At 72.0% G+C, this 115,343-nt stretch carries 86 protein-coding genes, 1 pseudogene and 1 CRISPR repeat array (1 of these 88 running past the window's edge); of the genes and pseudogenes, 49 read left to right on the top strand and 38 right to left on the bottom strand.

Features of this window, described 5'->3' with window-relative positions:
- A protein-coding gene (locus ACH4S7_RS23830; RefSeq protein ID WP_398523276.1) for a winged helix-turn-helix transcriptional regulator crosses the window boundary here: on the top strand, positions 1–273 show its final stretch. The gene continues 372 nt to the left of window position 1, outside the view; the window shows 273 of its 645 coding nt (coding positions 373–645); the start codon falls outside the window, past its left edge; the stop codon is at positions 271–273.
- Between the two features lie 126 nt (positions 274–399).
- Here the strand turns inward: ACH4S7_RS23830 and ACH4S7_RS23825 are convergent, their stop codons facing one another.
- Positions 400–1,596 (bottom strand): HEAT repeat domain-containing protein, encoded by a 1,197-nt coding sequence (locus tag ACH4S7_RS23825; RefSeq protein WP_398523275.1) that lies wholly within the window; start codon positions 1,594–1,596, stop codon positions 400–402.
- 443 nt (positions 1,597–2,039) lie between these two features.
- On the opposite strand from ACH4S7_RS23825, the gene ACH4S7_RS23820 reads away from it, so the two are divergent.
- Positions 2,040–2,597, top strand: coding sequence for a carboxymuconolactone decarboxylase family protein (locus ACH4S7_RS23820; protein WP_398523274.1), 558 nt, complete (start codon positions 2,040–2,042; stop codon positions 2,595–2,597).
- 252 nt (positions 2,598–2,849) lie between these two features.
- Positions 2,850–3,743, top strand: a complete 894-nt coding sequence (locus tag ACH4S7_RS23815; RefSeq protein WP_398523273.1) for a DUF4232 domain-containing protein — start codon at positions 2,850–2,852, stop codon at positions 3,741–3,743.
- Between the two features lie 105 nt (positions 3,744–3,848).
- Here the strand turns inward: ACH4S7_RS23815 and ACH4S7_RS23810 are convergent, their stop codons facing one another.
- The 3 genes from ACH4S7_RS23810 to ACH4S7_RS23800 are packed head-to-tail and all read right to left on the bottom strand — an operon-like array spanning position 3,849 to position 5,214.
- Complete coding sequence (locus ACH4S7_RS23810) at positions 3,849–4,352, bottom strand: DUF5360 family protein (protein WP_398523272.1); 504 nt, start codon at positions 4,350–4,352, stop codon at positions 3,849–3,851.
- On the bottom strand, positions 4,352–4,678 hold the full coding sequence (locus tag ACH4S7_RS23805) for a DMT family transporter (RefSeq protein WP_398523271.1): 327 nt from the start codon (positions 4,676–4,678) through the stop codon (positions 4,352–4,354). The genes ACH4S7_RS23810 and ACH4S7_RS23805 overlap by 1 nt, the downstream gene beginning before the upstream one ends.
- On the bottom strand, positions 4,678–5,214 hold the full coding sequence (locus tag ACH4S7_RS23800; protein ID WP_398523270.1) for a TetR/AcrR family transcriptional regulator: 537 nt from the start codon (positions 5,212–5,214) through the stop codon (positions 4,678–4,680). The genes ACH4S7_RS23805 and ACH4S7_RS23800 overlap by 1 nt, the downstream gene beginning before the upstream one ends.
- 630 nt (positions 5,215–5,844) lie before the next feature.
- Between ACH4S7_RS23800 and ACH4S7_RS23795 the strand changes: the two genes are divergently transcribed.
- From ACH4S7_RS23795 to ACH4S7_RS23775, 5 genes are read left to right on the top strand one after another with little or no spacing between them, the layout of a single operon-like run.
- Complete coding sequence (locus tag ACH4S7_RS23795) at positions 5,845–7,065, top strand: aminotransferase class I/II-fold pyridoxal phosphate-dependent enzyme (protein ID WP_398523269.1); 1,221 nt, start codon at positions 5,845–5,847, stop codon at positions 7,063–7,065.
- Positions 7,062–7,577: a hypothetical protein gene (locus tag ACH4S7_RS23790; protein WP_398523268.1), complete on the top strand. Its 516-nt coding sequence runs from the start codon at positions 7,062–7,064 to the stop codon at positions 7,575–7,577. Before ACH4S7_RS23795 ends, ACH4S7_RS23790 begins: the two co-directional genes overlap by 4 nt.
- A 12-nt stretch (positions 7,578–7,589) precedes the next feature.
- Positions 7,590–8,522 carry a class I SAM-dependent methyltransferase gene (locus tag ACH4S7_RS23785; RefSeq protein ID WP_398523267.1) on the top strand — a complete coding sequence of 311 codons (933 nt, stop codon included), beginning with the start codon at positions 7,590–7,592 and terminating at the stop codon, positions 8,520–8,522.
- Complete coding sequence (locus ACH4S7_RS23780; protein WP_398523266.1) at positions 8,519–11,083, top strand: MMPL family transporter; 2,565 nt, start codon at positions 8,519–8,521, stop codon at positions 11,081–11,083. Before ACH4S7_RS23785 ends, ACH4S7_RS23780 begins: the two co-directional genes overlap by 4 nt.
- A gap of 7 nt (positions 11,084–11,090) precedes the next feature.
- Complete coding sequence (locus ACH4S7_RS23775; protein ID WP_398523265.1) at positions 11,091–11,813, top strand: lysostaphin resistance A-like protein; 723 nt, start codon at positions 11,091–11,093, stop codon at positions 11,811–11,813.
- 138 nt (positions 11,814–11,951) lie between these two features.
- Here ACH4S7_RS23775 and ACH4S7_RS23770 read toward each other — a convergent pair whose 3' ends face one another.
- The 3 genes from ACH4S7_RS23770 to ACH4S7_RS23760 form a co-directional block, all read right to left on the bottom strand.
- Entirely contained in the window at positions 11,952–13,112 is a 1,161-nt protein-coding gene (locus ACH4S7_RS23770) for a B12-binding domain-containing protein (protein ID WP_398523264.1), read from the bottom strand.
- Entirely contained in the window at positions 13,109–14,791 is a 1,683-nt protein-coding gene (locus ACH4S7_RS23765; RefSeq protein ID WP_398523263.1) for a SpoIIE family protein phosphatase, read from the bottom strand. Before ACH4S7_RS23765 ends, ACH4S7_RS23770 begins: the two co-directional genes overlap by 4 nt.
- A gap of 311 nt (positions 14,792–15,102) precedes the next feature.
- The gene (locus ACH4S7_RS23760) at positions 15,103–16,275 is read right to left on the bottom strand and encodes a PP2C family protein-serine/threonine phosphatase (RefSeq protein ID WP_398523262.1); all 1,173 of its coding nucleotides are present in this window, start codon (positions 16,273–16,275) and stop codon (positions 15,103–15,105) included.
- Between the two features lie 95 nt (positions 16,276–16,370).
- Here ACH4S7_RS23760 and ACH4S7_RS23755 point away from each other — a divergent pair, with 95 nt between their 5' ends.
- Positions 16,371–16,868 (top strand): MarR family winged helix-turn-helix transcriptional regulator, encoded by a 498-nt coding sequence (locus ACH4S7_RS23755; protein ID WP_398523261.1) that lies wholly within the window; start codon positions 16,371–16,373, stop codon positions 16,866–16,868.
- Positions 16,869–16,922: 54 nt separating this feature from the next.
- Here ACH4S7_RS23755 and glyA read toward each other — a convergent pair whose 3' ends face one another.
- From glyA to ACH4S7_RS23730, 5 genes are all read right to left on the bottom strand, one after another.
- Positions 16,923–18,308 (bottom strand): serine hydroxymethyltransferase, encoded by a 1,386-nt coding sequence (gene glyA / locus ACH4S7_RS23750; protein WP_398523260.1) that lies wholly within the window; start codon positions 18,306–18,308, stop codon positions 16,923–16,925.
- Positions 18,309–18,365: 57 nt separating this feature from the next.
- The gene (locus tag ACH4S7_RS23745) at positions 18,366–19,757 is read right to left on the bottom strand and encodes a glutamate-cysteine ligase family protein (RefSeq protein WP_398523259.1); all 1,392 of its coding nucleotides are present in this window, start codon (positions 19,755–19,757) and stop codon (positions 18,366–18,368) included.
- A 57-nt stretch (positions 19,758–19,814) separates the two neighbouring features.
- Positions 19,815–20,708, bottom strand: a complete 894-nt coding sequence (locus tag ACH4S7_RS23740; protein WP_398523258.1) for a TylF/MycF/NovP-related O-methyltransferase — start codon at positions 20,706–20,708, stop codon at positions 19,815–19,817.
- 408 nt (positions 20,709–21,116) lie between these two features.
- Positions 21,117–22,667 carry an alpha/beta hydrolase gene (locus tag ACH4S7_RS23735; RefSeq protein WP_398523257.1) on the bottom strand — a complete coding sequence of 517 codons (1,551 nt, stop codon included), beginning with the start codon at positions 22,665–22,667 and terminating at the stop codon, positions 21,117–21,119.
- Between the two features lie 194 nt (positions 22,668–22,861).
- Positions 22,862–23,857, bottom strand: coding sequence for a helix-turn-helix domain-containing protein (locus tag ACH4S7_RS23730; RefSeq protein WP_398523256.1), 996 nt, complete (start codon positions 23,855–23,857; stop codon positions 22,862–22,864).
- 638 nt (positions 23,858–24,495) lie between these two features.
- On the opposite strand from ACH4S7_RS23730, the gene ACH4S7_RS23725 reads away from it, so the two are divergent.
- The 8 genes from ACH4S7_RS23725 (at position 24,496) to ACH4S7_RS23690 (ending at position 34,741) form a co-directional block, all read left to right on the top strand.
- On the top strand, positions 24,496–25,092 hold the full coding sequence (locus ACH4S7_RS23725; RefSeq protein WP_398523255.1) for a TetR/AcrR family transcriptional regulator: 597 nt from the start codon (positions 24,496–24,498) through the stop codon (positions 25,090–25,092).
- Positions 25,089–25,943, top strand: coding sequence for an SDR family NAD(P)-dependent oxidoreductase (locus ACH4S7_RS23720; protein WP_398523254.1), 855 nt, complete (start codon positions 25,089–25,091; stop codon positions 25,941–25,943). Before ACH4S7_RS23725 ends, ACH4S7_RS23720 begins: the two co-directional genes overlap by 4 nt.
- A gap of 119 nt (positions 25,944–26,062) precedes the next feature.
- Positions 26,063–26,396: a CRISPR direct-repeat array (repeat unit 29 nt; unit sequence GGGACCACCCCCGCGTGCGCGGGGAACAC).
- A 691-nt stretch (positions 26,397–27,087) separates the two neighbouring features.
- The gene (locus tag ACH4S7_RS23715) at positions 27,088–27,954 is read left to right on the top strand and encodes a helix-turn-helix domain-containing protein (RefSeq protein WP_398523540.1); all 867 of its coding nucleotides are present in this window, start codon (positions 27,088–27,090) and stop codon (positions 27,952–27,954) included.
- Between the two features lie 126 nt (positions 27,955–28,080).
- Positions 28,081–28,947 (top strand): ABC transporter ATP-binding protein, encoded by an 867-nt coding sequence (locus tag ACH4S7_RS23710; protein WP_398523253.1) that lies wholly within the window; start codon positions 28,081–28,083, stop codon positions 28,945–28,947.
- Between the two features lie 128 nt (positions 28,948–29,075).
- Positions 29,076–30,140 (top strand): iron-siderophore ABC transporter substrate-binding protein, encoded by a 1,065-nt coding sequence (locus tag ACH4S7_RS23705; protein ID WP_398523252.1) that lies wholly within the window; start codon positions 29,076–29,078, stop codon positions 30,138–30,140.
- Entirely contained in the window at positions 30,137–32,239 is a 2,103-nt protein-coding gene (locus tag ACH4S7_RS23700; RefSeq protein WP_398523251.1) for an iron ABC transporter permease, read from the top strand. Before ACH4S7_RS23705 ends, ACH4S7_RS23700 begins: the two co-directional genes overlap by 4 nt.
- A gap of 97 nt (positions 32,240–32,336) precedes the next feature.
- Complete coding sequence (locus ACH4S7_RS23695; protein ID WP_398523250.1) at positions 32,337–33,458, top strand: peptidase C39 family protein; 1,122 nt, start codon at positions 32,337–32,339, stop codon at positions 33,456–33,458.
- Positions 33,459–33,508: 50 nt separating this feature from the next.
- Positions 33,509–34,741 (top strand): GNAT family N-acetyltransferase, encoded by a 1,233-nt coding sequence (locus tag ACH4S7_RS23690; protein ID WP_398523249.1) that lies wholly within the window; start codon positions 33,509–33,511, stop codon positions 34,739–34,741.
- Positions 34,742–34,987: 246 nt separating this feature from the next.
- On the opposite strand, the gene ACH4S7_RS23685 is transcribed toward ACH4S7_RS23690, so the two are convergent.
- Positions 34,988–35,149 carry a hypothetical protein gene (locus ACH4S7_RS23685; RefSeq protein WP_398523248.1) on the bottom strand — a complete coding sequence of 54 codons (162 nt, stop codon included), beginning with the start codon at positions 35,147–35,149 and terminating at the stop codon, positions 34,988–34,990.
- A gap of 317 nt (positions 35,150–35,466) precedes the next feature.
- Here ACH4S7_RS23685 and ACH4S7_RS23680 point away from each other — a divergent pair, with 317 nt between their 5' ends.
- The 3 genes from ACH4S7_RS23680 to ACH4S7_RS23670 all read left to right on the top strand — a co-directional run bounded on the left by ACH4S7_RS23680 (position 35,467) and on the right by ACH4S7_RS23670 (position 37,554).
- Complete coding sequence (locus ACH4S7_RS23680) at positions 35,467–36,030, top strand: dihydrofolate reductase family protein (protein ID WP_398523247.1); 564 nt, start codon at positions 35,467–35,469, stop codon at positions 36,028–36,030.
- Positions 36,031–36,635: 605 nt separating this feature from the next.
- Positions 36,636–37,313 carry a TNT domain-containing protein gene (locus ACH4S7_RS23675; RefSeq protein WP_398523246.1) on the top strand — a complete coding sequence of 226 codons (678 nt, stop codon included), beginning with the start codon at positions 36,636–36,638 and terminating at the stop codon, positions 37,311–37,313.
- Positions 37,314–37,320: 7 nt separating this feature from the next.
- Complete coding sequence (locus ACH4S7_RS23670; protein ID WP_398523245.1) at positions 37,321–37,554, top strand: hypothetical protein; 234 nt, start codon at positions 37,321–37,323, stop codon at positions 37,552–37,554.
- Positions 37,555–37,868: 314 nt separating this feature from the next.
- Here the strand turns inward: ACH4S7_RS23670 and ACH4S7_RS23665 are convergent, their stop codons facing one another.
- The gene (locus tag ACH4S7_RS23665; RefSeq protein ID WP_398523539.1) at positions 37,869–38,507 is read right to left on the bottom strand and encodes a beta-glucanase; all 639 of its coding nucleotides are present in this window, start codon (positions 38,505–38,507) and stop codon (positions 37,869–37,871) included.
- Between the two features lie 333 nt (positions 38,508–38,840).
- Here ACH4S7_RS23665 and ACH4S7_RS23660 point away from each other — a divergent pair, with 333 nt between their 5' ends.
- Positions 38,841–42,233 (top strand): BTAD domain-containing putative transcriptional regulator, encoded by a 3,393-nt coding sequence (locus ACH4S7_RS23660; protein ID WP_398523244.1) that lies wholly within the window; start codon positions 38,841–38,843, stop codon positions 42,231–42,233.
- A gap of 73 nt (positions 42,234–42,306) precedes the next feature.
- Here ACH4S7_RS23660 and ACH4S7_RS23655 read toward each other — a convergent pair whose 3' ends face one another.
- Positions 42,307–43,374, bottom strand: a complete 1,068-nt coding sequence (locus ACH4S7_RS23655) for a LuxR C-terminal-related transcriptional regulator (RefSeq protein ID WP_398523243.1) — start codon at positions 43,372–43,374, stop codon at positions 42,307–42,309.
- Positions 43,375–43,512: 138 nt separating this feature from the next.
- Between ACH4S7_RS23655 and ACH4S7_RS23650 the strand changes: the two genes are divergently transcribed.
- From ACH4S7_RS23650 to ACH4S7_RS23640, 3 genes are all read left to right on the top strand, one after another.
- Positions 43,513–43,836, top strand: coding sequence for a hypothetical protein (locus tag ACH4S7_RS23650; protein WP_398523242.1), 324 nt, complete (start codon positions 43,513–43,515; stop codon positions 43,834–43,836).
- A 328-nt stretch (positions 43,837–44,164) separates the two neighbouring features.
- Positions 44,165–47,473: a S8 family serine peptidase gene (locus ACH4S7_RS23645; RefSeq protein WP_398523241.1), complete on the top strand. Its 3,309-nt coding sequence runs from the start codon at positions 44,165–44,167 to the stop codon at positions 47,471–47,473.
- A gap of 185 nt (positions 47,474–47,658) precedes the next feature.
- Positions 47,659–50,244 (top strand): BTAD domain-containing putative transcriptional regulator, encoded by a 2,586-nt coding sequence (locus ACH4S7_RS23640; RefSeq protein WP_398523240.1) that lies wholly within the window; start codon positions 47,659–47,661, stop codon positions 50,242–50,244.
- Positions 50,245–50,301: 57 nt separating this feature from the next.
- Here the strand turns inward: ACH4S7_RS23640 and ACH4S7_RS23635 are convergent, their stop codons facing one another.
- From ACH4S7_RS23635 to ACH4S7_RS23615, 5 genes are all read right to left on the bottom strand, one after another.
- Positions 50,302–51,324, bottom strand: coding sequence for an AMP-binding protein (locus ACH4S7_RS23635; RefSeq protein WP_398523239.1), 1,023 nt, complete (start codon positions 51,322–51,324; stop codon positions 50,302–50,304).
- Positions 51,321–51,611 (bottom strand): acyl carrier protein, encoded by a 291-nt coding sequence (locus ACH4S7_RS23630; RefSeq protein WP_398523238.1) that lies wholly within the window; start codon positions 51,609–51,611, stop codon positions 51,321–51,323. The genes ACH4S7_RS23635 and ACH4S7_RS23630 overlap by 4 nt, the downstream gene beginning before the upstream one ends.
- Positions 51,608–52,039, bottom strand: a complete 432-nt coding sequence (locus ACH4S7_RS23625; RefSeq protein ID WP_398523237.1) for a hypothetical protein — start codon at positions 52,037–52,039, stop codon at positions 51,608–51,610. The genes ACH4S7_RS23630 and ACH4S7_RS23625 overlap by 4 nt, the downstream gene beginning before the upstream one ends.
- Before the next feature lie 313 nt (positions 52,040–52,352).
- Positions 52,353–54,155, bottom strand: a complete 1,803-nt coding sequence (locus ACH4S7_RS23620; RefSeq protein WP_398523236.1) for a prenyltransferase/squalene oxidase repeat-containing protein — start codon at positions 54,153–54,155, stop codon at positions 52,353–52,355.
- Positions 54,152–55,465, bottom strand: coding sequence for a phenylacetate--CoA ligase family protein (locus ACH4S7_RS23615; protein ID WP_398523235.1), 1,314 nt, complete (start codon positions 55,463–55,465; stop codon positions 54,152–54,154). Before ACH4S7_RS23615 ends, ACH4S7_RS23620 begins: the two co-directional genes overlap by 4 nt.
- Before the next feature lie 202 nt (positions 55,466–55,667).
- Between ACH4S7_RS23615 and ACH4S7_RS23610 the strand changes: the two genes are divergently transcribed.
- From ACH4S7_RS23610 to ACH4S7_RS23580, 7 genes are all read left to right on the top strand, one after another.
- On the top strand, positions 55,668–56,393 hold the full coding sequence (locus ACH4S7_RS23610; RefSeq protein WP_398523234.1) for an SDR family NAD(P)-dependent oxidoreductase: 726 nt from the start codon (positions 55,668–55,670) through the stop codon (positions 56,391–56,393).
- 8 nt (positions 56,394–56,401) lie between these two features.
- Positions 56,402–57,355 (top strand): RimK family alpha-L-glutamate ligase, encoded by a 954-nt coding sequence (locus tag ACH4S7_RS23605; protein ID WP_398523233.1) that lies wholly within the window; start codon positions 56,402–56,404, stop codon positions 57,353–57,355.
- A gap of 257 nt (positions 57,356–57,612) precedes the next feature.
- The gene (locus ACH4S7_RS23600; protein ID WP_398523232.1) at positions 57,613–58,998 is read left to right on the top strand and encodes an amidase family protein; all 1,386 of its coding nucleotides are present in this window, start codon (positions 57,613–57,615) and stop codon (positions 58,996–58,998) included.
- Positions 58,995–60,152 (top strand): AMP-binding protein, encoded by a 1,158-nt coding sequence (locus tag ACH4S7_RS23595; protein ID WP_398523231.1) that lies wholly within the window; start codon positions 58,995–58,997, stop codon positions 60,150–60,152. The genes ACH4S7_RS23600 and ACH4S7_RS23595 overlap by 4 nt, the downstream gene beginning before the upstream one ends.
- 38 nt (positions 60,153–60,190) lie before the next feature.
- The gene (locus ACH4S7_RS23590) at positions 60,191–61,570 is read left to right on the top strand and encodes a hypothetical protein (protein WP_398523230.1); all 1,380 of its coding nucleotides are present in this window, start codon (positions 60,191–60,193) and stop codon (positions 61,568–61,570) included.
- Positions 61,567–62,976, top strand: coding sequence for an ATP-grasp domain-containing protein (locus ACH4S7_RS23585; RefSeq protein WP_398523229.1), 1,410 nt, complete (start codon positions 61,567–61,569; stop codon positions 62,974–62,976). The genes ACH4S7_RS23590 and ACH4S7_RS23585 overlap by 4 nt, the downstream gene beginning before the upstream one ends.
- Positions 62,973–64,265 (top strand): MFS transporter, encoded by a 1,293-nt coding sequence (locus tag ACH4S7_RS23580; RefSeq protein ID WP_398523228.1) that lies wholly within the window; start codon positions 62,973–62,975, stop codon positions 64,263–64,265. Before ACH4S7_RS23585 ends, ACH4S7_RS23580 begins: the two co-directional genes overlap by 4 nt.
- A gap of 433 nt (positions 64,266–64,698) precedes the next feature.
- Here the strand turns inward: ACH4S7_RS23580 and ACH4S7_RS23575 are convergent, their stop codons facing one another.
- Positions 64,699–64,890, bottom strand: coding sequence for a hypothetical protein (locus tag ACH4S7_RS23575; protein ID WP_398523227.1), 192 nt, complete (start codon positions 64,888–64,890; stop codon positions 64,699–64,701).
- On the opposite strand from ACH4S7_RS23575, the gene ACH4S7_RS23570 reads away from it, so the two are divergent.
- Both ACH4S7_RS23570 and ACH4S7_RS23565 read left to right on the top strand, forming a co-directional pair.
- The gene (locus tag ACH4S7_RS23570) at positions 64,871–66,859 is read left to right on the top strand and encodes a tachylectin-related carbohydrate-binding protein (protein ID WP_398523226.1); all 1,989 of its coding nucleotides are present in this window, start codon (positions 64,871–64,873) and stop codon (positions 66,857–66,859) included. The genes ACH4S7_RS23575 and ACH4S7_RS23570 overlap by 20 nt on opposite strands.
- Positions 66,860–67,231: 372 nt before the next feature.
- Positions 67,232–70,006, top strand: coding sequence for a LuxR C-terminal-related transcriptional regulator (locus tag ACH4S7_RS23565; protein WP_398523225.1), 2,775 nt, complete (start codon positions 67,232–67,234; stop codon positions 70,004–70,006).
- 248 nt (positions 70,007–70,254) lie between these two features.
- Here ACH4S7_RS23565 and ACH4S7_RS23560 read toward each other — a convergent pair whose 3' ends face one another.
- Both ACH4S7_RS23560 and tsaD read right to left on the bottom strand, forming a co-directional pair.
- Positions 70,255–70,818, bottom strand: a complete 564-nt coding sequence (locus ACH4S7_RS23560) for a GNAT family N-acetyltransferase (protein WP_398523224.1) — start codon at positions 70,816–70,818, stop codon at positions 70,255–70,257.
- On the bottom strand, positions 70,815–71,888 hold the full coding sequence (gene tsaD / locus ACH4S7_RS23555) for a tRNA (adenosine(37)-N6)-threonylcarbamoyltransferase complex transferase subunit TsaD (protein WP_398523223.1): 1,074 nt from the start codon (positions 71,886–71,888) through the stop codon (positions 70,815–70,817). Before tsaD ends, ACH4S7_RS23560 begins: the two co-directional genes overlap by 4 nt.
- Positions 71,889–72,192: 304 nt before the next feature.
- On the opposite strand from tsaD, the gene ACH4S7_RS23550 reads away from it, so the two are divergent.
- On the top strand, positions 72,193–72,447 hold the full coding sequence (locus ACH4S7_RS23550; RefSeq protein WP_398523222.1) for a hypothetical protein: 255 nt from the start codon (positions 72,193–72,195) through the stop codon (positions 72,445–72,447).
- Between the two features lie 90 nt (positions 72,448–72,537).
- Here ACH4S7_RS23550 and ACH4S7_RS23545 read toward each other — a convergent pair whose 3' ends face one another.
- Both ACH4S7_RS23545 and ACH4S7_RS23540 read right to left on the bottom strand, forming a co-directional pair.
- A complete protein-coding gene (locus ACH4S7_RS23545; protein ID WP_398523221.1) occupies positions 72,538–73,188 on the bottom strand; it encodes a CatB-related O-acetyltransferase in 651 nt (216 codons plus the stop codon).
- Positions 73,189–73,474: 286 nt separating this feature from the next.
- Positions 73,475–74,758: a DUF418 domain-containing protein gene (locus ACH4S7_RS23540; RefSeq protein ID WP_398523220.1), complete on the bottom strand. Its 1,284-nt coding sequence runs from the start codon at positions 74,756–74,758 to the stop codon at positions 73,475–73,477.
- Positions 74,759–74,878: 120 nt separating this feature from the next.
- On the opposite strand from ACH4S7_RS23540, the gene ACH4S7_RS23535 reads away from it, so the two are divergent.
- Together ACH4S7_RS23535 and ACH4S7_RS23530 are read left to right on the top strand one after the other, a co-directional pair.
- The gene (locus tag ACH4S7_RS23535) at positions 74,879–75,613 is read left to right on the top strand and encodes a GNAT family N-acetyltransferase (protein WP_398523219.1); all 735 of its coding nucleotides are present in this window, start codon (positions 74,879–74,881) and stop codon (positions 75,611–75,613) included.
- A 32-nt stretch (positions 75,614–75,645) separates the two neighbouring features.
- Entirely contained in the window at positions 75,646–76,539 is an 894-nt protein-coding gene (locus tag ACH4S7_RS23530) for a PaaX family transcriptional regulator C-terminal domain-containing protein (RefSeq protein ID WP_398523218.1), read from the top strand.
- 110 nt (positions 76,540–76,649) lie between these two features.
- Here ACH4S7_RS23530 and ACH4S7_RS23525 read toward each other — a convergent pair whose 3' ends face one another.
- Both ACH4S7_RS23525 and ACH4S7_RS23520 read right to left on the bottom strand, forming a co-directional pair.
- A complete protein-coding gene (locus ACH4S7_RS23525; protein WP_398523538.1) occupies positions 76,650–76,871 on the bottom strand; it encodes a ferredoxin in 222 nt (73 codons plus the stop codon).
- Positions 76,872–76,900: 29 nt separating this feature from the next.
- Positions 76,901–78,109, bottom strand: a complete 1,209-nt coding sequence (locus tag ACH4S7_RS23520; protein ID WP_398523217.1) for a cytochrome P450 — start codon at positions 78,107–78,109, stop codon at positions 76,901–76,903.
- A 502-nt stretch (positions 78,110–78,611) separates the two neighbouring features.
- Between ACH4S7_RS23520 and ACH4S7_RS23515 the strand changes: the two genes are divergently transcribed.
- Together ACH4S7_RS23515 and ACH4S7_RS23510 are read left to right on the top strand one after the other, a co-directional pair.
- Entirely contained in the window at positions 78,612–79,181 is a 570-nt protein-coding gene (locus ACH4S7_RS23515) for an SET domain-containing protein-lysine N-methyltransferase (protein WP_398523216.1), read from the top strand.
- Positions 79,182–79,637: 456 nt separating this feature from the next.
- Positions 79,638–81,314: a TROVE domain-containing protein gene (locus ACH4S7_RS23510; protein WP_398523215.1), complete on the top strand. Its 1,677-nt coding sequence runs from the start codon at positions 79,638–79,640 to the stop codon at positions 81,312–81,314.
- Between the two features lie 95 nt (positions 81,315–81,409).
- Here ACH4S7_RS23510 and ACH4S7_RS23505 read toward each other — a convergent pair whose 3' ends face one another.
- From ACH4S7_RS23505 to ACH4S7_RS23490, 4 genes are all read right to left on the bottom strand, one after another.
- Positions 81,410–82,066: a hypothetical protein gene (locus ACH4S7_RS23505; RefSeq protein ID WP_398523214.1), complete on the bottom strand. Its 657-nt coding sequence runs from the start codon at positions 82,064–82,066 to the stop codon at positions 81,410–81,412.
- A gap of 44 nt (positions 82,067–82,110) precedes the next feature.
- Positions 82,111–84,426 (bottom strand): hypothetical protein, encoded by a 2,316-nt coding sequence (locus ACH4S7_RS23500; protein WP_398523213.1) that lies wholly within the window; start codon positions 84,424–84,426, stop codon positions 82,111–82,113.
- Between the two features lie 15 nt (positions 84,427–84,441).
- On the bottom strand, positions 84,442–84,867 hold the full coding sequence (locus tag ACH4S7_RS23495) for a hypothetical protein (protein WP_398523212.1): 426 nt from the start codon (positions 84,865–84,867) through the stop codon (positions 84,442–84,444).
- Between the two features lie 193 nt (positions 84,868–85,060).
- Complete coding sequence (locus tag ACH4S7_RS23490) at positions 85,061–85,903, bottom strand: NAD(P)H-binding protein (protein ID WP_398523211.1); 843 nt, start codon at positions 85,901–85,903, stop codon at positions 85,061–85,063.
- Between the two features lie 78 nt (positions 85,904–85,981).
- Between ACH4S7_RS23490 and ACH4S7_RS23485 the strand changes: the two genes are divergently transcribed.
- On the top strand, positions 85,982–86,836 hold the full coding sequence (locus tag ACH4S7_RS23485) for an AraC family transcriptional regulator (protein ID WP_398523210.1): 855 nt from the start codon (positions 85,982–85,984) through the stop codon (positions 86,834–86,836).
- A 212-nt stretch (positions 86,837–87,048) separates the two neighbouring features.
- On the top strand, positions 87,049–87,810 hold the full coding sequence (locus tag ACH4S7_RS23480) for an SDR family oxidoreductase (protein ID WP_398523209.1): 762 nt from the start codon (positions 87,049–87,051) through the stop codon (positions 87,808–87,810).
- Positions 87,811–88,210: 400 nt separating this feature from the next.
- Here ACH4S7_RS23480 and ACH4S7_RS23475 read toward each other — a convergent pair whose 3' ends face one another.
- Positions 88,211–88,852: an isochorismatase family protein gene (locus ACH4S7_RS23475; protein WP_398523208.1), complete on the bottom strand. Its 642-nt coding sequence runs from the start codon at positions 88,850–88,852 to the stop codon at positions 88,211–88,213.
- Between the two features lie 339 nt (positions 88,853–89,191).
- The gene (locus tag ACH4S7_RS23470; RefSeq protein WP_398523207.1) at positions 89,192–89,668 is read right to left on the bottom strand and encodes a MarR family winged helix-turn-helix transcriptional regulator; all 477 of its coding nucleotides are present in this window, start codon (positions 89,666–89,668) and stop codon (positions 89,192–89,194) included.
- Positions 89,669–90,042: 374 nt separating this feature from the next.
- Between ACH4S7_RS23470 and ACH4S7_RS23465 the strand changes: the two genes are divergently transcribed.
- Entirely contained in the window at positions 90,043–90,471 is a 429-nt protein-coding gene (locus ACH4S7_RS23465) for a DoxX family protein (RefSeq protein ID WP_398523206.1), read from the top strand.
- Positions 90,472–91,042: 571 nt separating this feature from the next.
- On the opposite strand, the gene ACH4S7_RS23460 is transcribed toward ACH4S7_RS23465, so the two are convergent.
- Entirely contained in the window at positions 91,043–91,768 is a 726-nt protein-coding gene (locus tag ACH4S7_RS23460) for an SDR family NAD(P)-dependent oxidoreductase (RefSeq protein WP_398523537.1), read from the bottom strand.
- A gap of 94 nt (positions 91,769–91,862) precedes the next feature.
- Between ACH4S7_RS23460 and ACH4S7_RS23455 the strand changes: the two genes are divergently transcribed.
- The 6 genes from ACH4S7_RS23455 (at position 91,863) to ACH4S7_RS23430 (ending at position 98,415) form a co-directional block, all read left to right on the top strand.
- Positions 91,863–92,462 (top strand): MarR family winged helix-turn-helix transcriptional regulator, encoded by a 600-nt coding sequence (locus ACH4S7_RS23455; RefSeq protein ID WP_398523536.1) that lies wholly within the window; start codon positions 91,863–91,865, stop codon positions 92,460–92,462.
- Between the two features lie 425 nt (positions 92,463–92,887).
- A complete protein-coding gene (locus ACH4S7_RS23450) occupies positions 92,888–93,226 on the top strand; it encodes an antibiotic biosynthesis monooxygenase family protein (RefSeq protein WP_398523205.1) in 339 nt (112 codons plus the stop codon).
- Positions 93,223–94,107 (top strand): NAD(P)-dependent oxidoreductase, encoded by an 885-nt coding sequence (locus ACH4S7_RS23445; protein ID WP_398523204.1) that lies wholly within the window; start codon positions 93,223–93,225, stop codon positions 94,105–94,107. The genes ACH4S7_RS23450 and ACH4S7_RS23445 overlap by 4 nt, the downstream gene beginning before the upstream one ends.
- Positions 94,104–95,183: an amidohydrolase family protein gene (locus tag ACH4S7_RS23440; RefSeq protein WP_398523203.1), complete on the top strand. Its 1,080-nt coding sequence runs from the start codon at positions 94,104–94,106 to the stop codon at positions 95,181–95,183. The genes ACH4S7_RS23445 and ACH4S7_RS23440 overlap by 4 nt, the downstream gene beginning before the upstream one ends.
- On the top strand, positions 95,180–96,457 hold the full coding sequence (locus ACH4S7_RS23435; RefSeq protein ID WP_398523202.1) for a cytochrome P450: 1,278 nt from the start codon (positions 95,180–95,182) through the stop codon (positions 96,455–96,457). The genes ACH4S7_RS23440 and ACH4S7_RS23435 overlap by 4 nt, the downstream gene beginning before the upstream one ends.
- A gap of 887 nt (positions 96,458–97,344) precedes the next feature.
- Positions 97,345–98,415, top strand: a complete 1,071-nt coding sequence (locus ACH4S7_RS23430) for an ornithine cyclodeaminase family protein (RefSeq protein ID WP_398523201.1) — start codon at positions 97,345–97,347, stop codon at positions 98,413–98,415.
- A gap of 77 nt (positions 98,416–98,492) precedes the next feature.
- On the opposite strand, the gene ACH4S7_RS23425 is transcribed toward ACH4S7_RS23430, so the two are convergent.
- Positions 98,493–101,828, bottom strand: a complete 3,336-nt coding sequence (locus tag ACH4S7_RS23425; protein ID WP_398523200.1) for a S8 family peptidase — start codon at positions 101,826–101,828, stop codon at positions 98,493–98,495.
- Positions 101,829–102,146: 318 nt separating this feature from the next.
- Here ACH4S7_RS23425 and ACH4S7_RS23420 point away from each other — a divergent pair, with 318 nt between their 5' ends.
- Together ACH4S7_RS23420 and ACH4S7_RS23415 are read left to right on the top strand one after the other, a co-directional pair.
- Complete coding sequence (locus ACH4S7_RS23420; RefSeq protein WP_398523199.1) at positions 102,147–102,512, top strand: hypothetical protein; 366 nt, start codon at positions 102,147–102,149, stop codon at positions 102,510–102,512.
- Positions 102,509–102,751, top strand: a complete 243-nt coding sequence (locus tag ACH4S7_RS23415) for a hypothetical protein (RefSeq protein WP_398523198.1) — start codon at positions 102,509–102,511, stop codon at positions 102,749–102,751. The genes ACH4S7_RS23420 and ACH4S7_RS23415 overlap by 4 nt, the downstream gene beginning before the upstream one ends.
- 676 nt (positions 102,752–103,427) lie before the next feature.
- On the opposite strand, the gene ACH4S7_RS23410 is transcribed toward ACH4S7_RS23415, so the two are convergent.
- The 3 genes and pseudogenes from ACH4S7_RS23410 to ACH4S7_RS23400 all read right to left on the bottom strand — a co-directional run.
- Positions 103,428–104,789: an MFS transporter gene (locus ACH4S7_RS23410; protein ID WP_398523535.1), complete on the bottom strand. Its 1,362-nt coding sequence runs from the start codon at positions 104,787–104,789 to the stop codon at positions 103,428–103,430.
- A 504-nt stretch (positions 104,790–105,293) separates the two neighbouring features.
- Positions 105,294–111,362: pseudogene (locus ACH4S7_RS23405) on the bottom strand (SDR family NAD(P)-dependent oxidoreductase); the annotation flags it as partial.
- A 106-nt stretch (positions 111,363–111,468) separates the two neighbouring features.
- A partial coding sequence (locus tag ACH4S7_RS23400) for an SDR family NAD(P)-dependent oxidoreductase (protein ID WP_398523197.1) occupies positions 111,469–115,343 on the bottom strand: 3,875 nt, incomplete at its 5' end.

Here is a 115,343-nt window from a genome sequence, read left to right as displayed (position 1 = left end):
ATTGTCCGCGACGAGATCCCGGACGTCGACGACGTCTATGAGTTCAAGGTCAGTGACGAGACCTTTCAGATTCATGTCCGGGACGGCGAAGTGTTCTTCGAGCGCGGTGCGGTGGACGAACCAGCGCTGACCATCGAGTGCGATGCGAAGACGTTCATCCGGGTCGGCGCCGGGATGCTTTCGCCATTCCAGGCGATTGCCACGGGTGACGTACGGATAAAGGGTGAGCCGGACGCTGTGCTCCGCTGCTCGCTCATGCTGGGGCTTGTCTGATATCGAGTGCCGTTCTGTCGGTCCCCAGGCGGCGCGCCTCGGATTATGGGGCAGCCTCCTGGTCACAGGGCGGTGCGCCCCCACGGGATCCGTGGGGGCGCACCGCCCTTTTGACGGGACCTCAATTCACTCGCTGGCCAGCTCCGCGCCGTCCTTCGCGACGTCGATCAGGCCGTCGGGACGGCCGTGGCACTTGATCGTGTTGAGGGTGTAGCGTCCCGCTCCGGTGAAGTCGCCGGACTTGCCGCGGAACGTGCCGTACAGCTTGGCGTTGGTCATCGAGCCCGCGATCGGGTCCGTCGGGTTCGCCAGCTGTGCTTCTCCGGCCCCGATGGTGCCGCGGTCGAAGGTGTTGTCCAGGTTGACCGCGGCCCAGCCGTGGTACCGGCCGCGCACACTCGTCACGAACGGCATGTCGGCGTTGCGCAGGCGCTCCGCACGAGGACCGTCACCGTGGATGGTGACCTCGTCCTTGGTCGCCAGCGAGGTCATCGCGATACGGCCGAGGGATACGGGAACCTCGACCATCTCGCCCTGGCCGACGACGCCGCTCGGGTAGAACGGACGCATCGTCTCGGAGAGGTAGTTGTGCTCCAGGTTGCAGGCTTCGTACTCCACGCTGAGCCCGCGGAACGGGAAGATCTCGTAGTGGATCGAGCCGTCGGCGTTCAGGCCCTTCAGCTCCTTCTCGATCGTGAGATCGGTCCGGATGGTCTGAACGTTGGTGCTGGCGAGCACCCGGCCCTGGATCGCTTCGAACCAGAGCGGTGAGAGCACCGCGCGGACCGTGCCGACACCCGGCGTCATGATGACGACCCGGCCGCCGATGATGAGCGGGACCGTCTGGTCGAAGTAGCCGGTCTCCTCGACCTCGGCCTCGTTGTACATCCGGTGCGCCTTCACACCGGTGATGTCGGAGGCCAGCACCCGCGCCCAGTCGGCGATCTCGGGGTCGTCGTCCGTGGCGAACTTCTCCAGGATGTTCAGGCTCTGCGGACCGCCCGAGCGGAGCGCCAGCCACAGGTTGCCCGAGCGGACCGCGCGGTCCGTCTCGGCACCGATCCGGTCGGTGATGAAGGCCAGGCTCGCCGCGGGGTTGCGGTCCGCCAGCTCCCACAGTGCGCGCTCACGCTCCAGCGGGCTCTCGTGGCCCACGGCGACCTCCCGCAGCTCGCTGTCGCTGCGGGTGTCGTACGGCAGGAACTTCTCGGTGATCGGCCGGGCGAAGTCGAGGTACTCGGCCGGGTCGTTGTACCGGGCCGCGGGCGGCGGCGTCAGGGACACCAGACCTTCCTGCATCCGGGATTCGATCGATTGAGTCATGTTTCCTCCGCAGCTAGGCTGTGCGTTTCAGTCGAGGTAGGTATATGAAAGCTAAGTGACATCATTCCTGTCAAGGGCATGTAGTCACCGGATCGATGGACGCCCCACCTGACCGGCTTTCCATCGTCCGGAGCCTGCGCCGGCTGAGCCATGGGTAACTGATGACTCGTCAGGTCATGTTGTGGGCGCGCTCCCTGACCGCCAAAGTGTGGAACAGCGCTGGTGCCACCCCGGTTCGGTAAAGGTTCACTGCGAAAAAGCCATGTGACCTCCGAGGGTGCGTCAGTGGGGAGCCCCGGACATGTCGAGTCCCGTATCCGGGACGGGAGCGGCCCCGCGCGCGCGGGGGCGCACCGTACCCCCGCAATCTGGGAGTTGTCCGTGGGTCGAGGGCTGAAGAAGATGGAGCGTCGAATCGCTCGCCCCACGAAGGGAAGCGCACAGTGCCGCACATCGAGATTGGCAATGACCTACCGGGCATCATGGGTCTGTTCGCGCACCGCAAGGACGCCGGCGCCCCGTTGTCCCAACTCGCCGACACGCTGCTGCGCGGTCCGTCACCGCTGAGTCGCGGAGAACGCGAGCTGATCGCGGCGTATGTGTCCGAACTCAACGGCACCCGCTTCTGCGCCACCACGCACGGCGCGTTCGCCGCGGCGCAGCTCGAAGGTGGCGAGGACCTGGTCAAGGCGGTACTCGCCGATCCGGCGACCGCACCCATCTCCGAGATGCTGCGGGCACTGCTGCGGATCGCCGCGGAGGTGCGGGAGCAGGCGCGACCGGTGTCCGACGAAGCAGTGGCGGCGGCCCGTGCGGAAGGCGCGGGGGACGTCGAGATCCATGACACGGTCCTGATCGCCGCGGCGTTCAGCATGTACAACCGCTACGTCGACGGCCTCGACACCAATCTGCCGGCGAACCCCTCGTACTACGCGGAGGCGGCACGGCACATCACCAGCGAGGGCTATGTGAGCCGACGGGTGCGTGTCGCCGGGGCATGAGGCAGCCGCCCGTGGACGGGGGCGGCACACCCGGTGCCCGGCAGGCTCACGGCTCCCGACGGTCGCGACCGTCGGGAGCCGTGAGCCCCGCCGCGTTCCGAGTCCCAGTGGATGGCGGGGCGCGGCGCGAAAGTCTTTATCTCCCTTCCGTCGCACGGCTGTTGGCGGTGGGCAGGATCTTGTGACTCGCTTGTGACGGGCGGTGTGGCCTTCGTCATGGCCCCGTGACCCGGGCCTTGGTGAAGTGGCCGGATGCCTCTCAGCCCCCGTCGCGCCCTGCCCGTCATGTTCGCGAGCGCCCTGCTCCTGGCGGGGTGCGGAGCGAGCACCGGCGATCCGCCCGGCGACGACGGGAAGCGGGCCGGCGCTCCACCCGGCGACCCCGCCGGCCTGAGCAAGGACGGCGTCAGGATCACCGCCTGGGGCGGGGGCGGAGAGGGCGGGGACGATGAGCAGTCCCCGGCGGCCGTGGAGTTCGAGGTCACCAACCGTGAGGCCGAACCCTTCACCTACACCGTGACCTTCGACTTCCTCTCCGACTCCGGAGGGGTGCTGGAGAACGCGCGGCAGGTGGTGCCCGCCGTGGGGCCCGGCCGGACCGTGGCCAGTACCGTCGGAATACCCACCACGCGGCCGGACTCCCGCGACCGGCCGCAGGTGCGGATCGGGAAGGTCAGACGGGTCCCCACGGACGAGGCCCCGACCGGCTCGGGCCCCTGCCCGGCTTCCGGGGTCCAGCTCATGGCCGACGACGGCGAGGCGGCCATGGGGCTCCGCGTCGTCGGCCTCCGTCTGACGAACTGCGGAACAGACGCGTACCACATCGAGGGCTACCCGTCCCTCGGGCTCTTGGACGAAGAACGGCAGCCGGTGCGCGGAGTGCGGATCGTGGACGGCAGTGGTGGTGTCGCCACCGTGTCGGGCTTTGATGCGCCGCCCCGGCCGGTGAGTCTGCGTCCGGGCGAGACCGCGTCCGCCGGCCTGATGTGGCGCAACACCACCGGTTCGGGCGTCGCGGCCAACGTCCCGTATGTACGGGTGGCGGCCAAGCCCGGCGCACCGCCGGTCGTCGTGACGCCGGAGCTCGACCTCGGCACGACGGGAAGGCTCGGTGTCAGTGCCTGGAAGAAGGAACCGGCGCGCTGACGGGGGAGCCTGACCGGTCGGACAGGGTCGTGCGGTGGGTGGCTGGACGCGCCGGGGCCTCCGTAACACGCTCCGGTGTCCCGCCGCTCCTCGGCCACCCCGGTTTCAGTGGTCCGGGGTCGGGTCCTTCTGATGTCGGAGCAGCAGGGCGATCGAGGGCAGCGGGAAGAGCAGCAGGAACAGGTTGGGGAGCCACCAACTGATCGACCAGTCCCCGCGCAGCGCCCAGAAGACGACCGCCTGGAGGCCCGCGGTGCTGGTCAGGGTCAGGGAGATCAGCATCAGTGGGCGCCAGGACTCCCGGTGCGCGGTCGCCAGGCCGCCGTGGCCGCGCAGCAGGGAGAGCGCGGCGAGTCCCGTCGCGCTGGCGGCGAGGTCCAGCGGCAGGAAGGAGTAGTTCCAGTCGGTCATGACGGGGTCGTCGTAGTCCTTGTAGGCGTACTCGGCGGGGATCAGGACCAGGAGTGAGGCCGCCCAGTAGAGGAGGAAGGTGAGGTCGGTGACGAGCATCGCCGCCTTCACCAGCCGGAAGGGGTGCCGGGTGGTGAACGTCCCGGCGTCCCGGACCCCGGGCCCCCCTGCGGCGGGACCGGTGAGCCTGTTCGGCATCAGTGCTCCATCCCGCCGCCGAGGTACATAACGGCGACTCCGATGACGACGAGGCCGATCCCGATGAGCGTCGCCGGCTTCACCGGTTCGCCGAAGAAGAACACACCGCCGACGAACGCGCCGACGGTACCGACGCCGGACCAGATCGCGTACACCGGACCGACGTTGAGCGATTTGAGGGCCTGGGCGAGCAGCACGAAGGCGACCGCGTATCCGATGACCACCAGGGCTGTCGCGCCCACGCGGGTCAACCCCTGGGACGCGCGTAACGAGAGGGTGGCGATCACTTCGGAGAGGATCGCCCCGGCGACGAGGAGAACGGCCATCAGCGGGACGCCCCTTCTTGGATGAGTCCGTCGATCAGTCGGCGCAGTTGGACATGGGCTTCGTCGTGCGGCGGCGCCAGGCCGAGCAGGCGGGCCGTCCACCAGCCGTCGACCGCCATCCGCACCAGGGTGGCGACACCGGGCGCCAGTCCGTCCGCGTCGAGCTGTTCCTGCCACCGTCGGTAGTGGCCGCGCATGACGTCGAGCACCTCGGGACCGCTCGCCGCGGCCAGCAGCGCGGCCGGGGTCTCGTCCTGCCCGCTCCTGTCGCCCGCGGGTGAGGTGAGCGGGATGGTGGCGTCGAGCCAGGCGCGGGTGTACGCGCCGGGCGGCGCGCCGGGGGTGGGAAGTACCGCATCGAAGCGGTCGACGAGCCGCTGGACCACGCCCTCCACCAGACACCGTTTGGAGGGGAAGTGGTGCAGCAGCCCCCCTTTGCTGACTCCGGCCCCGGCCGCGACCGCGTCCAGCCTGACGGCGTCCAGACCGCCTTTCACCAGCAGTCGTTCGACCGAGTCAAGAAGTCGATCACGCACCGTGCCACCCGTCGTCGAAGGCCATTCTTGGTACCGACCGTCTGGACGGTCGGATGCAGCGTAACACCCTCAGGAAGGGCGCTTATTACCGACGCGACAGTAACTGAAAGCGGAATTAGCAAATCCAGCTATGTTTACTCAATGCTGTCAAGGGGTCTGTTGACAGCATTGGCTTGATCTCGTTATGGTCCCATTGCGATGCCACCCCTATGGGTGGATCAAGGGTTGCCGATCGGGGGGTTGGAATGAACGAGAAGCTGTCGACGTAGATTCCTTTATGGATTCTTTTCCATTTCTTTTCCGTTGACGGGTGACATGAGCTCTGCCTCCATGTCGCCGTCCGGCGGGAGGGACACCACGCGGCCCCGTTCACGGACACTGTCGTCCGTGAAGTGTGGGCCGCCTCCGCGCCAGCGGTGATCTGTACGTTCTTGACGCCGCGCGCGACGGATACCTCGGCACACGCCATCGCCTCGCATCTGCCTCTGTGGGATTCCCTTTGAGTAAGGGAAAGGCCGACGCCAGGCGTTGATTCGTGCTGCCTCAATCACCCAATCCTGTGCCGAAAAACGGTCGTGCGAGCACGCCCGGCCATTGAGTATGCATTGCAGCTCCTGGGGGGAATTCTTCATGAACGCAATAGCAGAGCAGACCGACGTCTTTTTACGATTCGCGGCGTACACGGCGGCGTCCGAAGCCATCGCGAGCGGTCTCTATCCCTACTTCCTGCCTCTTCAGGGCCACGAGGGCACAACCGTGCGCCGGAACGGCCGTGAAATGATCATGTGCGGGTCCAACAACTACCTCGGACTCACCACCGACCACCGGGTGCGCGCCGCCGCCCACTCGGCGCTCGACGCCTACGGCACCTCCTGCACCGGCTCCCGTTTCCTGAACGGCAACATCGACCTCCATCTGGAACTGGAGAACGAGCTGGCCGGCTTCCTCGGCAAGCCCGCGGCCCTCCTGATGTCGACCGGCTACCAGACCAACCTCGGTGTGATCGCCGGACTGCTCACCCCGCGCGACTACGTCGTGGTCGACCGGCACGCGCACGCCTCCGTCGTCGACGGCTGCCGGCTGAGCGGCGCCAGGCTCAGGTGGTTCCAGCACAACGACGCCACGTCCCTGGCCGGGGTGCTCGAACGACTGCCCGACGACGCGCCCAGGCTCGTGGTGGTCGACGGCGTCTACTCCATGGAGGGCGACCTCTGCGATCTGCCCGCGATCTCCGCCGTCTGCCGCCGCTACGGGGCACGGCTGGTCGTGGACGACGCCCACGGCCTCGGCGTACTGGCCAAGGGCCGCGGCACCGCGGCCCACTTCGGACTCACCGACGAGGTCGATCTGATCACCGTCACCTTCAGCAAGTCCCTCGCCTCGCTCGGCGGCGCGGTCGCGGGCAGCGAGGAGGCCATCCACTACCTCAAACACCACGCCCGCAGCCTCATGTTCAGCGCGGCGATGACCCCGGCCAACACCGCTGCCGCCCTCACCGCGCTGCGCATCCTGCGCGATGAGCCGCAGCTCGTCGAAACCCTCAACGCCAACGCCGACTACGTCAGGCAAGGACTGGCGGCGGCGGGTGTCGAAACCGGCGACAGCACCACCCCGATCATCCCCGTCCCCACCCTCGGCACCTACGAGACCCTCTCCGTCTGGCACCGGCTCTCCGACCGCGGCGTCTACGTCAACCCCGTCGTGCCGCCCGCCGCTTCACCCCGGCTGCGCACCAGCTTCATGGCCGCCCACACCCGGGGCCAGCTCGACCACGTCATCGAGTCGATCGCCGCCGAGCGCGCGCTGCTCCTGAACCGCGAGCGCGTCACGGCCGGGGTGACGACGGCATGACCCGCGTGGACCTGGCGATCACCGGAGCGACCGCCGGGGTGGCGCCCCTCGGCTTCGCGGTCCCGGACGCCGGCCCGGTCCTGCTCGGCGCCACCCTCCTCGCCGTCGTACCGGCCCTCGTCGCCGGTACGGTCACCGCACGCTCCGCGCGGCGGCGGCACGGCGACCGCGGCGGCCGGGGCGCGGTCGTCGGCGGACTGCTGCTGCTCGGCGTCACGGTGCCCTGCCCGCTGCCCGCCGGTGCCGCCACCACACCACTCGCGCTCGCCCTGTGCGCGTTCGCCGTCGCACTGGTCATCCGGGGCCTACCGCGTCCCGCGCGGTCCGGTTTCCCGGACCGTCGGCGGCCGGCCGCCGACGGCACCGTCCTCCTGCTCTCCGCCGTCGCCGGTGGCACGGCGGCCGTCCTGTGGCTCTCCGAGGCACGGGGCGCGGCAGGAGTCCTGGCCTGCACCGGAGCCCTGCTCCAGTTGGCCCGTTCCATCCCATCACCCCATCGATCGTTCTCATGAAGGAGTCCGCACATGTCACGCGTAGGACTGGCCGCACGAGCGCTGCGGCTCGCGCTCAACAAGGCGCACGCCGACCCCACGGCCGACTACGACGCCGCCAGCTCGGACTATGACACCTTCTTCAGTCCGGTCATGGGCCTGCACTCCGTCGAAGCACTCGACTCCGTACCGGTCCGGCCGGGGGACACGGTCGTGGAACTCGCCTGTGGCACCGGGCATCTGACGGCGGAGATCGTCCGCAGGCTCCGGGGCGTGGGTGCGGTCCACGCCGTCGACAAGTCGCCCGGGATGTTACGCGTCGCCAGGGAGAAGGTGCTGCCGCTCGCCCAGGACGCGCCCCGTCTGACGGTCGAACTCGCCGAAGGCGATATGGACTCCTTCATACGGTCCCGGCCCACCGGAGCCGCCGACCTCGTCGTCGTCGGCTGGGCCATCTGCTACACCAAACCGTCCAGGCTGCTCGCCCAGATCGAACGGGTCCTCAAGCCCGGCGGCCGGGTCGTCGTCATCGAGACCCGCGCGGACGCCCACCGCGCCCTGACCGAACGGCTGGAGAAGATCTTCGCGCATGACCCCTCGCTGCTCACCGGTCTGATCCGCGTCACCCTGCCCAAGGACGCGGCGACGGTCGCCCGCTGGTTCGTCAAGGCGGGACTCACCGTCGACATCCAGCGCGAGGGCGCCCAGTCCATCCCCGCGCGCACCCCGGAGGAGGCCGTCGAGTGGGTCACCCGCTCCGGCGCCGCCGCCGGATTCAAGACGGCGGTCGACAGCGGACGCGAGCAGCTCGTCCTCGACCGGCTCACCGCCGGACTCGCCGAACTGCTCGCCAAGGAGGGGCGGCTCGACATCCGGCACACCTTCGTCGTCGTCACCGGGACCAAACAGGCCGACAGCATTCCGGCCCGCCGTCGCGCCGCGGACGAGGGGGCCCCGGTCGTATGACGCACCAGACTCAGGGATCGCCCCCGGCCACCGGGCCGGGGGCGCCCCCCGCCGGTCCGCCGGGCGGACCGGGCGGCGGCGCGGTCCAGCGCGGGCTCCACCGCTTCGCCGAAGGACTCGCCGCCCGGCCCAAGACGGTGATCCTGGCCTGGGCCGTGCTGATCGCCCTGTGCATGCCGTTCGCGTTCAAACTGGACTCCGTCCTCACCGATCAGGGCGCGTCCAAGGTGGTGCCCGGCACCAGCAGCGCCCGCGCCGAAGAGCTGACGGCCGAGGCGTTCCCGCACCGCTCCCAGCGGGAGGTCATCCTCGTCCTGGAGGCCGACCGCGTCGACCGGCCCGAGGTGCGGTCCTTCCTGGCGGCGCTGGACACCGAGATCGCCGGTCTGCGGAGCGCGGGCGACGTGGCGCGCTCGTCGTCCGCGTACACCCTGTACCGGGACGCGACGGCACGGTTCCTCGACGATCTGCGCACCCGGGCCACCGCGGCGGGCGGCCAGGAGACGGAGCGGCGCGCGTTCGCCGACCGGGAGGCCACCGCGGGCCGGGTACCGCCCGCCCTCACCGGCCCCGCCCGGGAGGCGGTGACCGCACCGGACAGCGCCGCGGTCGCCCGTATCGCCGGAGAGTTCACCGCACGGGCCGACTGGGGGACTTTCCCGCTGCCCGTGCCCCGGGAGGCGACCGGCCGGCTGCTCTCCGAGGACGGCAAGGCGGCCCTGACCTCCGTCAGCTACACCGAACAGGTGGGCAACGACCCCGATGTGAAGGGGCTGCGGAAGACCGCCGGGGAGCTGCTCGAATCGGCCGGACTGAAGGGCACGGCCGAGGTCCATGTCACCGGCGAACTCGCCCTCATCCATGACACCTACGACAAGGCCGAGGCCGACAACGCCCTGATGGAGTCGGTGGCGTACGTCATCATCTTCATCATCCTGCTGCTCTTCTTCCGCGCGGTCGTGCCCGCGATCCTCACGCTCGTCGTGGTCGGCCTGGCGATGAACGTCAGCCAGGCCGCCCTCTACCAGCTCGGCAAGGGGGTGACCCTCACCCAGTTCACCATCACCATCATGACGTTCGTGATGCTGGGTGCGGGCGTGGACTACAGCATGTTGCTCTCCTCCCGCTACCGGCAGGAGCGGGTGGCGGGCCGTCCCCCGCGCGAGGCGGCCATCCACGCCACGGTGCACGCGGGCGAGTCCATGCTGCTGGCCGCCATCGCGGTGGGCCTCGCCTTCGGCGCGACCCTGGTGTCGCCGGTGGACTGGATTCCCCCGCTCGGCTACGGCGGCATCATCGGCATCCCGATCATCCTGGCCGCCGCGCTCACGCTCACCCCCTGTCTGCTGATCCTGCTCGGTGACCGATTCTTCGCACTCGGCCGGGATCCGCTCTCGGACCTGGAGCACCACGGCGGCGTCGGCAGACACCTACGGCGCACCGCCGAGTTCGCCCGGCGCCGCAAGGGGGCGATCGTGGCCGTCTTCATCGTCCTCACCGTGCCGTTCGCGCTGATCGTCGCCAACAGCCGGTCGACGGCCGACCCGGTGGCACTCAGCCCGGCCACCGACTCCCGGGAGGGGTTCAGCGCGGTCGCCGACCGGTGGGGCGACGCCGCGGTGCTGCCCACCGTCGTGGTGGGCGAGCCCGCCGCCGGCGTGGTCGACGCGGGCGCGCTGACGGAGCGGGGACAGCGCGCCGTCAGCGCGCTCACGGAACGGCTCGCCGCGACCGACGGCGTCGCCTCGGTCGACTCCGCCACCCACCCCTTCGGCAGCCGCTGGGAAACGGCACAGGTCACCGCCATGCCACCGGAGTTGCGGGACGACTACGTGGCGGCGGAGAGCGCGCTGCGCTTCGTCGTACGCCTCACGGACGACCCGTACTCCGAGAAGGCGTCCGCCGCCGTGCAGCGCATCGAGAAGGTGGTCGCGTCGGCCCGTGGCGAGGTGGGGAAATTGGAGGTCGGCGGCGCCACCCAGGTCGACCGTCAGTACGGCGCCGCGCTCCGCACCAGCTTCTGGCAGATGGTCGTGCTGGTCTGCGTCGGGGTGTTCGTGATGCTGGTGATCGCCCTGCGGTCGCTGCTCGTCCCGGTCCGGCTGATCGCCACGATCATGCTCAGCAATGTGTGGGCCGTCGGCCTGACCGTGCTGATCTTCCACTACTGGCGCGGCGAGGCGATCATCGACGATCTGCCGATCTTCCTCACCGTGCTGATGATGGGCCTGGGCATGGATTACGAGATCTTCCTGATCACCCGGGTCCGTGATCTGATGCGCGCCGGACTCTCCCAGGAGGAGGCCACCCTGCGGGCCGTGGTGGACACCGGACGGGTGATCAACGCGGCCGGCCTGGTCATGGCGGGCAGCCTCGGCACGATGGTGCTGTCGTCGACGCTGATGCTCCAGGAGTACGGAGCCGGTCTCGGCCTCGCCGTGCTGCTCGACGCCACCCTCATCCGGATGCTGTTCGTCCCGGCGACGCTGCTGCTGTTCCGCAAGTACAACTGGTGGCTGCCCAGCTTCGGACGGGCCCGTCGGCAGAAGGCGCTGGGGTGAGCGGGCCATGACCACCACGCGGCGGCGGACACCGGCCGCCGGGAGCGCGCTGACCCGGCTGCGGCACCATCACGCGACCTTTCCCCTGGCGTCGGCGGCGGCCCTGTTCGCGGTCCTCGCGGTGGTACGGATCGCGGGGGCGTACGCCTTCCCCCTCATGGTGCTGTCGGTCGCGCTCAGCGCGGCCGTGCTGCTCGCCCTGCCCCGTACCGGATGGGCGGCGGCTGGTCTGTGCCGGTTCCCCGTCCTCCCGGCGCTGCTGGGCACCGCCCTCGTCGCCCTCGTCTACGCGGAGAGCTATCTGGCGACCAGGGCCGCCTTCGGCGAGGGGGACGACAACTGGACCGTCTGGGTCCCCCGCCTCTTCGAGGACATGGTGCCGGGGGTGCCGCTGCTGGGCACCCTCGCCATGCTGCTCTCGATGGGTGTGCTGGTGCCGCTCTGTGAGGAGATCTGTTACCGGGGTGTCCTGTACCGGGCGGTGGAGGAGCGGCGCGGTACGTACCAGGCCATCGTCACCACGGCGGTGGCCTGGTCCGTGGTCCATCTCGGCGACTACGGACTCAACCCCTTCAACCTCCGGGTCATCTGCGGGGTGTTGCCGTCGGTCTTCCTGATGGGACTGGCGCTCGGGGTGTGCCGGGCGCTGACCGGATCCGCGCTCGCCTGTGCGGTGGCGCAGGGTTCCTGCAACCTCCTGCTGCTCTGGGCGGTCACCGGTTCCGGCTGACGGTTCCGGCTCGCGGGTTCCGGTCCGGACGGGGCCACCGCGCCACCGCTTCCCCAGCCTCCCGCGGGGAGGCTGGGGAAGCGGTGGCGCGGTGCTCAGTGGTGAGGGCGAGCGAGCCGCCGTGGCGTCCTTATGCGCTCACTCCGGCCCGGTGGGGGCCGCGCCGATCCGTCGGTCGAGGACCGTCCGCGCGTGGTCCAGCACGCGGGCGCAGCGCGGGAAGTCCCGCAACTCGTCGCGGAGGGCGGCCAGCGCGGGCAGCAGGGAGGGCGCCGGAACGTCACGGGCGGTCAGGATCTCCGCCGTCCAGGTCAGGAACCCGGCGAACAGCTCGTCGTCGTCCACGTACAGCGCGGCGGCGAGGAAGTCCACGATGCGCGCGATGTCCTCCGCCGTACGGTGCCGCTGCCGGTCGGTGTAGTCCCGCAGGGGCGGGTAGCGGCGTTCCAGCCCGGCGAGGGTGCCGGCGACCAGCCCCGTACCGCTGCGCGCGACGAGCGTGTACTCCTGGTCCGCGAGGTGCGGCAGGTCGTCGGAGACCAGGTGCGGGGTGAGCGGGTCGGGCCGGGGGATCCCCTTCCGCAGCGTCTCGGCCGCCGTACGGGCGTCAGGGGCCCAGGCGTTCGCCCCGAGCAGCCGGGCGTAGCGTCCGTCCGGTCCGAACGCGGCCCCGCCGACCAGGACGGGCATTCCGGTGGCCTGGCAGGCGGTGATCGTGGCGTGCGCGGTGGGCAGATGCGTGGGGAGGGACGAGGAGAGGGCTACGGCGTCCGGTCCGGTCCGGTGCAACTGCGCGATCAGGTGCGGGGTCGGGACGCGGGCGCCGAGGAAGTCGACCTGCCAGCCGCGCAGGGTGAGGACCTGGGAGAGCAGCCGGGCGGGCAGGGCGTGCCACTCGTGGTCGACGCAGGCCACCGTGATCCGGCCGAGCCGGGCCGGGGGTCGCGCGCCGGGGAGGTCGGCGAGGACCGTGATGATCCGCTCGCTGATCGCGGTCGCGACATGTTCCTGGGCGACGCTCACGCGGTTGGCCGCCCACTCCGCGCCCACCCGGGTCTGTACGGGGGCGATGAGGTCGAGGAGCGCCGACTCCACGCTCAACCCGGCGTCGAGGGCGGCGAGGACGACGGCGGTGGACGCGTCCTGGTCGTGGTGGCTCATGGCGTCCCAGAGCCGGTCGCGCGCGCCGGCCAGAAAGGAACCGGCCAGAAAGGAACCGGGCGGCGAGGAATCGGACTGCGAGGAACCGGTCGGTGAGGAACCGGGCGGGAGACCGGTCGGGGCGGAGGCCGCCGTCATGCCGTGTACCGGCCCTGTGTGTGACCGTCGACGGCGCTGAGGTGGGCGGTGTGCGGGGCGGTGATCGCCAGGACCGCCATATCGTCGGCGGAGTTGCGGCCCAGCCACTCGGTGGCGAGCATCTGGATGTGCTCGACGACCGCCTCGGCGGGCATACCGACGCAGTCGGCGAGGGCCTGCTCCAGCCGTTCCTGTCCGAACAGGGCATCGCCCAGGGGGCCGCCCCTGGCCTCGGTGATGCCGTCCGTGTAGAGGAGACAGGTCTCACCCGGCCGTAGCGTGGTCGCCACCGTGTGGGCGTGGATGGCGGGGATGGCGCCCACCAGGGTGCCCTGGGTGGCCACCACCTCCACGTCCCCGTTCCGTCGCACGATGAGGGGCGGCGGGTGACCGGCCGACGTCAGTCTCAGCCGGACGAGCTGACCCTCCCGGCTCACCGAGGCCATCACCAGGGTGGCGAAACGCGTGTGGTGGGAGTTGATGAGCGCCCCGTTGAGCAGGCCGAGCATCCGCTCGTGGTCATCGGCCATGGGAAGCAGGGCCTGGAGGGTGTTGCGGATCTTCCCGGTCAGGACCGCGGCCTCCAGACCCTTGCCGCAGACGTCCCCCAGCACGATCAGGGACTCCTCGTCCGGCGTCTCCGCGGGGTGGATGTCGTAGAAGTCGCCGCCCACGCGTTCGGTCTGTCCGGCCGGGCGGTAGCCGCCCGCGAACTCGACGCCCTGCACCTGGCGCATCGCGGGGGGCAGCAGTTCCCGCATCAGCGTCCGGGTGATGCTGCTCTGTTCCGCGTAGAGCCGCGCGGCCGAGAGCGCCGCGCCGGCACGGGCCGCGAAGAGCCCGGTGAAGATCTCCTCGCTCTCGCTGAACGCCGTGTGCTCCGCGCCGCGCAGCAGGACGAGCGCCCCGGCCGCCACTCCGTGCCCGGGCAGCGGGGACACCATGACGGACCCGACGGCGCCGTCGAACCCCGGTGGCAGCAGCCAGGCCGGCAGGCTCCCCGGATCGATCCACCGTGAGGGCACCGGGGGGAATCCCTGGAGGGCCTCGCCGAGCCCGGGCACGGACGCCGGATCGGCGGTGAGTGTCGTACGGATCGCCTCGCCGCCCCGCACCGCATGGGCGACGGGGAGTCCGCGCCCCACGGCGGGGGCGATCACCACGGCCGCGTCGCCGAAGTGCTCGGCGGCGAGCCGTGCGGTCGCCACCATGCACCGGTCGGTGTTGAGGGAGGCCAGCAGGACGTTGGACGCCTCGGCCAGGAACCGGGTGCGTTCCCGTTCCGCGCTGAGGGCCTCTTCGGCGAGATGCCGGTCGGTGTCGTCCGTCAACCACCACACCACACTCCCGTCGTGCCGACGGGTGGGACGCGCCTCGAAGGTCTGCGCGCCGACCCGGCCGTGGACCGGGCGGTGGGGCGCACCTGCCGACACCGACCTGGCCGGCGCGGGCGCGCCGGCCAGCTCCCGGTGGGCCCGCGCCAGCCAGGTCGGAGCGGTCGCCCGCAGCCCCGCGCCGATGGTCGCTCGCGTCAGCAGCGCGGCGGCGGCCCTGTTCAGGCTGGTGATCGTGCCCGCCGCGTCGGCGATGATGACCGGGTGCGGGGCGGACCGGAGCGCGTCGTCGAGTGCCGCGATGCCGGCCTCGTCGCCGATGGTTGTTCCTTGCGAACTCTCCACACGCGGGGCCCGCTGGACGCGGACCGCACCACCCTCCGGCTGGACGAAAATTACTTTCCTCGCGGCAACCATTGCGTATGGCACGGCATTCTGGCAATCGGTGTCAGGCCCGAGCCGTCCACGGCCCGGTCCACGGAGGGCGGGCCGCCCGGTGTGTTCCGCCCCGCTTTGACCGGGCTTCATGACGGGTCAAAGGGTTCTCCAGGCCGGGCGGGAGCCCCCCACGACATGCGCCGGACCCTTGAGGCCGACGGGACTCCCGCACCACGCCCCGACCCCCTGAGGGAAACCCACTCACTGAGGGGAAGCCCTCACCCCTGGGGGCGCCCGTGCCAGTCGAGGCAGACGACCATCGCGTCGTCGGCGGCGGGCCCGGGTCCACGGTGACCCACCAGCTCTTCGAGAATGGCCCCGGGCACCTGCGACGACGGCAGCAGCCTGGTGTTGGTGATCGCCCTGACCAGTGCGCGCCGGCTGTAGGGCTCCCCGCTGGGCGACATGACGTCGTACACCCCGTCGCTGAGGAAGAACAACCGGTCACCCGGCTCCAGTTGAAAGTGCTGCACCGTGTAGACGCTGTCCTCGAACATGCCGAGCGGTAGCTGCGCCTCCAGCTCCACCGGCTCCACGGTGCCCTGGCGCAGCCGCCAGACCCGGGGCGAGCCGGCGTCGATGACCTCCACCCGTCCGGTCGGCAGATGGAACCGGAGCAGGAGCATGGACAGGTACTGACGGCCGAGGTGCTGTCCGTGGATGGCCTGGTCCGCCAGGCTCGCCTGACCGATCAGATCCAGTCCGGCCCGGCGGGCGTTGCGCAGCGCGTTCACGGCCAGATTGGTGAGCAGGGCGGCGTCGATGCCCTCGCCCATTCCGTTGTTGACCGTCAGGGTGAGGTGGTCGGCGGAGGCGGACCAGTCGAAATTGTCCCCGTAGACCGCGTACGCGGGCTCCAACTGGGCACCCACGCTGTACTCGGGGCGCGAGCAGGAACGGCCCGGCAGTAGCTGCCACTGCATCTCGGCGGCGAGCGTCAGCCGCTCGGCCCGTCTGGCCCGGACGAACAGATCGGTGTCGCGCTCGGCGACGACGATCGCATGGCCCAGCGCGTCCGCGAAGTCCTGCAACTCCGGCAGGACCCCGTCCGTCGGCGGGCTCGCGGGAAGAGTGACACTCAGCACGCCCAGGCGGTCACCGCGCACGCTCACGGGCAGATGGACCGTCGCGACCGACGCCGGCCCCTCCGTGACGACGACGGCCTCCTGCGCGCCGAAAGCACGGCCGGGGGCACTACTGTGGATGGCCACGGACTCGATGACCTGCGGCGGCGCCCCCACGGGCTGCAGCCGAGCCATCGCGTAGTCGGCCATCAACACCTCCACGACCAGCGCCTGGAACCGCTCGGTGAGCAGTGCGCGAGCGGCGTCGACGAGTTCATGAGGCGCGGTGCCGCGCAGTACGCGCTCCACCGAGCTGGGTCTGTCCACGGGTGCAGGTCCCTTTTCCGCCGAGAATTGTTCATAATGCGACTGCCGAAAGCAGCGAGCCGGAGCGGGCGAGGTCGCCCATCAGGGAGTGTCACATGTGCGAGGACCCCGCCGCCCTCCACCCGCACTCCCATGAAGCGGTGCCCGAGGCGAGTGAGATCATCGAGCTGCTGGAGGTCCTCTGGGAGCGGGGCCGCTCGACCGTGACGGCCGCACCCGTCTCGACCGCCCAGGTGCGTGTGATGTACATCATCGAACGCGACGAGGGCATCAACCTGCGCACGCTGGGCGAACGCCTCGGGGCCGCCGCGCCCTCCGTCACCCGCATCTGCGACCGGCTGCGCGCCCTCGGATTCCTGCACAAGGCCCAGCACCCGGACGATCGCCGGGAGGTCCGGCTGTGGCTGACCGCCGCGGGCACGGCCCACCTGCGTGACCTGCGCGCCCATCGCGAGCGGGCACTCCTCGAAGCCCTGGCGGCGATGACCCCCGCCGCCCGGCACGCGCTGGCCGAGGGCCTGACCGGCTTCCGTGACGCCGTGCGCGAACCCCTGCCGGGCGCCGGCTCCCGGCATCTCGGCCGCTCGGCCTGACCCGGGCCCCCTGCCCGCCGCCGGGACGGGACCCGGTCCTCCGGGCGGACGACGCTACGGTGCGGGCACTCCCTCGGCGAAGTCCGCCCGGTGCCCGGCGCTGACCACGGCGGCGGCGTGTTCTTCCAAGCGGTGCAGGGCCGGACAACCCGGGTGGCGATCAGCCCCGCCGCCCCGGCTCAGCTCGGCCACGAGGTCGGCGATCCCCCGGGCGAGCCGGCTCACGTCCTGGTCGTCGACGTCCATGAAGGCCAGGTGATTGGTGCCGATGCGCAGACCGCTGGTCTCGCTCGCCGGCCGCGGATCGTTCGGTATCAGATTCTTGTTGGCGAGGATCCCGATCTGCTCCAGGACGCGGCTCACCGTTCTGCCGGTGGCGCTCCCGTCGCTGAGGTCGACCAGCACCATATGGGTGTCCGTCCCCCCGGTGACCAGCCGGAGACCACGCGCCGTGAACGCGTCGGCGAACAGCCCGGCGAACCGTGCCACCCGCTCCATCGCCACGGCGAACGCCGGCCGGAGGGCGTTTCCCAGTGCGGCGGCCTTCGCGGCGACCATCCCGAAGTCCGGGGTGCCCTGAAAACCAGGGAACACCCAGGTGTCGAGCTTCCCGCCGGGGACCCGGGAACCCGGTCCGCGCAGGACGAGGCCCCCGTGCGGCCCGCGCAGTTGCTTGTACGTCGAGGTGGTGACGAGGTCGCAGTACGGGAACGGCGTGGGGTGGATCCCGGTCGCGACCAGTCCGCTGATGTGGCTGATGTCCCCGATGAGCAGCGCGCCGACCTCATCGGCGACGGCCCGGAACGACGGGAAGTCGATGGTGCGCGGGTATGCCGAGCCGCCGCACATCAGTACCGCCGGGCGGACGGCCCGCGCCTGTTCCCGGACGTGGTCGAGATCGAGCGTGCCATCGGCACCGAGCCGGTAGTACGCCGCCCCGAAGTGTTTCGTCGTACTGGCGGGGCGAGCGGCGTGGGACAGATGGCCACCGTGGGACAGTTCCATGGACAGCACGGAATCCCCCGGTTCGAGCAGCCCGAACAGGACGGCCAGATTCGCCGCCGAGCCCGACAGCGGCTGCACATTGGCGTGGTCGGCCCCGAAGAGCAGCTTGGCGCGCTCGATCGCCAGCCGCTCCACCGCGTCGATCACTTCGGTGCCCGGGTGGTAGCGCCGGCCCGGATACCCTTCGGCGGTGAGGGCGCTCAGCCCGAGCGCCTGGGCCGCCAGCACATCGGGCGACGGCGGGCTCGAAGCGGCCACCAGATTCAACTGGGCCCGCTGCCGGGACAGTTCGCGTTCGGCGAGCTTGCGCAGACTCGGATCCGATCCGGCCAGCACGCTCAGACCCGTCCGGGTCAGACTCTCCAGCAGACGTCCGGTGCCGGCGGTGTCCGCCGCACCATGACCGACCGCGGGCTCCCCCGTGATGTCCTGCACTCCTGTGCCCCCTGTTCTCGGTGGGTTCGGTTCAGGGCGTGACGTCAGGGCGTGACCTCAGAGCGGGCGACCGAATTCCGTGATCAACCGGGGGACTCCGCCCGCGCGGAAGGCGGCGATCATGCGGTCGGCCGGGGTCTCGCGCCGCTCCAGCCGGGCGAACAGCGGGTCCAGGAAGACCTCCTCTCCCACGCCCCGGGCGCACAGGCCGCGCCGCGCGATGTCCAGCAGCTCGCGCACCGTCCCGAGGGACCCGGCGTCCTCCGCCGCGAGACCGTGCTCACTCGCCCTGGTCCACAGCCGGCGCCACTCGTCCCACGAGGACTGCTTCAGCACGGCCTCGGCGTCGTCGAGCTGCTCCACGAGGCCCAGGGTCAATGCGGCGGCCACCCCCTCCTCCCCGTACGGGGCGACTCCACACGTCCGGTTCTCGACGTAGCAGTTCACCGCGTGCTCGTCGAAGTACTCACCGATCGAACCCCCGGTCAGGGCGGCGCGCACGCCGTCGAGGTCGGTACGGGCGTCGAAGGCGTAGTGCAGCTTGGCGGCGGGCCAGCCGTACTGGTGGATACGGTCGAGTACGGTCCGGTCCGGAACCACCCGCACCCGCTCGCCGTCGAGCCGCCTGGCCGGTACGGGCTCCTCGGCGAGCAGGAGGTCCCGGAAGGACCTGTCGCCCGCGACGTCGTAGCCGCCGCTCTTGAGATTCGTCAGGAAGTAGACGGGGGAGTCCCAGTAGTGTTCGAGATAGGCGCCGACGTCGGCGTACGGGGTGACCGGGATCGAGTTCGACGTGTACAGCGCCTCCCGGGCCGGCACCCGGCCGCTCCGGGTGTGCCACACCCAGTTCCGCATCTCCTTCCAGGGCTGGAGCGAGCCGCGCGCGACGGGCGACCCGGCGGTCAGGGCCGTGAAGACCCCGGCGAGACCGCTGAGCATGTTGACCACGCGAGCGGACTCACCGGCGCTCACGTCGACTGACACCTGATGGGAGGCGAGCGGGACGAACCAGTGGTGGAAGTGCCAGCGCCGGGCGAGCAGTAGGTACCAGTCCTTCTGTGTCTTCCGGGCCGGGTCGGTCCAGGTGCGCGGCTGGATGCCCGCGCAGAGGACGGTGTGGCCCATGGCACCCAGCAGCGACTGGAGTTGCCGGAGCACGATGTCGGCGGCGTCGAGTGCCTCGCCGATCGATTCCCGTGGCGCGAGGGACACCTCCACCGTGCAGATCCCGGTGTCGGTGTTCACCTGCTCCGTGAAGCCCCCGGCCGTCCGGTGCACACCGGTGACGGCCCCGGTGATCGACTCCACCGTCGTCGACCACGACGCGTCGAGCTCGGCCAGCCGGTGCCACAGCCGCCGCGCCCCGGCGCGGTCCAGCCCCCGGCCGGTGGCGTTCTCCACCACCGGGAATTCGAGTTCGAGACCGACACGTCGTGGAGTAACGGCCATATGAGCCCCTTCATCCAGTGGGAGGGCGGACGCACCCGGGCCGTTCCGGCTCCCGGGTCAGTCGGTCCGCCGCTCGTCGATGGTCAGTTTGTCGATGGTCAGAGACTTCAGGTACTCGGCCGACAGGTTCTGGCCCTTCACGAAGTAACCCATGTGCGGAGCCGCGTCGCAGACACCGAATCCGGCGCCGAAGAGGATCGGCGGGAACTCGCCGATCTCGTCCCGCCACACCGACTCGGAGAGGAGTACCTGGAGCGATTTGAGTAGGGCGACATCGTGTGAGGCGTAGACGCCCCCGGGTGCCAGCCCGGGCCAGATGCGAGTCAGGCAGGTGCGGACGGCCGACGGCGTGTCCACGTCGGTGAAGGCGACGGCGATGCGCTCCGGCAGCTCCGGAGCCCGGAGCGTGTCCTCGACATAACCGGGGACGAAGTCGCAGACGGAGATCTCGCCGTAGGCCGTGATGTTTCCCCGGACGGACTCCAGGGACGCGCTGTACTTGCCACTGTGCCAGGTCGGGAGCCACCCGGTGTGCCGGCGCGCGTGGAAGTCGTTCCTGTCGTAGTCGTCGACGACGAGCAGCCCCTGGAAGCTGTCGAATATGGTGAGACGTTTCCGCAGCGCCGCCGCGACGATCGAGAGCTTCGCCGACGAGCCGCCGGAGAAGCATCCGCACTCGACGACATCGCCGACGGCCGAGGTGTTCATCAGCATCTCGGCGAGCAGGAGACCGTCCGTCGGGGTGGTGGCGAGCGGCACCGACCTGTCGATCTCCTCGAACCGCCGGACCATGTCACGGCGCTGCGCGCTGTCGATGACCGACCGCGCGCCGTTCGCGATGAACTTGCGCCGCAGTACCTCGTAGGTGTCCTCGGTGGCGAGGGTCGGGCGCACATCCTCGACCGTGGCCTTCGGGGCTCCGCCGGGGCTCGACGGTGATGCGTGGCTCATAGTCAGGAGCACCTTCCCTTGCCTGCGGCGAACTGCTCGGCGGCGACCTCGATCAGGATCTCGACCGGGATCTCGACTGCGAAAAGGAAACAGCGCACTGGCGGAGACTCCGACGCACCACAATGACGACATGTGGGGCGGATGTGATTTTGCGTGACGCACGCTAGCGGCGCGTGCGGGGCTTGTAAACGACGCCTCGCCGCTGGACCGGCGCCTTTGAGCCAGCTCCCGTCGGAGTGGCGGCGCCGGGACGGGTGGCGCCCCCGCTCGGCCGGGGTGCGCGTCGCCGCGCACCCCGGCCCTCTCCGCCTTGCGTTTCGGCACCGGGAGAGGGCAGGGGTACGCGACCGTACTCGGTGACTCGGTGACTCGGTGACTCGGTGACTCAGCGCACAGCGAATCCGTGAATCAGCGGACCTGGAGCGGGCCGACGCCGGGCAGCGGCACCGGCGCCTTGCCGCCCGTGCGCTGCCGCTGCGCCGGGTTCGCCCCGCAGGTGGTGTCCTGCACCGGGAGCCGGCCGGTGAGCAGATAGGCGTTGGCGACGGATTCCGCGCAGTCGCTGACGAGCGTCCCGTACACGCCGTGCCCCTCGCCCTCGTCGACCGTCACCATCCGTGAGCCGTCCAGGGCGCGCCGCATCCCGCGCGCGTTGGTCAGCGGGGTCTGGGAGTCCCACTCGTTCTGGAGGATGAGCATGGGGACGTCGTTGTCGATCCCGGTGGCGGGTTCGGCGCCCTTCTCCCAGAACGCACAGGGCGCGATGTTGCCGGCGTAGTCCCCGTACAGCGGGTAGCGGACCGCGTCGCGGATCGCCTCCCTGCGGTAGCTCTCCGGATCCTTCGACCAGGGCGCGTCACCGCACACCACGGTCCAGAACATGGCGGTGGCGTTGTCGTCCCAGTAGTACGCCGGCGGTAGTTCCGGGGTGGTCTCGCCGGCCGCTGCCTTCTTCAAGGTGACGACCCACTCGGCCCCCGCGCGCAGGGTGAAGAACTTGGTGCGGGAGACGGCCCGGAGCTGAGCGCCGTCGAAGAGGGCGCTGCCCACCCGGACGGGCTCGCGGTCGGCCTGGGCGACGATCTCCCAGAAGGTGCGGGAGACCGCGGCCGGGGTGGCGCCGAGCCCGTACGAGGTCGACCGCGCGGCGGTCCACGCGGTCCACCGCTGGAACGCCCGCTCCGCCTCGGGTGCCCAGCCCCGGAAGCTCTCGCGCCACGCGTTGCCCGGGTCGATCGCGCTGTCGAGGATGAAGCGGTCGACCCGGCGGGGGAACATCTGGGCGTAGACGGCGCCCAGGTAGGTGCCGTACGAGTAGCCGAGGAAGTTGAGCTTCCGGTCGCCGAGCGCGATCCGGATCAGGTCCATGTCCCGGGCGGTGTTACGGGTGGTGAAGTGCTTGAGGGTGGCCGCGCCGTATTTCTCGCGGCACTTGTCCGCGATGGAGCGGGTCACGGCCGTGTGCCGGGGGAAGGCCGCCGTCGTGTAGGCGCGCTCCCCGTCCAGCTCCTCGGGGGAGAGTCCGCAGGTCACCGGCGCGCTGCTGCCGACGCCCCGGGGGTCGAGCCCGATGAGGTCGTACCGCTCCCGTACGGAGGCGGGGAAGGCGCCCTGGAGGTATGCCGGCATATCGAGTCCCCAGGCGCCGGGGCCGCCTGGGTTGATCAGCAGGGCGCCCCGCCGCTTGGCGGGATCGGTGGCCGCGATCCGGGATATCGCCACGTCCAACTGCGGCCCGCGGGGGCGCTGGTAGTCCAGCGGCACCCGTACCGTGGCGCACTCCAGCGCGGCGGGCAGGTCGGGACCGCATCCCCGCCAGGTGAGGTTCCCCGGTGCGTGGGTGGCGGGGGGGACCGCGCCCGGGCTGGGCGCGGCGGCGGCCGGGGTGGTGGCGAGTGCTGGGGCCAGCGCCGCCATCATGCTCACCGCGAGCGCGGGGGCAAGGCGTCTTAGGGGCACGGATTCGGTCCTTCCATGGGGCGTACGGGACGGTGCCGCCCGCTCTCGGCGGCCCGTTCCCGCACATCATTCACTGCGGAACCGGTTCGTGAACTCCCTTATGGCAAACGCCAGTTCGGATTCTTCGGGCAGGGGGTGCGCAACCGGGGCGGACCGGTCGCGACGTACCCCCAGGCGGCCCGCCTACCGGGTGCTCAGGGGCCGGCCTCGCCGGCCGTACGGAGGGCTTGATGACGGTACTCACTCGGCGGCGCACCGTAGGCGGAGCGGAAGCCACGGCTGAAGTCGGCGGCCCGGGGGAAGCCCCAGCGGGCGGCGATGACATGGATGGGCGCCGAGCGGAAGGCGGGATCCGCCAGATCGGTACGGGTGTTCTCCAGGCGGAGGCGGCGGATGAGCGAGGTGACGGTGGTCTCCTCGTCCTGGAAGAGCCGGTGCAGATATCTGACCGATATGTGATGGGCCTGCGCGATACGGCCGGGTGTCAGACCGGGATCGGCCAGATGCCGCCGGATGTACGACTTGACGCGCAGCAGCAGCACATGGCGTCTGGTCTCCGGCGGCACGGCGGCTTCCGCGTCGAGGGTGTGGGCGAAGAGCGCCGCGACCAGATCGATCACAGTGACCCCCAACCGGGGCCCGTCGGACGGCCGGTAGGGACTGCTGTCCGCCGCCAGGCTGGTGAGCAGTCCGATCAGCAGTCCGCCGATGCCCGTACGTCCGGACAGGGTCCGGCCCGTCATCCGGAGGATCGCGTCGTCCGGCAGCGGCAGGGCGGCCCGGGGAATCTCCACCCCGATCCCCCGGTGCAGCAGGGAGCCGTGCACCAGTGACCGTGTCTCCGAGGGGGCCGACGAGTGGTCGGGGATGATGGTGAACGGTCCGCCCACGGTCTCGTGATCCCCGTGCAGACTCCTCGTCTCGCCGTTCAGCGGTATGGAGAGATGGCACAGTTCCGGATCGGACGCACGGATCAGCTTCGGAGTGCGCAGAAAGACCATCGGCCGGTAGGCCACCGGCCACATCCGTACCGCGCCCAGGTCCAGGACCCGCTGGGTCACCCGGAAGTCGGCCGCGTGTTCACTGATCAGCTCCATCGGCGCATGAGTACGGGCCATGCGTTCGCGCCACCAGTCCAGCCGGTCCGACGCCGGCAGGTCATCGCTCGTGAACACCGTCTCGGTCAACATCCGCGCCCCCGGTCCCGCGCCCCGACCACGAGCCGGGCCGACGACCGGGCACGCCGGTCGTGACCGTGCCCTGTCCGTACGGGAGCCGGTCATGGGTATCCGTCCCAGTATCACCGTCGCCCGCGCCTGCGGGACGGCGATGAGCCACCCGCGGTGGCCGGAGGGCGTCGTCGCGGAACGTGTTCCTACGCGGTGCGCGGTCCTCCGGCGGCCGTCCTCCGGGACGGTTGAGGAAGGAGTGCGCCAGTGGACCGGGTGTGCCTACGACGGGTGACGGTCCGGGGCGGCCCGCGCGGGGTCCGCCCGCGCAGCGATTGTGACTTGTTCACGTCCCGGACCGTGCCGTCGAAGCGTCCCGGGCACCACGGCGTTCATGGTGCGGCCCGGTCAGCCGGCCCCGGCTCCGAGCGCGTGGTGACGACCGACGTGGGGAGCGACCAGTGCGAGGTCCGGGCGCCCGTGCGGAACGGGGGGGCCGGAGAGAGCGTTCACCGGGAGGAGACTCGCCGCTCCACGTGAATCACGCCGCCCGCAGCCGGTCGCGCGTGGGCGGCGCGGAGGCCACGCCCCGTCACGCCACATTGACGGCGGGCAGAGGCACTTGACAGCGCGACAGTCGCGGAATGAATATTCATTCCGTGACCCCACGGAAGCCTGCTCTCGCTCAGTCCCTCATCGACGCCGCCATCGCGCTGTTCGCCGAACGCACCTACGAGGGAACCCAGATGCCCGCCGTCGCCGAGCGGGCGGGGGTCGGCGTGGGGAGCATCTACCGGTACTTCCCCAGCAAGGAGGCGCTGGGGAACGCCGCGTTCCAGCACGCCAAGCGTGATCTGCTGGAACGGCTGGCGGGCGCGGTGACCGAAGGCGGGCCGACCGCTTCGATCCGGGTGGAGTTCGGGCGCTTCTGGCGGGGCTTCGCCGAGTACGCGACGGACCGGCCGGACGCCTTCGTCTTCCTGGAGCACCAGCAGCACGACACGTATCTGACCCCCGAGAGCAGGGAACTGGCCGCGGAGATCGACCGCGTTGCCGCTGACTTCATCGCCCGTGGACAGCGGGCCGGCGAGATCCGCGAGGGCGACGCGGGGCGGCTGGTGGCCCTGGCCCTGGGGGCGTTCGCGGGTCTGGTGCGGTTCCAGCGCCCGCACGGGCTCTCCGCTCTCGACCGTGACGCCCTCGATCAGGCGGAGGCGGCGGTCTGGGATCTTCTGCATCGAAAGGACGCGTCATGACCACACCGCGGACCGTACTGATCACCGGCTGTTCCTCGGGCCTGGGGCGCGAGGCCGCGCTCGCGCTGCACCGCCTCGGTCACCGGGTGCACGCCACGGCCCGGCGACCCGAATCCCTCGCCGACCTGGCGGCTCTGGGCATCAGCACCCACGCGCTGGACGTCACGGACGAGGAGAGCATGACCGCGGCGGTGGCAGCGGTCGAGGAGGCGGACGGGCGCGTCGACATTCTGATCAACAATGCGGCGTACGGACTGCACGTGCCGGTCGAGACGGCGTCCTCCCGGGAGATCAGGGTGCAGTTCGACACCAATGTGTTCGGGCTGGTGCGCATGGCGCAGCTCGTCCTGCCCGGGATGCGCCGGGCCGGGCAGGGCAGGATCGTCAACATCTCGTCGATGGGTGGCCGTTTCTCACCGCCGGGCGGGGGCTTCTACCACGCCACCAAGCACGCGGTGGAGGCCATCAGCGACTCACTCCGCCTCGAAGTGGGCGGGCTCGGTGTCCGGGTGGTGGTGGTACAGCCCGGGCCGACCATCACCGGGTTCGGCGCGACCGCGGTCGCCACCATGGGGCACGAAGCGGTTCCCGGGGCGGCGGACCCGTACGCGGACTTCCGCCGTGAACTGGCCGCCATGTACGCCGGTCGCACCTTCACCCGGCGGGGCGGCGCCGTCTCGGCGGAGACGGCCGCGCGGGTGCTCGTGCGCGCCGCGACCACCCCCAGGCCGCGCGCCCGTTACGCGATCGGGGCCATGGCCCGGTCGACCATGCTCGCCAAGCGACTACTGCCGGACTCGGCGTTCGACGCGCTCATGCGGCGTAGCTTCCCGTTGCCGCGAACGGTCTGAGCGACGACGGCCGGGGCCGCCGCGGTCCACCGCCGGGCGGGCGGTGGACCACGTCAGAGGCACAGAGCGCCGCCGAAGCAGGAGCGGAGGGCGCGGGTGGTGTCGGTGGCGTTCAGGTGACGGGAGGCCCCGCGTGCGCGGGGAACACAACAACGGGGAGGGAACGGGCAAGCTGGACGGGGGACCACCCCCGCGTGCGCGGGGAACACGGAGGTGGGGGTCACCCGCTGTCTCGGCCGGGGGGACCACCCCCGCGTGCGCGGGGAACACCACCCGGTGTCCCGCTGGCTGGGAACGACCGCGGGACCACCCCCGCGTGCGCGGGGAACACACCACGGCCCTGCACGACAACCCGGCGGCAGGGGGACCACCCCCGCGTGCGCGGGGAACACTCCGGGCTCGGAGTCGAGCCACCGCGTGTCGAGGGACCACCCCCGCGTGCGCGGGGAACACCCTTCGTGACCTGCGATTTTACCTCGGCGGGTGCCTGTTTTTGTCAACTTCCCAAGATTCGGACATATTTCACTTCCAGTGATCGAGGGGCCGTGCGAGGGCGCCATGAATGAATCACGGTGCCCGAAGGCACGGTCACACGCCAACGATAGACAGCCGACGCCAAGGGGACGACACATCGTCCCGTTTCCTGTACGTGGTCCAGAACGCAGAAAGACGGCGTCATCCACGCGGGTCGCCCCTCGCCCTCCGAGTCCGCCCCGACTGCGCGGGGGAGTGGTGGTTCGTTGCGTCGGGTTGTCACTGCCAGGCACCGGCCACTGGCCTCCCGTCGATGGCTAGGGTCCGATGGCCGGCCGTCGCTGTCCTGGGGAACCGGCGGCGCGCCGATGCTTCCAGCGTGTGCGCCCCCTCACGCCCCGTGTTCGTGGGGGACGGCAACCCCAGCCGCCGGGGGGCCGTGGGTGAGCGCGATCGGATGCGTGAGGCCCGGCGTCACCGCAAGCCGTAGCACGGAAGCCCGCCAGGATCAGCGCGCCGCGTTCGGCACGGAGATCGACTCCACTCCGGGGCCCGACCTCCCGCTCCGCCCGGCGATGTGGGCCCTGACGACCGTCCCGGCGAAGGCTCTGGAATCAGTCCGGACCGGGGCGCCGATAGACTTCTCGTCATGGTTCAAGCGTCCCCCGGGATGTGGCGGCGCGAGGTGGGCACCGTGGTCCGGCGAGCCGAGCCGCTCCCCGAGTCGGCGTCCGCCATCCTCGCCGCATCCCGGATCGTTCCCGCCCCCACGGAGTGGTCGGCCCACGCGCACCCCCTGCATGAGCTGGTCTGGGTGCGTGGCGGAACACTGACGTCCCGCGTGGGCGACCGCGTCTACACCGTGGTCGAGGGGTACGGGTTGTGGATGCCCGTCGGAATGGTCCACGAGGGCCGGTCGACGGCGAGTGCGGAGCTCTTCAGCGCCTTCTTCGCTCCCGATCGCATACCGTTCGCGTTCACGCAGCCCATGGCGATCACGATGACGACGTTGCTGGAGTCGCTGCTGACCCATCTGTCCGCTGCGGACCTCGACCTGGAGGCGAGGGCGCGGGCGGAGTCGGTGGTCTTCGATGTGATCCGACCCTCGGAGCGTCAGTTCGCGTTGCGGTTGCCCGGCGATCCGCGGATCGACGCCATCGCCGAGGCCCTGCTGGACGACCCCTCGGACGGCCGCTCGCTGGAGGAGTGGGCGCGGCTGCTGGGGACCAGCGACCGTACGATCACCCGTGCCTTCCGTCAGGCGACGGGGCTTCCGTTCGCCCAGTGGCGCCAGATGCTGCGGGTGCACCGGGCGCTGATGCTCCTCGCCGAGGGCATCGACGTGACGACGGTTTCCGAGGTGCTCGGCTACGCGCAGCCCAGCTCCTTCATCGTCGCCTTCCGGCGGGTCATGGGGACCACGCCGGGTGCGTTCTCCCATGCGGCGGTCGGTCCGTCGGGGGATGTCCGGAATTCCGTATCGCGTGACCAGAACTCCGGATTGTCGCCACAGCAAGCGGAATATAGGGTTCACTGAGTTAGGTAACCCTTAGTTTCTGTTCTCTGTGTGCGGCGCTGCCGTGCATGGGCGAGCGTGGCCTGCCCGGTGACATCGGACAGAGGTTGCCGCAGTCCCCGCCCCTCCGACCGTCCGGACATCTTCGTGTTCACCAGTCTCTTCCGGTCTGCCGGGAAACCCCCTGTCACCCCTGCCGCCGCTCCGGTGGCCGCGCTCATCGGGCACGACCTGGTGCTGCGCTACGACGGCAAACCTGTCGTGCATGGTGTCTCGGTCGCCCTGGAACCCGGCCGGGCGACCGCCCTGGTGGGGCCGAACGGCAGTGGGAAGTCCACGCTGCTGCGTGCGCTGTCCCGACTGCACCGGGTGGACGGTGGCCGGGTGACGCTCGGCGGCGCCGAGGGAGAGCACGAGCGCGACGTGGCCCTGCTCAGCTCCCAGGAGTTCGCGCGCGAGGTCACGCTGTTCTCCCAGGCGAGGCCCGTTCCCCAGGGACTGACGGTCGCGGAGGTCGTCGCGTTCGGGCGCCATCCCTACCGGCGCGGCTTCGCCGGACCGAGCGTTGAGGACCGGAGCGCTGTCGACAACGCCATGCGGGTCACCGGAGTGCGGGACATGGCCGGACGGCAGGTCGGAGAACTCTCCGGTGGGGAGATGCAACGTGTCTGGCTCGCGGCCTGTCTGGCCCAGGACACCGGCGTCGTCCTGCTCGACGAGCCGACCAACCACCTCGACCTGCGCTACCAGTTCGAGACGCTCGACCTGGTTCGGGACCTCGTCGAGGAGCACGGCATCGCGGTCGGGATCGTGCTGCACGACCTCGATCAGGCATCCCGGATCGCGGACACCATCGTCCTCATGCGCTCGGGCCGGGTGTACGCGGCCGGCGCACCCGCCGATGTCCTCACCGCCGAGAACATCGGCGAGGTCTACGACATCCGCGTTGAGGTGGACTTCGACCCCCGAACGGGGCGGCTCCGTATCGATCCGCTCGGACGTCACCTCTCCTGAACACGGTGGAGCGCCTCGCGGAACGCCGCACCGGCCGTTTCACCTGCGACGAGCCGCCCCCGAAGACACCGACGCGCGTTCCCCGCGTCGCCCTCATCACCCACATCACCCGCGAAAGAGGAATCCTCATGAACCGTACCCGTCGCCTGGCGCTGTCAGCCTCGACCGGACTCGCGCTGCTCGCCGTAACCGCCTGCGGAACGACCGACGTCGACAAGGCGACGAGCGGCAGCGCCACCAAAGCGGCCCCCGCGTCCAAGGACTGCGCCCAGGAGACCACGACCACCTCGACGAAGCCGGTCTCCTTCAAGGACGGCGTCGGCCGCCAGATAAAGCTCGACAAGCCCGCCGAACGGATCGCGGTCCTCGAATGGCAGCAGGTCGAAGACGCACTGACCCTCTGCGTCACCCCCACCGCCGTCTCCGACGCCAAGGGATACCGCACCTGGACCAGCGCGGAGGAACTGCCTGCCGGTGTGACGGACATCGGCACCCGTGACGAGCCCGATCTCGACACCCTCTACGCGGCCAAGCCCGATCTCATCGTCGTGGAGGCATTCGGCGCCCAGGACGAGATGATCAAGAAGCTGGAGAAGCGGGGCGTTCCCGTGATGGCCACCCGAGGAGCGGACCCGAAGGACCCGATCGGGAACATGCGGAAGGTGTTCAGCATGATCGGCGAGGCGACCGGACGCACGGACCGGGCGGATCAGGTGCTCAAGGAGTTCGACCAGCACCTCGCGACGGCGAAGCAGCGGGTCGCCGACGCGAACCTGCCGACCAAGGACTTCCTGTTCTTCGACGGCTGGCTTGAGGGAGGCAACCTGACCGTACGCCCCTACGCGGACGGTGCCCTGTTCACCGAGATCGGCAAGGAACTCGGCATGACCCCGGCGTGGACCAACGACGTCAACAAGAAGCACGGCGACGGGGGCGTGGACGCCGCCTACGGCTTGGCGCAGACCGACGTCGAGGGGCTCACCTCCGTGGGCAACGCCAATCTCTTCTACGCGAACGACGATGGCGCCGGCGGTTACGTCGCGGCGCTGAGCAAGAACCCGATCTGGAAGAAGCTCCCCGCCGTGAAGGAGGGCCGCGCCCACGCGTTCCCGGCGCGGGTCTGGGGCGCCGGTGGTCCGCGCTCCTGCGCCCAGGCGATCGACGCCTACGTCGACGTACTCGACAAGAAGTGAGCGCAGTACGCGCGGCGGCCCCCGAGTCGGGGCCGCCGCCGAGCCCGGCGCGTGGCAGCGGCCCCGCCGGGGCGGCCGTCCTGGCACTCCTCCTCATCGCGACCGTGCTCGTCGGCATGTGGCATCTGACACAGGGGACGTCGGGCGTCGGCGTCAGCGACCTGGTGCGCCATCTCGCGGGGAAGGGTGACAGCGCCCACGGGGCGCCCGTCGGCGAGATCCTCACCGGCTCGCGCCTGCCGCGGCTGTTCGCGGGCGTCGCCGTCGGCTTCGCCCTTGGCTGCGCGGGCGCACTGCTCCAGTCCGTCACCCACAACCCGCTCGCCTCACCCGACACCCTCGCGGTCACGTCCGGGGCCTACTTCACCCTCGCGCTCATCGCCGCCCTCGGCCTGAGCGTCCCACTGTGGGCGTCGGGCGCCGTCGCCTTCGCGGGTGGCCTCGTGGCGGCGGCACTCGTGCTGCTCCTCTCGGGCCGCGCCGCGGGCACCGCGGGCACTCGCCTCGTCCTCGCCGGATCGGCAACGGCCATGGCCCTGGACGCGGCGACCGGGATGTTCCTCATCCTGTTCGACCAGAACACGACCGGTCTCTTCGCCTGGGGGAGCGGCTCGCTGGCGCAACTGAACATCGACGCGTCGATACGCGCCGCCCCGCTCGTCGCCGTGACGCTGTGCCTGGCCCTGGCACTGTCCCGACGGCTGGACGTGATGCACCTGGGCGACGACGCCGCGTCGACCCTCGGCGTGCCGATCCGGACCACCCGTGTCACCGCCGTGATCTGCGCGGTACTGCTGACCAGCACGGCGGTGACCCTGGCGGGTCCGATCGGCTTCGTCGGTCTGGGCGCCCCCGTCCTCGCCCGGCTGATCGCGGGACGGGTCCACGCCTTGCGCCAGCACCTGTTCCTGATCCCCGCGGCCGGGCTGCTCGGCGCGCTGCTCATTCTGCTCGCGGACGCGGCCCTCCGTGCGATCCAAGGGGCGGACGGGGCCGCCGCCATCCCCACCGGCGTGCCGACCGCACTGCTCGGCTCCGCCATCATCGTGGTCCTCGCCCTGAGACTGCGTGACACCGGGCAGATCCGGCACCCTCCGCGCGCGAGGGTCGCCGCACGCTCGCGCCGCGCGTTCCTCGTCGTCACGTCCGGCGCGGTGCTGCTGCTTGCTGGAGCAGCCCTCATGGCCGTCCTCGCCGGGAGCCTGTGGCTGCGGACCGGGGACATCGCCCTGTGGCTCCAGGGCACGGCTCCGAACCTGGTGGGTCAGGCGCTCGACGACCGGGTCCCGCGCGTGACCGCCGCGATCCTGGCCGGCGCGGCGCTCGGACTGGCCGGTTGCGTCGTGCAGGGTGCAGTGCGCAATCCACTGGCGGAGCCCGGAGTGCTCGGCATCACGGCGGGCGCCGGTCTCGGCGCGGCGAGCATCGCGACCTCGGGACTGTCCGGTGGGCGGACGGTCCTCGTCGTGGTGGCGGTCGCGGCCGCGCTGATCACGTTCGCGGTGATCGCCCTGCTGGCCTGGCGCGGTGGATTCCTGCCCGACCGGTTCGTACTGATCGGCATCGGCATGGGATACGGCCTCAGTGCGGTCACCACCTTCCTGCTGCTGCGCGCGGACCCGTACAACACCCCCCGAATCTTCACCTGGCTCTCCGGTACCACCTACGGCCGGACCTTCCCCGACGTCGTCCCGGTCGCGATGGGCCTGGCGCTCGCCCTTCCCGTTCTGCTGTTCCTGCGCGGTCGGCTCGATCTGCTCGCCGTCGACGAGGACACTCCGCGCATCGTCGGGGTCAGGGTGGAACGCACCCGCTTCACCGCTCTGGCGATCGCCGCGGTGCTCGCGGCGCTCAGCGTGGTCGCCGTCGGCGTCGTCGGCTTCGTGGGGCTCGTCGCCCCGCACCTCGCCCGATCCCTGGTGGGCGCCCGGCACGGCCGTTCGATCCCGGTCGCGATGCTGCTCGGTGGCGTGCTGGTCTGCGTGGCGGACGCCGTCGGCCGTACCGTCGTCGCTCCCGCGCAAGTGCCGGCGGGCCTCATGATCGCGCTCATCGGCGGACCGTACTTCGTGTGGGTGCTCCGGAAGTCCCGCGCATGACCCCACGGCAGGGGACAGGGGTTCGCGCCCACGGCTCCGGCCCTCCCCCTCGCCTCTCTCCGCCCCTCGTCCCCGCCATCCCGCTAGGAGTACCGGAATGCCTCCCCGCCAGAAACCGCCCGAGTCGCCCACTGAGCCCGAGCGCCCCGTGGAGAGCTTCGCCCCCTACGAGCCCGACGCCCCGCCGCCCGGGCTGGTGCCGCTCGTCGGCGACGAGGTGTCGGAGCGCTGGCGTACCGTCGACCGCTCCGCCCATGCGCCTCGTCTCGTGGCCGTTCCCGGAGGCGAGGGCGAGGAGTGGACCGCTGCGGCACTCGTGACAGCACGTCCGAACACGGCCTATCTGAAGATCGTCGACGCCGTCGGCGATGTCCGGGCGGCCGTGGAGGCGGTCGTCACCCTCGCGGGCCGCCGAGGGCTCGCACAGGTCAAGTGGGAAGGGTGGACGGCGCGTGCCGAGGACGTCGCCGCCACCGGATTCACCGTGTTGAAGCCTCCGCTGACGCAGTCGGAGGGTGCCGCCGGACCGGCTGCCGGATACGTCCGCTGGCTGCGCGAAGGCGTCACGACCACACCTCCGTACTACGGGCAGACCACGCACTTCACCTGCGGAGCCGTCACCGCCCTGGTCGCCCAGGCGCACGCGGGTACGTTGGAGTGGGAGGCACTCGACCGGCAGGCGGAGCTGACGCTGTGGCGCGACGCCACCAACTTCCCCGCGTGCGAGCCCGTCGGGCTGGGTGTTGCCGTGCACCGGGCCTGGCCCTCGTCCCCGGTCAAGGTCCACCTGGACGCCGAACAGCCGGTGCTGCTCGACCACTACCCGGAGAATGATCGGGAGTGGCGTGCCCTGCTCCAGGGCGCCTCCAGGAAGGACGCGGAACGCACCGGTGTCCCCATCGACCCGCACCGTCTCTCCCTGAGCGCGGTCCGGGAATCGATCGGCCGACGCGAGCACGTACTGCTCCTGCTCTCGCTCGCCGAGATGCAGGGGTTCGACGTGCCGCACTGGGTGCTCTGTCACGGCGTGGTACCCGGCGCCATCGTGATCGAGGATCCGTGGACCAACGCGACGACGGGTGACACCTGGGTCGACGCCCATCTCCTGCCAGTGCCCGACTCGTCGCTCGACATGATGTCGGTCCTCTCGCCGGAGGGTTTCCGCGGTGCGGTGACCATCGGCCGTCCGCAGGAACGGGACGCGACGCCACGCTCATGAACGAACACCATGATCCACTGTGCCGGTGCTTCGGGAAGGAAGCGACAGCGATGGAGATTCGACCCACAGCCGACGACGACCTGGAGGTCTTCGTCGACACGATCCACACGGCGTTCGGGCACTTTCCGGAAGCCCCTGTCGCGGAGAGCGGACGCTGGTGGTCGGCGCTCGAAATGGACCGCGGCCTGCTCGCCCTGTCCCAGGACGGCCGGCCCGTGGGCACCGCCGCCGCGTACTCTTTCGAACTCACCCTGCCCGGTCGGCACATCGCTCCCGTCACCGGGGTGAGCGCGGTCGGCGTCCTGCCCTCGCACCGGCGGCGGGGCGTGCTCAGCGCGTTGATGCGGCGGCAGCTCTCCGAGGTGCGGGCCCGGGGGGAGTTCCTCTCGGTGCTGCTGGCTTCCGAGGCTCCGATCTACGGCAGGTTCGGCTATGGACCGGCGACTTTCACCACCCGGCTGACGGTGCCGCGTCACCGAGCCGCCCTCGCGGTACCCCGGTCGCCTATGTCGGCCGACGCACCGGCGTCCGACGCCGACAGCAGCACGGTCGAGGTGATGCGGCGTTCCGAGTGCGGCAGGATCCTCGAAGAGGTGTACGACCGGTACCGCCGCGCCCAGCCCGGCGCGCTGTCCCGGCCGCACCGCTGGTGGGCGTTGGGAGCGGGACAGGCGCCGGTCTCCTCGTCACCGCGCTACATCGCGGTCCACCGGGACGCCGACGGGGTGGCGGACGGGTACGCCAGCTACTCGATCGGCGATGGCAGCACCTTGACGGTCGACGAGACCATCGCCACCGATGACGCGGTCTTCATGGCCCTGGCCCGGTTCGTCCTCGGGCACGACCTGGTCTCCCAGATCGTGTTCCGGCACGTCCCGCCCGAGCACCCACTGCGCTGGCAGCTCGCGGACTTCCGGGCGGGCGAGGTCGGCGAGTACGCCGATTGGCTGTGGGTGCGTCTCCTCGATGTCCCTCGCGCCCTGACAGCACGCGGCTGGTTCACGGACGGCGACCTCGTCCTCGACGTGGACGATCCGTTCCTCGGCGAGCACGGCCGCTATCTGCTGACCGTCCGCGAGGGCAGAGCTGCCTGTGTCCCCACCGGCCGGCAACCCGATCTGTCGCTGGACGTCCGCGACCTGAGCTCGCTCTACCTGGGCGGCATCGCCCCCAGTACGCTCGTCCGCGCGGGACACGTCCGGGCCCACCATCCGGGCGCCGCCGCCCTGGCGGACGCGCTGTTCCGTACAGAACGCCCCCCACACTGCCTGCACTGGTTCTGAGCGCCGCCTACGCGGGCCCACACCAGGTCAGTTCGTCCGACCCAGATCCAGCGCGCGCGACGAGGTGTTCCGACAGGACGCAGGTAATCGCACCGGCGCCCCCAGGTCCTGCCTTCGACAGGGGGGACACCGTCATACCGGGCCCGGAGGCCAGCGGCCCCACGGTAGGAGTCGTTGGCGTCCCGGCTGACCGAGCTGGCCGCGCGCCCGCTGGGCGGTGAGGCTGCCGAGGCGTTCCCCGATCGGTTACGCCGGGTCCGCGCGGGTCCTCCCGGTGCGGGTGTCCCAGTGCGCGAGGGCCTGGTCCAGCTCGGCGCGGGCGGCCTTCAGCGCACGCTGGTGCTCGCGGTCCGCCGTGACTGCGGCCAGGTGGCCGCGCGCCCGCTGGGCGGCGCGCGCCTCCTCCACCTCGTCGGTGTCGGCGCGCGCCCGGCGCAGGGCCTCCTCCGGTGTTCACTTGTAGCGCCGCCCCGGCCGGTCTGTGGGGCGATTGTGGGAATTGCACCGACCGGAGGGACCTGCGACGGTTCCGCCCGCCCCCCCCGGATGCCCGGGGCCGTGCACGTCTCCGGAGCCGGTGCCGGGCCGCGAGCACCGGGCCCGGAAGACACCGGCCGGGCGTCAGGGCACCGGGTGGGGGCGCTATCCGGGTGATCGCGCACCGATGAGCTTCCCGCGTCGCGCCGGTCTGTACGCGGGGGAGCGACTCACGGAAGGCTGGCGCCATGCGGAAACTGATCTACGGAATGAACCTGAGCCTGGACGGCTACATCGCCGCGCCCGGCGACGACATCGGCTGGAGCGTGCCGAGCGACGAGCTGTTCCAGTTCTGGTCCGACCAGTTGCGGGCGACCGACCTGACGCTGTACGGACGCAAGCTGTGGCAGACGATGAGCTCCTACTGGCCGACCGGCGACCAACAGCCCAACGCCACCCCGGCGGAGATCGAGTTCGCGCGCCGCTGGCGGGACATGTCGAAGGTGGTGTTCTCCTCGACCATCCACAAGGTCGACTGGAACACCCGCCTGGTCGCCGACGACGCGGTCGCCGAGATCACCCGGCTCAAGGCCGAGGACGGCGGCCCGATGGACATTGGTGGCGCGACGCTCGCCGGGGCGGCCGTGCGGGCCGGGCTGATCGACGAGTATGTGCTGGCCACCGCTCCGGTCTTGGTGGGCGGCGGCACACCGTTCTTCACCTCGCTGGACAACTGGGTGAACCTCAACCTGGTGGAGACGCGGACGCTTCCCTGCGGCGTGATCCTGACCCGGTACGAGACGAGGCGCTGAGCGCCCATACGGGAGCCACGGGCCGTACCCTCCACGGGTGACACCGGACGACCGCACCAGCATGAGCATCGAGAGACCGGCAGGGTGAAACGGTTCCACCCCGAAGGCGGCACTCCGGTGGTTCGCAGCCGTCCGCTGTTGACTCCGGTGACGCCCGGTTCGGCTGGTCCCTCGCCCTCCGGGCGCTGCACCTCGCAGGGTACGAAGAGCCGGGCGAGCCGGGGGCGGTCGGGTAGCCGCACTCCCCGGCGCTCCGGCGCCGCTCCCGCCCACCGGCACGTGCACGGGCACGGGTGCGGCATTTTCGGCCATGACCCCTGTTCTATGGCTGAATACGGTGCCATGCTGGGGCGGTCGCACTCCTCGCACTCGCGGAAGGGGTCACCCCCGCCACCCGGCCGCGCCGCCCCTCCCGGCCTCCCCACGGGAGGGACGACGCCTGCCCGCGGCCGGGGACGACCGTGGTGGCCCCCGGGAGAGCGGAGCCGGGACCGCGGCCGCGGCGTGAACGTCCGGAAATCGACCTGGTGTTCACCCGCTTGGTGATCAAGGAGATAGCCTGCCCCGGCTTTCCTGGTTGATCATCAGTGTGAGGGGACTTCTGGATGAACCGCATGAGCACCGTACTCGCCGCGCTCGGCGTGACCGCCGGGCTGGTCACAGCCCCCGCCGCGAGTGCGGCCCCGCAGCAGACCGAGCGCCCGAAGGCCGCCGCGCCCCGGCATGAACCCTGCACCGGGGAGTTCCGCAACGACGCGCGGCTCGGGCCGAAATGGCTGCCGAAGAAGCAGCTCGCGCCGGTGGGACCGCTACTGAAGGGCTACCAGCGGACCGGTGCCCTGACACCGTCGGCGTTCCTCAAGAAGTACTGGCAGGGACCCGCGGACTCGGGCGGCTGGAAGTACCCGCCCAACGACGGTTTCGGCGAGGTCAACGGCGAGATAGACAAGGAGCCCACCAAGCTCCGCCCCGGCCAGCGGCTGGACCGGTTCGGCTCCGAGTTCGGCGGCTATCTCGCGCCCGCCGGTGACAGCTACTCCGAACGCGCGCTGCCCCCGCAGAACCTCAACACCCGTGATGCGCAGACCGCTTGCGACTACCGCGTCTACAAGGTGACCAAGCCGTTCTGGGTGTGGCAGGGCTCCATCGCCCCCTGGTTCGAGCAGCCCGGCGGCGGCCAGCAGATCAAGTTGGACCCGGTCTTCCTCAATCCCGGCCAAGACCAGCGGCTGAATGTGAAGTGGCTGCTGGAGCGCGGCTACCTCGCGCCCGTGGCCCTGTAGCACCGCCGTGGACCGCCACGAGGTACGGGCCGCGCTGCGCGCGGCGGGTGTGGCCGATGGCCACTACCGCGTCGAGGGGGTCCATGAACCGGTCCCCACACCCCCTGACTTCCTGTTCCTGCGGAGGTCGTCCGACGGGGCGTGGGAGACCGGGGCGTACGAGCGGGGCGCGTATGAGGTGATCGCCCGGCATACGGACGAGGCCGGGGCCTGCGCCCATCTGTTGCGACTCCTCACCTGAGGAACCGGACGACCGGGATGGACGAGGGGGTGGGGGGGGTACGGGGACTGGTCTAGGCCCTGTCCGGGCGATCTTGTCGGGCCCGCGGCGTTAGCTACGGCACGTCCCCTCGGCCCCTGCGGGCCTGGGGAGACCCCATGCCTCGGCCCCTGCGGGCCTGGGGAGACCCCATGCCTCGGCCCCTGCGGGCCTGGGGAGACCCCATGCCTCGGCCCTTGCGGGCCTGGGGAGACCCCATGCCTCGGTCCTTGCGGGCCTGGGGAGGCCCCATGCGTCTGACGCCGCGGGCTAATCCTCGAAGATCGGCCGGGGACCTAGGGGCGGGTGACTCGCAGGTGGGCCACCTCGAACGACATCTCCGTCACCTCCGGCCCGGGCGCCGGATGGTAACGCCCGGCGCAGACCGAGAGATTGACGATGAGATACGCCCGCCAGCGCCGCCCCACCCCGCGTTGGTCGGCGTAGACCCGTACCCCGTTGACCCACCACACGACCGAGCGGGCGCCGAACTCGACGGTGATGTCCACCCAGTCACCGGGGCGGATGCCGGGGTCCCGGTGGTAACGGAGAGCGTTGTTGACCCGGTTGGACAGCTCCAGCAGATCGGGATTGTCCGGGTGGTACTCGAAGACGTCGACCTCCTGGTCGCCGTCGAGCCAGGTCCAGATCGCCGGCCAGGCGCCGACCACCTCGGGCAGTCGCACCCGGGTGTCCAGCACATCACCGGCCCGGACCAGGAAACCCTCCTCGCTGCCCTCGGTCGTGAGCAGGCCCGCGCTCCATCTGCCGTCCGGACGCCGGGTGGCGCGGAAGGTGCCGGTGCGACTGTAGGAGGGGTCCGTGACCAAATGGTCGAGTTTGTTGTCGCGCGGGTTGATCGGGCCGCCGTTCGGATACGCCCAGGAGCGCCCCGCGACCCATTGGGCGGTCGAGCCGAAGTCGGCGGTGAAGATCGGAGCGGAGGTGTCGGGGGGCTCGGCCGTCCCGCCCGTACCGCCGCCGCGTCGTCCCCAGTGGTCTTTGAGCCAGGTGAGCACGTCGGTGAGCACGTCACTCCTCCCATCGCGGGGTAACCCCCCGGTCCGGGTTCTGCCCACAACGGGCCGATATGTACCGGTGTATTGGCTTCGATATACACATCACCCCGTGGGGTGACAGCGATGAGCCGCCGCCCCACCCGGCCCGACCAGCGATGACGCCGTCCCGGGAGCCGCGGCTCGAACGCACCTCCGACCGCCGGGGGCGCCGGGTGCGACCACCACATCCGTTCCCCGTACGCTGGCACGATGCGTTTCGGGGTACTGGGTCCACTGGCCGTCTGGACGGCGGACGGCGATCCCGTGCCGGTGCCCGAGGCGAAGGTCCGCGCCCTACTCGCCGTCCTGCTGCTGGAACCGGACCGGGTGGTGTCGGCGGACCGACTCGTCGAGGACCTCTGGGGTGGCGGACCGCCCGCCCGCCCCGCCCGCGCGCTCCAGACCCTGGTCTCCCGGCTGCGCGGCGCCCTCGCCCCGGCCGGGGGGCGTGACGCGGTCGTGCACCGCCCGCCGGGGTATCTGCTGCGCACCGGCGACGACGCGGTCGACGCCGGCCGATTCATCGCCCTGGCCGAACGGGCCCGGCACGCCACCGATCCCCGGGAGGGCGCCGCCCTGTCCGGAGAGGCGCTCGCCCAGTGGCGCGGCCCCGCCTTCGCCGACTTCGCGGACGAGCCGTTCGCCCGCGCCGCCGTCGCCCGGCTGGAGGAGCGGCGTCTGCTGCTCTGGGAGGAGTACGCCGAGACCCGGCTCCGGCTGGGGGAGCACGGCGCGCTCGCCGTCGACCTCAAGGAACTGACCGAGCGCCACCCCCTGCGTGAGCGGCTGCGCGAGGCCCGGATGCGGGCCCTGTACGGGGCCGGCCGCCCGAGTGAGGCCCTCGACGTCTACCAGGACCTGCGCCGCCGGCTGGACGAGGAACTGGGCCTGACGCCCGGCCCCGCTCTGGTCTCGCTCCAGCGGAAGATCCTCCGCCAGGACCCGGCAGCCCCACCGGAGGCGCTTCCCGGCCCGCCCCCGGATCCGCCCCGACCCCGTACCAACCTCCCCGCACAGCTCACCGGCCTGATCGGGCGGTCCCGGTCCGTCGCGGACATCCGGGACCGGCTGCGGACGGAGCGGCTGGTGACCCTGGCCGGACCCGGCGGGGTCGGCAAGACCCGGCTGGCGCTGGAGGCGGCCGGCGGGCTGACCGAACCCCCGGCCGGCGGCGTCTGGCTGGTGGAACTCGGCGGACTGCCGCCCGCCACCGGCCCGGAGCCGGACGGCCCCGCCGAAGTGGTCGCCGCGGCCCTGGGCATCCGGGACGACGCCCGCCCCGGCCCACGGCCGGTCACCGGCGCCCACCCCCTCGCGGACCGGCTCGCCGACACCCTGCGCGACCGGCCGCTCCTGCTGGTGCTGGACAACTGCGAACACATCGTGGAGTCGGTGGCCGCGCTGGTGCGGATACTCCTGCGGGCCGCGCCCGGCCTCCGTGTCCTGGCCACCAGCCGGGAGCCGCTGGGGCTGACGGGGGAGCAACTGTGGCCCGTACCACCCCTGGACGTGCCGCCCGAGGGAGCCACGGCGGCCGACGTCGCGCGGTCCGGCGCGGTCCGACTCCTCGTGGCACGGGCCGCCGCCGCGGCCCCCGGCTTCGCGCTGACCGAGGCCAACGCGGACGACGTGGCCGCCATCTGCCGCCGGATGGACGGCATCCCGCTCGCCATCGAACTGGCGTCGACCCGGATCCGGGCCCTCGGCACCGCCGGGCTCGCCGAACGCCTCGACGACCGGTTCGGGCTGCTGACCGCCGGACGGCGGGACGCCCCCGCCCGGCAGCGGACGCTCCGCGCGGTCATCGACTGGAGCTGGGAGCTGCTGACCGCCCCCGAACAGGCGGTGCTGAGCCGGCTCGCGGTGCACGCCGACGGCTGCTCCCTGGCGACCGCCGAGGCCCTCTGCTCGGGCGGCGCCGTGACACCCGCCGAGGTCGTGGACCTGCTGGCCCGGCTCGTCGACCGCTCCCTGGTGGTCGTCGCCCATGGCACGGACGGGCCGCGCTACCGCCTCCTGGAATCGCTGGCGGCCTACTGCGCGGAACGGCTGCGCGAGACCGCCCCCGGAGCGTCGGACTACGGCACCGCACAGGCCACCGACACCGAGTACGACCGGCTCCGCCGCGCCCACGCCCACTACTACACGGCGCTCGCCGAACGCGCCGACGCCGGCCTGTGCGGTGCCGGCCAGCGCCGTTCGCTGGCCCGGCTCGACACCGAGACGGCCAATCTGCGCTGCGCGCTCGACACCGCGGTCGGCACCGGGGACGCCCCGCTCGCCCGGCGGCTCGTCCACGCGATGGCCTGGTACTGGTACCTGCGCGGCAGGCTCACCGAGGCCGCCCGCTCCCTGGCCACCGCCCTGGCGGTACCCGACCCGGCACCCGGGCAGGGCGTGCACCCGGCCCCCGGCCGTGCGGCGGTGCGGGCCTGGCACGCCGGAATGACCCTGCTCGCGGGTGAACCGGCCGGCTCACCACGGGACCCCGGCGCCCCACTGCGGCTCCACGAGGCCGTCACCGACCCCGGCGAACGCGCCCGCGCGGGCTGGTTCCTGGCGCAGGTGACGACGGTGTCCGGTGTCATGACGGCGGGGGAGGAGCTGGTACGCCGGTCACTGGACGACTTCCGGGCCCTGGACGACCGCTGGGGCGTCGCCGCGGCCCTGGGCGTACGGGCGGTGCAACGACGCGTCCGTGGCGAGCTGGCGGCCTCCCGACGAGACGGCGAGCGGAGCCTCACGCTCTTCCGGGAGATCGGCGACCGCTGGGGGCAGCTCCAGGCAGCGGGCGCGCTCGGCAGGATCGCGGAGATCGAGGGCGACTACCCGGCGGCGGAGGCCCGGCACCGGGAGGGGCTGCGCATCGCCGAGGAACTGACCCTGTGGACCGAGGTGTCCGTCCGCTGGTCAGAACTGGGCCGGGTCGCCCTGCTGGCCGGCGACGGCGAGCGGGCCGACGCGTACCACGAGCGGGGACGGCGACTGGCGGTCGAGCACGGCGACCGGCGCGCCCAGGAGTTCGCCGAGGTCGGTCTCGCGCTCGGCGCGCGACGGGCGGGCCGGCTCGACGCCGCGGAGGCGTATCTGCGCACCTGGCTGGAGTGGAACCGCCGGTTCGCACCGGCCACCGGGAGCGCACTCCTGTTGACCGAACTCGGCTTCGTCGCCGAATCGCGGGGGGACGCCGGTGCGGCGCTGAGTCTGCACACGGAGGGGTTGGCCGCGGCGCGCGGGACCGGTGATCCCCGGGCCGTGGCCCTGGCCCTGGAAGGGCTGGCCGGTGCCCACCGGTTGGCGGGCCGCCACGACCGGGCGGCCGGCCTGCTGGGCAGCGCGGCCCGCGCCCGCGCGTCGGTGGGCGCCCCCCTGCCGTCGGGCGGAGGGGTCGACGCCGAGCGGATCTCGGCGGCCGTACGGGCGGCGCTGGGCGAGGCCCGCTTCCTGGCCGCGTATGCCGGGGGCGCCGAGGATGCCGCGTACGCCGGGGAGTCGGCGTTCGTCGGGGACGCGAGCGGGACCGTGGCGGCCCGACCGCACCGTACCGGCGCCGCCGACGGGCCGGGCCCGCGTCTGTCCGATCCGGCCGAGCGCTCCGGATAGGCCGTCCGGCCTTGTCGCCGTACCGGCGGGGGGTACGGGGCGGTTCCAGGGGCGCCGACCGCCTGGGGACTCGTCAGGTCCCCCCGGCGGGCTGCACCGGCGATCGTTCCGCGCCAGTTCGCGGCCCCGGCGGAAGGGGCGTATTCGAGCCGTAGGGAAGCCAGCCGGCCATCACGGCGAGGATGCCGGCCTCGAAGCGGCTACGCGCGTCAAGTCGCCGCAGCAGCTCGGCGACGATACGGCGTGCGCTACGGGAGGAGATGCCGAGGCGCTTGGCCACGGACTCGTCGGTGTGCCCCTCGGCCAGCAGCCGCAGCACCTCCCGCTCCCGGCGGTTCAACTCGCTCTCCCCGGACGGCCGTGGGGCCTCACCGAAGGGATGGGCGACGGTCCAGGTCTGCTCGAAGAGCGCGCAGAGCGCGATCAGCAGGCTCTCACCGCGCAGGACCAGCGCGGCGTCCCGCGCGTCACTGACGTCGATGGGGAGCACGGCCGTCGAGCGATCGACGATGATCATGCGAAGGGGGAGGGAGGGTGCGGTGCGCACCCGGGCCCCGCAACGGTTGAGCCATTCCACGTGCCACAGGGTCGGGGCATGATTTCGGACGCTGTCCAGGTACACGGTCCGTAACTGCACACCGCGTGCGAGCATGGCGTGGTTGGGGCCGCGGCTGGCGCGCAGGTCCTCGTCACTGTGCCCGCCACCGGGGGCGAAGGTCATGACGGATCGCTGTGCGCTGTCGCCGAGTTCCGCCAGGCGCTGACGAATGGTGTCGATACCGTGGAGACGCTCCACACTGTCGCCCGAGCCGTGCGGATGCGTGCCAGCGTACTCGGCGAGCATCCGGTCGGCGGCTGCGCGCGCCGACTCCGTGCGTTCCCGCTGGGCGGCGAGTGCGGCTTCCTGACGGGCCAGCAGGATTCCCATGGCCCTCTCCGGTCCGAGCGCCCGGGGGATCTCCGATTCACGGGCGGTGGGGTAGATCAGGGAGAGTTCACTGAGCCTGTCGAGTGCGAGGCCCATGGCTCCGGACGTCAGCCCCAGACGGGCCGCGAGCTGAGACACATTCTCGTCGGGGTTGATCAACATGGCCCGGTATACCCGTTCGGAGACGGTATCCAGGCCCAGTGCCTTCAGCATCGGTTTCCCTGTTCCTGATGGTGGACCGGGAAGCGATTGTGCCGTACGCAAAGCCCCCGGGAAACGGCACCTTCGGCCAAACCACCGCACACTTTCCGCGGGGCACTCACATCAGCGTCTAACCCCCCAGGATCAGACATGTACCTCGTTCACGCTCAGTTGGCGCCGCTCGGCGGCGGGAAGCTTCCGGGAGAGGCAATGAGCCTGGTCAGGGCAAGAGTCCTGCTGGACCGGGACATTCAGCACATCGCCTGCCACCCCGACGGGCCGGGCGGACCGGTGCTCGGGGTCTTCACCTTGGCCGGATCTGTCGAGGAGGCCGAGGACCGCGTCGCCGAGCTCTGTCGCTGCGCTCTGCGCAACAGCCCTGGCCTGCAGGGATTACAGCTCGCCCGGTGTGAGGTCGTGCTCGCGCTGCCGTCATCGGGGCCACCTCCTGAAGAAGGGTCCGCGATGGCCTGATTGGGACACGGCCGGATGCGGCAACATCAATCGCTTCCCCCTCTTCCTGCCGAGTGAGCACCATGAGCACGCCCCCGATCACCACCTCGTGACAGGAATCCCGCCATGCGACGGACTATGTCCCGTTTCCGGAGACCCGACGGCAAGGCGCTGCCGTACGACCTCACCTGGGGCGGCTGACCGATCCGGTGGTCCGCCGCGCCGACCGGGCCGGTGCCGGCACTTCTGGTGCGACAAGGAACGACGACAGATGAGGTTGATTGGCTTGCCGCGACACCCCGAGCGCACAAGGCGCTTCAGACAGACCCAGATATCGATCGTCGCCGCCGTGGCGACCCTGGCCGGCGTCATCACCGGTACGGCGACGGCGGGTGCCGACGACCGCACCGCGGGGCGGCCGGCCCCGGGCCTGACCAGCCCGGGTGGTTCCCCCGCCGGACTCGGCGCGAAACTCTCCCCGCGGCTCGTGGCCCAGGAGGGCCGGGCCACCGTCTTCGTCCAACTGGCGGGCCGCTCCGCCGTGGACGCGTTCACCGCGGACACGGCGCGGGGCGCCGGTCGGACCGCGGCCAAACGCGCCGCCCAGGACGCCCGCCGGGTGATCGGCGAAGTCGCCTCATCGGTCGCCGGGGGACTGCGCGCATCGGACGGCAAAGCCAAGGTCCTCGCGGTCACCTCCAACGCGGTACCCGGCCTCATCGTCGAGGCGGACCTCGGCGGGGTCCGCGCACTGGCCGCCCGCGCCGACGTGGTGTCGATCCGCCCGGTCGTCTCCCAGGAGAAGAGCAGCACCAACTCGGTGCAGCTCACCGGGGCCCTGAACACCTGGCGGCAGACCGGCCGCACCGGCGCGGGCGTCCGCATCGGCATCGTCGACGACGGCATCGACTTCACCCACGCCGCGTTCGGCGGACCCGGTACCAAGGACGCCTACAAGGCGGAGAACCCGGTCGCGGTGAACCCGGCCACCTTCCCGACCCGCAAGGTCGTGGGCGGCACCGACTTCGTCGGCGACAACTACGACGCCTCCGGCAGGCTCGGCTCGACCACCCCGGTCCCCGACGCCAATCCGATCTCCTGCGGCCACCACGGCACGCATGGCGCCAGCATCATCGCCGCCCAGGGCGTCAACGCCGACGGCACCACCTTCACCGGCGACTACGCGAAACTCACCCCGGAGACCGTCAGCGGGATGCGGGTCGGGCCCGGTATGGCACCCCAGGCATCCCTGTACTCGCTCAAGGTCTTCGGCTGCAACGGACTGACCTCCACCCTCACGTCCAAGGCCCTCGACTACGCGCTCGACCCCGACGGCGACGGCGACTTCTCGGACAAGCTCGACATCGTCAGCCTGGCGCTGAGCAGCAACTACAACACCGTGGACGATCCGCTGTCGCTGTTCGTCCGCAAGCTCGCGCGGCACGACGTCCTCGCCGTGTTCTCCGCGGGCAACGGCGGCGACCTCTACGACGTCGCCGGCTCCCCGGGCAGCCTCGCCCCCGAGGCCCTGACCGTCGGCAGCACCCGCGACTCCTACTTCCTGCGCGACGGCGCCCGGATCGAGGAGCCCACCGCGCTGACCGGCGTACGGACCGGGCAGTTCAGCCTCGCCTACACCGGCCTGGACACCCTCGACGCCAGCCGTCAGGTCGTCCCGCTCGCCGCCGACAACGCCCAGGGCTGCAAGCCCTATTCCGCCGCCGACGCCGCCGCGGTCGCCGGGAAGCACGTCTGGATCGAGATGCACATCCAGCGCACCATCGAGGGCCTCGAATGCGGCTCCGTGGCACGTGCCAACAACGCGCAGCGGGCCGGCGCCACCGCCGTGGTCCTCAGCGCGGAACAGGACCACTTCACCTCCCGGCTCACCGGCAGCGCCACCATGCCGATGTTCCAGTTCACCGACACCTCCAGCAAGGCCCTGCGCCCCGCACTGGAGGCCGGCACCCTGAAGCTGCGGCTGGTCGGCTCCGACCGGGCCCGCGTTCCCACCTATGACCACGCCCTCACCGACACCGCGTCGATCTTCACCTCGCGCGGCGTCCGTGGACCGATCGTCAAGCCCGACCTCTCGGCACCCGGCGACACCATCGCGGCGGCCTTCAGCGGCAGTGGCACCGACCGTGCCGTCTACTCCGGCACCTCGATGTCCGCGCCGCACGCCACCGGCATCATGGCCCTCATCCGCCAGGCCCACCCGGGATGGACGTACGAGGAGGCCAAGGCCGCGGCGATGAACACCGCCGGGCACGACATCACCACCGAGGACGGCAAGCCCTTCACCCCGCAGCGGGTCGGCGCCGGCCGGATCGACGCGCTCGCCGCGCTGGACACCAACGCCCTCGCGTACGTCGCCGACGACCCGGGCGCGGTCAGCGCCTCCTTCGGCGTCGTGGAGGCCGCTCAGCGACTCGCCCGTACCAAGACGGTCAAGGTCGTCAACAAGAGTGGCAAGCCGCAGCTCTTCACCACCGCCTACCAGGCCATCGCCTCGATGCCCGGCGTCCGGTTCACCGTCTCGCCCCGCGTCGTGTGGATCCCCCCGCGCGGTACCGCCAAGGTCACCGTCACCCTGCGGATCGACGATGTACGGGCTCTGCGCAAGACGATGGAATCGACCATGGAGGCCGTCCAGGGCGGACTCGCCCGGCAGTTCGTCGCCGACGCCTCCGGACGTCTGGTCCTGACTCCGCGGCTCGGCGCGACCAGGGCCCTGCGGGTGCCCGTCGCCGCCTCGCCCAAGCCCGTGTCCGCCGTCACGGTCCCCGGGTCGGTGAACCTCCGGCACGGCGACCGCGCGACCCTGCGGCTCGGCGGCAGGGGACTCGACCAGGGGCAGGGCGCCGCCGCTTACCGCTCGCTGATCAGCGTCTTCGAGCTGGGCGCCCGTTCACCGCGACTGCCCGACTGCGCCGCGAACGCCACCGGCCGCTGTGTCGTCAACGACACCGCACGCGGTGGTGACCTGCGCTGGGTCGGCGCCGCTTCCACCGCCCCGGCCGCCCGCGCCCAGAACAGGCCCCAGGACGCCCTGGCCGCCTTCTCCGTGGTCACCTGGGGAAACTGGGCCAACATCGGCAGCAACACCGTGCCCTACGTACGGATCGACACCACCGGAGACGGCACCCCCGACTTCGAGTCGTACCTGGTCAAGGCGGCCCGCAGTGATGTGTTGCTGGTCAACACCGTCGATCTGCGCAGGCCCCTGCCGGCCGGGGGATTCGCCTCCGTCGACACCCAGCCCGTCAACGGCCACTTCGGTGACGTCGACACCAACACCTTCGACACCAACGTCGTGGTGCTGCCGGTCCGGCTGAGTGCGCTCGGCATCGACCCGGCCGCCGCCTCCCACCCCATCCGCTACACGGTCTCCGTCGGCGGCTTCTACCGGGCCCCGGGCAGCGCCGTCGTCGACCAGCTCGACGCTCCCGTCAGCTACGACCCGCTGGCACCCGGCCACTGGGTCCAGGGCGGCGGAGCCCCGGCACTGACCCATCTCGCCCGGCCCGGCGACACGCTGACCGTCCACCGCTCACCGGGCGCCGCGACCGACGGCGAACTGCTGGCCGTGCACCACCACAACGGCAGCGGACAGCGGGCCTCCGTCGTGACCGTCAAGGCACACCCGCGCGGATAGGTCCTGCCCGGGCGGGTGGCGGGAGTCCGGTCAGGCCGGACCCCCGCCACCCGCCCCAGGGTCTTGAGAGAGGCCCCGGGGGAGTCCGCACACCACACGGCCCCCGGCCGGAACGCCGACCGGCCGGTGCCCCGCCCCCACCCTCGGGGCGCGCACCGGCCGGAGTCGATGAAGGAGTACCACCCATGGCACGAACCCGGCAGGTCGAACACCGCCCGGTGGCCACCGCGGACTTCCGGCTCCTGGGCGATCTCGACGTCCGCTTCGGCGGTGTCCGCTGGAAGGCACCCTCCCGTAAACCCCGCAGGCTGCTCGCCGCCCTGCTGCTGGAACCCCGCCGCCAAGTTCCCCGGGACCGGCTGGTGGACGTCGTCTGGGACGGTGAACCGCCCCGCTCGGCGACCGGGGCCATCCAGGTGTACGCCTCCCAGTTACGACGGGTGCTGCCCGGCTGTGACCTGGTCTGCTGCGGGGAGGGATACCTCCTCGACATCGACCCCCGCACCGTCGACCTGCACCGGTTCCGGCTGCTCGTCGCAGGCGCGGAGGAACTCCCCGCCGAGGCGCGAGCCGCTCGGCTGCGGAAGGCACTCGGGCTGTTCCGGGGCGAGCCGCTGGCCGACATCGGCTCGGACAGCCTGCGGCGCGAGATAGAGCCGGTCGTGGTGGCGGAGCGGCTGAGCGCGCTGGAGGATCTGGCCGAACTCGAACTCGCCCTGGGCCGCGGCGACCGAGTGGTGCCCGAACTGTTGCGGCTGACCCGCGAACACCCGTTGCGCGAGCGGCTGTGGGAACAACTGGTGCGCTGCCAGGCCGGGGCGGGCCAGCGGGTGGACGCCGTCGCGAGTTACGAGCGGGCCCGCCGACTGCTCCGCGAGGAGTTGGGCGTCGACCCCGGGCCGGGGCTGCGCGAGGCCAGGCGTCTGCTCACCGACGTACCGCCGCGGGGACGGATCGCGGTGACCACCGTGCCGGACCCGGCCGGGGTACGGGTCACCACCGGCCCCTCCGCGCCGGGAGGGGCGGGGGTTCCGGTGGTTCCGGAGGGGCCGTGCGCGACGGCGCCGGACCCCGCGTCCCACGGGGGCACCGGTGGCACGGGCGGAGGGGGAACCGGCGACATCCGCCCGGAATCCACCGGTGCGGGCCCCGCCGGGCCGGACCGCGCCCCCGCTGGCACCCCGTTAGCCGGCGAACCGGCCGGGCGGATCCCCGCACCGGCCCGCACGGCCACCGGCGCCACGGCGCCGGACCCCGCGACCCACGAGGGCGCCGGGAGCGGCGCGACCCGCTGGGGGCCGACCGTTCCCCGGCCGGTCCCGGAGCCGCCCGCCGACAGCACCCCCGGACCCAATATGCTCCCGCGCGACCTGGTCGACTTCACCGGCCGCGCCGTCGAACTCGGCCGCGCCCGGTCGCTCGTACGGGACGCCGGATCCCGCGCCGTGATCCTCGCCGTCACCGGTATGCCCGGGGTCGGCAAGACCGCACTCGCCACCCGGATCGCCCACACCGCGAGCCCCGCCTACCCGGACGGCCAGCTCTTCGTCGATCTACACGGCCACAGCACCGAGCGCGGCCCGCTCCCCGCCCATGAGGCCCTCGACCTGCTGCTCCGCATGGTGGGCGAACGCGACGGCGCGGGCAGCGGGCCTCCCGGTGGCGATCCCGGGTCCGGGGCCGCGGCCGGAGTCGCCCTCTCCGCCGCGCGCTGGCGCGCCGCGCTCGCCCGCCGCCGAGTGATCGTCGTCCTCGACAACGCGGCCGACGCCGCGCATATCCGCCCCCTGCTCCCCGGCGACTCGGCCAGCCTGATCGTCGTCACCAGCCGCGGTCCGCTCGCCGAGGTCGACGGCGCCCAACCGCTGCCCCTCGGGGTGCTCTCCACCGCCGAGGCGACGGCGCTGTTCACCGGTGTCGTGGGCGGTGGCGGAGGGACCGGCGCCCGGGACGGCGGAGGGACCGGGGAGAGCACCGAACGGGCCGCCGCCGAGGTGGCCCGGCTGTGCGGGAACCTGCCGCTCGCCGTACGGCTCGGCGCCGGCCGGCTCCGCCAGCGGCCCACCTGGCCCGTGCGGGAACTCGTCCGGGGCCTGCGCGCCGAGACCGCCCTCGATGAACTGCGGCTGGGCAGCCGCAGCGTGGGCCAGGCATTCCAAGCCTCCTACCAGGCCCTCTCCGAGGCCGAACAGCGCGTCTTCCGCGCCTTCGGGCTGCTGCCGGGACCCGACGCCGACACCACCGCGATCACCGCGCTGGCGCCCGCACCGCCCGACCGGATGCGCCGGACACTGGAGAGCCTGCTCGACCGCAACCTGCTGGAGCAACACGCCAGCGACCGCTTCCGGCTCCATCCGCTGCTGCGTCGGTACGCAGCGCGCGCGACCATCCGCGAGGACGCGGAACCGGCCCGCCAAGCCGCCCTCGGACGGCTCGCCGAGCACTACACCGGCCACGCCCGGTCGGCCCTGTGGCTGTTGCGCCCGCAGCACTCGCCGTTGGCCCTCGACGGTCCCGAGCGGTTGTTCCCGCACGCGCGGGCCGCCGCCCAGTGGCTGGCCGTGGAGCGCCCCAACCTGGCGGCGGCGGCCCGGCCCGCCCCGACCGGTCTGCCCGCCGAAGGCTCCCGCGCTCTCGCCCGACTCCTCATCCACTGGGACCAGATGGCCGGTGTCGCACCGTACGGGAACCGTCGGCGGGGCGCGGGGCAGAGCCACGGCCTCGGCCGACGACGGGCGGTCGCGCTCGACGGGCGAGCCGGACCCGGCTGACACCGGGGCGGCCCGACAGGCCCCGTACGGGTGCCGGGCCGGGGGACCCGGTGCCGATCACCGTGCGGCCACGGCCAGGCCCGGCAGTTCCGTGGTCAGCACGGTGTCTCCGGACCGGGGGATGCGCCGGACCCTGACCACCCACCGGGGGCCGGGCACCGAGCCCAACGCCCCGGCCAGCCGGGACCTCAGCTCGCCCGGTGCCGGACCGCCCGCGCTCGCGTAGTAGAGCGTGTAGTGCTCGCCGCGGACCTCGTCGGCCACGGGTACGCAGGCGGCGTCGGCGTCGGCGTCGGGAAGCACCGCCCGTACCGCCCGCTCGACCTGGCGCAGATCGCAGCGCACCCCGTTGACCTTCACCAGTCCCGGGACGCGGCCGGTCAGGCGGAAGGTCCGCGGGCCCGTGGGCACCACCAGGTCCGGCATCGTCAGCGCGGCGGGGGCCGGCGCCCCGGGCCTGCGGGCCAGCCGGGGCCCGCCCACCGTCAGCGCGCCGCCGCCCGATCCGGGCGCCGGATCCCGGCGTACGACGTCCGGCAGCAGCCGCCACTCGCCGTGGTCGCGCGCGCCCGGATCGGGGGCGGGGCGGATGGGACGGGTCGCCACCGCGCCGGTCTCGGTCGAGCCGAGCACCTCCCACCCCTGGAAGCCGGTGCCGGTGAGCCGCCGGGCCACCTCGTACGCGGCATCGGTCGCGCGGGCGGTGCTGTGCACCGCGATCACCTGCCGGCAGGCGGCCAGCGTCGGGAGCTGGTGCAACAGCAACTGCCAGGTCGACGGCAGACACACCAACAGGGTCCGCGCCGAGGGGTCGAGGACGCGCGGTACCAGCACCTCCTGCCAGCACAGCGTCGCGGGCACGCCCAGCAGCCGGGGGATCTCGACGCCGAAGATCCGTCCGTACAGATGGTGGGGCGGGGCGAACGACACCACCCGGTCCATCCGGCCGACGGTGGCGACCAGGAGCTCCGCCTCGGCCCTCAGTTGTTCGGGGGTGCGCAGCCAGGTGACGGGCGTGCCGGTGGTGCCGGAGGTCTCGAACGCGATCTCGGTGGGCGGTGGCGCGGCGGTCCGGGTCACCGCCCGGTACCCAGGATCTCCGCGTCCTCCAGCCGGTCCGCGACGAACCGGGCCATCCGGGCGGTGGTGGCGAACCAGTGCCGTACGTCGTCGCTCACGAGGTCCACCTCGATGCCGAACTCCGCCTCGACCGCACTGATGCACTCCATCACGGTCAGGCTGTCGTAGCCGTCGCCGAGGGCCACCCGCAGATCGGCGTCGTCCGGGACGCCGGTGAACTCCGGGCCGAGCCGGGAGGCCAGGAGCGTGCGCAGCCGGAGGTGTACAGGGGCAAGGGATGTCGTCATCGTGGCTGTCCTTCGCTGCCGTCCGTTCCGACCGGCAGGTCGGAGCGGTGAAGTGGACCCGCTGCCGCGATGTAGACGTCGGCGGGTGACGTGGGGCGGAACTCCAGGTAGAAGAACGGGCTGTGGGGTGTCACTCCCAGCGCATCGCTGATGTGCGCCGCCAGCGCGGAGCGGAACTCGTCGTCGCGGTCGGGGGAGACACAGCAGATGACGGAGGCGTGGTGGAGACCGTCGCCATCGGCGGGGCGGGGCAGCGCGGCCACCGGCCAGCCTCCGGTGAAGACCCGTTCCTCGTCGGCGGTTTCGAAACGGACGACGACATGGGCGCCCCGGACGCCCCGGCCGGTCAGCCAGCGGGTGATGCTCAGGGCGACCGCGCGGCGCCGGGCGGCGGGCAGATCGGCACTGGCGATGGTGATCGTCGGCATGGTGGTCCCAGGGAGAGGCGGGTCGGATGTCCTCGACCGCTCCCGGCCGGTGTCATGGGCGGCGGTGGCCGGGAGGCCGTGGCGTGCGGTGTGTGCGTGTCGTGTCGTGCAGCGCGGGCAGTACGGGTGGTGTCTGCGGTACGGGGAGGTGCGTGGCGGTACGGGCGGTACAGATGATGCGGTCCGGTGAGTCAGGGCGCGGTAGGACGGCTCGGCCGGGGGCGGCTCGGGCCGGCCGGGGGGCCGGGTGTGGGGACAGCCGCCCCCGGCACAGGTCAGGCACAGGTCAGGCACAGGTCAGGTCAGGCGCAGGTCAGGACAGGGTCAGGGCGGGCAGCCCGGTGTTCGCCCCGCCCGCTCCGCCCCTCTCCTCCGGCAGGTCCGGCCCGGCTGGCCCCCGCGCGCCGTCGGCCGTCGCCCGCAGCAGCGCGCCGAGCGCGCCCGCGAGCGGTCCGCCCCCGGTGGGCGCCAGCGGGGTCCAGGCCGTGCCGTCCGGCCGGTCCACCGACCTGAGGAACACGGCGAGCCGCCCGGTGTCGACCGGCAGGCCCGCGCGCTCCTGGGCCACCACCGCCTCGTACGTGGAGAGCAGATCGGGCAGCCGGTTCCCCTCGTTGGCGAACCCCCCGCCCCGTACGCGATGCCGCTCCAGCGCCGGTGTCGGGTCCGGCACCGGCGCACCGGCCGCGGCGAGCACCCGGTGGGCCTGGAGGGTCGCGCGCAGGCTCGACGGCGCACCCGGCACATGCCCGTACCCGCCGTCGGGCCGTGCGCAGGCCGCCGTGAAGCCGAGCAGCGCGTCGACGTCGACCACCGCCGGCACCGGTGCGCCGAGCAGCCGCAGGGTCTCCACCGCGGAGGCCGTGGACACCAGATCCGAGCCGCGCCCGCTCCAGTAGCCGAAGCCGCCGTCGCCGTTCTGCAGTCCGGACAGCCAGTCGGTGACGACCGACCGTCCTGCCGGGTCGGCGGCGAACGCGCCCGCGGCGACCGCCCAGAGGGTGCAGCGGACCTCCGCGCCCCGGCCGGGCATGTACATCACCCCGCCCTCATTGGGCAGTTGACAGGTCTCCAGCCAGCGCACCAGCTCGGCCCGGCGTTCGCCACCCGTGCCGGGCTCCAGCGCGAGCGCGGCCGTCGTCAGCGCGTCGGCCGCCAGCACCGGCTCCCGGTAGGTGTATCCGCCGCCCGCGCAGGCCAGTTCCCCGATGCGCCGGGCGACCGCGTCGGCCACCGCGTCGGTCGGTGCGCCCAACGCCCGCAGGGTGCCCACCGCGCAGAAGGACGCCCAGACGTCGGCCACCGGATACCCCTCCCAGCGGACGAACGCCCCGGACGCGCCGCGCAGCCGCAGCACCCACTCCCGGCAGCCCTCCGGATCGGCGGGGGTCGCCCCGAGCGCGGCCAGCGCCCCCGCCGCCCGGTAGGTCGCCCACATGCAGGGCACATCGGCCGCCGGGGAGAAGCGGAACCCGCCGGATTCGTCCTGCCGGGCCCGCAGCCACGCCACCAGCCGGTCCACCTGCCACGGTGGCGCGGCCTCCGGGGCGGCAGCCGCCCAGGCCAGCACCCCGTAGTAGCAGGCCCGGACATCGGCGCCGCCCCGCCGCGCGTCGGCGGGGGTCCAGCCGAGGCCGCCGTCCGCGCCCTGGAGCGAACCCAGCCAGCGCAGCAGCCGCTCCCGGTCCGCCGGATCCGGCGGCGTCGCGTCGGCCGTGACGGTGGCGGCGTCGCCGCCGAGGGAAGCCGCGGTCCTGGTGCTGAAGTGGGTGGCCCACACCTCCGCGCCCTGGCCGGGCAGCATCCCGTACGCCTCACCCGTCCAGGTGGACGCCAGCCAGCGCGTGGTGCGTTCGGGCCGGGGGAGCGGCCGGTCCAGATCGCGCAGCGCCTCGGTGCAGTAGAAGGTCGCCCAGGCGTCGGAGGTCATCCCGGCGCTCCACGCGTAGCCGCCGTCGTGGTTGCGCCGGGAGAGGAGGTAGCCCGCGGTCTCATCGGGCGCGGTCACCCGGTCGGTGCGGCCGAGCCAGGACAGGGTCCGGATCGCCGCGTAGGTGCACCAGAGGTCGGGATCCCCGGTGGTGGCGCCCAGCGCCCGCGGCGGTGCGCCGGTCACGGGCCCTCCTCCAGCACACGGATGTTGGAGCGTTTCCAGCTCTTCTGCGAGGCGCCGCTCTTGGTGAGCCGGGAGAGGGAGTTGACGAAGGCGACCCGGTCCCAGGAGAGCCCGAGGCACTCCTTGGAGACCCGCTGCACCTCCTCGGCCACCGCCGCCTCCCTGTCCCGGTCCGCGCCGGCGAGCCGCTCCAGGAGCAGACGGGCGATATCGCCGTCGGGCGTCACCTCGATGAGGTAGCCGGTGGTCTCGGCCACCGCGAACACCACCTCCTCCACCTCGCGGGGGGTGAGCGGCACCCCGTGGACGCGCAGGGTGTCGGACGCGCGGCCGTGCACGGTGACCAGCGGGGCGGTCCCTCCGCACGCGCAGCCGTGTCCGACGGTCACGACATCGCCGGTCCGCAGGCGCAGCAGCGGCCGGGCGTAGGCGTTGAGCGGGGTCACCACCAGCTCGCCCGTGCCACCCCGGCCGACGGGGACGAGCCCGTCGGCCGTCCCGGTGTCGAGTTCGCAGTAGGTCGCGGCGGTCAGCAGGTGCTGGCCGCCGGCCGGGCAGGTGGTGGCGAGGGTGCCGGTCTCGGTGCTGCCGTAGCTGGCGTCATGGGCCGTCGCACCCCACCACTGTCCGAGCCGGGCGCGGAAGGAGGTGGTGTTCACCTCGCCGAGCAGCATCAGCCGGCGCAGCCCCGTGCCGAGTTCGGTCAGCAGCCCGCGCTGGGCCACCAGCCGGGTCCACTCCAGGGCCACCCCCGGGGCGAGGAACACGGTGGTCGGCCGGTAGCCGCCCCACAGCTCGACCAGCCGGTCCCAGCCGGTGATACCGGTGGCGAACGGGTAGGCGCGCAGATGGGAGAGGTCGAGATAGTCGCTGACCTGGGCGATCAGATCGCCGACCGGCACCACGTCCGACGGCATCAGACTGAGGATCCGCTCGTCGTCGTCCAGCACGGTCCGCCATGCCGCGGCGACCGAGACGGTGTTCCAGATGACGTCTTCGGCGAGCCGGGGCGTGGGTGTGGGCCTGCCGGTGCTGCCCGTCGTCTCGTAGTAGCGCAGGGCGTCGCCCGGTGCCACGGTCGCGAAGTCGAGTGGCCGGGCCTTCAACTCCTCGCGGGGCGTGGGCGGCAGCGCGGCGAACGCCTCGGCGGAGAATGGCCCGATGTCCCGGTAGGCGGGTGCCGCGGCGGCGCGTTCCCAGAGCCGGGACAATTTACGCGGGTAGAATTCCGGCCCCGGTATTCCGGGGGTTTCTGCTATCTCCCGCCCGGCGTCGCGCAGGATGTCCACATGTCGTTGGTGATGCCACATCTATTGATCCCCCGGCAGAAAACGCTGGATGAGAGTCGACCGACAGCTAACACCGGGGTGTCCGCCGTGTCCACGTTCTTAAGAACTCCTGAAATCCGGCGCCCCCGGCCACCGGTACGCCTTAACCGCGGGCCCCGCCGCTTGAGCGGGTGTTAAGCGCCGTCGGGCATGGTTCGCGGCGGGACCTAGTGAAGGAGCGTTCTTGACCAGAGTCGTTGTCACCGGCGGGGGTACGGGGATCGGCCGGGCCGCGGCCCGCCTCTTCGCCCTGGACGGTGCCGAGGTGGTCATCGTCGGCCGGCGCGCCGGCGTGCTGGAGGAGGTCGCGGCGGGCCTGCGGCCCGCCACCGTCCGGACCGTGGTCGCCGACCTCGCCGAAACGGCCGGTGCGGAGCGGGTGCTCGCCGCCCTTCCCGACGGGCCCGTCGATGTCTTCGTGAACAACGCGGGCGGCGTCGACCGGGCCAAACAACCCGGCCTCGCCGGATACGCCGAGTCCTTCCGCCGCACCCTGGACACCAATCTGTTCTCGGCCGCGGTTCTCACGGAGGCCCTGTGGCCGCGGCTGGCCAGGCCCGGTGCCCGAGTGGTCAACGTCAGCTCGGTTGCGGCCCGTCGCGGCGGCGCCGACGGCTACACGGCGGCCAAGGCCGGCATGATCGGCTGGTCCCAGGGGCTGGCCCGCAAGGGCGGCCCCGACGGCATCCTGGTCAACACGGTCGCACCCGGCTACGTCGAGGACACCGAGTTCTTCGACCCATCCGGACGCTCCGTCCGGCACGACGCCCTGGTGGCCGACACCCTCCTGGGCCGCGCCGGAGTACCCGGCGACATCGCGTCCGTGATTCATTTCCTGGCTTCGCCGGGTGCCGCCTGGATCACGGGCCAGGTATTCGACATCAATGGCGGAAGCGTCCTGGGAAGGTGACCGCCGAAATGAAGCGCAGACGGATTCTCTACATATTCCCCGACCGTAGCTCGGCAATGCTCCGCGCCTATGAGGAGGGGGAATTCTGGGTCGACTACGAGTCCGCCGCCGACCGGGCCGGACTCGATTTCGCGGTGGCCGCGCCCGACCATATCGCTATCGCCCGCGGTACCGCGTACTGGCGGGACGAACCGCTCTCCCCCGAACGGGACATCATCGTCTACGGGGTGCGGACCAGCCCCACCCACGAGGTCGACCTGTGGGCCGGTCTCTCCCTCATGCGCTCCCTGGCCACCCTGGGCTTCTGGCTGCCGATCCCGCTGGACACCGGCATCCTGCTCAATGACAAGTACGCCACCCTGAACGCCTTCCTGGACTCGCCGGTGCCGGTCGTGCCGACGATCCGGCTGACCGCCGACCGCGATACGCACCGGCTGCGGCAGCTCCGCCTGGTCCCGAACGACTGGTTCCCGGTCTTCGTCAAACCCCTGTCGTGGAGCGGCGGACAGGGCTGTGTCGCCTGTCCGGACCGGGAGAGCCTCGAAGCCGTACTCGGACTCGCGGCGGGCAGCCGGACGGGGGTGGCGATCCAGCCACGGCTGCCGGAGGTCACCGCGGACATCCGGGTCGTCGCGGTCGAGGGGACCATCGTCGCGATGTTCGACCGGATACCGCGGCAGGGCGCGCAGGTGGCGAACGTCAGCAGGGGTGGCACCTACGCGGTGCGCAGCGAGATCGACCCCCGGGTGCACGATCTGGTGAAACTGGCCGCGGACCGGCTCGGCGTCTCCTACCTCTGTGTCGATCTGCTGCTGGCGGACGGCACGCTCTGGCTGTCGGAGTTCGAGGCGGACGGCGCGGTGTCCCGGCTGCTCGCGCCCGTCGATGTCGTGCACCATGTCGTCGCTACCCGGTTCGCGGCGTACGAGCGGAGACTCGACGCCTTCCTGGCCCGCGGCTGACCGGGGGCGGCGGCCGACCGGCCCGGGTGCCTTTCCACCCCGCCGCACCGCCGCCGACAGCCCGGCACCGATCGGACCGCCCCGGCCCGCACCATCCCCGTACACTCGCGCGCCGCCGCCCGTGACGCCGCACCCGACCGTCCCCGTCGCTCGGCAGCACCGCTCCGTACACCGTCCCGGGAACAGACCCCGTGCACCGTCCCCGTTTCACCGTTTCCGCACGTCGCCCCCGTACGTCGACCCCTGAGAGGCGCACCGTGACGACAGCCGCAGCACTCGGCTATCTCGAACACTCGCTGGACGCCGGCGACGACGGCCCGGTCCCCGTCGCCCTGCTGCTGGGTCCGGTCGGGGGCCGGGAGAAGGCCCTCGCTGACGCCGGGCTGGACCGGAGTGACTGGCGTGCCGCCCGCCGCCGCTGGATCGCCGAAGCGGACCGGGTCACCCGCGCCATGTCCTGGCTGGACGCCGGGGCGGACGTCGCGGGCGTCACCATCGGAGTGAAGGACACCGTGGACGTGGCCGGGATGCCCACCACCCTCGGTCACGCCGACCACCGACACCACCCCGCCGCCGACGCCGCCGCCGTGGCCCGGGTCCGCGCACTGGGACTCGCCGTGACCGGCAAGGCGTACGCCACCGAGCTGAACATCGGCGCCCCCGGCCATGTGCTCAACCCGGCGTTCCCCGAACTGTCCCCCGGGGGCTCCAGCACCGGCTCCGCCGTTTCCGTGGCCGCCGGGATCTGCGACTACGCCCTCGCCACGGACGTCCTGGGCTCGGCCCGCTGGCCCGCCGCCAACTGCGGTGTCGCGGGCCTGCGGACGACCTGGCACCCACGGCGGCTCACCGGCGCCCTGCCCGTCTCGCCCACCCAGGACGCCCTGGGCCTGATGGCCCGCACGGTCGCCGACCTGCGCCGGCTGTGGCGGCGCGGACCGGTGACGGACACCGGACCCGTCCCGCCGGGGGGCACCGCCGCACCGAGGGTCGCGACCCTCGTCAACACGGCCGGCTGTGCTCCGGTCATGGCCGAAGGACAGGCCCGTACGGTGGCAGCGCTGGCGGAACTCGGGATACCCCACACCGAGGTGGAACTGCCGGCCGGCCTCTGGCGGGCCCGCGAACACGCCTGGGAGCTGTGCGCGGCCGACGTCGCCGAAGTGGTCCGGCAGATCGAGTCCCGGCTGGGCCTGCGGATCTCACCCGTCGCGCGGGCTTCGCTCGGACCGGAGCCCACCCCCGCCCGACGTGCCGAACTCCTTGCTGGACAAAGGGAGTTCAAGGTGCAGTTGCTCGCCCTCCTCGACCGTGCGGGCGTCGATATGCTCCTGACACCCGTCGGCTCCACCCCGCCCAAACGGGTGGTGGAGCGGGCCGGGAAACCCACCCTGCCCAAGCCGGGTGACACCGACTACGCGGACCGCCTCGGCTACACGCCGATCGCGAGCTTCGCCGGGCTGCCCGCGCTGGTGCTCCCCGCGCTCGTCCACCTCGAGGCCGGGCCGCTGGGCGTCCAACTGGTGGGCCGGCCGGGCCACGAGGCCGGACTGCTCGACCTCGGCACCGCACTCGAAGACGTCCTCGACACCCGCCCAGCGCTCGTCGACCGTGTCGCCCACACCCTGCGGGAGGCGCGATGAGCCGGATCGGACGGCTGCCCGCGCAGCGGATACGGACCGAGGCCGCCCGCCTCGCCGTCCTCGGCGGCGCACCGCCATCGGGAGGCGGCGAGAGCGGCCCCGCCCAGGTCACCGCCGTCACCCGCGCACTCGCGGCCGGCGCCGGCGGCCAGGTCGTCGCCAGCGGCGGCACCACCGGCCGGCTGAAGATCACCACCATCGCCCCGGACCAGGGCATCCCCCGACTGCTCCGTAGCTGGCGGCCACTGCACCCCGGCGACGTCCTGCTCAACCTCTTCCGCCCCGGCCGGCTCTGGGGCGCCCACTACTTCTACAACGCCCTCGCCACCCACTGCCGGGCCTCCGTGCTGCCCATGGGCCCCGTCGCCCCCGACGAACTCGCCGCATGGGCACCGGTGTTCCGGGACACCGGCGTCAACGCGCTCGCCGGCGCCCCCAGCGCACTGGCCGACTTCGCCGACGCGGTCCACGCCACCGGCACCGAACTGCCCGTCGACACCGTCGTCTGGGCCGGTGAACCCCTGACCCCGGCCCGCCGGGAAGTACTCGCGCGGGCCTTCCCCGGCGCCAGGCTCTGGGGCAACTACGGCTCCATCGAGACCTATGTCATCGCCACCAGCGCCCCCGACTGCACCCCCGACGTCCTGCACCTGCTGCCGGAACAGCAACTGGAGTACGACGCCGAACGCACCCTGCTGACCCGGGCCGGGGACGGCTGGCCCGCCCCCGTGGTGCGCTACCGCCTCGGCGACCGGGTCGCCCCCGACTCCTGCCCCTGCGGCGCCGCCGACGCCTTCCGCGTCCTCGGCCGCGCCGATGACCGGCTGAAGTTCCACAACACCATGATCCGACTCGGTGATCTACTGGACGTCGTCCGCTCCGCACCCGGCGTCACCGACGCCCAACTGGAGCTGACGGCGGACCCCGCCGACCCCGGCGCGCTCCGCGCCATCACCGTGCGGTACACCGGAGCGGAATCGGGCGCCGTCGCCGACCGGGTACGGGCCGAACTCCTGCGCCGCGTCTACGCCCTGACCGCGATCGCCGCTCAGCACCCGGAGAGCGTCCGGGTCGAACACGCGGAACTGCTCGACCGCAACACCCGTACGGGAAAGGTGCACCTCTGGCGGCACCTGGCCCGCAGCACCGGCTGACCGAGCCGGCACCGCAGATGACGAGAGGGGACGGCGCCATGGAGCGCGGCACGCCGGTCGAGAACCGGATCACCAGGGAGTTCCTCGACGACCCACGCGGCAAGGCCCGCGCGGTCGACACCGGGGACCCCGCCTTCGACCGTACGCACGCCTGGCTCGGCCGGCCCGTCTTCAACCGCCCCGCCTTCCTCGACGCCGACGACGTCCGCGCCCTCGACCATGACCTCGGCGTCCTGCTGCGGGTGCTGTCCTCGCTGCCCGAACGGCTCTACGGCGGCGACCCGGGGCGGATGGCCCGTGCGCTGGGCCTGCCACCGGACCAGGCCGACGCGGTCGCGCGCTGCGCGGTCCCCGGCCCGCCGGTACCACTGGGCCGGGCGGATCTGCTGCGCGAGGGGGGCCGCTTCCGGCTGGTGGAGTTCAACACCACCAGCTCGCTCGGCGGCTGCGAGATCGCGGAGATGAGCCGGGGCATGTTCTCCGACGCCCATCTCACCGACTTCGCCGAGCGGCACGGACTCGGCTTCGGGGACCCGGTCGCGGGCATCATGGCCTCCATGGAGGCCGTCTGCCCCACCCGGTCCCGGCTGCCCATCGCCGTGGTCAAATGGCCCAACAGCCCGGAAACCGCGCTGGAGTTCGGCCATATGCGGCTGTTCCTCCAACAGCTCGCCGAACTCGGCCACGACGCGTTCCCCTGCCACATCGGACAGCTCGACCACCGCAACGGCGTCCTCACCGCGGCGGGCCGGCCCGTCGACCGGGTCTTCCGCACCTTCCAGCTCAGCCGCCTCACCGGCAGCCCCGAGACACGGGAACTCGCGGCACCGCTGCTCGACGCCGTCGTCGCCGGCTCCGCGACCCTCTTCGCACCGCTGCCCGCCGATCTCTACGGGATCAAGGACTGCCTCGGACTCCTCAGCGCGGAGGAGCACCGGGACTCCTTCGACAGCGTCGAACAGGACGTCATCGACCGCCTGCTGCCCTGGACCCGCCCGCTGCGCGTCGGACGGGTCTCCCGCGCCGGAACCCGGGTCGACCTGCTGACCCATGTGCTCGCCGAACAGGAGAACCTGGTCCTCAAGCCCAGCGCCGGCTTCGCCGGGCAGGGCATCACGGCCGGTTGGATGGTCGACGCGGGGGAATGGGAGCGGCGGGTGGCAGCGGCCCTGCGCACCCCGCACATCGTCCAGGAGCGGGTGATCGCCGACGTCGAGCGGTTCGTGGCCGACGACGACCCCGACACCCTCGTCCCCTGCCTGCTGAGCTGGGGCGTCTTCCACACCGCGCACGGCTACAGCGGCGCCTTCGTCAAGGGCATCCCACGCGGTGAGCAGGACATCCGCTTCCTCGGCGACGGCTCCCACGTCGGCTGCGTCCTGCACCAGCTCCCGCGGACGCCCCGGGAGTCGTCATGACGGACATCACCGGGGACGCACGCGGCGGGACGGTCGGGGTCGTGGTCGACGCCTACACCACGGGCAATCTGCTGCCCGCCGCGTTCGCGGCGCACGGGGTGCGCCTCGTGCACGTCCAGGCCCGGGAGAAGGTGTCCACCGCCCTGCCCCGGCCCGATCTCGCCCGGTTCGCCGAGAACATCGTCTACGACGGACAGGCGGCACTGGCCCGGATACGGTCCCATGCGCCCGGCTTCGTCATCGCGGGCCAGGACTCCGGAGTGGCCCTGGCCGACCTGCTGAGCGAACGCCTGGGCCTGCCGACCAACGGCACCGCCCGCTCCGCCGCCCGCTGGGACAAGTACGCGACCGGGGAGCGGCTCCGCGAACGCGGTCTGCACCGGGCCGCGCAGTTCAAGGCGGCCGACCCCGCGGACCTGGTCCGCTGGCGCAAGGAGGCCGGTCCCGACGCCGAGACGGTGGTGGTCAAACCGGTCAGCTCGGCCGGTACCGACCGGGTGTACGTCTGCCGGACCGACGCCGAGATCGAGTCGGCGGCCAGGGCCGTGCTCTCCGGGCCCGACGTCTACGGCAAACCCAACCCCGAAGTCCTCGTCCAGACCTTCCTGGAGGGCACCGAGTACATCGTGGACACCGTCAGCCGCGACGGCGCCCACTTCGTCTGCGGAGTCTGGCGCTATCACAAACGCCTCGTCGCGGGCCGTCCCGTCTACGACCGTGACGCACTACTCGCCCCCGACGAGGAGCCGGTGCCCGCACTCCTCGCCTACATCGACACGGTCCTGGACGCGGTCGGCGTCCGCCATGGCTCGGCACACGCCGAGGTCATCGTCACTCCCCGGGGGCCGGCGCTGGTCGAGATCGGCGCCCGGATGAACGGGAACATGAACCCGGGGCTGCACCGGCTCTGCCTGGGCCACGACCAGGCGGCGCTGACCGCCCTCGCCTACGTCCGGCCCGAGGAGTTCCGGGCCGGTTACGCGGGACGGGTCTACAGCCGGCGCCGCCACGCCTTGGTGTGCAACACCGCCACCGCGCGGGAAGGCGTGGTGACCGGCGTCGACGCCACGGCGGTGCGCCGGATCGAGGCCCTGCCCTCCGTCCACGCCGTCGCGGTGAAACTGGCGGTCGGCGACCGGATCCGGCCCACCACCGATCTGCTCTCCAGCCCGCTGCGGGTGTTCATGACGCACGAGGACCGGGCCGTGCTGGACGCCGACGTGCTCGCGGTGCGGGAGCTGGCGGAGACGGTGTACGCGACGGGGCCCGCGCCGGTGGCGGCACCGGCGGCGCCGATAGCGCGGTCGGTCGCCCCGGTGACCGCCGATCCGGAGGCCGTTGCCCCGGAAGCAGCCGGTTCGGAAGCCGCCGGCTCCGGGGCCTCCGCTCCGGAGACCGTGCGATGAGCCGGCCCGAGGTGACCGAACAGGGCGCCGACGGCGCCGCGCCGCCGTCGAGCCTGTGGCGCCACCGCGACTTCACCACCTACTGGATCGGCGAGAGCGCGGCCCGGTTCGGCGTCCAGGTCACCGCGCTGGCGCTGCCCCTCCTCGCCGTCGTCGAACTCGACGCATCCGCGGGCCAGGCGGGGCTGCTGAACGCCGCCCAGTTCGTGCCGTACCTCCTGCTCACGCTCTTCGCGGGCGTCTGGGTGGACCGGATGCGGCCACGCCCCTTCCTGATCCTCACCAACGCCGCCCGTGCGGTCCTCCTCGCCCTGGTCCCGGTCCTGTTCTGGCTCGACGCGCTGACCGTGCCGGGCCTGTACGTCACCGGGTTCGTGATCGGTTCGCTCGCGGTCCTCTACGACCTGTCCTCCTCGACCTACCTCCCCACCCTGATCGGCAAGGACCGGTTGGCCGAGGGGAACAGCCGTATCCAGGGCAGCGGTTCGGTCGCCCGGATCGCCGGCCCCGGCCTGGGCGGACTGCTGGTCCAGGTGGTGTCCGTACCGGCCACGATGATCGTGAGCGCGGGCATCCACCTGTTCTCCGCCCTCACCCTCCTGGCGGTGCGCACCCGTGATGAAGACCGTCCGGCGGCGGCGCCGAAGCCCATGCTCAGCGAGATCGCGGCGTCCCTGCGCTTCGTCGCGGGCAACCCCTATCTGCGGGTCTCCGCCTTCCGCGCCGGCTTCAACAACCTCTTCTTCATGGCCATGCAGACGGCGCTGCCGCTCTTCGTGCTCCGCGAACTGGGTGAGTCCAGCAGCACGCTGGGCCTGGTACTGGCCACGGGCGCGGTCGGTTCGCTGATCGGCGCGGTCCTGGCCGTGGGGGTCGCCAAGCGGTACGGGCCGGGGCGTGCGATCGTGATCGGTTTCGGCGCGGGCTCCTTCGCGCAGGCCCTCACCCCGCTGGCGGGCGGGCCCACGGCGCTGGTCCTGGCCGTACTGCTGGGGTCGTTCCTCCTGGGTGGCATCGGCACCACCATCGGCAACATCCATCTCTCCACCCTCACCCAGACCGTCACCCCGACGCGGATGCTGGGCCGTACGAACGCCGCCCTCCGCTTCCTGACCTGGGGCACCATGCCCATCGGAGCCCTGCTGGGCGGCTGGCTGGGCGAATTGATCGGTCTGCGCGCCACGCTGATCGTCACGGCGGTGGGCTTCACCGTCTCGCTGCTCCTGGTGGCCTTCTCCCCGGTGGGCAGATTGACGGCGCTGCCGGAGGAGGCGAAGTGGGAGGACTGACCACCGAAGCCATACGGGTGCCACGACCCCGCCGCCCCTGACCCGCCTCGCGTATCGCGCCCGTTCCTCACTCCGGTGAGGGGCGGGCGCTCTGCTCTCCCGTCCCCCCTGGCGGGTAGACCGCGGTGATGAGATGCGGTGACCATGGCGTGATTTCCACCATCGAAGCCTGGGATATGGGCCGTTGACCAGCCAGCTTGCGCAGTGAGGTGAGGGTTCTGTGGAGTTTGTGTTGCGCAAGTGGCTAGTCAGTCGAACTCCAGTTCATATACTCTCTCGCTGAGTGATCAAGTGAATGCGGTAGGTAATGGCTGTGTGAGTTCGCAGGGCCATCCAACCCGACGGGGCGGGAGCGGGGACAGACGAAATGCCAGCCATAACATGTCGGGAATTCACCCTCGGGTGGCGGCCGTCGCCGACTGAACGCCCCTGCTCACAGCCGCGTATGACCGGCCGCGCCCACCCCGGCGCGCTCCAGCGCCCGGCGCCTGTCCGGCCGCTCTCCACCTCGCCCTGAGCGACGGCCCTCCGGCCGGACCGGTCGGGCGGTCTCATCCAGCAGAGCCTCGTACACCTCGTACGCCTCGTACAGAGAAGGGTTCCAGGTGATCAAGACCTCGCGCACCACCACCCGTCGTCTCCTGTCCACGATCGCGGCGGCGGCCACCGCCGTTCCGCTGCTCATAGCCGTGCCGGGCACGGCCCGGGCCGCCGGTCCCGGGGCCGCACAGGCGCTCCCGCTTCCGACCATCTGCTCCACGGGGGTGACATACGGGGTGAACGCCTCGGGTGCCGCGATCCGCTACCGGATGATCACGCCGATGGACGGCGGGCAACTGGAGAACCTGGGCCAGATCAGTACGGGCTGGCAGAACTACGCCCGGGTCTTCGCGGGTTCGCAGTACGACTTCTACGCGGTCAAGGCCGACGGTCTGTACTACGCCAGGTCGAACGACGCCGGTGTCTGGCCCACCCCCACCAAGATCAGTAGCAGTTTCGGCTTCCTGGCGAACGCCGCCGACCGGAACCAGGCGAGCATCGACACGCAGGGCTGGTTCTGGGTGGTGGACAACGCCGGTCTGCTCAAGTCGTACAAATATGACCACGAGACCAACACCTGGGCGAACGGCGGAATCAGCAAGGCCCATGACACCGGCTGGAACCGGTACAACCTGATCGTCGCGACCGCCGGCGGTGTGCTCTACGGCCGGGACGCCACGGACGGCACACTCCACCGCTCCCAGTACGACCGGAACAGCGGGCGCTGGCTCGAACGGCATGTCCAGGTGAGCGGCAGCGACTGGCGCCCCTACAAGAGCCTGTCGTCCTACGGTGCCGACACCCTCATCGTTACCCACGGGACCACCGGTGAGGCGCGCTACTACCGGTTCGACCCCGACACCCGCACCTGGCCGGTCAACCGCTTCCTGGCGGGCACCGGCGGCTGGCAGAACATGCGGGACGTGGTCTCGGAGCCCGACCGGTGCAGACCCAGTTGGTACCCCATCATGATCCCCCGCCCCGCGCTGACACAGAGCACGTTCACCCCGTCGGCGGTGACGCAGTTGTCGAACGGCGCCCTGGAGCTGGCGCACATCGACAACATCGGGCGGCTGGTGCACGGCCGGATGCCCGATCCGTCCGATGTGAACACGGTGCAGTGGACCACCATCTCGGGCAATGAGGCGTTCACCGGCAAGCCCGCGCTCGGGGAGCACGCCAACGGCCGGGTCTCCATCAGCGCGCTGAACCTGTCCAGTGACATGTGGCAGCGCAACCAACTGGCCGCGAGCGGCGCGGACTGGGGTCCCTGGGACAATCAGAGCGGCCGGGTGAAGGAGAGCCCGGTCAAGGCCAAGACCCCGGCCGGCCTGCTGACGCAGTTCTCCCTGGACGCGGACGGCGCCCCCTGGTACCGCTCCCAGGGCGTGGCCAACGGTGACTTCAACGGCTGGAACAAACTGGACGGCACCGGCCTCACGGGTCCGCTGACCGCCGTCACCGTGCGCAACGGCATTCAGCTCTTCGCCAAGAACGCCTCCGGTGTCCTCAGCACCGCGCGCTACTCCGAGGACGGATCGGTGACCGCCTGGACCCCGCTGGGCGCTCAGGCGATCAACGGTTCGGCGGCGGCCGTGGTCTATCCCGGGTACCGGCTGCGGGTCTTCGCCACGGACGGCAACGGCAAGGTCGTCACCGCCGCCCAGGCCACCGAGAACGGCGCCTACGGCGCGTGGAGCCAGGTCGGTGACCTCACCGTGGACGGCTCGCCGTCCGCACTGATCTCCCCGCAGAGCGGTCTGACCGAGGTCGTCGCCAAGGGCGCGGACGGCACCATCCACAGCACCGGCGAGACCATCCAGGGTTCCGGCACCTGGCGGAACTGGCAGCAGGTCAGCGCCGAGACGTCGGGCACCGCCCCGACCACCTTCAACTGGACCACCTCGACCGGTCCCAGCTGGGCCTTCGTCTACCGGACCGTCAACCACGAGACCCGGCTCTCCACGGTGAACCCCTTCCTGGCCCGCGGTGCCGGCAAGGCCGTCACGAAGGCCCCGTCCTTCACCACCCGCACCCTGCCCGCCCCCAAGTAACGCGGCCCCGGAGACACAGGTGACCCATGGGGGGGCGGTCCGACCGGGCCGCCCCCCTCGCCCGTACGCCCCAGGGCGGCGGACCCTCGTACCCCACGGGGATGCGGTACGGGGAACCACCCCACAGGAAGGCGGTACGGGGACCCCGCCCGGCCGCCCTTCAGGCCCGTCCACCCGCCTCGCCCATGGGCGTGGACGACCACCGCCACACGGGCCCGCGATCGCCGTGATTCCGCCTCCCGCACCCCGGTGACCTGGCCAGAAGTCGATCCATGATCGGCTAGAGAGCCCCTCACCGACCATGGAACCATCACGGAAACTGGATCTCTGCCGCCAAGCGGAGGCATTCGCGCCGAATCGGGTGGAGGCCCCATGCGGGAGACACTGCTGGAACGGGACGACGTACTCGCGGCAGCGGCCGACGGGATGGCCTCGGCCCGATCCGGGTCCGGCCGCTGGCTACTGCTCCGGGGCGAGGCCGGCTCCGGGCGCACCGCACTGCTGACGGAGATCACACACCGCGCCGCTGCCGCCGGCCCCCTGCGGATCCTGCGGGCCCACGCCTTTCCCGAGGAGCGGCACTTCGCGTTCTCGCTCGTGCGACAACTCTTCCCCGAGGCCGGGCCCTTCCCGTTCGACGACCCGTCGACCGCCGAGGAACAGCGGATCCTCCACCGGCTCACCAACGATCTGGCCGCCGACGCGGCGAAGCAGCCCGTACTGCTGGCGGTGGAGGATCTGCGGTTCGCCGACGAACCCTCGCGCCGCTGGCTCGGCTACCTCACCCGCCGTCTCTCCGGTATCCCCGCCCTGCTGGTACTGACCTGTCGACCCGACGACCCCGTCCGCGACGGGCCGGAGAGACCCGACGGCCTGGAAGCTCCGGGCACCGCGCCCGGCGAGGAGGCCGTGCTCTGTCCGGCGACCGGCACCGAGTCGCCCGTCCGACTCCTCGGGCCCGACTCGATCGACCGCCTGCTGGCCGCGCACGGCATCACGGGCGAGACGGCCCGGCTCTGCGCCACGGCGAGCGCGGGCAACCCGATGCTGCTGCGCGCACTGGTCGCCGATCTCCCCGAAGGCCCCACCCCGCGCGGGCTCGCCGACCTGTCCGGCACCCGCTACCGCACGGCCGTCGCCCGCTGGCTCGACGCCGGCTCCGGGCAGGCCCCGCGCCCGCTGACCCTCGCCACGGCCCTCGTGCTCGACACCTCCGCGCCCCCCGAACCGGAGCTGGTGGGCGCGGTGGCCGGGCTGCCGGCACACCGGCCGGGGCAGGAGCTCCGGGTGGCGCCCCTGGTGCGGATGCTCGCCCATCCCGTACCCCGGGAAACCGTCCTCGCCGTGGCGGACCCGACCGAACTCGACACACTCCGACGCCGACTGGCGCATCTGCTCTACGAGAGCGGCACACCCGCACCGGACATCGCGGACCAACTGCTGCGCGTCCGGCTGACCGACGAGGAGTGGATGGCCCACACCCTGGAGGAGGCCGCCGAGACCGCCCTGCGCGACGGCAGCCTCGAACGGGCGACGAGCCTGCTGCGCCGCGCCGTGACCGCGCCCCTGCCCCCCGACCGGCACGGCGCCCTGACCCTGCGGCTCAGCGCGCTGGAGATGCTCCAGTCCGCCGCGGCCGGCACCCGTCGGCTGCGCGACAGCCTGCGCCGCGCCGACTGCCACGACGTGTACGGGACGGCCGCCGCCCTGAGCGGGGCGCTCGCCGCGCAGGGACACGTCCGCATGGCGATGCGGGTGATGGAGGAGGCCGGCAGCGCGCTCGACGACGAACAACTGGTCAGCGCCTTCCGGATCGCGGTCGCGGGCACCGCCACCTACGACGGTCAGGAGTGGAGCCGTGCGGCGGCCGAGATGCGCGCGCTGATGGACACCGCCCCCGTGTCCGTGGAGCCGCTGGCCTGCGCCATGGTCACCTTCCATGACATCGGGACCGGACGGCTCGACGTCACCGCGGCGACGGCCCGCTTCGCCGCGCGTGAGACCGCCCGGGTGAACCACCGACTGCGCGGCGGCTGGCTCTGTGCGAGGTCCTCGCTGCTGGAGTGGGCGGACCGGCTGGACGAGTCCCGGGCCCTGACCGAACGGGGCCTGCCCACCCACCCCGAGCCCCCGGACCTCACCGATATCAGCCAGCAGTACCTGATCACCACACGCGCCACGGTCGATCTGCGAGCCGGCCGCTTCCAACGGCTCATCGAGGAGAACACCCCCCTGCTGGAGGCCGCCCACGGCGGTGGCTCGCGGCTGCCCTATCTGCACGCCCTGGTCGCCCTCGCCTGGCACGAACTCGGCTACGGCGAGCTGGCAGGACACCATCTGGCCGCGCTCGGACCAGAACCCGAGACCAGCGCCTTCGGCTGGGACGAGGTCCGGTGTGCCCGCGCCCGGATCCACGCCGACGAGGGGCGCTGGGAGGAGGCGCTGGGCGACTACCTGGACTGTGGCGACCGGATGATCGCACGCGGTTTCGTCAGCCCCGTCGCGCAGGCGTGGCGCCCCGGTGCCGCCCTCGCCCTCGCCCGACTCGGCCGCCACGCCGAGGCGGTGGAGCTGGCCGAGGAGAATCTCCGCCACGCCCGGGCCTGGGGCACACCGCGGGTCGTCGGGGTCGCGCTCCGGGCCCAGGCCATGGCCGCCGGGGGGCGTCGTGGCCGGGAGATCCTCGCGGAGGCGGTGGAGGTGCTGCGGACCTCGCCGTGTGCCATCGGGGTGATCGAGGCCCTGATCGACCTCGGTGAGGAACAGTGCGCGGCCGGTCAGCCGCGCAAGGGTCGCGCGGCGCTGGACGAGGCGGTCCTGCGGGCCCGGGCGCTGGCACCGGCCACGGCACCGCTCGTACCCCTGGCCCTCCGGGCGCCGCGCGTGCTCGACCGCGCCACCCGGGCCCTCCGAGCCGCCCGCCCCCGCAGGGATCCCGCCACCGGGGGGCACCACAACCGGCTCACCGAGGCCGAGCAGCGCATCGTGGAGCTGGCCGTCCAAGGGCTCACCAATGCCCAGATCTGCGCCACCCTCCATGTCGCCCGGCGGACCGTCGAGACCCATCTGACCAACGCCTACCAGAAGCTGGGCGTGGCGCGCCGTACCCAGCTCGCCGCCCGGCTGGCCGACACCGCCGGGGAGTGACCCGAGGGGGCGCCGGGGCGGGGCCGCCGCCGCCGGCCGCGCGGAGCGGCGAACCGTCCGCGACCACCCGGCCGGCCCGGACCGCCGGGTGCCACCCGCTCGTCCGCTCATCGGCCTCACCGCCCTCGCTCCGGACCCGGGCGGCGGCGCATGGCGTGGCCGGGGGGTTCGTCAGACCATGCCGGAGTCCACGGGCGCCCGGCATCGTGGAAAACCACGATCTTCCGAGCCGGCGGCGGGACGGGAGGTCAGTGGGGCGGAGCGGCGGGGTGGCCGGGGCCGAGGAAGACGACCGGGCCGTTCCCGCCCGGCGCCGGGTGGGTGACCTGGTGCCAGCCCAGCCGGCGGTAGAAGGACAGGGCCGCATCGGCGTGCGCGGAGGTGAGCAGCCACGACCGGGCGGCCGGGGCGTCGGCGGTGAGCGCCGCCAGGAGGGCCGCGCCCACGCCGAGCCCGCGCGCCCCGGTGTGGACGGCGAGTTCGTCGATCTCCCGGCCGCCGCAGAGCCAGCTCCGAGTCCGGTCGGGGCCGAGGGCGGCGGCGACCCGGGGATAGCAGCGGTCGGCGGGCAGCCGGTCGGGGGTCGTCCAGCCGACGGCGAAACCCAGCACGGTGGTTCCTTCGACGGTGAGCGCGGCGGTGAACCCGGGCCGGGTGGCGTCCTCACTCAGCCGCGCCGGGTAGGTGTCCGCCGTCGCGGGGTCCTCGTGCCACGGCGGGCCGGTGAAGGCATCCGCGTACACCGCGCGTATGCCCTCGGCGTAGCGGAGCAGCCCGCTGCCGGAGTCGATCCGCACCGTCGCCGCGGTCATGCGGCGACCGGCCTCGCGGACGGGCGGGGCGCCGGATGCAGGGCGGCCCGTTCCAGTGGCGCCGACGGGTCGATCGACACATCGAGCGGGGCGGGCTCGGCACCCGCCCGTACGAGCAGATCGCCCACCGCGGCGATCATCGCGCCGTTGTCGGTGCACAGCCCCATGGGCGGAACGCGCAGGGTGATCCCGGCCGCCGCGCAGCGCTCGTCGGCGAGCGAGCGCACCCGGGAGTTCGCGGCCACCCCGCCGACCACGACCAGGGTGGTGACGCCGTACTCCCGGCAGGCGGCGACCGCCTTGCGGGTCAGCACGTCGGCCACCGCCTCCTGGAGCGCGGCCGCCCCGTCCGCCACGGCGAGCCCGGTGCCGCGGCGCTGCTCGGCCCAGCGCGCCGCCGCCGTCTTCAGACCGGAGAAGGAGAAGGCGTACGGATCGTCACGCGCGCCGGTGAGCGGCCGGGGGAACGCCACCGCGGACGGATCACCGTCGCGGGCGGCCCGGTCGATGGCGGGCCCGCCCGGGTAGGGGAGTCCAAAGACGCGGGCCACCTTGTCGAAGCACTCTCCCGCCGCGTCGTCCAGGGTGTCGCCGAGGTGTGTGATCGGGTCCCGGGCCAGATCCCGTACGAGCAACAGCGAGGTGTGGCCGCCGGAGACGATCAGCACCACGCACGGGTCGGGCAGCGGGCCGTGCGCCAGGGCGTCGGCGGCCACATGACCGGCGAGGTGGTGCACCCCGTACAGCGGCACGTCCAGGGCGTACGCGAGCCCCTTCGCGCCGGCGACGCCGACCTGGAGCGCGCCGGCGAGGCCGGGGCCGGTCGTGACGGCGACCGCCCCGATGTCGGACATCCGCAGTCCGGCCTCCTCCAGCGCGCGGTGGACCACGGGGTTGAAGGAGTGGACATGGGCACGGGCGGCGATCTCCGGGACGACGCCGCCGAAGCGCGCGTGCTCGTCCATGCTCGACGCGACGGCGTGGCCGAGCAGCCGGCCGTTCCGCACGAGCCCGGCGCCCGTCTCGTCGCAGGACGACTCGATTCCGAGCACGACCGGGGAATCCGTCACGCGTACCACCACTCCTCGCCACCGTGATCCTTACTGCCACTGCATTGTAATTGCGAAGCATGTGCAATAAGGCCGGGCGTCGTGCGCGTCGCCCGGTGTCGACGTGTTGTCACGGGCGCCCGTTCGGGCGGCACGGCAGGTCGATGTTCCCCGGCCCGCGGGCCGCGGGCCGCGGGCTGCGGGAGGGGGAAATTAACGGGAATGCGCGCTTCCCGTTGTCCTGGGGGATGTGCGAAGGGAAGCTTCAGGCCAGTCACCGGGGTGACGGCTCCGGTGTTCCTGGTGAAGAAGGAGTGGGCCCCGCATGTCCCTGCGCAGAATGCTCTCCACCGCGAGCCTGGCCGTGTCCCTGGCCGGCGCCGGATTATTACTGACCGCGCCGGCCGCACAGGCCGCACCGCCGCCGTCCGTGGCGGGGCCCGCCCACTGGGTCTCCTTCGGTCCGCACCAGTCGTACGAAAGGTGCATGGCCACGGGTACCCATCTGGTCGACATCCAGCTCATCACCGAATTCAGATGCGACCCCTACCCGCCCTACGCGTTGTACGTCTGGAAGTAGCGGCCCCGATCCGGAGGCCGGTCCCCGACCGCGCGACGCGCTGAGCGCCGGTGCCGGGCCGCTGCGAGGCACGGGAGCCCACCGCGCCCATCACCCGCGACGGATCTCCGGGGCGGCGGCTTCGAGGTCGGCGATGCTGCCCGACATGATCGTCCGCACCTGCTCGGTGATGTGCTCCACGGGCCAGTCCCACCAGGCCACGGCCAGCAGTCTGGCGATGTCCGCTTCGCTGTAGCGGGTGCGGATGAGCCGGGCCGGGTTGCCGCCGACGATGCCGTAATCGGGCACGTCGGCGGTGACCACGGCGCCGGAGCTGATGATCGCCCCGTGCCCGATCCGTACGCCGGGCATCACCAGCGCACCGTGACCGAACCAGACATCGTGGCCGACGACGGTGTCACCGCGCTGCGGCAGTCCGGTCAGCAGGTCGAAATGGTCGGCCCACGAGCCGCCCATGGTGGGGAAGGGGAAGGTCGACGGACCGTCCATGCGGTGGTTGGCGCCGTTCATGATGAACCGCACGCCCGTGCCCAGTGCGCAGAACCGGCCGATGACGAGCTTCTCCGGCCCGTAGTGGTAGAGCACGTTGCGTGTCTCGAATGCGGTCGGATCGTCCGGGTCGTCGTAGTAGGAGTACTCCCCGACCTCGATCAACGGGGACTTCACCAGCGGTCTGAGCAGCACCACCCGCGGCTGCTCGGGCATCGGATGGAGCACCGTCGGGTCGGCGGGCAGTGGCATGGCGGGCGATTCCTCAGGGTCGCGGGGCGGTTCCGCTCCCATGATCGCGGAACCGCCCCCGGCTGGAACACCGAATTACCCACCGTCGCCCCCGCCGCGGGGGCTGCGGGGTTGCGCGCCCGGCCGTGGTGCGCCGCGGGATGCCACCCCGGTCCGGGACCCGGGCGGCTCCGGGGCGCCCTTCCGACGGGACGAGCCCCCCGCGTGCGACCCGGGACGTTCGCCCCGCACTCCGCCGCCTGGACCGTGCCGTGCCACCGCCCCGCCGCCGTTCCGCCGCCATGGGTCAGACGTCGCCGGGCGCCCGGCGCCACCGGGGCCGGGAGGCGTTGGTCACCGCGCGCAGCAGCCACTCCAGCGGCCCGTAGGGGTGTCGGACCAGCCACCACCGGCACACCACCAACTGGCAGGCGAAGAGCAGCAGCGCGACCCCCGCGACGGACAGCGGGGAGAGGCGGCCGACCAGCCCCGCCCCGAATCCGGTGAAGATCAGGACGCAGACGGCGGACTGGGTGAGGTAGTTGGTCAGCGTCATCCGGCCGACCGGTACCAGGGCGGCGGCCAGGCGCCGGCAGCGGCCCGCGAGCAGCAGCCGCAGCAGGGTGGCCGCGTAGGCGGCGGCCAGCAGGGGAGCGGTCACCACGTCGATGCCCAGGGCGAGCAATTGGTAGTCGGTGCCGGGGTGCGCCAGATTCGCGTGCGCATGGATCACGCCACCGGCGATTCCGACCGGGAAGCCGGCCCACTGGAACCGGCGCAGTGTCCGGCTGTGGCGGGCGAGATCGGTGAACACCTCACGCCGCCCCGCGGCGAGCCCCAGGAGGAAGGCGGCGAACGCGGCGGGCGCCTGGAAGAAGATGAGCAGGAAGGCCACGTCGGGGAGTTGTTCGAGATGGGCCCCGAGCACCGATCCGGGGCCGCCGCGCAACTCCTCCGTCGCCTGCTGGGCCTGGGCGGCGACGGCGGTCGCGTCGATGCCGCCGCCCGCGCCGTACTGGACGAGGGCGAGCAGCAGATAGCCGGCCCCGGTGACGGCGAAGAGGGCCACGGCGATGCGGACGGCCCGGCGGGGGGCCGTGCGGCGGGCCGCGAAGAGGATCAGGCCCAGGACGGCGTAGGTGGTCAGGATGTCCCCGGGGAAGAGGACCACCGCGTGTACGGCGCCGATCGCGAACAGCGCCGCGAGGCGGCGCAGGAACCGGGGGCCGAAGCGCGCAGCGGCGCGCTCCGCCGAGTTCAGTTGCAGGGTGAAGCTGTAGCCGAAGAGGAAGGAGAACAGCAGGTAGAACTTGGCCTCGAAGAAGATCGCGACCAGGTACCGCACCGCCTGGTCGACGGGCGAGTCGAAGCCGGGATCCACCACGCCGGTGCCGTGATAGGCGGAGGCGAGGTAGGTGATGTTGACCATCAGGATGCCGAAGAGCGCGAAACCTCGCAGCGCGTCGACATGAGTGAGCCGGGCCGACGTGGCGCCCGTGCCTGCGCCTGCACCCGTGCCCGTGCCTCCCGTCCGTATGTCCGGGTCGTCCGGTCCGCGGCGAGCCGTACCCGCATGTCGTCCTGTCCGCATATCTCCACCCGTATCTATCGTAAGTCAAACGATCGTGGCGAGAACGATCGTAGTGAGTAAGATAGATATCATGAAGTGGTGGGGCGGCGCGGGGATGCCGGGAATCGAGAGGGAGCACGCATGACGAGTGAGCGGTACGAACCGGACGACGACCGTGCCGGACCGGACGACGACCGTGCCGGACCGGACGACGACCGTGCCGGACCGGCCGGACCGGCCGAAGCGGACGGCAGGAGTACGGAGGGGAGTGCGGGCGTACGAGTCCGGCGCGGCGTCCCCGACGGAGCCGAGGCGCGGGTGGCCGAGCTGTACTGGGCGGCCTTCGGCCGGAAACTCGGCGCGGCGCTCGGCCCCTCGGCCACGGGGCGGCGATTCATCGCGACCCATCTGCACCCGGACCGCGCCGTGGTCGCCCTCGTCGGTGACACGGTGGTGGGCGTGGCCGGCTACCGGCTGGGCGCCCGCGGACTCACCGGGGGCGGCGTGGCCGACGTGCTCCGGACGTACGGACTGTTCCGGGGCGTTCCCCGGCTCGCACTCCTCGCCGTACTGGAACGCACCCCGAAGCCCGACGAGCTCGTCATGGACGGCATCGCCGTCGACGCGGACCTCCGCGGCCGGGGCATCGGCGGGCTGCTCCTCGACGCAATGGTCCGCGTCGCCGCCGACCACCACTGCCGCAGGATCCGGCTCGACGTCATCGACGTCAACCCCCGCGCGCGGGCGCTCTACGCACGGCACGGCTTCGTCCCGGTCCATACCGAGAGGACGCCCTGGCTGCGGGGACCGATGGGATTCGGCGCCGTCACCACCATGTCCCGGCCCGTCGCCCCGCCCGCGACGGGTCAACGGTGAACGGGCCCGAGCGGCCCGCCTATGCTCGGCCCATGACCGGCACCGCCCCCGAGATCCCCACCCGCCTGGTCGTGCACGCCCTCGTCCGGGAGGACGCCACCGTGGACGCCGGTGAGCTGTACTCCGTCGCGGACGCCCTGGGCATGAGCGACCAGCAGGTCCGACTGTGTGTCAAACGGCTCGTGACCGAGGGGCGGTTCACCCAGGAGGGCCGGGGCCGCAAAGCGCTGCTCCGCGCCACCGCGGCCGACGTCGCGGAGTCCCTCGTGCCGAAGGTGGCCTACGTCCGGCACGCCTACGAACAGGACCGCGGACTCGCCCCCTGGGACGGCCGCTGGCACCTCTTCGCGTTCGCCATCCCGGAGTCGGCCAGAGCCGCCCGCGACGCATTGCGCGACGCGCTGCTGGGCCTGGGCGCGGTCGCCGTCCAGGGCGGCCTCTATGTCAGTGCCAACGCCGTCGAGCCCCTGGTCGATGAGCGGGCGCGCCGCCTCGGAGTGCTGTCCGCCGTCACCTTCCTCACCAGCGACGACCTACGCGTCGGCGCCGCTCGCACCCCGGCCGCACTGGCCTCCTCGCTCTGGCCGCTGACCGAGATCGCCGCACGGTACGAGCGGCTCGACGTGCTCGCGGAGAGCCACCTCGCCCGCCTCGACGCCCTGCCGCTCCCCACCGGGACCGAACGGCTGACCATGGCCGTCGAGCTGGCGGCGGAGTTCTCCCGCGCCATGGAGCCCGACCCGCTGCTGCCGCTCGAACTCCTGCCGGCGCCCTGGATCGGCACCCGTGCCCGGGAGCGGGCGGCCCGCTGCTGGTCCCGGCTGCTCGACGCACCGGGCGCGGACGCCGAGGACCGGCCCCGGCCGCGCCTGTTCCGTCTCTACGCCGAGGTCATCCAGGAGGGCGCCGCGCACCGTCCGGAGTGAGCCCCCGGAGCCGCCCCGGGAGCCCTCGGCGCCAGCCCGAGCCCCCGAGCCCCCGAAGCCCCCGAGCCTCCGGGGCTTCGCTCCGGACGAGCGCGGGCCGCCGTCCGTCCTCAACCAGGAGTGGGCGGTTGCGCCCCGTGGCCCCCGGTGGTGCTGATGGCCCGCACCGGACAGACCCGGACCGCCTCCCGCACCTGTGCGCCGGAGGTGTCGTACGTCGGGTCGGGCAGCAGCTCGCTCAGCCCCTCGTCGTCCTGGGTGAAGACCTCCGGCGCGGTCAGTGCGCACATACCGGCGCCGATGCAGACGTCCTTGTCGATCTCGATCAGCATGTTCCTGTGCTCCTCCTCGTGCACGGTCGTCACCAGGTGACCGGAAGTTCCAGCATTCCCTGGAGGGTGTCGCCCGGCTTGAACGGCACCTGGTCGGCCGGTACGGCCAGCCGCAGACCGGGCAGTCGGGCGAAGAGCGACCGCAGCGCGATCTCCAGCTCGGCGCGGGCCAGGTTCTGCCCCAGGCACTGGTGCACCCCGTAGCCGAAGCCGATGTGGTGCCGTGCCGGGCGATGCCAGTCCAGGGTGTTGGGCTCGGCGAAGGCGTCGCCGTCCCGGTTGATCAGCGAGGTCGCGAAGACGATCCCGTCGTCCGCCCGGATGGTCGTGCCCCCATCCACCTCGATGTCCTCCCGGGCCACCCGCACCATGCCGTCGGCGATGGAGAGGAAGCGCATCAGTTCCTCCACCGCCGTCGGCATCAGGGCCTCCTCGGCCCGCAGCTCGGCGAGCTGCTGTGGGTGTTGGAGCAGGGTGAAGACCCCGAGCGAGATCATGTTGGCCGTGGTCTCATGACCGGCGACGAGCAGGATCAGGGCCATGTCGATCATGTCCTGCCGGTCGAGATCCCCCTCCTTCCGCTGACGGCGGATCAATTCGTCGAGGATTCCGTCCCCGCCGGCTTCGGCCAGTGGAATCCGGTTGTCGAGCAGCCCGCCGATGTACTGCTCCAGCAGATCCCCCGCCCGCTCACTCTCCTCGGGGGTCGCGCCGCGCAGAATCCTGCGGGACTGCTCCTCGAAGAAGTCGTGGTCGGCGTAGGGAACCCCGAGCAGATCGCAGATCACCATGGACGGCACCGGCAGGGCGAAGGCGTCCACCAGTTCGGCGGGCGGCCCCTGCTCGACCAGTTCGTCCAGCAGTCGGTCCACGGTCCGCTGGATCATCGGCCGGAGCTCCGCGACGCGCTTGAGGGTGAAGCCGGGAATCAGCATCCGCCGCTGGGTCTTGTGCTCGGGGTCGTCCAGCCCGATCAGCGCCACCCGACGCCTGGTGGGGGAGGCGAACCGCTCGCTGGTCATCGGGAACGCCATGTTCTCCCGGTCGCTGGAGACCCGGGGGTCGGCCAGCAGTTGCCGCGCGAGCGTGTGCCCGGTGATCGCCCACACGGAACGGCCGTCGTACAGCGTCACCCGCGAGAGCGGGCCCGACCCGAGCAGCGGCTCGTACTCGGTGGGTGGGGCATAGGGACAGGAACGGTTCTGAGGGAAGGCTACGGATTCCGTGGTTTCCGTCATCGTGAACCTCACAGCGGTAGAAGGTCCGGTGTGCCATCTATCACTACATGCCTCAGGCATCTATCGGTCTACGCCTAGTTCGGCCAAAGATCCGTCGATATGCGGCGATCGGTTGGCCTGACCGGATACCGTGCCTTTCGGCCGAATCCGCGCGGCGTGCGTCCTGAACGGCGCGGACACCGAGCGGGCCGCTTGCACTCGATCGTCCGGTTCCCATCGGAACGGAGGATTCCGCTCGGGTGGCCAGGCCCACGGAGGTCCCGATCCGGCAGCCGGGGGAGCCCCGACACCGCCCACGGAGACCACCACGCGGCCCGCTCCCGCGCCGACGAGGGAGCGGCGTCGGAGCGCAGCGGGCCGGTACCAGCCCTGGTGCTGGGCGGGCGGGTGCGGTTGTGTGTCCCTCACCTGCTCTTTAGCAGAGCCCGGGTGCCTCTCGGCGGTATGAACCCGCCGTTCCGGCCCCGGGCGGTGTTCCGCCCGACGTACCGAAGGGCTTCTCATGAACCGTCAAGACTCCGACCGCCCGCCGCGCACCGCGCCGGGGGTGGCGGACCGTGACCCCGGCATCGAACTGCGGGAGACCGTGGGCAGGGGAGCGGGGGTGTTCGCGACCCGGGCCTTCCGGGTGGGCGAGCTGGTGCTGACCGGTGTCATCGAGGCCGATCTTGAAGGGAACGACTCGCACGCCTCCCAGATCAGCCGGAATCGCTTCGTCCGGCACGGCGGTCTGGTGCCGAAGGTGAACCACTCCTGCGACCCGAGATGCGGCATCGGGCTCAACGCGACCGGTGCCCACGACGTGCTGGCCCGCGTCCCCATCACCACCGGTCAGGAAATCACCCTCGATTACGCGATGCGGAACTATGTGATCGAGCACTTCCCCGCCCGCTGCGGGTGCGGGACGGCCCTGTGCCGTGGCCGGATCACGGGGTGGAAGGACCTGCCGGCCGCGCGCCGGAGCGCGTACCGGGGCTATGTCGCCCCGTACCTCCTCGACATGGTGGCGTCCGACGCACCCCACCCGACGGCCTCGGAGACCGTCGGGCCTGACCGCTCGGCCTCGATGTGAGGGAGGGTTCGAGGGGGCGTGACCGCTTTTAATCGGTCGACGCCGGTAGGGGGGCGCGGTCTACGGTGAGCGCAGCCCAGGTGCGCAGGAGCGGGTTACTTCCACTGATATTGGGGCGGTCCCGGGTTCGAATCCCGGTCGGCGCTTGAGGCGTCGGTAGCTCAGCGGCTAGAGCACCTTGTTACCCGCACCGACCTTGATCTCTGGGCCACAACTTCATATCTCTGCACCTCCCGGTGCGCAGGCCGCGGTTACTTCTCTCTCAAAGAATCCGAACCGCACGCCGACTTGATCTCGGGAGGCACCAGCATCGGGGGCCCGGTGCGCGCGCAACAGATACTTCGTTGGAGTCGGCAGCCACGGCAGCCGGCGGTGAAGACACGTCATCCCTCTGCTGCTCACCTTGATCTCGGGCCCCGCATGCTCGGCCTCCCCTCCATAGCGAGGGGTTCTCTCTTGTCCCGCTTCAACATCCGTGGCGTCCGCCCGGCCGTCGGCTCGCCCGTGACCACGACCGGGGAGACCGAACTCACGCATCAGGGCGCCACGGGCTACCTACGCGACACCCGCGGCGAGCTGTTCCTTCTCGCCGTCGCGAACCTCGTCGGGCAGGACACCGTCTACGAGCGCGCCGGTGACCGTGACGACCGGTTCACCCGGCTCGTACGGCAGCTCGCCGTCGAGGACCCCGCCTGGACCGCCGGCCTGCTGGCTTGGCTGCGCGGCGCGGGCAACCTGCGCACCGCCGCGCTCGTCGGCGCGGCCGAGTTCGTCCGCGCCCGTCTCGACGCCGACCAGGACGGTACGGGCCTCGGCGCCCCGACGGGCGTCGAGCCGCAGGACGCGGGCTGGAACCGGCGGATGATCGCCTCGGTGCTCCAGCGGGCGGACGAGCCCGGGGAGCTGCTCGGGTACTGGACGCAGCGGTACGGTCGCCGGCTGCCGAAGCCGCTGAAGCGCGGCATCGCCGACGCGGTGCAGCGGCTGTACATGGAGCGCTCGCTGCTGAAGTACGACACCTCGGCGCACGGCTACCGCTTCGGTGACGTCCTGGAGCTGGTGCACGCGGCCCCATCCGGTGACCGGCGGTGGCAGGGTGACCTGTTCAAGCACGCGATTGACCGCCGGCACCACCGTGACGAGCCGATCCCGGCACGACTCACGACCCTGCACGCCCGCGCGGAGCTGACGGCCCTGCCCGTCGAGGAGCGCCGGACCGTCCTGACGAGCGCCGGTGGGGTCGAGCGGCTGCGGAGCGCGGGCATGACCTGGGAAGCCGTCGCAGGGTGGCTCCAGGGCCCGCTGGACGCGGCGGCATGGGAGGCCGTCATCCCGTCCATGGGCTACATGGCGCTGCTGCGGAACCTGAGGAACTTCGATCAGGCCGGGGTGTCCGACCGGGTGGCGGCGCAGGTCGCGGCCCGGCTCACCGACCCTGCGCAGGTCGAGCTTTCACGGCAGCTCCCCATGCGGTTCTACTCGGCCCACCGGGCCGCGCCGACACTGCGCTGGGGCCACGCCCTGGACCAGGCGCTCAACGCGTCCCTGGGGAACATCCCGTCCCTGCCGGGCCGGACTCTGATCCTGGTGGACACCAGCAGCTCCATGGAGGCCGGGTTCTCCCGTGACGGGACCTTGATGCGGTGGGACGCGGCAGCCCTGTTCGGAATCGCTCTCGGCCGGCGCGCCGCCGACGCCGATGTGGTCTCGTTCTCCAGCGGAGGCTGGCGCGGGAGGCCCGGGACGAAGGTGTTCCCGCTCCAGCGCGCGGAGTCCCTGCTCCGCTCGGTCGACCGGTGGCAGACAGGCGGCTGGTTCCTCGGCGGCGGTACCGACACCGCGGGGGCCCTTCGCGCGCACTTCGACGGGCATGACCGGGTTGTCATCGTCACGGATGAGCAGGCCGCGTACGACTCCGTCGGCGTCGGCGGGTCGATCCCGGCCACCGTGCCGCTCTACACCTGGAACCTCGCGGGCTACCGCGCGGGTCACGCGCCGTCCGGAGAGGCGAACCGGCACGCCTTCGGTGGACTGACCGATGCGGCGTTCCGTCTGATCCCGCTGCTGGAGCGCGGCCGGGACGCCCACTGGCCCTGGGAGCAGCCCGCCGAGCCGACTCCCGCGGCGCGGTGACCGAACTCATCCCGATCCTCCGCTGAATCCACGGCCCCCTCCCACGCCGCGGCGCGGGAGGGGGCGGCGCTGTGCGAGGACGGCTCCCGCTCTCCTCACTTGGCGGGCGTCAGCCGGGGCTGCTCGCTCAGTCCGCCGTTGTTCGCGCACCCCAACTTCCCCGCGAGTGCGAACGCCGCGGCGTTCAGCGCCGTCAGATTCGCCTCGCGCACGGCGCGCGCATCTCCCGCCGGATCGGCGCGGTTTCTGAACTCGCCGCGGATGAAGGCGGGTTGCTCCTTCGAACTCCCCATCTCCGGGCTGACGCACTCGATGTAGAGGATCACCGCTCTGACCCCGGCGAGAGCCCTGCGACCCACCTGATAGGGGGTGAATTTGGGCGAGTAGTCCGGGCTGTCGATGAACTTGCCGTCGTCGAGAGTGAAGCTGACCCGCGAGTGATCGAGGCCGGATTCCTTCTCCACGTAGACCGAGCACAGATCGCCCTCGGCCTCCGACCTCACACCGGACGCCAGATACCCGGCGGTGAGCTTCTCCGCCGCGACGTCGAGCCCGTCCCCGACCTCGCTGTGGAAGAACCGGTCCGTCCCGGTCATGGTCCGCAGCGCCCGCTGGGCGACCGGAGACGCGAAGACACCATCACAGATCCGCTCCGCGCCGACGGGCTCCCACTCGCTCTTGCCGTCCCCGTCGTCGCCCGAGCAGGCCGTCGCTGTCAGTCCGACCGCCAGCACCAGCCCAACCGCTGTCATCACACCGCGTGTTCGCATGAACCCCACCCTAGTCACCGGCCCTGTCACGGCTGGGGAGAGGTGCCGTGCCGGTTCTCCCCGAGGGTGCCTCTGTTGTAGCCGCTGTTGAGGGCCTCCTCCAGGTCCTGCCCGAACGGGTCGCCCGAAAGGATTCCGTGCTGCTTCAGGAATGCCTTCATCGGGGACTCCGCCGACAGTTCGCCCGCAGCGAAGATCTCCACGCGCTGCTTCTCGGTGTCATCGCCGCTGTCCTTCTGCTCGGACCTGGTCCAGTCGCTGACGGCCTGCCCGATCATCTGCTCCGCCGCCGCGCCGCCGGTGTCCACGGCCAGCGGTACGACGATCGCGGCGACTCCGACCCCGGCCGCCGTGGCCGGGAGGAAGGCGACTCCGGCCCCGACCACGGCGGCGGCACCGAAGTTGATCCAGCCGGAGCGCTTCTCCAGGGCCTGGTTGTACTCCTCGTCCTTCTTCTTGTTGGTCGCCTCGACCTGGTCGAAGCGGGACTGGTCGAGCATCCCCTGCACCTCGGCACCGGTACGGACGACCTCACGGGCATGCCCCTCGTTGATCTTCCCGCCCTCGCCGACCTGGGCCTCCAGCATGCTGGTGGTGTAGACCCGCTCGGCGGTGGCGACGGAGGCGTACGCGTCCGGGTGCTGGCCGAGGGTGCTCAGGAATTGCCGCGCACCGGTCCGTTCGAAGGCGGCGTGGCTCTCCGGGTCCTTGGCCGGTGCGAAGAGACTGGTCGGATCGTTCTCGTTCAGCGCCCAGTTGATGTCATCGATGTAGCCCGCCCCCATGCGTCCTAGGCTGTCGGCCAGGGCCTCCTGCTCCTTGAGCAGTTCAGGGTCGCTGCCGTACTTCTCGACGACTTCTTCCATGATCTTGACCGAGTCCGCGTCCCGCACCAGGGCGGGATTCGGGTCGTCGTAGGCGTGGCCCAGGGTGGCCGCCTCCAGCGCGTGACCGAAGACGTTCGGCATGTGGTCGAGGGACTTCTTCATGTCGTCGGGGGCGTGCCCGGCGATATCGGGAAAGGACTCGTAGTCGTTGTTCCCGAAGTAGTCCAGATAGCTCTTGATCTCTTTGCCGTCGGCATCCTTGGGCGGTCCGGCCTTGAGCGTGCCGTCGTCGTTGTACGCCTTGGGCTCGTTGCCGAAGAACTCCTTGGCGGCCTGAGGGCTGTGGCCGAGGGCCTCCAGCATGCTCAGCATGGGGTCGAACCCGGAACCGTTCTTCCCGGAAGGGTTGAACGGGTTCTTGTCCCATCCGCCGGTGCCCTTGTTATCGGCGAACAAGTACGGGTCCCTGGCGTGGAGCTGGGTCACATGCCCGGCGATCGGGTTGAGGAACCTGGGGTCATAGTTCCCGTACCGCATGATGCCGCCGAGTAGCTGGTAGCCGTACGGGCCGTTGTGGTCGTACTTGGCCAGGGGGATGCGCTCGGTGCCCAATTTGCGCATGTCTTCGGACCACTTCTGGGTCCATGCGTCGTCCGCCCCGACGGGTTTGGTGGCGGTGGCGAGGTTCAGGCCCAGATTGCGCTGGAGTTCCTGGACATCGGCCAGCCGCTCCTTGTCCTGCTTGGCCAGGTCGTAGGTGTCCGTGGAGAGTTGCCCGAAGAATTCCAGTGATCTCTTCGGCCCCAGGCTTTCGTAGAAGGCGCGGGAGAACTCGGGGGAGGTGTGGTTGCCCTTGAGGAGTTCGTTGAGCTGCTGAAGCTCGGCGTGGGTGAGGTCGCGGCCCTTGTTGGCCAAATCGACTGCCCGCTTGGCCTCTTCGGCGTCGATGTTGCTGTACACCGGTGGGCTGAAATTGTGCTGGTTATCGGTGATGTTCGCCTTGAGCGCGTTGGACGTGGCGATGTCGGAACTATTGCAGTTCTCGACGATGTCGTCGATCCGGCGCTGCATGGCCTCGACGGCGGCGTTCTGCTTGGCCAGGGCTGGGCCGTAAGCGGTGTCCTTCTGGGCCTCCCGGTCACGGGAGATGTCGTACTGGGGCCGGACCACGCCGTGGGCCCCGACGATGAGCCGCGCGGCGGGGGCATCGACATCGACGATCTTCTTCAGCTCGTCCTGGGCCTTCTTGAACGCCTCATGGCCGTCCTCAAGGATCAATTTGATGCCCTGCGCGGCCTTGGCGGCCTCATCGAACTCCTTGACCGTCTCCTTGATGAAGGGCTTGGTGACCTCGGCGTTGACACCGCGCCAGTATTCGTCCCTGGCCTTGTTCCCGAGCGTTGTCCGGGCTTCCTCAGCCAGCCTCTCCAGCTTGCTCACCATCGCCGCCCATTCGGTGACGGCGGTGTGCAGATCGCCCAGCGGGGCTTGGTACACATTGTCAAAGGTCAGCATGTCCGTCCCCGTGCCCTATGTGAGGTAGTCGCTGATCTGGGAGGTTCGCAGGGCCGCCTCGATCTTCTTCTCCTGCTTGCCGTGGGACGCCGCGCTGTAATCCAGATGGTTGGAAATGTTGGCGCAGGCGTCCAGCAGGGTCTTCAGCTGGGAGTCCCAGGTCTTCCGCATGGCGCTCATGGCGGCGCCGGTCTGAAACCCGTTGACCGTCATCAGGGTCGCGGACTCTCCGGTACTGGCGTCGGCGTGTCTGCCGTCGACCGAGAGCATGCTGTGCAAGGCGAAGGCGGCACTGCCCAGTTCACCCAACTTGTCCTGGCTGACGCTGAGATCGATGCCCTCGCCGCCTTTTCCCCCGCCCGGCTCGACCTGATTCAGGCGCGTATGGGCGCCGTCCTCGATGGTGGTGCGCGCGGACACCCATTCCTGGTCGAATGACATGGAGTTCCCGTCGGCCGAAGGTACTGGAGGAAGTGAACCACCACGATAGTGACGTGATCGGCCCCAGGAGGCGCGACCAGGAGATCGGGCCGGAACACTCCGCCCGGGGGGCCGGGAAGACCCCGCCTCCGGCGGCGCGGCGGCCCGGACCCCGCTCCAGATGTCCAGGCCGCCGCGAGCGATCACCCCGGGCTCACTCCTCCCGCGCCCACGCTCCGTTCGCCGCCGCGCGGTCGGCATAGGCATCGAAGGAGCGGGCGTCCCGGCCGAGCACCCGGCGTACCCCGTCGACGGGGTGGGCGGCGCGGCCGGCCCGGAGGACGGCGAACATGGTGTTCAACGCGTCCACGACCTCGGACGGTGCGCCGGCCGCCCGTAGTTCGGCGGCGTACTCCCCGGGCGTGAGTCGTTCGTAGCCGATGGGCCGCCCGGCCGCCCGTGCCATGACGGCGACCGCTTCGTCGAACGTGAGGGCGTGCGGGCCGGACAACTCGTAGATCTGGCCGTCGTGTTCACCGCCCTCGGCGGTGAGGAGGGCGGCAGCGACCTCGGCGACGTCGTCCACGTCGATGAACGGCTCAGGCACCGCGTCGGTCGGCAGGGCGAGGCGGCCGGACCGGAGGGGTTCCCGCCACAGGTCTTCGTCGAAGTTCTGATTGAAGTTGTTGGGGCGGATGATGGTCCACCCCACCCCGGACTCCCGCACCGCGCGCTCGCTCGCGGTCATGCCCGCACCGAAGGCGGCGTCCATGTGCTCGATGCCCCGGCCGGACAGCACCACGAAGCGGGAGACGCCCGCGTCGGTGGCCTGCTGGGTGAACGCCGCCACCGGCGCCGGATCCTCCGGCGGTACGAGGTAGACGGTGGCCACTCCGTCGAGCGCGGCGCCCCAGGTGGCGGGCCGGTCCCAGTCGAAGGTCACCTCGCCGGAACGGGAGGCCGCCCGTACGGTCCGGCCCGCTTCGCGCAGGAGCCGCACCACCCGGCGCCCGGTCTTGCCGGTCGCACCCAACACCAAGATCTCATCTGTTGTCATGGGTTCAGCGTGCCGTCGGTGTCCGATTCCGACCATGGTCGATGATCCGTGGCCCATGTGTGATCGTACGGTTGGCGGATGGACCCTTTCGATGACCTGCTGCGGGGAGTGCGCGCCGACGGTGCGCTGCTCGGCTGTTCCGTGTTCACCTCGCCGGAGACGCTCCGGCTCGCCGAGGGTGCTTCGCTGACTCTCTGCGTACCCCTGCGCGGTGAGGTCCGGATCGAGCAGGGGTCCGAGCGGTGGCTGCTGCGGGAGGGGGAGACCGCGGTCCTGCGCGGTCCGGAGCCGTTCGTCGCCACCGACCTGGCGACGCCGGAGCGGGACACCACGCTGATGGTCGGTGTGTACCGGGTACGCGGCGAGGTGCCGCGTCGACTGCTCCGGGTGCTGCCGCCGTTCCTGCTGCTGAAGGAGGAGTGCGACTGGAACGCCACCCGCGATCTGCTGGAGACGCATATCGGCGCTACCGGTCCGATGCGTCAGATCGTGCTCGACCGGCTGCTCGACTGGCTGCTGGTCTGCACGTTGCGGGCGTGGTTCGACCGCCCGGAGGCCGATCCGCCGGCCTGGTACCACGCGCTGGGCGACGAGGTCACCGGGCCGGCGCTCCGGGCGATGCACGAGATGCCCGACCGGCCGTGGACCCTGGCCGGACTCGCGGCCGAGGCCGGTGTCTCCCGCACCACACTGGCCAAGCGCTTTCCCGAGCTGGTGGGGGAGTCGCCGATGGGCTATCTGACCGGGTGGCGGATGGCGCTCGCGGCCGATCTGCTGGCGGAGTCGTCGGCGACGGTCGCATCGATCGCCCGCCGCGTCGGCTACGCGGACGCCTTCGCCTTCAGCGCCGCGTTCAAACGGGCCAGGGGCGTCAGCCCCACCGCCCATCGCGCCACCGCGACGCAGGGGAACCGGGCCGTCGCGGCGCGGTGACGGATGGCGTGGTGAGGAGTGCCGCCCGGTGGCGGTGACAGCCCCCCCGGCGGTCCGGTCCGGTGTGCGGCACGGAACGCCCCAGCGGCCGGAGCCCGCACGAGACGACCGCCGCCGACAGTCGACCGAGAGCGGACCGAAGACCGACCGAATGCGCCGCCCCGCAGAGTCACTCCCGCAGACCAGTCGACCTGTTTCTCCAAGGAGTCACGATGAGCACGTTCGAGGGCAAGAAGGCCGTCATCACGGGCGGAACCCATGGCATTGGGCTGGCGATCGTCACGGCGCTGCTGGACGGCGGGGCCGAGGTGGTGCTGACCGGGCGCGATGAGACGAGGACGGCAGCGGCCCGGAGCGAGCTGCGGGGCCGGGCCGCGCACGTCGTACGGTCCGACGCCGCGAGCACCACCGATATCGCGGCCCTCGCCGACCTCGTCCGGGAGCGGCTCGGCCATGTCGACCACCTCTTCGTCAACCACGGCTTCGCGGAGTTCGCCGAGTTGGGCGAGGTCACGGAAGCCTCCTGGGACCGGCATTTCGCGGTCAACACCAAGGGGGCGTTCTTCTCCGTCCAGGCGCTGGCCCCGCTGCTCAGGGAAGGCGGTTCGATCGTCTTCACCACCGTTGCCAACGACGCCGTCTTCCCCGGAATGAGCGCCTACTCCGCGTCGAAGGAGGCGACGCGCGCGTTCGCCCATGTACTCGCCGCCGAGTTGCTGCCCCGGGGCATCCGGGTGAACTCCGTCGCTCCCGGATTCATCGAAACGCCGTCGCTGGGTATGCCCGGCCTGACCGCCGAGCAGCGGAAGGGGTTCGAGCGGCAGGCTTACGAGTCCACTCCCATGGGGCGGGTGGGCACGATGGCGGAGGTGGCCGCGGCGGCCCTGTTCCTGGCCTCGGGTGCGACCTTCACCACCAATGTCGAGCTGGCCGTGGACGGCGGGTTCGCCCGGGGGCTCGGTACCGCGCACTGACGCGGGACCCGAGAGCGCGGTACCGGACGCCTGAGCGGTCGTTTTGGACCGGCGCCTCCCGGTTCCCCGCGTCCGCCGCAGGCGACACCCGGCCGTTCACCAGCGGACGGCCGTGCGGTCGATGGGCCGGGGCTGCATCTCCTGGGGACGCTCCGCCAGTCGCCGTACGTGCTCCGCCACGCGCTCGGCGGGCAGCCGCTGGCGGTCGCCGTGCCCCGGGCAGGAGCCACGAGAAGCGGAGGAGCGGTGGGATGGCCGCGCGAGATGCGGTGGACATGGCAAGTTGAAGGTGTGGGTCGGGGAGCGCCGGTGCCACCCGGTCGGCGTGGAGTCGGCCGGGTGGCACCGTCCGCGCGCCTTCCACCCCGTCCCGTGGTGGAAGGCGCCGGTGTGTGGGTGATCAGTTGCCGCTGGCGGCGGCGTGGCTGGCGGACACGGCCCCGTAGAACGGCATCGCGAGGTTTCCGAAGATGTCGGCGGTACCGGGACCGCCGGGGGTCTTCCAGTCGCGCAGCAGCTCGGATATGACACCGACCGTGCTGTTGGGGGTGGCGCCCGCGTTCTGGAGGCGGAGCAGCGAGGTCTCCCGGGCGAGGGTGTTGGTGGTGCCCGACGCGTCGAAGACGGCGTGCACCTCATAGCCCCGACCGAGGGCGGAGAGGGAGGCGAACATCAGGCAAACGTCGGTGATGACGCCCGCGATGACCAGGTTGGGCCGGTTCATCGCCCGTACCGCCTCGTCGAAGGCCGGGTCGTCGAAGGCGTCGACCTCGCCACTGCGGTGGATGACCGGAGCGCCGGAGGGCAGCTCGGCGACCAGCTCGGGCAGCAGCGGGCCGTTGGGGCCCTGCGGCGCGGAGGTGGTGGCCACGATCGGGAGCCCGAAGACCTTGGCGGTACGGGCCAGGGCCTGCGCGTTGCGGCGGACCTCGTTCTGGTCGTGGTCCTGGACGCCCATCAGGAGGCCGGTCTGGTGGTCGACCAGCAGGATGCCCGTGTTCTCGGGGGTCAGCCTGTTGGTGAGGTAGCTGTTGTTGCTCATGTCCTCTTCCTTGAGGTGAGGCCACGGGTGGTGGCCGTGATGCGAGAACCGATCGCAAGCTGTTTGTTGCTTGCGCATTCATCTTAACCACACTCGTGCGGGTTTCATTCCGGGGTCCGGGGCGGGGTGTGGAAATCTTCGGGTCCGGGACACGGGGCGGGTGCGGTCCGGGATCGGGTGGCCGGGGTGGCGGGCCGCGCGGGTGGGCCGGGGGAGCGGGCGGCCCGTGTCCGGTGGCGGTACGGGAGGGTGCCGGGGCCTCACCGTCACGGCCCCCGGGTGGATGCCGCCGCCCCCGCCTCCGTACGGGCGGCGGGGGCGGAGTGGAGGTCGCGGGTGTCAGTCGGTGACGTCGCACTCCCGGGGGTGCTCGCCGCTCTCCAGTCGGCCGAGGATGCCGTGCAGCGCCAGCAGCTCACCCTCCGGGACCCGGTCGGCGAAGGTCCGCTCGACCACTTCGGCATTGGTGCGCACGGCGGCGCGGAGCAGCTTCTTGCCCTCGTCGGTGAGCTGGATCATCGCGCCGCGCTGGTCCGTCTCGATCGGCGTGCGGGTGACCAGCCCGCGCTGGGCCAGCCGGTCGCAGAGCCTGCTGATCGCGCTCTGGGTGAGGACGATCCGCTCCTTGAGGTCCTTGAGGCGGGTGCCGTCGAGCGGGATGTTCACCAGCGCGTCGAACTCGCTCACCGAGAGCCGGTGCCGGTCGGCGAGTTCGCGTTCGATCTCCCGGAGCACCGCGTTGTGGACCTCCATGAACGACCGCCAAACCCCGACCTTCAGCGACCTCGTCACCCTGATGGGACCTGTATGTGGCATGGTTCACCTCCTTATTGCATGCGTACGCATCATTCTCGCAGGTGTCGCCCGGTACCGCGTGGAGGCGCCCCCCGGAGCCTCCGGGGGCATGACCGGTGCGCGGCGGACGGTGACCCGTACGCGACGCCCGGCGTACCCACGCCGACGGCCGGATCCGGGGCTCCCCGCACCCGCTGCGCGCGGGCGCCCGACGTCGGGGTTCCCCCTCGTGATGACAACGACCCGCGGGTGACCCATCGTGGGATGCGGGCGCCTCACCGGCCCCAGGCGGCCCCCGTCCCGCGCCGGAGGTCGCTGCTCGCCCCGTCCCCGTCGGCACCGCGTGGCGCGTCGTGGCCCCCGGCCGCTGCCGGGGCCAGGAACCGGAGGTCGGTATGGAGGCCCTGATCGCACTCGTCGTCGGGTTTGTGGCGGCCCGGGTGGCCGGGCTGGCCGGCGTGGACGCCCTCGACGGCTGGCAGCCCGCCCTGCGGGTGGGGCTGGCCCTGATGTTCCTGCTCGGCGCGTTCGCCCACTTCCAGCCGAGGCTCCGCGCGGAGCTGATCGGCATGGTCCCGCCCGCCCTGCCCCGGCCGGACCTGCTGGTGACCGTCAGCGGTGTCCTCGAACTGGCCGGTGCCGTCGGTCTGCTGATCCCGGCGACGGCGACCTGGGCCGCGATCGGTCTCCTGCTGCTGCTGATCGCCATGTACCCGGCGAACGTCTCGGCGGCCCGGCGGGGCGTGGCCCAGGGCGATCCCATCGGCCCGCGCACGGTGATGCAGATCGTGTTCATCGGCGCCGCGGCCCTCACCCTCGTCTGACGACGGCCCCGGCAGGGGGTCGGCGCGGAGCCGGTACGGGGGCGCTCCACCGCTATCCCCTCCAGGGGGAGCGCCGGCCCGGACCGTCCGACGTCCCGACGCGCCTCCCGATCCGGCGTCCGGTCGTGGCGGGCGTCGTGTCGGGACGGCTCGGCCGCCGAGGTGCGGCGGGACGCGGCGTCCGACGCGGCGCGGACACCGGAGGGGTCCGGACCGACTTGGTGAGGAAACGGCCGGGGGGGGGGGCCGCGGGGGGGGGGGGGGGCCCCGCCCCCCCCCCCGGGGGGGGGGGGGGGGGGGGCGCCCCGCCCCCGCGGGGGGGGGGGGGGGCCCCCCCCGGGCCGGGGTACGTGGGGGGGGGGGGGGGGGGGGGGGGGGGGGGGGGGGGGGGGGGGGGGGGGGGGGGCCGCCCCCCCCCCCCCCCCCCGGGGTGGGGGAGGGGCCTAGCGACGGCGTACGGCGGCTCCGGGCGGGCTCGCGCCGGAGGCCGTAGCGATCATCGGACTACCTCGGACTACCTCGGGCGGCCTTCGGCGGCACCCGCACTGCCCCGCCGAAGGCCGCTCCGGCCTCATCGGGTCGGGCGGGCGCCGCCGTTCACGTTCAGCACCTGTCCGGTGATGTGCCGTGCCCCCGGGGAGGCGAGGAAGCCGACCGTCGTCGCGATGTCCGCCGGGGCGCCGGCGCGGCCCACCGAGGTCGCGGCCACCAGCTGACCACGCCGTTCGTCAGCCAGCCGGTCCCGGAAGAACTCGGTGTCGGCGATGTAACCGGGCGAGACGACGTTGGCGGTGATGTCTCGGGGGCCGAGCTCCCGCGCCAGGCTGAGGTTCCAGGCGGCGAGCCCGGCCTTGGCCGCGCCGTAGGAGCCGGCGCCCTGGTCGGCGGCGATCGACCCGATGTGGATGACCGCGCCACCGGGGGCGAGCCGCTCGCCCAGCGCCTTGGTCGTCAGGGCGGCGCTGACCAGGTTGGCGTCGAGGTTGGCGCGGAAGTCACGAACCCAGGAGGCCAGGTCCCGGTCACCGGCACCGTCGGCGTCGAAGTCGGTGTTGCCCCCGGCGTTGTTGACCAGCACGTCGATCGTGGCCGGCAGTTCGGCCAGCAGTCGGACGACCGCGTCGGGCTCGGTGTGGTCGCACACCAGGGCACGGGCGCCGATGGCGTCCGCCACGTCCTGGAGCGGGCCGCTCCGACGGCCGGTGACGATCACCGATTCCCCCTGGGCGGTGAAGTGCTCGGCGATGGCCCGGCCGATTCCCGTGCCGCCACCGGTGATCAGGATTTCGCGTGACACCATGTTGTCCCGTCTGTCGTTCAGGGCTAAATTTAGATCTAAACCTACATCGGGACACCTGGCATCGGGAAGAGGGATCGTGGCAAGGGACTCCATGGCGGGGACGGGAGTGGGAGCGGGCGCCGAATCGGTGGCCGAGGCCGGTGCGGACCCCGCCGACGGGGTGCGGGCCGACGGGGTGCGGGACATCGCCGCCGCCTGGGAGCGCGAACGCCCCGGCACCCCCGTCTCCTCGATCGGGATCGTCACCCCCGTCTGGCAGCTCGCCAAACTCTTCGGCGACGACCGGCGCCGGGTGCTGACCCGTCAGGGCGTGGACGCCGCCACCCTCGATCTGCTGAGCGTCCTCCGCCGCGGCGGCCCCCCGTACACCCTGACCACCCGGGAACTCGGGCGCCGCTCCCTGGTCACGGCGGGCGCCGTCTCCCAGCGCGTCGCCCGTGCCGAACGCGAGGGCCTCGTCACCCGACGGCCCGGCGCCGGCCGGCCCCGCACGGTCGAGGTCACCCTGACCCCGGCCGGACACGAACTGGTCGAGACGACCGTGGATCAGGTCCTCGGCCGGGAGGCCGAGCTGATCGGCGGCCTCACCCCCGAGCAGCGGGACCGGCTCACGGAACTGCTGGGGGTGCTCCTCCAGGACGTCCAGCGGCGTCTCGACAGTGCCGGGGTCTCGCACGTCGGCGAGGACTGACCCCCTCCGGTCGGCCGGGGGCGGGCACCGCGACCTCGGGTCCCCGTACCTGACGCCGCCCCTCCGCCCCTCCGCCGGTCGGCCGGGGGGCATTCACCCTTCGTGGGCGCCCGGCGCGGGTTCACCCGTACGCCGGGTCCCGTCTCCTCGGGGTCCCCGTCCTCGCGCCCGAGGAACGGGACCCCGAGGAGACGGATCGCCACCCCTGACGGTGCGGTCGCCACCGCCGTCGGCGGACCGGGCACCGGCTCCGCGGCGGAGTGCCACCGTGGCTGCCCTCGGAGATCACCCGAATGGGCCAGCCGCTGTGCCGGGTGCCCGTACCCCCTTCCCCCGGCCGGAGTTGCGGGGCCACGGGAGCCATGAGTCCGTTGAGGGCGTGCTCTGTCAGATCTCACCGTCAGATCTCACCGTCAGGAGGAGACATGCGCACCCTGCAGAACGGCCAACCGGCCGACAAGCTGTCCGTGGTGTACTCGGTCCACGTCGTCGAGGGCGGTGAGCAAGGGTTTCTCGACGCGTACGAACGCATAAGGAAGTCCGTCGCCAGCGTCCCCGGTCACCTCATCGACCGGCTCGGCGAGCCCATCGACGACTCCAGACAATGGGTGATCACCAGCGAGTGGGAGACCCCCGAGCACTTCTTCGCCTGGCAGCAGGGTGAGGACCACCGGGCCCTGCTGGAGCCGCTCCGGGTCTGGGTCGACCAGACGCAGTCGCTGCGCTACCGGGTCATCCAGGAGACCGTGGGGGCGACGCCATGACACGACACACCGGCTCCGTGGCCGTTCTCGGCCTCGGTTCCATGGGCACCGGTCTCGCCACCCGGCTGCTCGACCAGGGCGTGGCGGTCCGGGTCTGGAACCGGACCGCCGAGCGGGCGGCACCGCTGGTGAAGGTCGGCGCCGTCACCGCGGCCCATCCGGCCGAGGCCGTCGCGGGCACCACGGCCGCCATCTGCACCGTCGCCGACAGCGAGGCCCTGGCCACCGTCCTGCGCGGACCGGACGGCATCCTGTCCGGCGGGCCGTACCCCGGCGCACTGGTCTGCGCCAGCACCGTCGCGCCCGAGGACGTCGTCCGGCTCACCGGAGACATCCCCTCCGTGCTGGACGTCGGCATGTTGGGCAATCGGCAGCACGCGACCAGCGGTGAGCTACGGCTGTTCGTCGGTGGCGAGGAGCGGGTCTTCGCCGCCGGGCTACCCCTGCTGGAGCTGCTCGGCAAGGAGGTCGTCCACCTCGGCGAACTCGGCTCGGGCATGCGGATGAAACTCCTCCTCAACCTGCTGATGGGCATCGAGGTCCAGGCGATGGCCGAAGCCGTCGAGCTGGCCGCCGCCAGCGGGCTCGACCGCAAGCTCGTCCTCGCCGCCATCGCGGGTAGCGGTTTCGCCTCACCCGTCATGGCGTTCAAGTCGAAGCGCCTGGCTGCCGGCCGCTTCGACCAGCCCGACTTCCGGCTGTCCCTGATGGCCAAGGACCTGCTGCTCGCGTCGGGCCAGGCCGAGACCGCCGGGCTCCAACTGCCCCTGCTGGCCGCGGCGACCCGCACCCATGTCCGCGCCACCGAGCAGGGGCACGGCGACGAGGACTGTGTCGCGGTGGCCCACGCACTCGTACCCGACCGGGGAACCGATACATGATCATCGACATCCATGGGCACCTGTCCCCGCCGGAGGCCGCCCGTCGCTTCCCCATGCCTCCCGCCCTCACCGACGTCGACGGGATGCTCGCCGCCCGCGCCGAGGCCGGGATCGATCTCACCATCATCGGCAGCCCGGTCGGTGCCGGCGCGATGGCGAGGGTCCCCGGCGTGGACAACTACAACCAGCCACGCGACCGGTTGCGCGCGTTCCATGCGTGGATGTCGGGGCTGATCGGGACCTTCCCGGACCAGTTGCGCGGATATGTATACGCCAATCCGTTTGGTGACGACGACCATCTGGACGGGGTCCGGGAGACGCTGGCGGACCCCGCCTTCGTCGGACTGATCACCACGTCCAGCGTCCATGGCGAACTGCTCGCCTCGCCCCGGGCCGACTCGTTCTTCGCGCTCGCCGCCGAGTCGGGCGTGCCCGTCCTGGTGCACGCCCCGGCCGAGCCGATCGGCACGGACCGGGTCGGCGACCTCGGCTTCGTCGAGCAGATCGGCAGGTTCGGCGATCTCTCGCTCAGCCTGGCCATGATCGCTTTCGCCGGTCTGCTGGACAAGTACCCCGAGCTGCGGCTGATCGGCGCCACCGGCGGCGGCGCGCTGGCGCTGCTGCCGGAACGCCTCCAGACGGCGGCCCGCCCCCGGCACTGGGGCGCCGGCCCGCCCTCGGGTCCGCCCGCCACCGGGTCCGGTGCGGCCCCCCGGACGGGCGCCGCACCGGGTGCCGGAAGGCAGGGGCCCCCGCGCCCGGGACCCGCCGACCCGGGCCGGCAGGCACCCGTGCCGCCGGGGCCGCCGCCCTCCGCCGCCCCGTCGCCCGACCCGGCCGCCGCCCTGCGCCGCTTGTATGTGGACACCAGTACCTTCAGCCCGGCCCATCTGGGCCTCAACGCCGAGGTGCTGGGCCCGGAGCGCATGCTCTTCGGCACCGACTCACCGCCGCTGTCGGTACCCCTGGAGGAGTACATCCGCCTGATCGAGAAGCTGCCGATCGACAAGGCGTCGCAGCAACTCGTGCTCGGCGGCAACGCTGAAGCGATCTTCGACCTCAGGAGCCGTCCGTGACCAGTGTGGATGATCCCGCCGCCGCGGCCGAGCGGTGCACCCCCGAGTTCCGGCGCAACCCGTACCCCGTCTACGGCCACCTCCGGGAGAACGCGCCCGTCTGCCCCATGCGCCCGCCGCACGGACTCGACACCTTCCTCATCACGCGGTACCAGGACGCCCGGGCCGCCCTCTCCGACCCCCGGCTGAGCAAGGACATGTACGGCGCCATCGACTCCTACCGGAGGATCTTCGGCGACTCGTCCGTGGCGCTGGACGACCACATGCTCAACTCCGACCCGCCCAAGCACACCCGGCTGCGCAAGCTGGTCAGCTCCGCCTTCACGGCGCGCCGTGTCGAGTCGCTGCGGACACACATCCGGGACGTGGTCGAAGAACTACTGGACGCCTGCCCGACCGGAGAACCGGTCGACCTGCTGCCCGCGTTCGCGTTCCCGCTGCCCATCATCGTGATCTGTGAACTGCTGGGCGTGCCCCGGGAGGACCGGGCGATGGTGCAGGGCTGGTCCACCACGGTCGCCCAGACCGGGTTCAGCAAGGAGTCCAAACTCGCCCAGCAGCGGGCGGAGGAGAGCCTGCACGGATACTTCGCCGACCTCATCGCCCGCAAGCGCGCCGACCCGACCGAGGACCTGCTCGGCGCGCTCACCGCGACCCGGGACGAGGAGGGCAGCCTCACCGAACAGGAGCTGATCTCGACCGCGTTCCTGTTGATGTTCGCGGGCCACAAGACCACCGCGTACCTCATCGGCAACGCCGTCCACCACCTCCTCAATCATCCCGCGCAGCTCCGCGCCGTACGGGAGGACCCGGAGCTGCTCGCTCCGGCGGTGGAGGAACTCCTCCGGTACGACGGCTCGGTGGAGAGCGCGACGTTCCGCTTCGCCACCGAGGACGTGGAGATCGCCGGTACCCGCATTCCGCGCGGCGCGCTGGTGCAGATCGCCCTGAACTCGGCCAATCGTGACCCGCTGAAGTTCGACAGCCCGGACCGGTTCGACGTGACCAGGCCCGACAACGCGCAGAGCGCCCACCTCGGGTTCGGGCACGGCGTTCACTACTGTCTGGGGGCGCCGCTGGCGAGGATGGAGACGCAGCTCGCCCTCACCGGTCTGTTCGGCCGCTTCCCACGGGTGGCACCGGCCGACCCCGCGCGCGAACCGTCCTGGCTTGAGGTGCCGTTCCCGGCCTTCCGCGGCCTCACGGAGCTGCCCGTCCTGCTCGACCCCGCCGCCGTGCGGGAAGCCGCGGTGCCCGAACCCGTCGCGCGCTGACTCACCACGGGGTACGCCCGGATCCCTTACCGCGTTCCTAGACGACCGTCAGCGACGACCGTCCTGGACGAGGTGACGGTGTCCGGGCCTCCCGTCGTGCCGCGCGTGACCACCACCGCCGCCAGGGACGGGGTCGCTCGGTGTCGAGTGATTTTCGGCCAGAGGGGCGGCGCCCCGTCCGCGCGGGTGCCGCCCGGTCGGCGCGCACGTCGTCGCACCACAGCCGCCATGGAGTAGGTGTCGAACGGGAGTGCGGACGGCGGCTGGTTTCAGCCGGCGGAGCGGACACGTGCCACCATCGCGTTGACGCCTCTCTCGTACGGACACTTGAATACCGGCCAGGGTCGGCCGGTAACGGTCGGCCCAAGTCAGCACGGGGCGGCCGAGGAGGCGTACGGCGACAGGCCAGGAGCGAGTCGACACACGGCGTCCTCCGCCGATGCATGTCCCGCGTCCGCCACCGCGCCGCGAGTCGGCGCCCCCGGCCCGTTCACCGATGCCGCACCACGGCACGCTCCCCGCAACTCCCGGAGTCCTCCGGCACCCGCCGTGTTCCCACAGCCCGGGAGTCGTACCGCCGATGAGCCACCGCACTCCCCGGGACCCGACGCGGACCCCGCAGGACCCGCCGTGGGCGCCCGCGTGACCGTGCCGCCGGCTCTCGCGCCCGTACGCCCGCTGGATCGTGCCGCCCACCGGCCCCGCCCCCGTACGCGCCGGCCGCCCTCGGCCCCGTACGCCCGGTGCGGCCCCGCCCCGGTCTCCACCTGCTCGGGTCGCGTCCTCGAAGCCCCGACTGTCCGCCGTGCCCCGGCACGCGCACTCCGCCGAACGTATCCCGTCCCCGCGCCCGTACGACCAGCCGACCTCAAGGAGGCCGCATCACCATGGATTTCGAGCGATACCCCGACAGTTCCTTCCGCTATCTGACCCGCGCCGACGTCATCGAGGCGGCCCGTGGCGTGGACATCGTGGCGGCCGTCGCCGACGCGCTGCGGCTGCACTCCACGGGCCGGACGGTCCTGCCCGAGGAGGCGTACCTCGGCTGGACCACACCCGAGGGGGACTCGGCCCGGCTGCTCGCCATGCCCGGAGCGCTGATACCCGACGGCCGGCCGGTCGTCGGGATGAAGACGATCAACGCCTCACTGGGCAACCCCGGCCGGGGCATCCCGCGCTCCCAGGGGTTCACCCTGCTGCTCGACCCCGAGACGGCCCGGCCGGTCGTGCTGATGGAGGCCGCCTACATCAGCGCCATGCGCACCGCCGCCGTCACCGCGCTCGCGGTCCGTCATCTGGCCGTGGACGCGCCCCGGTCGCTGGGCGTGATCGGCTGCGGCCCGCTGGCCCAGGCCCATATGGCACTGCTCGTGACCACCGTGCCCACGCTGCGCCGCGTCACCGTGTACGACCTGGAGCGCTCCCGGGCCGAGGCGCTCGGGGCGTTCATCGCCACGCTGCCCGGGGGAGAGAAGATCGAGACCGTGGTCGCCGACGGTGCGCGCGAAGCGGTGCGCGACGCCGAACTGGTGGTCCCCGTCACCACGGTGACCGAGGGCTATATCGAGCCCGACTGGCTGCGGCCCGGCGCCCTCGTCTGCCATGTCTCGCTGGACGACCTCACCGAGGCCGCCGTGCTCGCCGCGTCGACGGTGGTCGTGGACGACTGGAGTCTCGTACGGGACGACCCCCGCCGACTCCTCGGCCGGATGCACCGCGCCGGCACCCTGCTGGGGCCCGACGGCACGCCCCGCGACGGTGTCACCGCCCAGCCCGGGGCCCGTCGGGTGGACGCCACGCTCGGCGAACTGCTCACCGGTGACCACCCGGGCCGCCGGGACGAGAACGAGGTGATCATCAGCAATCCGTTCGGCATGTCGGTGCTCGACGTCGCCGTCGCCGACCGGATCCACACCCGGGCCGCCGCCACCGGCATCGGCACCCTGCTCACCCTCTGAGAGACCGGCCGTCGCACACACGAAGGGCCCCTCGGCGGACGGTTCGTCCGCCGAGGGGCCCCGGTCGACCGGGAGCGTCACTTGCTCCGGTAGGCGTCCTTGATCGTCTGGGTCAGGGTGTTGCCCTGCTTGTCGACCAGCTCGGCCCGGAACGAGACCGTCTGCCCCGCCTTCGGGTTGCGGACCTTCACCGCGCCCTTGACGACCTTGACCTTCTGCCAGGTCATGCCGTCACGGCTGACCGAGACCGTGAGCGAAGCGAGATTCTTCCCCGCCGCCGCGCCCAGGACGGTGACCGGCACCCGGGTGACGGCCCCCGACTTCGCGGTGGAGTCGGTGGCGAGCCGGGGCGTGAAGCGGACCACGGACACCGGCAGCTTCTCGCTGGCGGTGGTGTGCCCGGAGTCGAACGTCCAGGTGGCGGAGGTCTCGGTGGAGACCGACGCGACACCGCCGCGGATCGCCGACGCACTCAGCCGGAAGCGCCCCTTCTCCGCCGGCACGGTGACACCGTCCCAACACCTCAGCAGATCGGGGGAGTCGCTGACCTCGACGCCGTTCCGGTGCAGCGTCGCCGAGATCCGGTCGGTGTCCGCGTAACTCCAGTGGCCACCGCCGTCGGAGTGGAGGTCCAGGCAGCCGGTGATCGTGTCCCCGTCGCGGGTGACACCCTGTGTCTCCGTCAGCCGGGGCCCGAAGACGCCGATGCCGAAATCGCGGCGGTAGTTCTTACCGGCCTCGTACCGCACGACGCCGGTACCGTGCGAGAGTTCGGCGAACTCCCCGGTCGGGTCCAGCTGATCCAGCCCGAACACCCAATCGGTGTCCGCCGTCGTCACGTACACCGTGGTCGCGACCGGCAGTGGCCGCTGGATGGCCGGGGTGATGATGGAGCCGAAGCCGCCGTCCTTGAGGCGGGCGTACGACGACAGGCGGCCCTGCTTCCCGGGCACCGACGCGCCTTCGCGGACGGCGATGCGCGCCAGATCGGCGCGGGTGGCCCGCCGCTCCAGACCCGTGGCCAGCCGGGTCACCCGACCGCCGTAACTGAGGCGGTACTCGGTGGTGTCCTGCACATCGATCGAGCCGAACTGCTGGAACAGCTTGCCCTCCGACGAGAAGTCCGGACCGAGCTGGGCGGTGAACCGGTTCTCGAACGAGCCGGCCGACCAGCCCGCGGAGAAGCCGGTCACGGGCGTGTCCAGTTCGATGTTGCCCTCGACGAACGCGCGGGTCGCCGTGGCGTCCGGAGTCGTGACGCTGATCGGCCGCGCGGTACGGGCGTCCACGGTCACCGTGGTGTCCTCGGTGATATCGAGATGCGGCGCGGAGATCTCGCTCTGATCGCCGTTCGCGCCGAAGTCCCACGAATGCAGGAAGTGCACACCCTTCGCCACCCGTGCCGTGTAGACGTCCGCCGAGACGCGTACGAGCCGCACCCCGCCGCTGCCGGGCCCGGTGAGCTGGTAGAGCGAGGGCCAGTTGTCCAACGAGGGCTGTCCGTCCCGGCCGATATGGCGCAACGTCACCTGGTAGGACTCGATCTCACGCTCCACCGCGGCGACGGTCCGTACGGTCTGACCGGCGCCCTTGGCCGTCACCGTCGCGGTGTACACCCCGTTGAGATCACCGCCCGGCCGGGTGTCCGCCGTCAGCCCGACGGTGGCCGTGCCACCGCCGGGAACGGTCACCCGCTCGGTATCGACGGTGAACATCCCCGCTGGCGCGGGCGTGCCGTCCGGACCGACCCCGCTCACCGACAGATCGAGGGTGACGGGTTCGGCGCCGCTGTTCCGGTAGGTGACCTTCCGGGTCTCCGGCCGGTCGTCCGCGTGCGGGAAGAGCTGCCGCGCGAATCCGACCGACGCCGGCTCGGACACCACCGTCTGCGTCAGGGCGGCGGCCACGTCGATCCGACCGCTGCCCTCGGCGAACACCCCGGCGCCGCCCGGCCGGGCACTGGCGGCGAGCACCGCCTTCAACTGGGCGCCGGTCCAGGCCGGATGCCGCTGCTTGAGCAGCGCGGCCGCGCCCGCCACATGCGGGGTCGCCATGGAGGTGCCGGAGATGGTCACATAGCCCGGCGGCTTCTCGCCGACCCGTTCCGCGATTTTGCTGCCGGGCGCCGAGGCCGCGGTGACGGCCACCCCCGGTGCGGTGACATCCGGCTTGGCCGCTCCGTCCCCGACGCGCGGACCGCGCCCCGAGCGCACGGAGATGACATCGCTCTTGTCGACGGCACCGACGGTCAGCGCCGCATCCGCGCTGCCCGGGGAGTCGATGGTGCCCGACTCCGGGCCCCCGTTTCCCGCCGCGACCGCGAAGAGGGTGCCGTGCTCGGCGGACACCCGGTTGACGGCCTCCTCCAGCGGGTCGATGCCGGGGCGGTCGCGGCCGCCGAGACTGAGATTGACGATGTCGGCGTTCTGGGCGACGGCCCAGTCGATCCCGGCGAGAATGCCGGAGTCGTCGCCGTAGCCGTCGTCGTTCAGCACCTTTCCGTCGAGGACGCGGGCGCCGGGGGCGACACCCCGGTACGCGCCGGCAGCCCCCGCCCCCGTACCGGCGGCGATGGACGCCACATGGGTGCCGTGGCCGTTCCGGTCCTTGGTGTCCGGGGCGTCCGAGAAGTTCCGCTCGGCCTCCTCACGGCCCCGCAGTTCCGGATGGGTCTCGTCCACTCCCGTGTCGAGGACCGCGATCCGTACCCCCGTGCCGTCGTAGCCCTCGGCCCACGCGGCCGGGGCGCCGATCTGCTTGACGGTCCGGTCGAGGCTCGCCTCACGGATGCCGTCCAGCCAGATCCGGTCCAGTCCGGGCGCGGCGGCGCGCGGCGCACCGGCGCCGCCGGACGACCGGGTCAGGGTCTTCCAGACGTCGCCCGCGGACTTGGCGGGCACGGTCAGTGCCTCCGCGCCGATCCGGGGCAGCGCCCGGCGGACCGTGGCGCCGCCGTCCTTCCGCAGCTCCGCCTTGAGCGTCGCGGCGGCCTTCGCACCGGCTCCGCGGGCCTCCGGGCCGCCGTAGCGCACGATCAGCGCGAGCCCCGCACGGTCCCGCTTCCGGTACTCGGGACCGCCGAGTTCGGTGATGTCGAACAGGGCCTTGTCGACCCGGCCCGTCTCGATCAGCCGGCGAGCGTCGGCGGGAATGACATGGATGCGCCCCTTGTGGCGCTCCGTCACGATCGGTATGTGCTCACGGCCCTTGCCCGGCACGATCCGGACCGGCTTGCCCCGGGTGTCCACGGCCACCGCATCACCGGTGATCAGCCTGATCAGGTGCGTCGGTCCGGTGAACGGCCCGGACGGCGCCGCCTCGGACCCCGGCGGCGTGCCCTGGCCAGGAGCCGCGGTGGCCGGCAGCGCGGTGGCCGCGCCGGTGACCAGCGCCATGGCCGCTGCCGCGACCACCGCTCCGAGTCCGCCGTGTCTTCTGTTTCCGCTGCGCAACTATGCCCCCCATAGTGGTTTCCGATCCCCCGTTGGAGCGGAATGGCTCTTGTTACGGATGACGCGGTGACCGCACTGGAATGTTTCACTCCCACTTGTGGCGGACGTCGATCACCGGGCCGCGCGGGGCGGTTCGGTGCCCCCGGCCGCGCCCTCCTGGGGAGTGTGCGTGCCAGGGCACGGCAGACAGGCGGGACTTCGAAGACACGACCTAGCGGGCGGGAGTGGCTGACGCCGGCCGGTAGCGTGGGCGCGGACACGGGGCAGAGGAGGGACACCATGGCCGAGCCGGTTCCGTCCGACCCGGACGAAGAGGCCGTCGTCCGGCGCATCCGGGCCCAGAACGCGGCCTTCGCCGAACTCGACCGCACGCCCAGGGCGCACCCGCCGAGCGGTCCCGTCACGGTGTCCGTACACGGCGAGGTCTTCACCGTGCCCCTCACCGTCGAGGACGTCCGCACCGCTCTCCCCGAACCGCTCCGCACGGAGTTCGACGACGAGATCGCCGCCGCGCCGCGCACTGTCGCCGCCCGGGTGATCCGCCGATGGGCGCTGGAGACCATCCCCGGCGATGCGCTCGACCGCGTCGATGTCCTCCTCCGGGCCGAGCAGCGCGCCGCCCGGCCCGGAACGGCCGCCGCGTGAGCTATCGCGTCGCCTACGCGCCCTTCGCCGAGGAGGCGTTGGAGAAACTCGCCGACCCCGACGGCTTCCGGGCGGCCGTCGTCCGCACCATCGGCGCCTGTGCGCACGGCCACGGCTCCAGTCAGGTGGGCGGTGATCTGGACCGGCGGGAAGTCGTCGTCGCGGAGGTGATCCTGCGCTATGTCGTCTCCGCGGGGATTCTGACCGTGACCGTCGTCCGGCTGATCCCGGAACCGTAGGCAGTGTCCGTGCCCTGGGTCGGCCACCGGGTGTGGGCGGCGGCCGGGCGTCACCCCGGTGCGTGATGACCGCACCGGGGTGGCGGTCCTCGGTACCGGCGCGCGGCCAGTGAGCGGACCGTGCCGTCGTCGGTGAGGGCGAAGACGCGCGTCGTTCGGGATCGATGGCGAGGGAGTACGTACCGTCGGAGCGGCTGGTGGCCCACCCGGCGCCGTCGGTCACATCGACGCCGGGCAGGGGGCGTTCACCCAGGTCGCGCTTGCCGTTGGCGTTGGTGTCCTGGAAGACGGTGCCCTTGACGCTGACGCTGACGGTGTCCGGATCGGCGGGGGTTCCTGCGGCGGCGATGGCCGGTACGAGGAACAGCAGGCCGAGACAGCGTCCGGCCGCCGCGCTCACGCGCTTCATATGACGGGACGTCAGTCACGCGTGGCCCGGATTCGGCCAAGATCCAGTCGAACTTCATCGGCCGGTCGGCAGGTGTTCAATCGGGATACCGAGGCGTCACTTCGTGGTGGTCCGATGGCTCTCACGGGACGCGGGTGAAACCACCGTGCGTACTCCTGGTGGGGACCCTTCGGGGCGCCCCCCGGCGCGATCCTGGCGGAGTCGGCGCGCGCCGGGCCGGTGGTCGACGGTCCGGACGGAGACGCGCGGGGTGTCGGTGGACCTGTGTCACGCGCGTACTGACTTCGTACCGGCCTGCCGGCCGGACTTCTCGCCGGCCTGCCGGCCCGACTGCTCGCCGAGCTCCTCGCCGGACGGCTCGGGCGGAGCTCCGTCCGAGCGGGGCCGGGGCCGGGTCTCGGGCAGGGCGGCGAAACAGGCCGTGCTCAGCACCGCGATGCCGGTCAGCCAGCAGGCCACACCCCACGGCGGTCCCTCCCCGTCCGACAGGGCGGTCGCCACGATCGGGGTGAGCGCCCCGCCGAGCAGGCCCGCGAGGTTGTAGCCGACCGCCGCCCCCGTGCACCGCACCCGTGGCTCGTACAGCTCCGGCAGATAGGCGGCGATCACCGAGAACATCGTCACGAAGGCGAGCAGCGCCACGACGAACCCCAGGAACATCAGCACCGGTTCACCCGTGCACAGCAGCGCGATGAACGGGAACATCCAGACGGCCGCGAGCGCGCTGCCGGCCAGGCACATCGGACGCCGGCCGAACCGGTCGCCGAGGAGCGCGGCGACCGGTGTGAGGACGCCCTTCACCGCGACCGCCGCCATCACCAGGGCCAGCATGAGCGTCGGGCTGACGCCCAGCTTCTCCGTCCCGTACGCCAGGGCCCAGGTGCTCACCGCGTAGAAGATCGCGTAGCCGATCGAGAGCGCACCCGCGGTCAGCAGCAGCAGGCGCCAGTGCTTCCGCAGTACCTCGGCGACCGGTGCCGTCGCACGGTGGCCGGCCGCGGCGAGTTCGAGGAACTGCGGGCTCTCGGCGAGCGAGCTACGCAGCAGCAGTCCGCCCGCGGCCAGCACACCGGCGGCCCAGAACGGCACCCGCCAGCCCCATTCGAGGAACTGCGACCGGGTGAGGGAGGCGGTCAGCGCGAGCATCATGCCGTTGGCGAGCAGAAAGCCCAGCGGCGGCCCCATCTGGGGGAAGCTGCCCCACAGCGCGCGCCGGGCGGGCGGGGCGTGTTCCGCCGTGAGCAGTACGGCACCGCCCCACTCGCCGCCGAGTCCGAAGCCCTGGACGAACCGGAGCACCAGCAGGAGGACGGGTGCGGCGACGCCGATCGTCGCGTACGACGGCACGCAGCCCACCGCGACCGTGGCGAGCCCGGTCGTCAGCAGCGATCCGATGAGCACGGGCCGCCGCCCGTAACGGTCGCCGATATGGCCGAAGACGATCGAGCCGAGCGGGCGGGCGACGAACCCGACGGCGAAGGTGCCGAAGGCTGCGAGAGTGCCGGCCAGTGGTGAGAACGAGGGGAAGAAGAGCGGCCCCAGGACGAGTGCCGCGGCGGTGCCGTAGACGAAGAAGTCGTAGAACTCGATGGCGGTTCCGGCGAGCGATGCCAGGGCGAGCCGCAGCATGGACGGAGCCGCGGCACCACGGCCCGGTCCGGGGATCGGCGAGCGACGGGTAGACATGACCGGCCAACTGCCGGTACAGGTCGGCGGTTACGGACTTTGGGCGGTTTTCGAATGGTCCGGTGTGGTCTGGTGGTGCGGTCCGTGGTGGTCTCCCCTAGGCGGGGCGTCTGCCGGTCCGGAGGAGATCCGGCCACTTCGGTGTGGTCCCCCGCTGGCGGGGATCTCCTCTTCCGCCAGCGGGGGAGCGGTCTTCGCGGAGCCACCGGCCCCGCCGATGTGACGGGACCGGTGGCCCATGACGCGTCCGGAGCCTCCGCACGGCGGCAGCGGGCTGGTCGCGGCCGTGCCGCCCGACCGGCTCCGTTCAGCGGTAGATGGTCTGGGGCTGCTGGTGGTCCGGGGCGGGATCACCGCGGCCGGCGGCGATATCGGCGCCGCCCGAGGTCCGGTGCCTGATCCGCTCGACCTGCCCGCCAGGCCCCCGCTCTCGCAGGCCAAGCGGTGTCAGTCCCCGACCGCACCACCTCTCGCCCCGGTCCAGGCGTCGATCGCGCGCGCCACCTCCCCGGCGTGCTGGGACATGAGCGTGAAGTGGTCGCCCGGCAGGGCGGTCTCGGTGTGTGGCAAGGGCCAGTGGTGCCGCCACTCGGTGGGCTCCAGGGGCGCGGCGCCCGGTGCGGGCAGGGTCGGTTCCCGGGCGCTGAGCATCAGGGTGGGCGCGTCCAGGGCCGTGGTCGGGCGGCGCCACTGTTCGTTGTGGAGCGCGATATAGGCGGCCGAGGCAGTGATCTTCTCGTACGAGTAGTTCTCGGGACGCACCACGGTCAGGTACTGCCGCTGGAAGGACTCCTGGAGCCGCGGGGGCAGTTGGTCCACGGTGTAGGTGTCGATGAGGATCACGCCGCCGGGACCCCGGTCGCCGTCGGCTTCGAGGACGGCGGCGACCGCATGGGCGAGGGCACCTCCGGAGGAGTAGCCGACCAGGTGGTACGGCTCGGCGCCCGCCTCCTTCAGGGTGGCGTCGGCGAGCGCGCGGACGAGCGCGCCCCAGGAGGCGGCGACCGGGTGATCGGTCTCATAGCCGGGCGGAGCGATCACGCGGACATCGCTGACACCGTGGAAGTGACCGGCGAGTGCGCTGAAGTTGAGCACGGGCTCCCAGGTGGAGATCGACGGCAGACAGATCAGTCGGGGTCCGTGCCTGCCATCGGCGAGCCGGGTGACCGTGGTGACCAGGCCACGCTCCGCACGGTCCCGCAGGGCGGCGGCGGACCGGGCGAGAGCTCCCGCCGGCTCGAAGAGGCCGCGGTCGAGCAGACCTCGGTAGATGTCGGCGATGTCATGGCCCCCGCCGACGGACTCCCCGGCCGCGGGTCGCTCGCCGCCGTGGGCCAGCAGATGTTCCGCGGCGCGGAGCGGGGAGTCGTAGGTGAAGACAAAGGTGACGGGCAGCGTCTGACCGGTCGCCCGGGACAGCCGATTGCGGAGTTCCACCGCGGTGAGGGAATCGAAACCGGCCTCGCGGAAGCTTCTGGTCTCGGGCAGGCCACCCGGTGCGTCGACGCCGAGGACGGCCGCCGCCTCCCGCCGCACCAGGTCGACAAGGGCTGTCAGGCGCCGCGCCGGGTCGGGGTCGTTGAGCGCGGGCCGGACGGGTGGCGCGGGGGCGGCGACCCGGCCCAGCGGCTCCGCGAGTCCGCGCAGGAGTGCGGGCAGGGTGCCCCGCGCCAGGTGCGCACGCAGGGCGGCCCGATCGGGCGTCACCGGCACGAGCGCCGGGCGGTCAGCGCCGAGGGCCGCGTCGAGGAGGCGCAGGCCCTGCTCGGGGAGGGTGAGACGCAGACCGGAACGGGCTGACCACCGGGCCGCCCGGGCGATCTCTTCGGAGTCGCCATCGGGATGGGCGGCGGGCGCCCAGAGGCCCCAGGCGAGTGAGGTCGCCGGGAGACCGGCCGCGCGGCGACGGGCGGCGAGCGCGTCCAGGAAGGCGTTGGCTGCGGCGTAGTTGCCCTGGCCGGGGCCGCCGTAGAGGCCGGCGACCGACGAGAACAGCACGAACGCGGTCAGGCCGAGGTCGCGGGTCAGTTCGTCCAGATGGGCCGCCGCGTCCGCCTTCGGGCGCAGCACCGCGTCCAGCCGGGAGGCGTCCAGTGCGCCGATCAGGGCGTCGTCGAACACGGCGGCGGTGTGGAGCACCGCGGTCAGCGGTCCGCAGTCGGCGAGCAGTTCCGCCACTTGCCCGCGTTCGGCGAGGTCGCAGGCGGTGATCCGTACGGAAGCGCCCTCGGCCTCCAGCCGTTCCCGCAGCAGTGCCGCGCCCGGCGCGTCCGGGCCTCGTCGGGACGCCAGCACGAGGTCGCGGATGCCGTGCGCGCGGACGAGGTGTTCGGCGACGAGGGCACCGAGGCTTCCGGTGCCGCCCGTGATCAGGACGGTGCCGGCGGGGTCCAGCGGGGCGCCGGCACCGACCTCACCACCGACAGCGTCGACCCGGGTGAGTCGTGGCACGCTGACCCGGCCGTCCCGCACCGAGAGTTCCCACTCTCCGGCGGCCGCGGCCCGGTCGGCAATGGTGCGGAGGTCGGCATCGGACGGAGCGTCGGGCGCCGTGCCGGAAGCGTACGCGGCGGGGAGCGGCAGTCCGGGGCCGGCTGACCCGGTGGGCGGAGGTCCGTCCGGACCGCACGGGGCGACGGGTGACACATCGGCGAGGAGTACGCGGTCGGGGGCTTCGGCCTGGGCGCTCCGCACGAGGCCACGGACGGCGGCAGCCGCCGGGTCGGTATCGGCGCCGGTGGTCACCACGATGAGCCGGGCGTCCGGCCGGTCCGGGTCCCCCAGCAGCTCCTGCACGGCATGGAGGACGGTCCCGGTGGCGCGGCGGGCGCGATCCGGTTCGTCGCCCGCGCCGGGGAGGACCCGCAACAGCGCCCACTCCGTGCTGTCCGGTGGGAGGGCGGTGGTGGGGAGTTCCACCCGGTCGACGCTGAGGAGTTCCACCGGGGGAAGCAGGTCTCCCGGGGCGACGGGCCTGCTGATGAGTGCGGCCACGGAGAGGACCGGCGCACCACGGTCGTCACTCAGGTCGAGAGTGACGCCGTCGTCCCCCCGGGTCAGCCGTACCCGACCCGCCGTCGCGCCCGTCGTATGCACTTCGACGCCCTGCCAGGCGAAGGCGAGCCCGCGTTCAGTGTCACCGGTGAGGAAGCCGATGTGCAGTGCGGCGTCGAGAAGTGCCGGGTGGACGGCGAATCCGTCGGGGTCGACGTCCACCGCCACGTCGGCGAACCATGTGTCCTCCTGCCGCCAGGCGGCCCGTACCCCGTGGAAGGCGGGACCGTACTCATATCCGGCGTCGGCGAGCGCGGTGTAGAAGTCACCGAGCTCGACGCGCTCGGCACCGGACGGCGGCCACACGCTGCTGAGGGAGGCCGGCGCTGCGGCGGGACGCAGGGTACCGGCGGCGTGCCGGGTCCAGTGGGTACGGGCGTCGGGGCGGGCGAAGACGCTGACGGGGCGGTGGCCGGTGTCATCGGTCCCGCCCACGATGACCTGGACGGTCAGCGCGTCGGCCGGACCGAGCACCATGGGCGCTTCCACGATCAGTTCGGCGACGGCCGGACAGCCGACGCGTGCGCCACCCTGGACGGCGAGTTCCACCAGGACCGAACCGGGCACGACCGGTGTGCCCGCGATCATATGGTCGATGAGCCATGGGTGTGTCCGTGGGCTGATCCTGCCGGTGAGAGTGGTACCGCCGGTGTCGGGGTTCTCCACCACGGCGCCAAGTACGGGGTGCGAAATGGCTTCCTGGCCGACACCCGACACATCGCCCTTCCCCGGCGTCAACCAGTAGTGGCGATGCTCGAAGACGGTGGGGGGTACGGGTTCGGGGGTGGCTTCGGGGAGTACGGAGGGCCAGTCGATGGCGCCGCCGTGGACGAAGACCTCCGCTGCCGACCGCAGGAACCGGTCCCGGCCACCGTCATTGCGTCGGAGGGAACCGAGGGCCACTGCGTCCGCGGCGGTGTCACTGATCGCGGCGGTCAGTGTCGGGTGGGCGCTGGACTCGACGAACAGACCAAAGCCTTGATCCCTGAGGTTCGCTACCGCGTCGGCGAACTGGACGCGGTTGCGGAGGTTGCGTGTCCAGTAGTGGGGGTCGAGGGGGCTGTTGATCCATTGGAGGTCGACGGTGGAGTACCAGGGGATGGTGGGTGTACGGGAGGAGATGTCGGCGAGGAGTTCGTTGAGGCGCGGTGCGATCGTGTCGACATGAGCGGAGTGTGAGGCGTAGTCGACAGAAATGCGTCGTACGCGTGTGCCGTGGGTGCGGTGGTGGTGTTCGAGTGCGTCGAGGGCGGTCGTGTCGCCGGCCAGGACGGTCGCGTGGGGGCCGTTGACGGCGGCGATCTCGACCCCTTCGGGGAGGCCGATGGCGTCGGGTGCCAGGGCGATGGAGAGCATGCCACCCTTGCCGGAGAGCTGCTCGGCGATGACCTGGCTGCGCAGTGCGACGATTTTGGCTGCGTCGTGGAGGGTGAGTGCGCCGGCCACATAGGCGGCGGCGATTTCGCCTTGTGAGTGTCCGATGACGGCGTCGGGTTGGAAGCCGTAGGTGTCCCACAGTGACGCGAGTGACACCATCACGGCGAAGGACGCGGGTTGGACGACGTCCACGCGGTCGAGCCCGGGGGCGCCTACCGTCCCGTACACGACATCGCGTAGGGACCATTCCACATGCGGGGCGAGCGCCGCGGCACACTCTTCCATGCGTGCGGCGAACGCGGGTTCCGTGTCCCACAGCTCCCGGCCCATCCCGGCCCACTGCGCACCCTGACCGGGAAAGACCAGCACCGACTTCCGTGCCCCGTCCGCCGCACCCATGACCACGGCGGGTGAGGGTGCCCCGGCGGCGAGCGCCCGTACCCCTTCGAGATCGAAGGCCACCGCCCGGTGGTCGCGGAGGGCCCGCGTGGTGACCAGGGAGCGGGCGGTTCCGGCCGTGGCGCCCCCGATCGCGGTCAGATGGTCGACGAGGGCCGCCGCCTGGGCCACGAGTCCGTTGGCGGTACGCGCGGAGACGACGAGCGGCATCGCGTCAGCGGCGGGTCGGCCCGGTGCGCCCGGCAGGGGTCGCTCTGCGGTTCGGCCCGGTGTGGCCGGCAGGGCTTGTTCTTCGCGTTGACCCTGTACGGCGGAGCGGGTCGGTGGTTCTTCGAGGATGACGTGGGCGTTGGTCCCGGAGACACCGAAGGAGGAGACACCGGCCCGACGTGGACGCTCGCCCACCGGCCACGGCACCGGCTCGGTCAGGAGTTCCACCCGGCCCGTCGTCCAATCGACCTTCTCGGACGGCCGGTCCACATGCAGGGTGCGGGGCAGCAGACCCTGTCTCATGGCCAACAACATCTTGATGACGCCGGTGACCCCCGCGGCGGCCTGCGTATGGCCGATGTTCGACTTCACCGACCCCAGCCACAGCGGCAGTTCACGTTCCTGACCATAGGTGGCCAGCAGGGCCTGCGCCTCGATCGGATCGCCGAGGACCGTGCCGGTGCCGTGCGCCTCGACCACATCCACGTCCGACGGCCGCAGCCGAGCATTCGCCAACGCCTGGCGGATCACTTGCTGCTGCGCGGGGCCGTTGGGCGCGGTCAGGCCGTTCGACGCGCCGTCCTGGTTGACCGCCGAGCCCTTGAGGACTCCGAGGACCGGCCCCTCCTCGCGCACGGCGTCACGGAGGCGCCGGAGCACGAGCACACCGACTCCCTCGGCCCAGCCGGTGCCGTCGGCCGCGTGGGCGAAGGACTTGCACAGGCCGTCCGACGACAGGCCCCCCTGCCGGGAGAACTCGGTGAAGACCCCCGGTGTGGCCATCACGGTGACGCCACACGCGAGCGCCGTCGAACACTCGCCGGACCGGATCGCCTGGGCGGCGAGGTGCAGGGCGACCAGCGACGACGAACACGCCGTGTCGACGGTGACCGCGGGGCCCCGGACACCGAGGACGTACGAGAGCCGCCCGGACAGCACGCTCGACGCGGTGCCGGTGAGCAGATATCCGGCGCCGTCGTCCGCGCCCACGCCGTACGACTGGGCGGAGGCGCCGACGAACACCCCGAGGTCCTGTCCGCGCAGGGTCGACGGGTCCGTGCCCGCCCGCTCCAGCGCCTCCCAGGCGACCTCCAGCACCTGCCGCTGCTGGGGGTCCATCGCCAGTGCCTCGCGCGGTGAGATGCCGAAGAACTCGGCGTCGAAGCCGCCCGCGTCGGTCAGGAAGCCGCCGTTGCGGGTGTGCGACGAGCCGGTGGCGGCAGGGTCCCGAGTGAAGAGCCCGTCGAGGTCCCAGCCGCGGTCCGGGGGGAAACCGGTCACCGCGGTCTCGCCCCGGTCGAGCAGGTCCCAGAACCGTTCGGGGCTGTCCAGGCCGCCGGGCAGCCGCAGGCCCATGCCGACGATCGCGATCGGCTCGCCCTTGGCGGCCTCCAGCTCCGCCACCTGATCACGGGCGCGGCGCAGTTCGTCCGTCAGCCGCTTGAAGTAGGCGAGATTCTTGTCTCTGTCTTCCACGATGGTCCTCGGGGGGCTCAAGTGTCCTCGGGGCTGGGAACAGGTGTCGTACGGAGCGGTTCCCCGCGGCCGCCGTGTCGGGGCGCCCGCGGGAAAGCCGCCACGGTCAGCCGAGTTCCCGATCGAGGAACTCGTACAGGTTGTCCTCGGTCATCTCGTCCAGATCGCCGGAGTGGCCGGCCGGCTCGGCCTCCAGACCGGCGAGCAGTGCGCGCAGCCGTTCGGCGATCTCCGCCCCGGCCTCCGGGTCCGTCTCCGGGAGCGCGGCCAGGGCCCCGGCGAGCGCGTCGAGATGCAGCCGTACGGGGGCTGTCGGGTCCTTCGGAGCGAAGAGCAGCCCGCGCAGGTGGTCGGCGAGTTCGGCGGGGCTGGGATGGTCGAAGACGATGGTCGCGGCGAGCGTCAGACCGGTGGCCGCACCGAGCCGGTTCCGCAGTTCGACGGCGGTGAGGGAGTCGAACCCGGCGTCCCGGAACGCCTTGTCGGCCCCGAGGGACGCGGTGTCGAGTCCGAGTACCGCGCCCGCGTGGACATGGATCAGCTCCCTCAGCCGGTCCCGCTGTTCGTCGGAGGTGAGGCCGCTCCAGGCGGTGACATCGGCCGAGTCCGGTCCTGAGGGTCCTGCCGGGGTCCGGGAGGCGGCCGGGGCCGAAGCCCGGCCGCCCAGCTCGGCCAGGAGTCGGGGCAGCTCACCGGCGCGGGCCCGCGCCCTCAGCGCCGTACGGTCGAGGGCCACCGCCACCAGATCCGGGCGGTCCGCGCCGAGCGCCGCGTCCAGGAGACGCATCCCCTGTTCCGGTGTGAGGACTCCGACGCCCGAGCGGGTGAGGCGGCGGGTATCGGCCGCTTCCAGCCGTCCGGTCATGCCACCGGTGGGTTCCCACATGCCCCAGGCGATGCTCACAGCGGGGTACCCGGCCGCGCGACGGCGCGCGACGGCCGCGTCGAGATAGGCGTTGGCGGCGGCGTAGTTGGCCTGTCCGGCGCCGCCGAAGACGCCGGCCGCGGAGGAGAAGACCACGAAGGCGGCGAGGTCCAGCTCGCGGGTGAGCGCGTCGAGATGGTCGACGGCGTCCGCCTTCGGCCGGAGGACACGGTCCACACGGGCCGCGTCGAGATCCGTGACCAGGCCGTCATCGAGCGCGCCCGCGGTGTGCACGACGGCGGTCAGTGGAGCGTGCGGCGGGACCTGCCGCAACAGCGCCCGCACCTGATCGTGCTCGGCCACGTCACAGGAGACGATCCTGACCTCGACCCCGGCCGCCTCCAGCCGTGCCCGGACCGTGGCCGCCCCGGGCGCCGACTCACCGGCGCGTGAGGCGAGCAGTACGGAGCGCACGCCGTGGGCCGTCACCAGATGCTCGGCGGTCAGCGCGCCCAGGGCGCCGGTCCCGCCGGTCACCAGGACTGTCCCCGTGGGCTCGGGGCGGCGCGGCAGGACGAGGACGTTCTTGCCGATGTGCTGGGCGCGGGACATCGCGGTGAAGGCGTCCGCCGCCCGGTGCACATCCCAGCGGGTGACCGGCGGCAGCGTCAGCTCGTTCGCGGCGAAGAGGTCCAGGAGGCGGGCGAGGATCTCACCGATCCGCCGCGGGCCCGCGTCCACCAGATCGAACGCGTGGTAGCCGGGGATTCCCGTACGGATGTCGGTCTTGCCCATCTCCAGGAACCGGCCGTCGTCGCCGAGCAGCCCCAGGGAGGCGTCGACATACTCTCCCGCCAAGGAGTTGAGGACGATATCGACACGGGGGAAGCGCCGTGCGAAGTCGAGGGTGCGGGAGTCACCGATGTGGTCATCGGCCACACCCCAGCCGCGCAGGACGTGCTGTTTGCCCGGACTGGCGGTGACGAAGACCTCCGCGCCCAGATGCCGGGCGAGCTGGACGGCGGCGGTGCCGACGCCTCCGGTCGCCGCGTGCACCAGCACCTTCTCACCGGGCCGTGTCCGGGCGAGGTCGACCAGTCCGTAGTAGGCGGTCAGGTACACCACCGGTACGGCCGCCGCCTCCGTGAAGCTCCAGCCGTCAGGCATCCGGGCGGCCATCCGGGCGTCGGTCACCGCGAGCGGGCCGAAACTGTGCGGGAAGAGACCGAACACCCGGTCCCCGGGGCGCAGGTGCTCCACTCCGGCGCCCACATCGACGACGACCCCCGCGGCCTCGCTGCCGAGAACCGGTTCCCCCGGATACATGCCGAGCGCCATCAGGACATCCCGGAAGTTGAGCCCGGCGGCCCTGACCTCGATCCTCACCTCACCGTCCGCCACGGGCCGCGCCGCCTCGGGCCGAGCGGCGGGGCCGACTCCGTCGGCGGTGCCGGTGCCGGTGGCCACGAGCGCCCAGGGGACCGCGTCCGGTATCGCCGGAGCGTGCCGGACCAGCCTCGGCACCGTGAAAACGCCCTCATGGACCGCGAGTTCGCGCTCACCCGCGGCGAGTGCGCCACCGACAGCGGCCGGGAGGTGCGGCAAATCCGTGGCATCGCCCAGGGCGACGAGCACGATCCGACCGGGGTGCTCGGTCTGGGCACTGCGCACCAGACCACGCACGGCGCACGCGGCCGGGGTGTCGTCCTCGGTGACCACGGCGAGCCGTGTGTGCTGCCACCGGGGTTCGGCGAGGAGGTGCCGCAACACGCCCAGCACCCGGGAGACGGCGACACGGGCTCGTGCCGGCTCGGGGACGTCGGCCGGGGCGGCCGGGACCCTGAGCGTGAGCCAGGGAGTGGCCTCCGGGGGTAGGTCGTCGGCATCCTCGATCACCGGACTCGGGTCGACAGCCGTTCCACCGGCGGCCAGGGGGTGCCAGTCGACTGCGTAGAGCTCGTCGGTGCCGTACGGGAGGCTGCCCGTGGGCAGAGGACGGCTGAGCAAGGCGCCCAGGGTGAGGACGGGTGCGCCCTCGGTGTCGGTCACCGTGAGAGCGGCGCCGCCGTCGCCGTCGTCGGTTGGGGTCATCCGCACCCGTACCCGGGACGGTTGGGCGGCGTGCGTCTGGAGACGGGTCCACGCGAAGGGCAACCGGACCTCGTCCCCGGACCCGGCCAGGGTTCCCACGTGCAGCATCGCGTCGAGCAGGGCCGGATGGACGGTGAAGCCCGAACCGTCGGTGGAGTCGGGCAGCGAGACCTCGGCATAGAGTTCGTTGCCGCGCCGCCAGGCCGCACGCAGACCACGGAAGGCGGGCCCGTACGCGTATCCGGCGTCCGCCAGATCCTCGTAGAACCCTTCCAGCGGTACGGGCAGGGCCTCGGCCGGTGGCCACTCGGGCAGCGGTTCGCCCGCGTCGACCGCGGCGCTGAGGGTACCGGTGGCATACCGGGTCCAGGTGCCGTCCTCCGTCCGCCCGTGCACGGTGACGCTCCGCCGCCCTTCGGCTCCGGCCGCGCCCACCGTGACACGTATCCGGAGCGCGCCGGCGTCCGCCAGCCGGGCGGGTGCCTCTATGACCAGCTCTTCGAGTACGGGCGTGTCGGTGTACTTCCCAGCGTGCAGGGCGAGTTCGGCGATGGCCGCGCCGGGGACAAGCGCGATTCCCGCGATCTCGTGATCGGCCAGCCATGGGTGCTGGGCGTGGGAGATCCGCCCGGTCAGCACGGCTCCATCGGCGTCCGGGCTCTCCACCACCGCTCGCAGCACCGGATGCTCCGACGGGGTCAGTCCCAGTCCGCTGACGTCCTCGGTGGGGGAGCCGGAGGTGAGCCAGTAGGTGCGGTGTTGGAAGGCGGTGGTGGGGATTGTGGTGGTGGGTGTGTGGGGGGTGAGGGTGGTCCAGTCGATGTGGGCGCCGTGGGTGTGGATGGTGCTGATGGCGGTGAGTGCGGTGTGGTGTTCGGGTCGGTTTTTGCGGGTGAGTGTTGCTGTGGTGATGTCGGTGGTGAGGGTGTTGATGAGGGTGGTGAGGGTTCCGCCGGGGCCGAGTTCGAGGGCGGTGGTGATGTCGAGGTTGGTGAGGGTGGTGATGGCGTCGGCGAAGCGTACGG

It is taken from the genome of Streptomyces sp. NPDC020965 (assembly GCF_044333555.1).
Taxonomy (GTDB): domain Bacteria; phylum Actinomycetota; class Actinomycetes; order Streptomycetales; family Streptomycetaceae; genus Streptomyces.
The sequence above is the reverse complement of the archived record's forward strand: the minus strand, read 5'-3'. Positions and strand labels throughout refer to the sequence as shown.

Bases quoted from the DNA above. Each gene is read 5' to 3' on its own strand.
- ACH4S7_RS23550 (WP_398523222.1), top strand. From the start codon at position 72,193: ATGTCCCTGCGCAGAATGCTCTCCACCGCGAGCCTGGCCGTGTCCCTG.
- ACH4S7_RS23660 (WP_398523244.1), top strand. From the start codon at position 38,841: ATGCGTTTCGGGGTACTGGGTCCACTGGCCGTCTGGACGGCGGACGGC.
- ACH4S7_RS23520 (WP_398523217.1), bottom strand. From the start codon at position 78,109: ATGACGGAAACCACGGAATCCGTAGCCTTCCCTCAGAACCGTTCCTGT.
- ACH4S7_RS23560 (WP_398523224.1), bottom strand. From the start codon at position 70,818: ATGACCGCGGCGACGGTGCGGATCGACTCCGGCAGCGGGCTGCTCCGC.
- ACH4S7_RS23485 (WP_398523210.1), top strand. From the start codon at position 85,982: ATGGACCCTTTCGATGACCTGCTGCGGGGAGTGCGCGCCGACGGTGCG.
- ACH4S7_RS23650 (WP_398523242.1), top strand. From the start codon at position 43,513: ATGTACCTCGTTCACGCTCAGTTGGCGCCGCTCGGCGGCGGGAAGCTT.
- ACH4S7_RS23770 (WP_398523264.1), bottom strand. From the start codon at position 13,112: ATGACGGCGGCCTCCGCCCCGACCGGTCTCCCGCCCGGTTCCTCACCG.
- ACH4S7_RS23755 (WP_398523261.1), top strand. From the start codon at position 16,371: ATGTGCGAGGACCCCGCCGCCCTCCACCCGCACTCCCATGAAGCGGTG.
- ACH4S7_RS23585 (WP_398523229.1), top strand. From the start codon at position 61,567: ATGACGGACATCACCGGGGACGCACGCGGCGGGACGGTCGGGGTCGTG.
- ACH4S7_RS23475 (WP_398523208.1), bottom strand. From the start codon at position 88,852: ATGAGCAACAACAGCTACCTCACCAACAGGCTGACCCCCGAGAACACG.
- ACH4S7_RS23815 (WP_398523273.1), top strand. From the start codon at position 2,850: ATGCCTCTCAGCCCCCGTCGCGCCCTGCCCGTCATGTTCGCGAGCGCC.
- ACH4S7_RS23540 (WP_398523220.1), bottom strand. From the start codon at position 74,758: ATGCGGACAGGACGACATGCGGGTACGGCTCGCCGCGGACCGGACGAC.
- ACH4S7_RS23530 (WP_398523218.1), top strand. From the start codon at position 75,646: ATGACCGGCACCGCCCCCGAGATCCCCACCCGCCTGGTCGTGCACGCC.
- ACH4S7_RS23495 (WP_398523212.1), bottom strand. From the start codon at position 84,867: ATGTCATTCGACCAGGAATGGGTGTCCGCGCGCACCACCATCGAGGAC.
- ACH4S7_RS23655 (WP_398523243.1), bottom strand. From the start codon at position 43,374: ATGCTGAAGGCACTGGGCCTGGATACCGTCTCCGAACGGGTATACCGG.
- ACH4S7_RS23430 (WP_398523201.1), top strand. From the start codon at position 97,345: ATGGATTTCGAGCGATACCCCGACAGTTCCTTCCGCTATCTGACCCGC.
- ACH4S7_RS23730 (WP_398523256.1), bottom strand. From the start codon at position 23,857: ATGTTGACCGAGACGGTGTTCACGAGCGATGACCTGCCGGCGTCGGAC.
- ACH4S7_RS23805 (WP_398523271.1), bottom strand. From the start codon at position 4,678: ATGGCCGTTCTCCTCGTCGCCGGGGCGATCCTCTCCGAAGTGATCGCC.
- ACH4S7_RS23810 (WP_398523272.1), bottom strand. From the start codon at position 4,352: ATGCCGAACAGGCTCACCGGTCCCGCCGCAGGGGGGCCCGGGGTCCGG.
- ACH4S7_RS23480 (WP_398523209.1), top strand. From the start codon at position 87,049: ATGAGCACGTTCGAGGGCAAGAAGGCCGTCATCACGGGCGGAACCCAT.
- ACH4S7_RS23790 (WP_398523268.1), top strand. From the start codon at position 7,062: ATGACCCGCGTGGACCTGGCGATCACCGGAGCGACCGCCGGGGTGGCG.
- ACH4S7_RS23690 (WP_398523249.1), top strand. From the start codon at position 33,509: ATGGAGATTCGACCCACAGCCGACGACGACCTGGAGGTCTTCGTCGAC.
- ACH4S7_RS23420 (WP_398523199.1), top strand. From the start codon at position 102,147: ATGGCCGAGCCGGTTCCGTCCGACCCGGACGAAGAGGCCGTCGTCCGG.
- ACH4S7_RS23565 (WP_398523225.1), top strand. From the start codon at position 67,232: ATGCGGGAGACACTGCTGGAACGGGACGACGTACTCGCGGCAGCGGCC.
- ACH4S7_RS23500 (WP_398523213.1), bottom strand. From the start codon at position 84,426: ATGCTGACCTTTGACAATGTGTACCAAGCCCCGCTGGGCGATCTGCAC.
- ACH4S7_RS23445 (WP_398523204.1), top strand. From the start codon at position 93,223: ATGACACGACACACCGGCTCCGTGGCCGTTCTCGGCCTCGGTTCCATG.
- ACH4S7_RS23465 (WP_398523206.1), top strand. From the start codon at position 90,043: ATGGAGGCCCTGATCGCACTCGTCGTCGGGTTTGTGGCGGCCCGGGTG.
- ACH4S7_RS23780 (WP_398523266.1), top strand. From the start codon at position 8,519: ATGACGCACCAGACTCAGGGATCGCCCCCGGCCACCGGGCCGGGGGCG.
- ACH4S7_RS23640 (WP_398523240.1), top strand. From the start codon at position 47,659: ATGGCACGAACCCGGCAGGTCGAACACCGCCCGGTGGCCACCGCGGAC.
- ACH4S7_RS23605 (WP_398523233.1), top strand. From the start codon at position 56,402: ATGAAGCGCAGACGGATTCTCTACATATTCCCCGACCGTAGCTCGGCA.
- ACH4S7_RS23595 (WP_398523231.1), top strand. From the start codon at position 58,995: ATGAGCCGGATCGGACGGCTGCCCGCGCAGCGGATACGGACCGAGGCC.
- ACH4S7_RS23590 (WP_398523230.1), top strand. From the start codon at position 60,191: ATGGAGCGCGGCACGCCGGTCGAGAACCGGATCACCAGGGAGTTCCTC.
- ACH4S7_RS23715 (WP_398523540.1), top strand. From the start codon at position 27,088: ATGTGGCGGCGCGAGGTGGGCACCGTGGTCCGGCGAGCCGAGCCGCTC.
- ACH4S7_RS23825 (WP_398523275.1), bottom strand. From the start codon at position 1,596: ATGACTCAATCGATCGAATCCCGGATGCAGGAAGGTCTGGTGTCCCTG.
- ACH4S7_RS23580 (WP_398523228.1), top strand. From the start codon at position 62,973: ATGAGCCGGCCCGAGGTGACCGAACAGGGCGCCGACGGCGCCGCGCCG.
- ACH4S7_RS23745 (WP_398523259.1), bottom strand. From the start codon at position 19,757: ATGGCCGTTACTCCACGACGTGTCGGTCTCGAACTCGAATTCCCGGTG.
- ACH4S7_RS23525 (WP_398523538.1), bottom strand. From the start codon at position 76,871: ATGCTGATCGAGATCGACAAGGACGTCTGCATCGGCGCCGGTATGTGC.
- ACH4S7_RS23545 (WP_398523221.1), bottom strand. From the start codon at position 73,188: ATGCCACTGCCCGCCGACCCGACGGTGCTCCATCCGATGCCCGAGCAG.
- ACH4S7_RS23775 (WP_398523265.1), top strand. From the start codon at position 11,091: ATGACCACCACGCGGCGGCGGACACCGGCCGCCGGGAGCGCGCTGACC.
- ACH4S7_RS23625 (WP_398523237.1), bottom strand. From the start codon at position 52,039: ATGCCGACGATCACCATCGCCAGTGCCGATCTGCCCGCCGCCCGGCGC.
- ACH4S7_RS23695 (WP_398523250.1), top strand. From the start codon at position 32,337: ATGCCTCCCCGCCAGAAACCGCCCGAGTCGCCCACTGAGCCCGAGCGC.
- ACH4S7_RS23680 (WP_398523247.1), top strand. From the start codon at position 35,467: ATGCGGAAACTGATCTACGGAATGAACCTGAGCCTGGACGGCTACATC.
- ACH4S7_RS23615 (WP_398523235.1), bottom strand. From the start codon at position 55,465: ATGTGGCATCACCAACGACATGTGGACATCCTGCGCGACGCCGGGCGG.
- ACH4S7_RS23675 (WP_398523246.1), top strand. From the start codon at position 36,636: ATGAACCGCATGAGCACCGTACTCGCCGCGCTCGGCGTGACCGCCGGG.
- ACH4S7_RS23795 (WP_398523269.1), top strand. From the start codon at position 5,845: ATGAACGCAATAGCAGAGCAGACCGACGTCTTTTTACGATTCGCGGCG.
- ACH4S7_RS23535 (WP_398523219.1), top strand. From the start codon at position 74,879: ATGACGAGTGAGCGGTACGAACCGGACGACGACCGTGCCGGACCGGAC.
- ACH4S7_RS23440 (WP_398523203.1), top strand. From the start codon at position 94,104: ATGATCATCGACATCCATGGGCACCTGTCCCCGCCGGAGGCCGCCCGT.
- ACH4S7_RS23410 (WP_398523535.1), bottom strand. From the start codon at position 104,789: ATGCTGCGGCTCGCCCTGGCATCGCTCGCCGGAACCGCCATCGAGTTC.
- ACH4S7_RS23630 (WP_398523238.1), bottom strand. From the start codon at position 51,611: ATGACGACATCCCTTGCCCCTGTACACCTCCGGCTGCGCACGCTCCTG.
- ACH4S7_RS23505 (WP_398523214.1), bottom strand. From the start codon at position 82,066: ATGACAGCGGTTGGGCTGGTGCTGGCGGTCGGACTGACAGCGACGGCC.
- ACH4S7_RS23470 (WP_398523207.1), bottom strand. From the start codon at position 89,668: ATGCCACATACAGGTCCCATCAGGGTGACGAGGTCGCTGAAGGTCGGG.
- ACH4S7_RS23740 (WP_398523258.1), bottom strand. From the start codon at position 20,708: ATGAGCCACGCATCACCGTCGAGCCCCGGCGGAGCCCCGAAGGCCACG.
- ACH4S7_RS23450 (WP_398523205.1), top strand. From the start codon at position 92,888: ATGCGCACCCTGCAGAACGGCCAACCGGCCGACAAGCTGTCCGTGGTG.
- ACH4S7_RS23515 (WP_398523216.1), top strand. From the start codon at position 78,612: ATGAACCGTCAAGACTCCGACCGCCCGCCGCGCACCGCGCCGGGGGTG.
- ACH4S7_RS23455 (WP_398523536.1), top strand. From the start codon at position 91,863: ATGGCGGGGACGGGAGTGGGAGCGGGCGCCGAATCGGTGGCCGAGGCC.
- ACH4S7_RS23490 (WP_398523211.1), bottom strand. From the start codon at position 85,903: ATGACAACAGATGAGATCTTGGTGTTGGGTGCGACCGGCAAGACCGGG.
- ACH4S7_RS23705 (WP_398523252.1), top strand. From the start codon at position 29,076: ATGAACCGTACCCGTCGCCTGGCGCTGTCAGCCTCGACCGGACTCGCG.
- ACH4S7_RS23720 (WP_398523254.1), top strand. From the start codon at position 25,089: ATGACCACACCGCGGACCGTACTGATCACCGGCTGTTCCTCGGGCCTG.
- ACH4S7_RS23785 (WP_398523267.1), top strand. From the start codon at position 7,590: ATGTCACGCGTAGGACTGGCCGCACGAGCGCTGCGGCTCGCGCTCAAC.